Annotated in this window: 95 protein-coding genes, 7 tRNA genes and 1 riboswitch; of the genes, 73 read left to right on the top strand and 29 right to left on the bottom strand. The window is 42.0% G+C overall.

Annotation, left to right across the window (positions count from 1 at the left end; all coding sequences use genetic code 11):
* Positions 1–362: helix-turn-helix domain-containing protein (locus AC6I5A_RS05520; protein WP_497900518.1), on the top strand; the 362-nt coding region annotated here is incomplete at its 5' end.
* A 93-nt stretch (positions 363–455) separates the two neighbouring features.
* The gene (locus AC6I5A_RS05515) at positions 456–1,793 is read left to right on the top strand and encodes a site-specific integrase (protein WP_497900517.1); all 1,338 of its coding nucleotides are present in this window, start codon (positions 456–458) and stop codon (positions 1,791–1,793) included.
* A 14-nt stretch (positions 1,794–1,807) separates the two neighbouring features.
* Here AC6I5A_RS05515 and AC6I5A_RS05510 read toward each other — a convergent pair.
* From AC6I5A_RS05510 to dnaA, 14 genes are all read right to left on the bottom strand, one after another.
* Positions 1,808–1,895: transfer RNA gene (locus AC6I5A_RS05510), tRNA-Ser, on the bottom strand.
* Between the two features lie 400 nt (positions 1,896–2,295).
* Entirely contained in the window at positions 2,296–2,742 is a 447-nt protein-coding gene (gene tadA / locus AC6I5A_RS05505) for a tRNA adenosine(34) deaminase TadA (RefSeq protein ID WP_034612707.1), read from the bottom strand.
* Positions 2,743–2,755: 13 nt separating this feature from the next.
* Positions 2,756–2,833 (bottom strand) — tRNA-Arg (locus tag AC6I5A_RS05500).
* 65 nt (positions 2,834–2,898) lie between these two features.
* Positions 2,899–2,975, bottom strand: a tRNA-Arg gene (locus AC6I5A_RS05495).
* A 303-nt stretch (positions 2,976–3,278) separates the two neighbouring features.
* Positions 3,279–3,368, bottom strand: a tRNA-Ser gene (locus AC6I5A_RS05490).
* Positions 3,369–3,468: 100 nt separating this feature from the next.
* A complete protein-coding gene (serS, locus tag AC6I5A_RS05485) occupies positions 3,469–4,734 on the bottom strand; it encodes a serine--tRNA ligase (RefSeq protein ID WP_034612705.1) in 1,266 nt (421 codons plus the stop codon).
* Between the two features lie 35 nt (positions 4,735–4,769).
* Complete coding sequence (gene pdxT, locus AC6I5A_RS05480; RefSeq protein WP_034612702.1) at positions 4,770–5,348, bottom strand: pyridoxal 5'-phosphate synthase glutaminase subunit PdxT; 579 nt, start codon at positions 5,346–5,348, stop codon at positions 4,770–4,772.
* Between the two features lie 2 nt (positions 5,349–5,350).
* Positions 5,351–6,235 carry a pyridoxal 5'-phosphate synthase lyase subunit PdxS gene (pdxS, locus tag AC6I5A_RS05475; protein ID WP_034612699.1) on the bottom strand — a complete coding sequence of 295 codons (885 nt, stop codon included), beginning with the start codon at positions 6,233–6,235 and terminating at the stop codon, positions 5,351–5,353.
* Positions 6,236–6,342: 107 nt separating this feature from the next.
* The gene (gene gyrA / locus AC6I5A_RS05470; RefSeq protein WP_034612696.1) at positions 6,343–8,826 is read right to left on the bottom strand and encodes a DNA gyrase subunit A; all 2,484 of its coding nucleotides are present in this window, start codon (positions 8,824–8,826) and stop codon (positions 6,343–6,345) included.
* Positions 8,827–8,840: 14 nt separating this feature from the next.
* Positions 8,841–10,775: a DNA topoisomerase (ATP-hydrolyzing) subunit B gene (gene gyrB / locus AC6I5A_RS05465; RefSeq protein ID WP_034612727.1), complete on the bottom strand. Its 1,935-nt coding sequence runs from the start codon at positions 10,773–10,775 to the stop codon at positions 8,841–8,843.
* 114 nt (positions 10,776–10,889) lie between these two features.
* A complete protein-coding gene (gene remB / locus AC6I5A_RS05460) occupies positions 10,890–11,177 on the bottom strand; it encodes an extracellular matrix regulator RemB (RefSeq protein WP_034612692.1) in 288 nt (95 codons plus the stop codon).
* On the bottom strand, positions 11,178–12,272 hold the full coding sequence (recF, locus tag AC6I5A_RS05455) for a DNA replication/repair protein RecF (protein WP_034612689.1): 1,095 nt from the start codon (positions 12,270–12,272) through the stop codon (positions 11,178–11,180).
* Positions 12,273–12,281: 9 nt separating this feature from the next.
* Positions 12,282–13,385, bottom strand: coding sequence for a DNA polymerase III subunit beta (gene dnaN, locus AC6I5A_RS05450; protein ID WP_034612686.1), 1,104 nt, complete (start codon positions 13,383–13,385; stop codon positions 12,282–12,284).
* A gap of 267 nt (positions 13,386–13,652) precedes the next feature.
* Positions 13,653–15,014, bottom strand: a complete 1,362-nt coding sequence (dnaA, locus tag AC6I5A_RS05445) for a chromosomal replication initiator protein DnaA (RefSeq protein ID WP_034612683.1) — start codon at positions 15,012–15,014, stop codon at positions 13,653–13,655.
* A gap of 358 nt (positions 15,015–15,372) precedes the next feature.
* On the opposite strand from dnaA, the gene rpmH reads away from it, so the two are divergent.
* The 8 genes from rpmH to rsmG all read left to right on the top strand — a co-directional run bounded on the left by rpmH (position 15,373) and on the right by rsmG (position 21,668).
* The gene (gene rpmH, locus AC6I5A_RS05440) at positions 15,373–15,507 is read left to right on the top strand and encodes a 50S ribosomal protein L34 (protein ID WP_497900516.1); all 135 of its coding nucleotides are present in this window, start codon (positions 15,373–15,375) and stop codon (positions 15,505–15,507) included.
* Positions 15,508–15,627: 120 nt separating this feature from the next.
* Entirely contained in the window at positions 15,628–15,957 is a 330-nt protein-coding gene (gene rnpA, locus AC6I5A_RS05435; protein WP_034612680.1) for a ribonuclease P protein component, read from the top strand.
* A gap of 13 nt (positions 15,958–15,970) precedes the next feature.
* Positions 15,971–16,180, top strand: a complete 210-nt coding sequence (gene yidD, locus AC6I5A_RS05430) for a membrane protein insertion efficiency factor YidD (RefSeq protein WP_497900521.1) — start codon at positions 15,971–15,973, stop codon at positions 16,178–16,180.
* A gap of 32 nt (positions 16,181–16,212) precedes the next feature.
* Positions 16,213–16,860, top strand: a complete 648-nt coding sequence (locus tag AC6I5A_RS05425) for a YidC/Oxa1 family membrane protein insertase (protein ID WP_497900520.1) — start codon at positions 16,213–16,215, stop codon at positions 16,858–16,860.
* Positions 16,861–16,890: 30 nt separating this feature from the next.
* Positions 16,891–17,517, top strand: a complete 627-nt coding sequence (gene jag / locus AC6I5A_RS05420; RefSeq protein ID WP_034612676.1) for an RNA-binding cell elongation regulator Jag/EloR — start codon at positions 16,891–16,893, stop codon at positions 17,515–17,517.
* 157 nt (positions 17,518–17,674) lie between these two features.
* Positions 17,675–19,036 (top strand): tRNA uridine-5-carboxymethylaminomethyl(34) synthesis GTPase MnmE, encoded by a 1,362-nt coding sequence (mnmE, locus tag AC6I5A_RS05415; RefSeq protein WP_034612673.1) that lies wholly within the window; start codon positions 17,675–17,677, stop codon positions 19,034–19,036.
* Positions 19,037–19,044: 8 nt separating this feature from the next.
* Positions 19,045–20,949 carry a tRNA uridine-5-carboxymethylaminomethyl(34) synthesis enzyme MnmG gene (gene mnmG / locus AC6I5A_RS05410; protein ID WP_034612670.1) on the top strand — a complete coding sequence of 635 codons (1,905 nt, stop codon included), beginning with the start codon at positions 19,045–19,047 and terminating at the stop codon, positions 20,947–20,949.
* Positions 20,949–21,668 carry a 16S rRNA (guanine(527)-N(7))-methyltransferase RsmG gene (gene rsmG, locus AC6I5A_RS05405; RefSeq protein ID WP_034612667.1) on the top strand — a complete coding sequence of 240 codons (720 nt, stop codon included), beginning with the start codon at positions 20,949–20,951 and terminating at the stop codon, positions 21,666–21,668. Before mnmG ends, rsmG begins: the two co-directional genes overlap by 1 nt.
* Positions 21,669–21,865: 197 nt before the next feature.
* On the opposite strand, the gene AC6I5A_RS05400 is transcribed toward rsmG, so the two are convergent.
* A complete protein-coding gene (locus AC6I5A_RS05400; protein WP_034612665.1) occupies positions 21,866–22,396 on the bottom strand; it encodes a hypothetical protein in 531 nt (176 codons plus the stop codon).
* Positions 22,397–23,009: 613 nt separating this feature from the next.
* On the opposite strand from AC6I5A_RS05400, the gene AC6I5A_RS05395 reads away from it, so the two are divergent.
* The 3 genes from AC6I5A_RS05395 to AC6I5A_RS05385 all read left to right on the top strand — a co-directional run bounded on the left by AC6I5A_RS05395 (position 23,010) and on the right by AC6I5A_RS05385 (position 26,179).
* Entirely contained in the window at positions 23,010–24,443 is a 1,434-nt protein-coding gene (locus tag AC6I5A_RS05395; protein WP_052167917.1) for a VanW family protein, read from the top strand.
* 133 nt (positions 24,444–24,576) lie between these two features.
* Positions 24,577–25,341: a ParA family protein gene (locus AC6I5A_RS05390; protein ID WP_034612662.1), complete on the top strand. Its 765-nt coding sequence runs from the start codon at positions 24,577–24,579 to the stop codon at positions 25,339–25,341.
* Complete coding sequence (locus AC6I5A_RS05385) at positions 25,334–26,179, top strand: ParB/RepB/Spo0J family partition protein (RefSeq protein ID WP_034612659.1); 846 nt, start codon at positions 25,334–25,336, stop codon at positions 26,177–26,179. Before AC6I5A_RS05390 ends, AC6I5A_RS05385 begins: the two co-directional genes overlap by 8 nt.
* Before the next feature lie 313 nt (positions 26,180–26,492).
* Here AC6I5A_RS05385 and yyaC read toward each other — a convergent pair whose 3' ends face one another.
* Positions 26,493–27,104: a spore protease YyaC gene (gene yyaC / locus AC6I5A_RS05380; protein ID WP_497900515.1), complete on the bottom strand. Its 612-nt coding sequence runs from the start codon at positions 27,102–27,104 to the stop codon at positions 26,493–26,495.
* A gap of 125 nt (positions 27,105–27,229) precedes the next feature.
* Between yyaC and AC6I5A_RS05375 the strand changes: the two genes are divergently transcribed.
* The 19 genes from AC6I5A_RS05375 (at position 27,230) to AC6I5A_RS05285 (ending at position 44,272) form a co-directional block, all read left to right on the top strand.
* Complete coding sequence (locus tag AC6I5A_RS05375) at positions 27,230–28,267, top strand: YkvI family membrane protein (RefSeq protein WP_034612657.1); 1,038 nt, start codon at positions 27,230–27,232, stop codon at positions 28,265–28,267.
* Positions 28,268–28,374: 107 nt separating this feature from the next.
* Positions 28,375–30,279, top strand: coding sequence for a selenocysteine-specific translation elongation factor (gene selB / locus AC6I5A_RS05370; protein WP_034612654.1), 1,905 nt, complete (start codon positions 28,375–28,377; stop codon positions 30,277–30,279).
* 201 nt (positions 30,280–30,480) lie between these two features.
* Positions 30,481–30,578 (top strand) — tRNA-Sec (locus AC6I5A_RS05365).
* A gap of 293 nt (positions 30,579–30,871) precedes the next feature.
* Positions 30,872–31,570, top strand: coding sequence for a CvpA family protein (locus tag AC6I5A_RS05360; protein ID WP_034612650.1), 699 nt, complete (start codon positions 30,872–30,874; stop codon positions 31,568–31,570).
* A 158-nt stretch (positions 31,571–31,728) separates the two neighbouring features.
* Positions 31,729–33,105 (top strand): aminopeptidase, encoded by a 1,377-nt coding sequence (locus AC6I5A_RS05355; protein WP_034612648.1) that lies wholly within the window; start codon positions 31,729–31,731, stop codon positions 33,103–33,105.
* A 30-nt stretch (positions 33,106–33,135) separates the two neighbouring features.
* Positions 33,136–34,044 carry a mechanosensitive ion channel family protein gene (locus tag AC6I5A_RS05350; protein ID WP_034612645.1) on the top strand — a complete coding sequence of 303 codons (909 nt, stop codon included), beginning with the start codon at positions 33,136–33,138 and terminating at the stop codon, positions 34,042–34,044.
* 137 nt (positions 34,045–34,181) lie between these two features.
* Positions 34,182–34,376 carry a DUF951 domain-containing protein gene (locus tag AC6I5A_RS05345; RefSeq protein ID WP_034612641.1) on the top strand — a complete coding sequence of 65 codons (195 nt, stop codon included), beginning with the start codon at positions 34,182–34,184 and terminating at the stop codon, positions 34,374–34,376.
* Between the two features lie 13 nt (positions 34,377–34,389).
* Positions 34,390–35,490, top strand: coding sequence for a redox-regulated ATPase YchF (ychF, locus tag AC6I5A_RS05340; RefSeq protein ID WP_034612639.1), 1,101 nt, complete (start codon positions 34,390–34,392; stop codon positions 35,488–35,490).
* Positions 35,491–35,594: 104 nt separating this feature from the next.
* Positions 35,595–35,882, top strand: coding sequence for a 30S ribosomal protein S6 (gene rpsF / locus AC6I5A_RS05335; RefSeq protein WP_034612637.1), 288 nt, complete (start codon positions 35,595–35,597; stop codon positions 35,880–35,882).
* A 17-nt stretch (positions 35,883–35,899) separates the two neighbouring features.
* Complete coding sequence (locus AC6I5A_RS05330) at positions 35,900–36,310, top strand: single-stranded DNA-binding protein (RefSeq protein WP_034612634.1); 411 nt, start codon at positions 35,900–35,902, stop codon at positions 36,308–36,310.
* A gap of 21 nt (positions 36,311–36,331) precedes the next feature.
* Complete coding sequence (gene rpsR, locus AC6I5A_RS05325) at positions 36,332–36,562, top strand: 30S ribosomal protein S18 (RefSeq protein WP_034612632.1); 231 nt, start codon at positions 36,332–36,334, stop codon at positions 36,560–36,562.
* 308 nt (positions 36,563–36,870) lie between these two features.
* On the top strand, positions 36,871–37,188 hold the full coding sequence (locus AC6I5A_RS05320) for a MazG-like family protein (RefSeq protein WP_034612629.1): 318 nt from the start codon (positions 36,871–36,873) through the stop codon (positions 37,186–37,188).
* A gap of 14 nt (positions 37,189–37,202) precedes the next feature.
* Entirely contained in the window at positions 37,203–38,138 is a 936-nt protein-coding gene (locus AC6I5A_RS05315; RefSeq protein WP_034612628.1) for a DUF2232 domain-containing protein, read from the top strand.
* A gap of 12 nt (positions 38,139–38,150) precedes the next feature.
* Positions 38,151–38,597, top strand: a complete 447-nt coding sequence (rplI, locus tag AC6I5A_RS05310; protein WP_034612625.1) for a 50S ribosomal protein L9 — start codon at positions 38,151–38,153, stop codon at positions 38,595–38,597.
* A 133-nt stretch (positions 38,598–38,730) separates the two neighbouring features.
* On the top strand, positions 38,731–40,644 hold the full coding sequence (gene lonC / locus AC6I5A_RS05305; protein WP_034612622.1) for a Lon family ATP-dependent protease: 1,914 nt from the start codon (positions 38,731–38,733) through the stop codon (positions 40,642–40,644).
* A 45-nt stretch (positions 40,645–40,689) separates the two neighbouring features.
* Positions 40,690–42,030: a replicative DNA helicase gene (gene dnaB / locus AC6I5A_RS05300; protein WP_034612619.1), complete on the top strand. Its 1,341-nt coding sequence runs from the start codon at positions 40,690–40,692 to the stop codon at positions 42,028–42,030.
* A 519-nt stretch (positions 42,031–42,549) separates the two neighbouring features.
* Positions 42,550–43,833, top strand: a complete 1,284-nt coding sequence (locus AC6I5A_RS05295) for an adenylosuccinate synthase (protein ID WP_034612617.1) — start codon at positions 42,550–42,552, stop codon at positions 43,831–43,833.
* Between the two features lie 234 nt (positions 43,834–44,067).
* Positions 44,068–44,143 (top strand) — tRNA-Phe (locus tag AC6I5A_RS05290).
* Positions 44,144–44,197: 54 nt separating this feature from the next.
* Positions 44,198–44,272, top strand: a tRNA-Gly gene (locus tag AC6I5A_RS05285).
* Between the two features lie 183 nt (positions 44,273–44,455).
* Here AC6I5A_RS05285 and AC6I5A_RS05280 read toward each other — a convergent pair.
* The 6 genes from AC6I5A_RS05280 to AC6I5A_RS05255 form a co-directional block, all read right to left on the bottom strand.
* On the bottom strand, positions 44,456–45,934 hold the full coding sequence (locus tag AC6I5A_RS05280) for a carbohydrate kinase family protein (RefSeq protein WP_034612614.1): 1,479 nt from the start codon (positions 45,932–45,934) through the stop codon (positions 44,456–44,458).
* Positions 45,915–46,409 (bottom strand): carbohydrate kinase family protein, encoded by a 495-nt coding sequence (locus AC6I5A_RS05275; RefSeq protein ID WP_497900514.1) that lies wholly within the window; start codon positions 46,407–46,409, stop codon positions 45,915–45,917. Before AC6I5A_RS05275 ends, AC6I5A_RS05280 begins: the two co-directional genes overlap by 20 nt.
* Positions 46,410–46,505: 96 nt before the next feature.
* The gene (locus AC6I5A_RS05270; protein ID WP_034612611.1) at positions 46,506–47,153 is read right to left on the bottom strand and encodes a hypothetical protein; all 648 of its coding nucleotides are present in this window, start codon (positions 47,151–47,153) and stop codon (positions 46,506–46,508) included.
* A gap of 183 nt (positions 47,154–47,336) precedes the next feature.
* The gene (locus AC6I5A_RS05265) at positions 47,337–48,518 is read right to left on the bottom strand and encodes an SGNH/GDSL hydrolase family protein (protein WP_034612608.1); all 1,182 of its coding nucleotides are present in this window, start codon (positions 48,516–48,518) and stop codon (positions 47,337–47,339) included.
* 95 nt (positions 48,519–48,613) lie between these two features.
* Positions 48,614–49,540, bottom strand: coding sequence for a DUF4037 domain-containing protein (locus AC6I5A_RS05260; RefSeq protein WP_034612607.1), 927 nt, complete (start codon positions 49,538–49,540; stop codon positions 48,614–48,616).
* A gap of 14 nt (positions 49,541–49,554) precedes the next feature.
* A complete protein-coding gene (locus tag AC6I5A_RS05255; protein ID WP_034612604.1) occupies positions 49,555–50,538 on the bottom strand; it encodes a tetratricopeptide repeat protein in 984 nt (327 codons plus the stop codon).
* Between the two features lie 215 nt (positions 50,539–50,753).
* Here AC6I5A_RS05255 and AC6I5A_RS05250 point away from each other — a divergent pair, with 215 nt between their 5' ends.
* Both AC6I5A_RS05250 and AC6I5A_RS05245 read left to right on the top strand, forming a co-directional pair.
* Entirely contained in the window at positions 50,754–52,307 is a 1,554-nt protein-coding gene (locus tag AC6I5A_RS05250; RefSeq protein ID WP_034612602.1) for an amidohydrolase, read from the top strand.
* Positions 52,308–52,379: 72 nt separating this feature from the next.
* Positions 52,380–53,297, top strand: a complete 918-nt coding sequence (locus AC6I5A_RS05245; protein WP_034612599.1) for an NAD-dependent epimerase/dehydratase family protein — start codon at positions 52,380–52,382, stop codon at positions 53,295–53,297.
* An 85-nt stretch (positions 53,298–53,382) separates the two neighbouring features.
* Here the strand turns inward: AC6I5A_RS05245 and AC6I5A_RS05240 are convergent, their stop codons facing one another.
* Positions 53,383–54,003, bottom strand: a complete 621-nt coding sequence (locus tag AC6I5A_RS05240; protein WP_034612597.1) for a DUF4125 family protein — start codon at positions 54,001–54,003, stop codon at positions 53,383–53,385.
* Between the two features lie 355 nt (positions 54,004–54,358).
* On the opposite strand from AC6I5A_RS05240, the gene AC6I5A_RS05235 reads away from it, so the two are divergent.
* Positions 54,359–54,892: a YbhB/YbcL family Raf kinase inhibitor-like protein gene (locus AC6I5A_RS05235; protein ID WP_034612595.1), complete on the top strand. Its 534-nt coding sequence runs from the start codon at positions 54,359–54,361 to the stop codon at positions 54,890–54,892.
* A 209-nt stretch (positions 54,893–55,101) separates the two neighbouring features.
* Here the strand turns inward: AC6I5A_RS05235 and AC6I5A_RS05230 are convergent, their stop codons facing one another.
* Complete coding sequence (locus tag AC6I5A_RS05230; protein WP_052167916.1) at positions 55,102–56,340, bottom strand: MFS transporter; 1,239 nt, start codon at positions 56,338–56,340, stop codon at positions 55,102–55,104.
* 431 nt (positions 56,341–56,771) lie between these two features.
* Between AC6I5A_RS05230 and AC6I5A_RS05225 the strand changes: the two genes are divergently transcribed.
* The 6 genes from AC6I5A_RS05225 (at position 56,772) to AC6I5A_RS05200 (ending at position 63,141) form a co-directional block, all read left to right on the top strand.
* Complete coding sequence (locus AC6I5A_RS05225; RefSeq protein ID WP_497900513.1) at positions 56,772–57,542, top strand: IclR family transcriptional regulator; 771 nt, start codon at positions 56,772–56,774, stop codon at positions 57,540–57,542.
* Between the two features lie 334 nt (positions 57,543–57,876).
* Complete coding sequence (locus tag AC6I5A_RS05220; RefSeq protein ID WP_034612592.1) at positions 57,877–58,746, top strand: FAD binding domain-containing protein; 870 nt, start codon at positions 57,877–57,879, stop codon at positions 58,744–58,746.
* 16 nt (positions 58,747–58,762) lie between these two features.
* Positions 58,763–59,287 carry a (2Fe-2S)-binding protein gene (locus AC6I5A_RS05215; RefSeq protein WP_034612590.1) on the top strand — a complete coding sequence of 175 codons (525 nt, stop codon included), beginning with the start codon at positions 58,763–58,765 and terminating at the stop codon, positions 59,285–59,287.
* Complete coding sequence (gene hcrA / locus AC6I5A_RS05210; RefSeq protein ID WP_034612588.1) at positions 59,280–61,583, top strand: 4-hydroxybenzoyl-CoA reductase subunit alpha; 2,304 nt, start codon at positions 59,280–59,282, stop codon at positions 61,581–61,583. Before AC6I5A_RS05215 ends, hcrA begins: the two co-directional genes overlap by 8 nt.
* Before the next feature lie 111 nt (positions 61,584–61,694).
* On the top strand, positions 61,695–62,540 hold the full coding sequence (gene yqeB, locus AC6I5A_RS05205; protein WP_034612585.1) for a selenium-dependent molybdenum cofactor biosynthesis protein YqeB: 846 nt from the start codon (positions 61,695–61,697) through the stop codon (positions 62,538–62,540).
* A gap of 280 nt (positions 62,541–62,820) precedes the next feature.
* Positions 62,821–63,141: a nitrous oxide-stimulated promoter family protein gene (locus tag AC6I5A_RS05200; protein WP_052167915.1), complete on the top strand. Its 321-nt coding sequence runs from the start codon at positions 62,821–62,823 to the stop codon at positions 63,139–63,141.
* A gap of 83 nt (positions 63,142–63,224) precedes the next feature.
* Here the strand turns inward: AC6I5A_RS05200 and AC6I5A_RS05195 are convergent, their stop codons facing one another.
* The 3 genes from AC6I5A_RS05195 to AC6I5A_RS05185 are packed head-to-tail and all read right to left on the bottom strand — an operon-like array spanning position 63,225 to position 65,631.
* Positions 63,225–64,109, bottom strand: coding sequence for a CoA-transferase (locus AC6I5A_RS05195; RefSeq protein WP_052167914.1), 885 nt, complete (start codon positions 64,107–64,109; stop codon positions 63,225–63,227).
* 24 nt (positions 64,110–64,133) lie between these two features.
* A complete protein-coding gene (locus tag AC6I5A_RS05190; protein ID WP_034612582.1) occupies positions 64,134–65,249 on the bottom strand; it encodes a CoA transferase subunit A in 1,116 nt (371 codons plus the stop codon).
* Positions 65,250–65,268: 19 nt separating this feature from the next.
* Positions 65,269–65,631 carry a hypothetical protein gene (locus AC6I5A_RS05185; RefSeq protein ID WP_034612579.1) on the bottom strand — a complete coding sequence of 121 codons (363 nt, stop codon included), beginning with the start codon at positions 65,629–65,631 and terminating at the stop codon, positions 65,269–65,271.
* 166 nt (positions 65,632–65,797) lie between these two features.
* Between AC6I5A_RS05185 and AC6I5A_RS05180 the strand changes: the two genes are divergently transcribed.
* Positions 65,798–66,673 carry a radical SAM protein gene (locus AC6I5A_RS05180; RefSeq protein WP_034612575.1) on the top strand — a complete coding sequence of 292 codons (876 nt, stop codon included), beginning with the start codon at positions 65,798–65,800 and terminating at the stop codon, positions 66,671–66,673.
* A 176-nt stretch (positions 66,674–66,849) separates the two neighbouring features.
* Here the strand turns inward: AC6I5A_RS05180 and AC6I5A_RS05175 are convergent, their stop codons facing one another.
* Both AC6I5A_RS05175 and AC6I5A_RS05170 read right to left on the bottom strand, forming a co-directional pair.
* Complete coding sequence (locus AC6I5A_RS05175; RefSeq protein ID WP_034612572.1) at positions 66,850–68,115, bottom strand: Nramp family divalent metal transporter; 1,266 nt, start codon at positions 68,113–68,115, stop codon at positions 66,850–66,852.
* Complete coding sequence (locus AC6I5A_RS05170; RefSeq protein WP_034612567.1) at positions 68,112–69,410, bottom strand: magnesium transporter; 1,299 nt, start codon at positions 69,408–69,410, stop codon at positions 68,112–68,114. Before AC6I5A_RS05170 ends, AC6I5A_RS05175 begins: the two co-directional genes overlap by 4 nt.
* A gap of 210 nt (positions 69,411–69,620) precedes the next feature.
* Positions 69,621–69,786, bottom strand: a riboswitch (M-box (ykoK) riboswitch).
* Between the two features lie 230 nt (positions 69,787–70,016).
* Here AC6I5A_RS05170 and scfA point away from each other — a divergent pair.
* The 31 genes from scfA to AC6I5A_RS05015 form a co-directional block, all read left to right on the top strand.
* Entirely contained in the window at positions 70,017–70,157 is a 141-nt protein-coding gene (gene scfA / locus AC6I5A_RS05165) for a six-cysteine ranthipeptide SCIFF (protein ID WP_497900512.1), read from the top strand.
* Positions 70,158–70,256: 99 nt separating this feature from the next.
* Positions 70,257–71,756, top strand: a complete 1,500-nt coding sequence (scfB, locus tag AC6I5A_RS05160) for a thioether cross-link-forming SCIFF peptide maturase (RefSeq protein WP_034612564.1) — start codon at positions 70,257–70,259, stop codon at positions 71,754–71,756.
* Positions 71,757–71,860: 104 nt separating this feature from the next.
* Positions 71,861–72,520 (top strand): tetratricopeptide repeat protein, encoded by a 660-nt coding sequence (locus tag AC6I5A_RS05155; protein WP_034612561.1) that lies wholly within the window; start codon positions 71,861–71,863, stop codon positions 72,518–72,520.
* 138 nt (positions 72,521–72,658) lie between these two features.
* Entirely contained in the window at positions 72,659–73,474 is an 816-nt protein-coding gene (locus AC6I5A_RS05150) for an MBL fold metallo-hydrolase (RefSeq protein ID WP_034612557.1), read from the top strand.
* A gap of 20 nt (positions 73,475–73,494) precedes the next feature.
* Complete coding sequence (locus AC6I5A_RS05145) at positions 73,495–74,646, top strand: S1C family serine protease (protein WP_034612554.1); 1,152 nt, start codon at positions 73,495–73,497, stop codon at positions 74,644–74,646.
* Positions 74,647–74,808: 162 nt separating this feature from the next.
* Complete coding sequence (locus AC6I5A_RS05140) at positions 74,809–76,470, top strand: glutamine--tRNA ligase/YqeY domain fusion protein (RefSeq protein WP_034612551.1); 1,662 nt, start codon at positions 74,809–74,811, stop codon at positions 76,468–76,470.
* A gap of 316 nt (positions 76,471–76,786) precedes the next feature.
* Positions 76,787–77,599, top strand: coding sequence for a diadenylate cyclase CdaA (gene cdaA / locus AC6I5A_RS05135; RefSeq protein ID WP_034612548.1), 813 nt, complete (start codon positions 76,787–76,789; stop codon positions 77,597–77,599).
* Positions 77,600–77,602: 3 nt separating this feature from the next.
* On the top strand, positions 77,603–78,829 hold the full coding sequence (locus AC6I5A_RS05130; RefSeq protein ID WP_034612545.1) for a CdaR family protein: 1,227 nt from the start codon (positions 77,603–77,605) through the stop codon (positions 78,827–78,829).
* 68 nt (positions 78,830–78,897) lie between these two features.
* Positions 78,898–80,235, top strand: coding sequence for a phosphoglucosamine mutase (gene glmM, locus AC6I5A_RS05125; protein ID WP_034612543.1), 1,338 nt, complete (start codon positions 78,898–78,900; stop codon positions 80,233–80,235).
* A 378-nt stretch (positions 80,236–80,613) separates the two neighbouring features.
* Positions 80,614–80,739: a hypothetical protein gene (locus tag AC6I5A_RS05120; RefSeq protein ID WP_497900511.1), complete on the top strand. Its 126-nt coding sequence runs from the start codon at positions 80,614–80,616 to the stop codon at positions 80,737–80,739.
* Positions 80,740–80,807: 68 nt separating this feature from the next.
* Positions 80,808–82,631: a glutamine--fructose-6-phosphate transaminase (isomerizing) gene (gene glmS, locus AC6I5A_RS05115; protein ID WP_034612541.1), complete on the top strand. Its 1,824-nt coding sequence runs from the start codon at positions 80,808–80,810 to the stop codon at positions 82,629–82,631.
* Between the two features lie 154 nt (positions 82,632–82,785).
* On the top strand, positions 82,786–83,622 hold the full coding sequence (locus AC6I5A_RS05110; RefSeq protein ID WP_034612539.1) for a heteromeric transposase endonuclease subunit TnsA: 837 nt from the start codon (positions 82,786–82,788) through the stop codon (positions 83,620–83,622).
* The gene (locus AC6I5A_RS05105; protein ID WP_034612538.1) at positions 83,619–85,799 is read left to right on the top strand and encodes a TnsB C-terminal domain-containing protein; all 2,181 of its coding nucleotides are present in this window, start codon (positions 83,619–83,621) and stop codon (positions 85,797–85,799) included. Before AC6I5A_RS05110 ends, AC6I5A_RS05105 begins: the two co-directional genes overlap by 4 nt.
* Positions 85,780–87,465, top strand: a complete 1,686-nt coding sequence (locus AC6I5A_RS05100) for an AAA family ATPase (RefSeq protein WP_052167913.1) — start codon at positions 85,780–85,782, stop codon at positions 87,463–87,465. Before AC6I5A_RS05105 ends, AC6I5A_RS05100 begins: the two co-directional genes overlap by 20 nt.
* A 4-nt stretch (positions 87,466–87,469) precedes the next feature.
* Complete coding sequence (locus tag AC6I5A_RS05095) at positions 87,470–87,961, top strand: TniQ family protein (RefSeq protein WP_052167912.1); 492 nt, start codon at positions 87,470–87,472, stop codon at positions 87,959–87,961.
* Positions 87,942–89,339: a TnsD family Tn7-like transposition protein gene (locus tag AC6I5A_RS05090; RefSeq protein WP_052167911.1), complete on the top strand. Its 1,398-nt coding sequence runs from the start codon at positions 87,942–87,944 to the stop codon at positions 89,337–89,339. The genes AC6I5A_RS05095 and AC6I5A_RS05090 overlap by 20 nt, the downstream gene beginning before the upstream one ends.
* Positions 89,340–89,590: 251 nt before the next feature.
* Positions 89,591–90,256, top strand: coding sequence for a RadC family protein (gene radC / locus AC6I5A_RS05085; protein WP_034612536.1), 666 nt, complete (start codon positions 89,591–89,593; stop codon positions 90,254–90,256).
* A 14-nt stretch (positions 90,257–90,270) separates the two neighbouring features.
* The gene (locus AC6I5A_RS05080; protein WP_034612533.1) at positions 90,271–92,391 is read left to right on the top strand and encodes a site-specific DNA-methyltransferase; all 2,121 of its coding nucleotides are present in this window, start codon (positions 90,271–90,273) and stop codon (positions 92,389–92,391) included.
* Entirely contained in the window at positions 92,381–94,987 is a 2,607-nt protein-coding gene (locus AC6I5A_RS05075; RefSeq protein ID WP_034612530.1) for a DEAD/DEAH box helicase, read from the top strand. Before AC6I5A_RS05080 ends, AC6I5A_RS05075 begins: the two co-directional genes overlap by 11 nt.
* A 230-nt stretch (positions 94,988–95,217) precedes the next feature.
* The gene (locus AC6I5A_RS05070) at positions 95,218–95,793 is read left to right on the top strand and encodes an ATP-binding protein (protein WP_052167910.1); all 576 of its coding nucleotides are present in this window, start codon (positions 95,218–95,220) and stop codon (positions 95,791–95,793) included.
* 771 nt (positions 95,794–96,564) lie between these two features.
* Positions 96,565–99,009: a DEAD/DEAH box helicase family protein gene (locus tag AC6I5A_RS05065; protein ID WP_034612523.1), complete on the top strand. Its 2,445-nt coding sequence runs from the start codon at positions 96,565–96,567 to the stop codon at positions 99,007–99,009.
* A gap of 165 nt (positions 99,010–99,174) precedes the next feature.
* Positions 99,175–99,345: a FibroRumin family radical SAM-modified Cys-rich RiPP gene (locus AC6I5A_RS05060; RefSeq protein ID WP_497900510.1), complete on the top strand. Its 171-nt coding sequence runs from the start codon at positions 99,175–99,177 to the stop codon at positions 99,343–99,345.
* A gap of 13 nt (positions 99,346–99,358) precedes the next feature.
* The gene (locus AC6I5A_RS05055) at positions 99,359–99,523 is read left to right on the top strand and encodes a FibroRumin family radical SAM-modified Cys-rich RiPP (protein WP_497900509.1); all 165 of its coding nucleotides are present in this window, start codon (positions 99,359–99,361) and stop codon (positions 99,521–99,523) included.
* A 67-nt stretch (positions 99,524–99,590) separates the two neighbouring features.
* The gene (locus tag AC6I5A_RS05050; protein ID WP_034612518.1) at positions 99,591–100,994 is read left to right on the top strand and encodes a FibroRumin system radical SAM peptide maturase; all 1,404 of its coding nucleotides are present in this window, start codon (positions 99,591–99,593) and stop codon (positions 100,992–100,994) included.
* A gap of 319 nt (positions 100,995–101,313) precedes the next feature.
* Positions 101,314–102,720, top strand: a complete 1,407-nt coding sequence (locus tag AC6I5A_RS05045; RefSeq protein WP_034612516.1) for a Wadjet anti-phage system protein JetA family protein — start codon at positions 101,314–101,316, stop codon at positions 102,718–102,720.
* The gene (locus tag AC6I5A_RS05040; RefSeq protein WP_052167909.1) at positions 102,710–103,351 is read left to right on the top strand and encodes a DUF4194 domain-containing protein; all 642 of its coding nucleotides are present in this window, start codon (positions 102,710–102,712) and stop codon (positions 103,349–103,351) included. The genes AC6I5A_RS05045 and AC6I5A_RS05040 overlap by 11 nt, the downstream gene beginning before the upstream one ends.
* Positions 103,348–106,743 (top strand): ATP-binding protein, encoded by a 3,396-nt coding sequence (locus AC6I5A_RS05035; protein ID WP_034612513.1) that lies wholly within the window; start codon positions 103,348–103,350, stop codon positions 106,741–106,743. Before AC6I5A_RS05040 ends, AC6I5A_RS05035 begins: the two co-directional genes overlap by 4 nt.
* Before the next feature lie 139 nt (positions 106,744–106,882).
* On the top strand, positions 106,883–107,980 hold the full coding sequence (locus AC6I5A_RS05030) for a Wadjet anti-phage system protein JetD domain-containing protein (protein WP_497900519.1): 1,098 nt from the start codon (positions 106,883–106,885) through the stop codon (positions 107,978–107,980).
* Between the two features lie 790 nt (positions 107,981–108,770).
* Positions 108,771–109,412 (top strand): DUF488 family protein, encoded by a 642-nt coding sequence (locus tag AC6I5A_RS05025; RefSeq protein ID WP_052167908.1) that lies wholly within the window; start codon positions 108,771–108,773, stop codon positions 109,410–109,412.
* Positions 109,413–109,641: 229 nt separating this feature from the next.
* Positions 109,642–110,346, top strand: coding sequence for a GTPase (locus tag AC6I5A_RS05020; RefSeq protein ID WP_034612506.1), 705 nt, complete (start codon positions 109,642–109,644; stop codon positions 110,344–110,346).
* Positions 110,347–110,378: 32 nt separating this feature from the next.
* The coding region (locus AC6I5A_RS05015; protein WP_497900508.1) for a hypothetical protein at positions 110,379–110,904 on the top strand (526 nt) is incomplete at its 3' end.

Raw genomic sequence — 110,904 nt, 5'->3', positions numbered from 1 at the left:
GTGTTTTCTTGAATATGAGTTTTAAAGTGGACAAGCTCTGCTTTTTTGCTTTTTTAAGATATTCGTCCGGGTGCCGCTCTCCTCCTCTGTTTTGGTTTTTCTTTACTAAAAAAATCAAAACGGAGGGTTTATATAATGAAAAATTATCCCAAGAAAAAGCCTACCGGATCATGCTAAAAGGATACCCCGATGTGCTTGACATCAAGCAAATGTGTGAAATTCTTGGCATTAGCCTAAAGACAGGATACGGTCTCATACAAGAAAATAAAATTGAATGTCTAAAGGTTGGGCGGGCATATAAAATCCCCAAGCCTTTTTTATTAAGTTACCTGCGAATAGGCGCAAGCAGCGACAGTCAATAAAATGATATTTGCACATTTTACGAGTCTTTTTTATTATGTTACACTCATCATGTCAACGGCAGGTGAGTGAATAAATTTGAAAGGAGGAACCATATGGAACTCACTCAAATGCTGAAAATGGTCAGATTGACCGAGGATGAACTGATTGGAGGCTTCATAACACCAAAGAAAGGATATTATTACATCGTTCTCAATCGAAAAGATCAGAACGGTAAGCGCAAGCCCCTTTGGATTTCAACAGGGCTTTCTGCAATCGAAGAAAATGAAGCAGAAGCCGAAAGTAAATGCTTATCAACCAGAATCCAATATTCGCTTGACCTGAAAAATGGTATAGCGGAGAAGACGTTTGCGCATGAAGTGCCTGAAAAGAGCATTGTTCATGATGATTCCGATGAAAACCATTCCGCAAATCCTTTGTTCGCGGATTTATTAAACGAATGGCTGGCATTCAGACACCCGGATAATATTGTGGTGGGTGAAGATTTTAATTTTGACAGAACAATCAAGCTCAATACCTGGGCCGGATATGCAGACAACATAAAGCAAAACCTATATCCGACATTCAAGGCTTATGGATGCACGGTCCGGGAAATTACGCCCGATCTGCTCAAGGGACATTACGCTTATCGGCTGAAACACGGCAAGAAGAAGGCTACAGTTGCCAAGGATTACACCGTTATCAACCAGGTATTGAATTATGCCGTCAGCAAAAAGATGATCAGCGTGAATCCAAACAGCGCAATCACCTTACACAAAATCGAGAAATATAATGCGGCGACGCTCAATGCCGAACAGATGCAGTATTATCTCGAATTTATTGTCGGAGATATTATTGAAATCCCTATATTGCTCGGCGGCTTTTATGGGATGCGACGCAGTGAGTGTGTTGGCACCAGAGAATCGCAATTTGATTTTCAGCACAAATTCTTTCGGGCGAATCACACCGTAACGACAGCAGTGATTGATAAGAAGAAAATATATATCCCATCCGATAAGCTCAAAACGGATTTGAGCAACCGTACCTACCCCTTGATTCCTTATGTCGAGGATAGGATAAAAGCAAAAATAGCTGAGAATAAGGAACTGAGAAAGCTTTGCGGCAGCTCATACAGCAATGAATGGCTTGGATATCTTTGCGTCCATCCCTTGGGGGAAATCATCGACCCAGGATATATCACCAACAGGCATGCTGATTTGCTCAAAAAAGCCGGATTGCCCCATGTTCGATTCCATGATCTGAGACATTCGTGCGTAGGCTTGATGATGGCCAATGAAGTGCCTATGGAGCGTATCAGAGATTGGGTTGGTCATAGCGACATCCGGACAACGGTCAATACCTATGGCCATCTGGAATATCAGTCCAAGAAAAAAACGGCTAAGATCATTCAGAAGTCTTTGCCGCTTAAAAAGGTAGAAGCTGTTAATCTTTGAAATTAACAGCTCCATGGCGGAGGAGGTGGGGGTTGAACCCACGCGCCGTTGCCGACCTATCGCATTTCGAGTGCGACCCCTTCACCACTTGGGTACTCCTCCAAAATTATTAACTTGTAAAACTGCCTCGGATAGAACTTGGATAGAACAGCTCAAAAACCTGTCCTGATTCGAACTCTGAGGGTTTGAAAAACCGCATAAATCAAGGTTTTCGGCTACATGGTTTCCACAAAGCTCCACACATTTCGAGTGCGGCGCGTTACGGCCTCTTCGCTACTTCTCCGTATATAATGCGCTGTCCATGGATGGACGAGTGTCCCTGTAGCCCACGAAGACACTGTCTTCGCACGCATTAACCCTTCTTGCAGACACTGTCTTCGCACGTATTAACCTTCTTGCAGGATGGCGAGAAAGGACCATCGCCAAGGATGTCTAGATGCCGGATGACGAGAAGGGACTTGCCAAAATTATTCTTTTGACTAGTGTAAAATAACGCTGAAAATCAGCGTATCTTCTTAAAGAACGATTTTAAGATATCCGAACACTCTTCTTCTAGAACCCCAGCAACGACATCGACTCTATGGTTCCACAGAGTATAGTCCAAGACGTTCATCACCGAACCTGCAGCTCCGCCTTTTAAATCTGCTGCTCCATAAACGACTTGCTTTACGCGGGACTGAACAATCGCTCCGGCACACATCGGACAAGGCTCCAGGGTTACATATAGGATGGCATCTGTTAGCCTCCAAGCCCCTAATACCTTTGCTGCACGTTGGATTGCTAAGACCTCGGCATGAGCAGTGGGGTCATTTCTTTGTTCTTTCTCATTATGCGCTAGAGCAATCACTTGACCATTATGAATAATAACCGCTCCAATGGGAACTTCCCTTTGCTCAAAGGCCATCTGAGCTTGTCTGAGCGCGATCTGCATCCAATCTTGATGAAACATATTACCTCGATTTTGGTGACCCCGGGAGGAATCGAACCTCCGCAAGACAGGGTTTAGGAAACCCCCGCTCTATCCCCTGAGCTACGAGGCCAAAGCTATTTTACTAAGGTCCATTCAATGTTCAATATTCGTACCAAGAACATCGAACCTCGATTTTGGTGCGCCCGGAGGGATTCGAACCCCCGACATTCAGATTCGAAGTCTGACGCTCTATCCAGCTGAACTACAGGCGCATGAAAAAACTCGCTCACAAACCCGCTGCATTGCTACTAGAAAACACGGGTGACATGCCCGTATGGGCTGGCAACAATCTAACACAGGAATGAGAATAACTGGCGCGGCCTAACAAAACCCGTAAGAAAACTTTAACTCTGACCTCCGGCCTCTGACTTCTGACTTCTAATTTATGGCGGAGGGGGTGGGATTCGCTCCGCTCGCTTTGCTCGCTATCACGCCGGGGCGGGAAAACCCTCCCAAAGGTCGGCTTTTCTTTATCCGCCCGTTCGAATCCCTCTTTAATATTTTGTATATTTATCTGGCGGAGGGGGTGGGATTCGAACCCACGGACCCCTTACGAAGTCACCGGTTTTCAAGACCGGGTCCTTAAACCGCTCGAACACCCCTCCAAGAATTACGACCGGAAAATAGTGTATCATAAACCTTAAATAAAAACAATAAGACTTTTTGTTAAATAATGGAACGCATCCTTCCTAATACCAACAGAGGTTATCCGATATATTCAACTCCCATGTAGGACTGCAATGCTTTAGGAACTCGTATCCTTCCGTCATTTTCCTGATAATTCTCCAGAATAGCTGCAACTGTGCGCCCAATGGCCAATCCGCTGCCATTTAAAGTATGGACATACTCCGGTTTTTTCTTAGGCCCCCTCCGAAAACGGATGTTCGCCCGACGCGCTTGAAAATCTTCAAAATTACTGCAGGATGAAATTTCCCTATAGGCCTTAAAGCTAGGCAGCCATACTTCCAAATCATAGGTTTTGGCGGAAGAAAACCCGAGATCGCCTGTCGATAACACCATAACCCGGTAAGGAAGTTCCAGCTCCTGGAGAATACTCTCCGCATCCCTGGTCAACAATTCAAGTTCTTCATAAGAATTCTCCGGAAGTGAGAATTTGACAAGCTCCACCTTGTTAAATTGATGTTGGCGAATCAGACCCCGCGTATCCCGTCCTGCCGAACCGGCTTCAGAACGAAAACAGGCACTGTAGGCGCAGTGGCGAATTGGCAATTGACTGCCATTTAAGATTTCGTCACGATAAAGATTGGTTACCGGCACTTCTGCAGTTGGAATCAAGAAATAATCCGTTCCGACAACCTTAAAGGCATCTTCCTCAAATTTTGGAAGTTGACCCGTCCCGATCATTGAAGTGCGATTAACCATGTATGGCGGAAGTATTTCCGTATAGCCCTTGGCAGTATGTCGATCCAGCATGAATGATATGAGGGAACGTTCCAGCTTAGCTCCCGACCCTTTGTAAAAGGTAAACCGGGCACCGGTGACTTTAGACGCACGTATAAAATCCAAAACATCCAGCTTTTCACCGACCTCATAATGCGCCTTCGGTTCGAAATCAAATACGCGAGGGGTCCCCCAAGTACGAACTTGAACGTTGGCACTTTCGTCCACTCCTATGGGCACGGAGTCATGAGGTATGTTAGGAATCTCATAGAGCACTTTTTCCATCCCTTGCACAATATCCGTCGATTTTTCTTCCAAATCCTTAATGGTTTGGCCGACTTCACGCATTTCTAATACGAGGCTTTCCGCATCTTCACCGTTTTTCTTGAGGCGTCCGACTTCTTCAGAAACAGAATGGCGACGGGCCTTTAGATTCTCAACTTCAAAAAGCAGTCTGCGTCTTTCTTCTTCTTGTTTCAAAAAGTGGTCTAACCTAATTGACACATTACGCTTTTGCATTGCTTCCTTAACCACTTCAGGGTTATTACGAACAAACTTGAGATCCAACATAATAAAAGCCTCCCCATGCTCTAAAGAAAACTTGCCTAATGTTCATCGATCATGCCCAAAAAATATTTATGGACCCGTCGGTCCGGCGTAAGTTCCGGATGAAATGCACTGGCCAATAAATTACCTTGTCGCGCAAAAACAATCTTGCCGTTGTACTCCGCCAGAATACCCACATTCGGGGCAACTTCCCGAAGGTAAGGCGCTCGAATAAATACCGCGCGTATTGGCTTTGGACCCATGGCAGGTACAAGAAGATCCGTTTCAAAACTTGCCACCTGTCTTCCAAAGGCATTACGTTCCACTACAGTATCCATCAGGCTTAAACGATACTGATCACTATCAATAATTGTTTTACTAAGCAGGATCATACCGGCGCAAGTTCCGAAAATAGGTAAATCATGAGTACCAAGCTCCTTGATCTTTTCACCCATTTCATCTATCATTAAGAGTTTACCAATAGTCGTACTTTCCCCACCCGGAATAATAAGTCCATGGATTCCTTCAAGATCGCTTGTTTTTCGCACTTCTATAACATCACACCCTAAATGCTCTAAAACCTGCCGCTGCTCGCGAAAAGCACCCTGCAGTGCCAAAACGCCAACAAGCTTTTTCATTATTACCAGCCCCGATCTTGCATGCGCTGAGCGTCAGTCAATGTAGTAATTTCTATTCCTGACATAGCTTGTCCCAGATCTTTGGAAATTTCAGCCAGCATCTTGGCGTCCATAAAGTGGGTTGTCGCCAAAACTATTGCCTTGGCACGCGCCTTGGGATTACCGGATTTAAAGATTCCTGACCCTACAAAAATACCATCCACTCCAAGATGCATCATTAATGCTGCATCAGCCGGCGTAGCTATACCCCCTGCGGCGAAGTTAACCACCGGCAGTTTTCCATGCTCCGCAACATAAAGAACCAAATCATAGGGAGCCCCCATATTTTTGGCGGCTGTCATGAGCTCTTCTTTAGGCATTAATGTTAAAGTACGTATTTCGCTCATCACAGTACGCATATGCCGAACAGCCTCAACAACATTCCCAGTTCCAGGCTCTCCTTTAGTACGAATCATCGCAGCCCCTTCCCCGATGCGGCGCAATGCTTCCCCCAGATTACGGCAACCACAAACAAATGGTACCTTAAAGTCATGTTTATTAATATGATAAGCATCGTCCGCAGGGGTTAATACTTCAGACTCATCAATAAAATCAGCACCTAAGGCTTCTAGGATTTGGGCTTCAACAAAATGTCCGATACGTGCTTTTGCCATGACGGGAATAGATACCGCAGCCATAATACCTTGGATAATTGTAGGGTCCGCCATCCGTGCGACCCCACCTTCAGCCCGAATATCCGAAGGAACACGCTCTAAAGCCATTACGGCGCATGCTCCGGCCTCTTCTGCTATTATAGCCTGTTCAGGGGTTGTCACATCCATAATGACGCCCCCTTTTAGCATTTCGGCAAGCCCAGTTTTAACTTTTAACGATCCTATCTCAATCATAAAATTTCCTCCTCGAAAAATTTTATCTCTCTGGTCGAATGGCCGTACTTATAACTCTGCTTCTATGATTTCCAGACATTTTAACACGTAGCACGAATATTGCCAATTTAATCGCCTTCCTGGAAATCTCCCGAATCTTCAGATTCGCCAATTCCCTCTTCATCTTTCATCAAAACCTTTGCGATTGCGACAACACTACTATCACCGGTCCGCATCGCCATAACTCCATGAGCGGAACGGCCTTGATTAGAAATACTGGCTACTGGAATCCGCAGCATGATTCCGTCATTCGTGATGACCATAAGTTGATCTTCCACTTGAACAACCTTGATTCCAACCAAGCTACCTGTTTTGTCATTTAATTTCATAACAATTATGCCTTTGCCACCACGGCCTTGAACACGGAATTCCTTCAGATTGGTACGTTTGGCAAAACCATTGACACTCATGGTCAAAAGTTCGCCCTTATCACCGATCACATCCATACCGACAACCTCGTCGTTTGCTGCAAGACTTATCCCTTTCACCCCGCGCGCCGTACGTCCCATATGCCGTACATCCGATTCGGCAAAGCGAATCGATATTCCATTTTTTGTGGCCAGAAGAATATCATCTAACCCTTGGGTTAGTTTGACACCAATCAGTTCATCTCCCTCATCTAAAGTTAAAGCAATTAATCCATCGCGTCGTGAGGAATCATATTCTTGCAGCGCAGTCTTCTTCATGATCCCTTTTTTTGTAGCTGTGATCAAGAAAAATTCCGAACTGTAATCTTTGATTGCCATAACTGCGGTAATCATCTCATGCTGGCTTAAATTCAGGAGATTAATCACAGCTGTTCCCTTGCCTATTCTGCTGGCTTCTGGAATCTCGTGAGCTTTTAAACGATACACTTTTCCTTGTGACGTAAAGAAAAGAATATAGTGATGCGTTGTGGTGATAAAAAGATGTTCCACAAAGTCCCGTTCTTTGGTAGCCATACCATGAACACCTTTACCACCTCTATTCTGACTTTTATAAGTACTAAGCGGCAGTCGTTTAATATATCCATAATGGGTTACCGTGATAACTACATCTTCAACTGCAATTAGATCTTCAACATCCATCTTACTAATATCAACCGTAATAAGTGTTCGACGAGGATCTCCAAATTTACGATTGATTTCTTCCAGTTCAGCCTTAATAATCCCAATTACCATACTTGTAGAAGCAAGAACCGCCTTCAGATAGGCAATGGTATTTAATAATTCCTGATATTGGTTTTCCAGTTTCTCACGCTCCAGTCCAGTCAGGCGCTTTAAGCGCATATCGACAATGGCTTGGGCTTGTCTTTCGCTCAAACCAAAACGGATCGACAGATTTTCCCGTGCATTTGCTTCATCCGAGGAAGAACGAATTGTTTCTATAACCTCGTCAATATGGTCAAGGGCTATTCGCAATCCTTCAATTATGTGCGCTTCGGCCTCCGCTTTATTGAGTTCAAATTTAGTTCTCCGGACAATAACATCCTTTTGATGTTCAATAAAATAATGAAGCATATCCTTAAGTGTTAGTGTTCTCGGCTGACCATTGACGAGTGCCAACATATTTACACCAAATGTATCTTCCATCTGAGTATGTTTATAGAGTTTATTCAAAATGATTTTAGGGTTAACATCACGCCTCAGCTCAATCACAATACGCATCCCTGAACGATCCGATTCATCCCTCAAATCGGTAATTCCGTCAAGTTTCTTATCCCGTACAAGGTCGGCAATCTTCTCAATCATTCTAGCCTTATTAACCATAAATGGGATTTCAGTAACAATAATCTGGATCTTTCCGGACTTTTCTATTCGTTCTATTTTTGCTTTGGCCCGAGTTTTAACAGACCCTCTTCCGGTCGTATATGCAGATCTAATTCCTTCATGACCCATGATAGTTCCGCCAGTCGGGAAGTCGGGACCTAAGATATAGTTCATCAGCTCATCAACCGATAACTCCGGGTTATTCATCAGCGCAATCGTTGCTGCGATAACTTCCGATAAATTATGAGGCGGTATATTTGTTGCCATTCCTACGGCGATACCTGACGAACCATTGACGAGCAAATTTGGAAATTTTGCCGGTAATACCTTGGGCTCTTCTTGTTTTTCATCGTAGTTGGGCATAAAATCAACGGTATCTTTGTCAATATCCTCCAACATATAGGTTGCCATTTTAGCCATTCGAAGTTCGGTATAACGCATGGCTGCGGCAGAGTCTCCATCAATAGAACCAAAATTTCCATGCCCATCAATGAGCGGATAACGGCTAGCCCACTCTTGGTCCATACGTACAACAGCATCATAAATTGAACTATCCCCATGCGGATGAAATTTACCCATACAATCCCCGACAAGACGCGCTGACTTACTGTACGGTTTGTTGGGCGTCAGACCCAATTCGTGAAGGGTAAAGAGGATTCGACGATGCACCGGTTTAAGACCATCCCGAACATCGGGCAAAGCACGGCTTACTATCACACTCATGGAATAGTCGATAAAGGATCTTCGCATTTCATCTGCAATTTCAATGGGATGGACTTTCCCTCCCTGCAATTCATCCGCCATGAATGAGCACTCCTTTAAGTATCTAAATTACGTACATCTTTTGCATAACGGTTGATAAAGTCTCGGCGCGGTTCCACTTTGTCTCCCATCAAGACAGTAAACATTTCTTCAGACCGTATAGCATCCTCGATCGTCACTTGTAAGATCGTGCGCTTGGCAGGATCCATCGTGGTCTCCCACAACTGTTCCGGATTCATTTCTCCCAAGCCTTTATAGCGCTGAAGCTCAATTTTTTCTTTACCTATTTTATCCAGTATTTTGGCCAGTTCTTTATCCGTATAAGCATATTGTACGTCTCTCCCCTTCTTAACCTTAAAGAGAGGGGGTTGGGCGATATATATAAAATGATTTTCAATTAAAGGCCTCATGTAGCGATAGAAAAAAGTCAGTAAAAGTGTCCGAATATGAGCACCGTCCACATCGGCGTCTGTCATAATAATTAACTTATGGTAACGCGCCTTGCTAATATCAAATTCATCAAAAAAACCGGTTCCCATGGCGGTAATCATGGCCCTAATTTCTGCATTTGCCAGTATTTTATCAGGTCTGGCCTTTTCCACATTGATCACTTTCCCACGTAAGGGCAAAATTGCCTGGAAACGTCGATCCCTGCCCTGTTTGGCAGAACCACCTGCACTGTCTCCCTCAACCAGGTACATTTCACACAGATCCGGTTCCTTCCAAGAACAATCCGCTAGTTTTCCCGGCAGGGATATTCCCTCTAAAGCACTCTTTCGGCGAGTCAACTCCCGAGCTTTACGGGCCGCATCTCTGGCCCGGGCTGCTTGAACGGACTTATCAATAAATTTTCTGGCAATCGCCGGATTTTCTTCAAGAAAAGTACTTAATCCTTCCCCTGTGGCAGAGTCCACGATGCCCCTAATTTCACTGTTTCCAAGTTTAGTTTTCGTTTGCCCTTCAAACTGTGGGTCAGGCACTTTAACCGAAATTACGGCGGTTAATCCTTCCCGGATATCATCACCTGAAAGATTGGAATCAGCCGCTTTCAGTATATTACTTCTGCGGGCATAATCATTTACCACTCGTGTTAATGCCGACTTAAAACCTGCTTCATGGGTTCCCCCTTCTTGGGTATTAATATTATTGGCATAGGAAAACAAGTTTTCGGCATAACTGTCATTGTACTGAATACAAACTTCAACCTGGACATGATCTTTGGTCGTTTCAATAAATATTGGCTGGGAATGTAAACAATCTTTGCTTTTGTTGAGATAAATTACAAAATCTTGAATACCGCCCATATGTAAAAACGTTTCTTTAACGTTTGTTCGCTCATCCGTCAAATTAATCTTCACACTTTTATTTAGAAAGGACAGTTCTCTGAGACGATGTGCCAGAATATCAAAGTCATAAACGGTTTCTTCAAAAATTTCCGGATCAGGGATAAAGGATATTTTTGTTCCATTTTTCTCAGTTGCCCCTATATTTACCAGCTCGGTGGTAGGTTTTCCTTGTGCATATTCCTGATGGTAAACATAGCCTCCTTTGGAAACCTCGACAATTAACCATTTTGACAAAGCATTTACGACACTTAAGCCTACTCCATGTAGACCTCCCGACACTTTGTAGGCACTCTCACTCCCGCCAAACTTTCCACCGGCATGTAATACCGTCAGAGCCACCTCAACAGCAGGTTTACCAGTTTTAGGATGTATATCTACTGGAATTCCCCGTCCATTATCTATTACAGTAATGCTATTGTCTGCTTTAATAAATACATCAATTAAATCGCAAAAACCGGCTAATGCTTCGTCAATGCTGTTATCAACGACTTCATAAACGAGATGATGAAGGCCGCGGCTGCTCGTCGTACCAATATACATACCGGGACGTCTACGAACAGCTTCCAGTCCTTCAAGAACTTCGATTTGCCCTGCATTGTAACTGTCACTAGGATCTTGATAAAGGATATTTGTATTTTCTAGCAAAGCTGTTTCCTCCCAAAAAATGCCTTCAACCTTATTATTATACCCCAATTAGCTACCTTTTTCAATTAGAGGGTTCGCAAGACACGTCCTCGGCTATGTGATAGTCGTGCCAAACTAGGTGCTCAAGTGTTGTATTACATCGTAAGCACCGAGCGTTGTGTCACACAAGTCCCCTCTTTTGAACAAAGTTGTTGCTGAAATCGGTGATAAATAATGTTTTTGCACTGTGATAATTAGGGTTTTTTCTTTACCATTTTTCGAAATATAAATAATTTCTTTATTACTCTTTATACTATTTATAAATTTTTGGTTAATTTTACTTTCTGCTGCAGTTTCTAAATCAATAATTGCAACTATTTTATTCTTTTTTATAAGAACATCACCCCCAAGGTGTATATACAATTAGCACCCTCCCCTTATATGTCCATTTTCCACAAAGTAAAGTGCCCCTGACTCCAGATGTATTTCTGCACTTGTCATAGTAATTAAAGTTTGAATGCACGATGACTTAATAAAAGTTATTAAGTAGTCTCTCCTAAAACGATCCAATTCAGACAATACATCATCAAGTAAGAGGAGCGGATATTCTCCTTTTTCCTGACGAATAAGCTCCAATTCAGCAAGTTTTAAACTTAATACTATTGATCGCTGCTGCCCTTGTGAGGCATAAAGACGTGCAGGTTTGTCGTTTAGATGAATTTGTATATCATCACGATGTGGACCAATAAGCACCATCTGGCGTTCAATTTCTTGTTCCAATTTATCGTTAAGTATTTGTGGGAATTCTGAGATAGCTTCATTCACATTTTTATTACCCAAAGCAATGTAAGTCACTTTGAGTGTTTCTTTTTGAGAAGTGAGGTTTCCATAGATATGGTCTGCTACAATCTGTAAACGTTTCGTCAGATCTACACGATTGCGAATAATCATCTCACCCAATTTTATTATTTGTTCATTCCATAGTAGTATTTGTGAATATAATTGAGATTTATCACCAAATGATTTTAATAGGGCACTTTTTTGCTGAACCACCTTATTATATGCATTGAGTAAGCTTACATATCCAGGACGCATTTGAGCAATATGTAGATCTAAAAATCTCCTTCTTTCCGAAGGACCTCCTTTAACCATCACAAGGTCATCCGGGGAAAAGAAAATTACGTTAATTGTACCGACAAAATCAGACAAACGTTGACACGGTACTTGATTAACCTTTACTATTTTCTTTTTATCCCGGTAATGACTCTCTAAAGAGACTCTATGGTGAGCCATTAAAAAATCTCCATACAGATGGAACTCCCTTTGGTCCCAACGCAAGAGTTCTTGTTCCCGTTGTACTCTATAAGACTTTCCTGTCAAGAGATAATAAATTCCCTCTAGAACATTAGTCTTTCCCTGCCCATTATCTCCTATCAATATATTAATACCAGGCATTAATATTATTGTCTCATCTTGATAATTACGAAAATTTTGTAGTCGAAAGTTTATAATTATCATAACTTTAAACTAAGACGTTCTAACCGGCAGCACAAGATAAAGATAATTTGGATTATCCAATGGCCTCATCACTCCTGGACTAAATGGGCCTGAGAGTTCAAATATAATTTGCTCACTATCGATTACTTTCAAAGCATCTATAAGAAATTTTGTATTAAAGGCAATCATTACGTTTTTTCCTTCCATCTCAATATCTATTTGCTCTGATATCTGACCAAATTCGGATGTTTGATCAATTCTTAGTTCGTTTTCTATAACATCTATTTTTATTATATTGGCCCCGCTTTTATCACGAGAAAGTAATGAGGCTCGCTCGACAGCTTCCAGGAAACTCCGAACGGATAGATTAACTTTCGTTTCACACGTTTGGGGAATGACTTGTTTGTAATTAGGAAACTGGCCTTCAATAAGACGGGAAACTAAATAAATCGATCCAAATTTAAATACAACTTGATTATTACTGAAACTAATTATTAAGACTTCATCTTCATCTCGAAGTAAACGATAAATTTCTGATAATGTTTTAGCAGGGATAATACCGCTAAAATTTAATTTTTCAGGGTTTTGTATTTCAGCAATGCTGTAGGCCAAACGATGTGTATCGGTTGCTACTACGCGGATACTGGAATCTTCAATCTGTAATAGAGTTCCAGTAAATACCGGACGATTTTCTTCAATAGCGCAAGCAAATATGGTCTGACGAATCATATTCTTAAATAAAGCAATAGTTAATGTAAATGATAGTGGATCCAATAGATCAGGAAGTAAAGGAAATTCCTCAGGATCGTAGCCATTTAAAATAATTTCAGACTGATAATAACAAATAGTGATTGATTTATCTCGTTCTTCTAAGATAATTGTTGTATCAGGCAATTTCCGAACAACTTCCGTGAAAAGTTTTGCAGGTACAACCATTGCACCTTCTTCAATAACCTGGGCCGGCACTTCACAACGAATACCCATTTCAAGATCAGTCACTGCAAATTGTATAGTCTGTTGTTTGGCTTTGATTAAAATTCCTTGAAGAATTGGTAAGGTGTTTTTACTGGATACAGCCCGTTGAACAGCATTTACCCCGGAAAGTAGTGCATCTTTCGAGCAGAAAATTTTCATATAAGCGAATCCTCCTATAAAAATTTATTCTCAAAGTTCTAACTAAGGCTTAATAATAATAAGATAATAAATAGTAGTAATAGTAGTATTTATTGTTAACAAGTGGATAAGTAAAAAAAGCGTGCTAAACCATTGAAAAATGAATGTTGAAAAAGGTGTGGACAAATGGATAAATGTTATCCATTTGTCCACATATAATATTATCGCTTGATTTACCTAAATAATATAAACAAGTTATACACGAACTAATATCCATAATTTTGACGCTTACTTGGATTTTATACGTTGAATCAATTCGTTAACTTTTTTCTCTAACAATGGATCATTCAGTATGGCTTGAGTAATTTTGTCGTAAGCATGCATCACGGTGGTATGATCTCTTCCACCAAACTCGTCACCGATCTTTGGTAAGGAGGAGTCGGTGAGTTGGCGCGAAAGGTACATGGCAACCTGCCTCGGAAAAGATACGGCATAAGTTCTATTTTTAGCTTTGAATTCGCTGGGGGATAAATTAAAATATTCCGCCACACATTGTTGGATTTCCTCAATGGTTATTTGTTTGGCGCTATTAGAAGGTAAAATATCCTTTAATGCTTCTACTGCGACGTCAGTGGTTATCGGAATCAAACTAAGGGATGCAAAAGCCATGACTCTAATGAGTGCTCCTTCAAGTTCGCGAATATTGGAGTGAATTTTATCAGCTATATAAAACATTACTTCATTAGGAACTTGAAGGTTTTCGAGCATAGCCTTTTTTCTTAAAATTGCTATGCGGGTTTCTAAATCTGGAGCCTGAATATCTGTGATCAGACCCCATTCAAAACGGGAACGTAATCGATCTTCTAAAGTTGGTATTTCTTTAGGAGGACGGTCGGAAGAAATAATAATTTGCTTATTAGATTCATGAAGGTCATTAAACGTATGAAAGAATTCCTCTTGAGTTCGCTCTTTGCCCGCTAAAAATTGTATATCATCAATTAAAAGGATATCTACATTCCGGTAATGATTACGAAATTCAATGGAGTTTTCGTCCTTGATCGAATCAATTAGTTGATTCGTGAATTTTTCACTGGAAACATAAAGGACCTTAGTGTCTGGAGATCGTTGAAGGATATGATGACCAATAGCATGCATGAGGTGAGTTTTCCCCAGGCCAACTCCTCCATAAATGAATAGTGGATTATAAGATTTTGCCGGCGATTCTGCAACAGCTAAAGAAGCTGCATGAGCGAATCGGTTGCCGTTTCCGATAACAAACGTGTCAAAAGTATATTTATTATTGAGAGAATTAGGCAAACATTCAGGTTGTTGGGGAGTAATTGGGGTAACTGGTTTAGAGAGTACAGGATCTTCAATGTAGGATCCTTCTGGTGAGGGGATAATAAAATTTAGAATGATGGAATGGCCGATAATAGATTGAATAGAAGATCGGATTAAGGGGGCATAACGACTTTCTAACCAATCTTTTGCAAATTCATTGGGAACACTAATCATTACTGTATCGCCATCAATTTTAAAAAGCCGGGTGGAACTAAACCAAGTTTCAAAGCTTGGCTTGGATAGTTCAGTTTTCAGCTTTTCCAGAATTTTTTGCCACAATAATTCAGGGGAGATTGACGGGGATGTCATGGTCGGACCTCCCTTTTTAGAATGTGATAATATTGACAATAAAAAAGTTATACACAAACTTATACACATTTGTGGATAACTTGTTCAAATATAAGTAGTATAAGATAAAAGATGATTCGAAATGTAGTTTGCTAAAGGAGTGTAGTAATATAATAGCAAGTTTTTATGAGGTTATCAACAGAAAATATTAATGAGTTCAGTCTAAATTATTCAAGCCAAAACTTTTTATATAGAGGTGGTATTTCATCTTGGTTAAGTCCTTTGCTTGACAGATTAAAAATTATTAGAGTATAATCTCAAGGTAAGTTTGATTGCTATAATATTTTTTTTGTTATCAAATTAAGGAGGTGTCGTTAAATTGAAAAGAACATATCAACCGAAGAATCGCCGACATAAGCGTGTTCACGGTTTTTTAAGTCGTATGAGTACACCAACGGGACGAAATATTATAAAACGTCGTCGATTTAAAGGTCGGAATAAATTATCAGTTTAAGGCCGCATTATGTGGCCTTTTTTAAATAAATTTTTACTGAGTGGGAACAAATTCCGTTTAAACTGAAGTATTGCAAGTTAGAATATCATTGAACCTAAGGTAGGCAAGCTGGGAGGAGTTATGCTAAAAAGGAAATTTCGCTTGCGCAAGAAATCAAGTATACAAGAGGTCTTTTTGGAAGGAAAAAACTATTCTACTAAACATGTTGCTATTTATATCCTAAAAGGTCCTAAACGTTTTGGTTTTATTGCCTCGAAAAAAGTTGGCAACTCAGTTCAGAGAAATCGTGCTAAGAGACTTATGCGGGAAGTCATTCGTCTTCATTTACCGGAAATAAGAAATGATATTCAAATAATTCTCATTGCTAGGGCAAGGATAAAAGGAGTTTCCTATTGGGAAGTCGAAAAGAGTATGATGAATATGTTAAAAAAGGCAAATGCCTTAATTTAGAAGTGAGTAAAATATTATGAAACGTTTCCTGGTTATGTTGATTCGTTTATACCAGAAGGTTCTTTCTCCTGTGAAAGGACAAACTTGTCGATTTTACCCCAGTTGTTCGGAGTATTCTGCTCAGGCTATACAGAAATTCGGCTTAACCAAAGGAAGTTGGAAAGCAATTAAACGGATTTTTAAATGCCACCCGTTTCATCCTGGAGGGCATGACCCAGTTTAAGGAGGATTTTTGTGGATAGTATTGTTAATGTAATGACCGGTTTATTAAATATGCTTTATCATTTTTCTTCGGCCCTTGGTTTTGCCAATTATGGTATCGCAATTATACTGCTGACAGTACTAATTAAATCACTAATTTATCCTTTAACTTATAAGCAAATGTCTTCAATGCGTAAGATGGTTGATCTACAACCGAAGATCAAAGCTATTCAAGAAAAACATAAAAACAATAAGGAAAAAGCTAATGCGGCTGTCATGGAGTTTTACAAAGAAAATAAAATTAATCCCATGGGCGGTTGCCTTCCTCTCCTCATTCAGATGCCGATTTTTTTCGCATTGTATTACGCTTTACTCAAGTTTCAATATGGTTCAGATCCTTCCACCTATACATTTTTACTTTTTGATTTAACAAAAACCTATGGCTTTACTCTATCATATCATTTGATATTGCCGATTTTTGCCGGTGCAACAACATACCTGCAGACAAAACTAACAAATCCAAATACTTCGGATCCAACTCAAAAGACTATGTTATATATTATGCCAGTATTTTTTGCATATATTAGTGCCACAGTACCAGCGGGTTTGGCTTTATATTGGGTAACAATGAACGTTGTTTCGATTTTTCAACAATTGTATATTAATCGAAAATTGTCAAGCCAGAGTAAAAGCTCAGGATAGGTAACGGGGAAGACGTGAGGAGGATCGGTCATGAGAGTTGCAGAGAAAACCGGGAAAACGGTTGAAGAAGCGATTGCAGCTGGAGTTTTAGAGTTAGGCGTAGATCGTAATAGTGTAAAAATTGAGGTCTTAGAGGAACCTGTTAAAAAAGGTTTATTTGGACTTTTTGGAACACGTCTGGCGAGAGTCCGTATTTCTTATGAAGATGACCCTGGCTGTTTGGCGGCAGATTTTATCCATAAAATTTGTCGGGCTATGGGAGTTGAGGCGAATACCCAAGCGAGTAATGATGGAGAGCACTGGCATATCAATATAACAGGACCAGAGCTTGGAATTCTTATCGGACGACGTGGAGATACATTAGAGGCACTTCAATATATAACGAATTTAGCCGTAGCTAGAAAATTATCTGAACGTGTTCGTCTTATAGTTGATGTGGAAGGGTATAGGTTACGTCGTGAAGAGACTTTGGTGCGTCTTGCAAAAAGATTATCTGAAAAGGTTAAGAGAACTGGAATGAGGATTGTTTTAGAGCCGATGAACCCTTATGAACGGCGGATTATTCATACTTCTTTACAGGATGAAGCTAGAATTTCGACTATTAGTGAGGGTACTGACCCTAAGCGGCGGGTGGTCATTTTATTAAAAAGAGTCTAAAATACTCTGCTTGAGCCAGGCTAGTAAACTAGTCTCGAAGTATCCAGCCATGGCTAGTAATAGACTTTATGTTATGTTTGGTATCAAGAACTTGGCTAGTGCAGGCGTCTGTTGGTCTGGAGCTAGCCAAGTTTTCTATCATAGGAGATGATCGGGTTTGGATGATACGATTGTGGCTATGGCTACGGCATTGGGTGAAACAAGCATTCATATTTTAAGATTGAGCGGTTCTGAAGCGGGAACTATTATTGAAAAATGCTTTGAACCACAGAATATGAAACGTTGGTCACGTCGGGAAAATTTTACCCTAAATCTTGGTGTTTTTAGGGATGAATCAAGAGTACTCGACCAGGTTCTTGTCGGTAGAATGTTGGCTCCCTCTTCATATACGGGAGAGGATGTTTATGAAATTAATTGCCACGGCGGAACATTTGTAGCCCAGAGAATTTTACAGGCATGTATCCGTCATGGCGCGCAGTTAGCGGAGCCTGGAGAATTTTCCAAAAGAGCATTTCTAAATGGAAAGATGGACTTAGTTCAAGCGGAAGCAGTTGTCGATTTAATTTGTTCGCGTACGGAGACGGCTGCAAATTTAGCTTTAACTCAGCTGGATGGAGGGCTTTCAGCAACAATTGTAAGTTTGAGAGAAAAAATATTAGAAACGCTTGCATTTATTGAAGCGGGTATTGATTTTCCGGAAGACGATGTTGAAACTTTAGATCGAGAAACCCTTGAAATTAAAGTAAATATGGCTCTGGTAGATACCAGGCGCCTTTTAGCAGGGAGTAAAACGGGTAAAATTTTAAGGGATGGTTTACTCACGGTTATTGTGGGACGACCTAATGTCGGAAAGTCGAGTTTACTCAATGCGCTATTACATGAAGAAAGAGCTATAGTAACTGACATTCCGGGAACAACGCGTGACGAAATAAGAGAATCAGTCAGTGTAGGAGGGATACTTCTGCAACTGGTGGATACCGCAGGTATCTCTGATAGTCAAGATCTTGTAGAACGTCTCGGAATTGAAAGAACGTGGAAAGCACTTCAAACGGCGGAACTAATTTTGTTAGTGGTTCAGGCTAACCAACCTTTAACAAAAGAAGAGTATCACATTATAAATATATATGCCGAAAAAGTTATTGTTATAGTCAACAAAATCGATTTGTTGGAGAATGAGGACCTTTTTTCTGAGTATGAAAATGGGAAAGGGATTCCTTTTTCTGTCCTTCAGCACAGGGGTTTTGAAGAGCTTGAAGTTGAAATAAGAAGCAGAGTCTATCAAAGAGGGGCTGTTCTTGCCTCAGACCAACTTCTCTCTAATGTCCGCCAGATTTCTGCTTTAGAGCGTTGCGAGATTGCTTTGAAACAGACGGCGGAGAGTATTAAAATGGGAATGCCGTGGGATATACTTTCTATTGACCTTCGCGCAGCACTGAATTACGTATCAGAGATAACTGGAGACAATGTTCAAGAATCTCTTTTGGAAGATATTTTTTCTCGATTTTGTATCGGAAAGTAGGATGAACTTTGGAATACTTTGCAGGAAAATACGATGTTATTGTGGTCGGGGCTGGGCATGCAGGCTGTGAGGCGGCTTTAGCAGCGGCACGGCTTGGGTGCGAGACATTATTACTTACCTTAAACCTTGATACGATAGCCCATATGCCGTGTAATCCATCACTTGGGGGGCCGGCTAAGGGTCATTTGGTTCGGGAAATTGATGCTTTAGGCGGTCAAATGGGAATTGTAGCGGATGAAACATCCTTGCAAGTTAAAATGTTAAACACTGGAAAAGGACCTGCCGTCCATGCCTTAAGGGTGCAATCCGATAAACAGGCTTACCGGAATAGGATGAGGGAAGTTCTATTTTCACAAAGCAGGCTAACAGTAATCCAGGGACTGGTAGAACGTCTCGTGGTTGATAAGCAGACAATGTTGGGCATCGTTACTCGATCCGGTGCACGTTTTGAATCAGAGAATGTAGTTTTGACGAGTGGCACCTATTTACGTGGCAGAATTATCATCGGGGATGCTATGTACCAAGGTGGACCAAATGGGCAAATGCCGGCGATGTCGCTATCGGATTCGCTTAAAGAGTTAGGAATTGATTTGGGAAGATTTAAAACGGGGACACCGCCCCGAATCCATCGTCAGTCCGTAGATTTTTCCAAATTTCGTATTCAACCTGGGGATGAGAAGCTTTGGCGCTTTTCCTTTCTGCCCACGGAGAGTCAATTTTGGCATAATGATTTTACCAAGCAAGTTCCCTGTTGGTTAGGCTACACGACAAATCAAACACATGATATAATTCGGGAGAATCTATATCGGGCGCCTTTGTATTCTGGGAAAATTGAAGGAATTGGCACGCGTTATTGCCCTTCAATTGAGGATAAAATAGTTAAATTTGCACAAAGAGAAGCGCATCAAATTTTTTTAGAGCCTGAAGGATGGCAAAGTAATGAACTTTATGTTGCCGGTCTATCAACCAGTATGCCGGAGGAAGTACAGGTAAAAATTTTAAATAGCGTTCCAGGACTGGAAAATGCCCGCATGCTCCGTCCGGGCTATGCTATTGAGTATGATTATGTTAGGCCGCATCAACTTTCTCTAAGCTTAGAAGTACGGCAGCTGCCGGGATTGTTTACTGCCGGCCAATTAAACGGGACCTCGGGATATGAAGAAGCAGCGGCCCAAGGTTTGCTGGCCGGGATTAATGCGGCGCTTCGAGCAACGGGCAAAGATCCCTTTATTCTTCTTCGTTCGGACGGTTATTTAGGGGTCCTGGTAGATGATTTGGTTACGAAAGGGATTAAGGAACCTTACCGACTTTTGACTTCCCGAGCAGAGTACCGCCTTGTTTTACGGCAGGACAATGCTGATTTGAGGTTGACAGACAAAGGACGAGCTATAGGGTTAGTAAATGAGGAACGGTGGAAGCGTTTTCAGGATAAAAAGGAAAATTATCAGTATATCAAAGAAATGTGGAAGGCTACTGTTTTTTCTCCGTTAAGCGAAGACTTGTACTCAGTTATGGCGGAAGCTAAATCAACTCCCGTACGTGGAGGGATCAGTGCCCGGGACCTAATTCGTAGACCAGAAATTACGCTTGAGCATTTAGTTAAACTTCTTCCAGAGCTGGAGAAATTCGACTTTGAAGTGCTCGAAGAAGTAGAAATTGAAACAAAATATGCGGGTTACATTGAAAAACAATGGGCTGAAATAGAAAATTTTTCAAAATTAGAGGCCCGTTGTCTGTCAGAGACGCTTGATTATGAAAAAGTACGAGGGTTATCCACTGAAGGTAGGCAACGTCTAAAGGAAGTACGCCCTTTAAATATAGGACAGGCTTCGCGCATCACGGGGGTTACTCCAGCTGATATTTCCGTCTTGCTCGTTTCTTTAGAACAACGGCGCAGAAGAGGTAATAGATGATGTTTGAGGAGTATGTATCTTTAATAAAGCAGTTAACCTACCAGCATATAGGTATCAACTTATCTGATTTTCAGGTTACTCAGCTCTGTAAATTCGGGGATCTTTTACTGGACTGGAATCGACGTTTAAACTTAACGAGAATAACTGATCCGCATGAAGTCATAGTAAAACATTTTATTGATTCAATGGTTCTGGCAAAATTTATTTCTGGTGTGACATTTGCAGATTTAGGCACTGGAGCTGGATTTCCAGGTGTTCCTTTGAAGATTTTACGTCCGGATTTAGATATTGTTTTAATGGATTCATTAAAAAAGAGGTTGGACTTTTTAGAAGTAGTTATTAAAACGTTAGGTTTAAAGGGAATTTTGACGGTGCATGCCAGGGCGGAAGATTTTGGAAGAAATATGCACTTTAGAAGTCATTTTGATACAGTGAGTTCACGCGCAGTTGCTCGCCTTCCGATCCTATTGGAATACGCGCTGCCGGTTCTTAAGGTCAAGGGGCTATTTTTGGCCTCCAAAGGATCCCAGTTTGAGGTTGAATTGGCAGAATCTAAAAAAGCATTGCTACTCCTTGGCGGTAAAGTAGAAGGTATTGAACATTTTAATCTCGGGGAAGGGGCAGAACATCGCGCGGTTATAAGGATTAGAAAGATGAAAGAAACACCTTTACAATACCCGCGTCAAGCGGGAACTCCAATAAAGTTTCCGATCGGTTAAATTGTCTATAAAACACGCCTATTGCTGTGGCAGTTGCGGCAGCTTGGCTGGGTTGTCTTCTTCGATGCGGTCTTACTTAGAGAATCAAGTCTCCTTTTAGATTCGCGGTCTAATCACGGACGACCTTGACAGGGTGAGCGACAATTAATCCCCACCTTGTTTAAAAAGTGGGGATTAATCATCTCACACAAGAGGTATTATTTTTTGCCATCCCTAATTTCAAGAACCTTGTTCCAAGCATTATCAGTACTTATTTTATCTTTACTTAAATCGTCCTTGAGTTGTTTAAGTATCTCTAACTGATTTGAATTTGATTCATTCCTCGCATTTAGAGACTCAGCCTTGCTTTTATTGGGATTTTTCTTAATAAAGTTTTCAATACCCTCTTCTGTCATCGAAATACCAAAATTAATTTCCGAAAGTATCCTATCTTTCGTTGGTACAGGACTCCCCTTTTCGGTTGCTATTTCTTTTTCCATCTTCTGTATTGCAATTCCTTTTTCTTTTAGTTTATCTCCAGCAGCAGCACTGTCATTTATCCTTTGTTCGCTACCGTCAACTTCGCTTTTTAAAAGCTCATTATGTTCATTGTCAAACTGTTTCTTCATCTTTATTATTCGCTTTATTTTTTTCGAAACATTAAGATTTCCAGCAGTTACAACCGTTACGCTTGTGAAAGTAACAATTAGAACAACTGCAAATGCAATCATAACTTTTGATTTTTTCATAAGACTACCTCTAATTGTATATTATTTTAATTAATTACGTTACATTTTTTTGATTCTTATGGTATAGACAGTTACATTTGTCTATACCCCCATCCCCCTTATATTGGATAATATCACCTTCATACAGTATTTATATATTGTACAATATCCAGAATCTGATAATGCCGTAGCTAACGGGTAAATCCTAAACTTATAGGCCCTGTTATATCCTACGCTGTTATAATTAGCCCAATGTTTCATAAAATTGGTTACACCTGTCCACGAATATGAGCGGTTAGGAACATTGGCACCATTATAATACCACGAACTATTAAAACTATCTATAGAGTTAAAGTAGCAAAATGACTCAGAATGTTTAGTCGAGTTCGACAGTCTGTTACGAGAAATGGATTAAACCCATGTAGCGCAGGGTTGAGCCATTTGTGTATAACTTGCCGTGCGTCCACGTCTATGACCTCTCTGATTATTGATCTTGACATTTGCCTTATAGTCTTTTAACCGTCAGATCTCTGTCTCTTTTACTTTTGACCGTGAAGGGAATATGAGTAGAACGTCGAATTATAACTTATATACTCGTATTAACATGGTTTTTGATTGTATGGGGGGGATCATATTGGATGATACAGAGGATCAAAATAGAAGTAAAAGTAGTAAACTAGTTTCGGTGACAGAATTAGATAGAGGGGATAATAATTCAATCAAAAGGAGCAGTCTCAGACGAAAGAGATACTTTTTGATTACTAGCGGACTACTTTTGATCATTTTATTTTCAGTTGGTGCCCTGGCAATGATCTATACGCAAGATCAAAAAAGAATTCTCAAAGGGGTAACTATAGCAGGACTAAATGTTGGTAATTTAACCCAAGAAGAAGCTAAAGAAATAATTGACCAAGAAGTAAACAATTTGCTGAGCCAAACTATAAAATTAAATGTGGGTCAACAAGCGCCCGAAGTTAAGTTAGAAGACCTAGGTCTTGTATTAGATGCAGATTTGGCATTGCAAGAGGCCTATGATAGTGGCAGGAAGGGTTCAATTTTTGATAAGGTATTAGCAATAATAACCGCAGGAAAAGGAATAAACATAAATTTTCATCATAAGTGGGATGAATCAAAGTTACAACAAACCCTTAAGGGGCCTTTGGCAGAGTTCAGTGATCCGGCAACTGATGCCACCTTTCAGATTACGAAAGAAAATACTATGACTATTATAAGGGAGCATGCTGGCCTGATCATTGATACTGAGGCACTTATTACGCAAATAGAGGGAATTAACATCTATAAACCTGTCCCTGAGCTCAAGGTCGAATTTAAAGAGCAAATTCCAACTCTTACTGCTGCTCAACTCGAAGATCAGAAGATTACAGGGTTATTGGCAAGCTATACTACTCGATTCGATCCGACACAAAGAGCGAGAACAGAAAATATAAAAATTGCTGCAAAAGCTTTGGATATGGTGATAATTAAACCAGGTGACACGCTATCTTTCAATCAGATTGTAGGAGAAAGAACAGTAGAAGCCGGATATAGAGATGCTTATATCATCGTTAACGGCCAGTTCGTCCCGGGGTTAGCCGGCGGGATATGTCAAGTCTCTAGTACTTTATATAATACCGGACTGTTAGCAAACCTGGCTGTAATTCAACGCAGTAACCATGACTTGGCTATTTCATATGTTCCACTTGGGCAAGATGCGACGGTTGCCTACCCGGATCTTGATCTGCAGTTCAATAATGATTCAGGAGGATACCTCCTTATTAGGACCAGAATGAATTATAATACTATCACGATTGAATTGTATGGCAAGGTTAAACCTGGTCAAGAAGTATTTATTGGAAATATCATAGAGTCTATTATACCTGCAGTTGAACAACGCTTGGTTGATGAAACAATGGCGCATGGAGAGTCCGAATTAAAGCAAGAGGGACAACCTGGATATATTGTTAAATCTGTCCGAAATGTTAAAGTGAATGGAGTAATCGTTAGCAGTCAACCGCTAAATCAAAGCCGTTATTCATCCTTACCAAGAATTTACGCAGTTGGACCGTAGTACTGCAATAAATTTCATAAATATTAAAAAAAGCGAGTAATATCGCTTTTTTTATTGGATTGAGTTTGATACTATCTATTGTGAGGATAGCAGTAAGAATTTTTCAAATAGTAATAAAGGAGGTGTGCGCTAATTGACTACTAAAGTAATTGCTGTTGCCAATCAAAAAGGTGGTGTAGCGAAGACAACAACGGCAATAAATTTGAGTGCCTGTTTGGCTGAACTGGAGAAAAAAGTTCTTCTCATTGATTTAGACCCTCAGGGAAATGCAACCAGTGGACTGGGGGTAGAAAAACACAAATTGACACAGTGTATCTACGATGTATTAATTAACGATGTCCCCCTTGAACAGGTAATTCAGAGAACCGAACAAAAGAACCTTCAAGTTGTTCCGGCACGAATTGAATTGGCAGGTGCAGAAATCGAATTAGTAGCACAACTTTCGCGGGAAGGCAAATTGAAGAATGCCCTGGAAACAATAGTGGATGATTATGACTTCATATTTATTGATTGTCCGCCATCGCTGGGCGTGTTAACTGTAAACGCCTTAACAGCTGCAACAGATGTGTTAATTCCTATACAGTGTGAGTACTATGCCCTGGAAGGTTTGACACTATTGATGAATACCTTAGAAAGAGTTCGTAAATTTCTCAATCCAAAGCTCAATATTATTGGAGTTCTGATGACTATGTTCGACGCACGTACTAACCTTGCTATACAGGTTGTTGACGAAGTTAAAGAGTATTTCCCAAGAAAAGTCTTTAAATCAATTATTTCTCGAAATGTCCGTCTTAGTGAAGCTCCAAGCCATGGAAAAGCTATTAATACCTACGATACTCGTTCACGAGGAGCTGAAGTATACAGGGAATTGGCAAAGGAGGTCTTAGAGCGTGTCTAAGAAAGCGTTAGGACGAGGGCTTCAAGCTTTGCTATCTGATGAAGTGGGGGAAAATCCAAACATTAAAGAAATTGCCATTTCGGATATTATTCCTAACCCGGATCAACCCAGAAAAGAATTTGATCCCCAAGCTCTGCAGGAATTAGCCGATTCTTTGCATGTGCACGGATTATTACAACCAATTTTGGTCAGAAATGTTGGAGAGTATTATCATATTATCGCTGGAGAAAGGCGCTGGCGAGCCGCTAAAATTGCTGGGTTTACAAAAATTGCCGCCATTGTTCAAGTCTGCACTGATCAGGAGATGGCTGAACTTACACTTATCGAAAATATTCAACGTGCTGATTTGAATCCCGTTGAAGAAGGATTTGCTTATGCTCGGCTTATTGAAGAGTACGGTCTGACCCAGGAACTTGTTGCGCAACGTGTTGGGAAAGCCCGTACAACTGTAACAAACCTTTTACGTGTAATTAAGTTACCAGAAGATGTTCTTGAATTATTGAGGGAGGACAAAATTTCTCTGGGGCATGCTAAAATTTTACTAGGAGTAAAAGATACTACGATACAAGCATTAACAGCGCAAAAGGCGGCAAAAGAAAAATTATCCGTGCGGGAGACTGAAGACCTGGTAAACAGAAAAATAGGAAAAACAAAGAAAGACAAAATCCCACGTGAGAGTTCTGCACTATTTCATAATGTAGAAGACCAATTGAGAACATGTTTTCAAACCAAAGTTCAACTCAAGGGGGATCTAAAACGAGGAAAAATTGAAATCCAATACTTCTCGGCGGAGGAGTTGAATCGACTATTAGAACTCTGGAATATACGAATTGATTAGTGAATGATGTTCCACGTGGAACAGTTATTATCACTACTACAGATTAAGAAGAAAATATTAGGGGATTAAGTTAAGGCGCTAACGGAATAGGTAAGCACTCAACCCCTGGTATAATGTTCCACGTGGAACATTATACCAGAAAGGATTAATGCGAAAGTCCCGTGTAACCCTCAATATTTTATGGTAATAATATGTTCCACGTGGAACATATTGTAGATAGTAAAATCGACTGGTTACCATTGACATATAATGGAATTACCTGAAAGAGGATCTACTTTTAGAAGGCAAGTGGCTTATGGAGATGGATTTGCTCTTACTGACCGTCGGTGCCTGATGGCTTGTTGCCGGTCAAGTTTTCTTTATATCGCACTTTTAAGTAAGAATGCGTTATGAGAGTACAAATGTTCTCAGACATCCGCCACACAAGGTTGAGTCGGGTGTTTTGTAACACCATATATTCCATAAACCCTCCGACATTTACAATCCCAGTGATATGAGCCTCTCCGACTGCAGGAAGTTGTTTATGAACGCCGGCGCCAGGTTTTAAAGGCCCATCAGCCAGTGTAATACACCCAATAGAATCCATTCTCCCAAGGCAGGCATCAATAGCAACAATAAAGGGATTATAGAATGATTGCTGAATATGTTGAATACTTTCCTGTAAGTTCGTTGCATGAACCGGCTCATCAAGGGTGCCGTAAACGTTAAGTTGAGGTAAATTAAGGCGTGAAAGGTGAGTCCCAATCAAGGGTCCCAAAGCGTCACCTGTAGACCGATCAGTTCCAATGCACAGGATAACAGTAGGGCGTTTTCGTGTAGATGCAAATAGATCGGAAAGCCGCGTTTCCAATTTTGCTTTAGCTGAATAGTCGTCGACATGGGCTTTCATTTTTTGAGGTTCGTTTAAAAAAGAAAATAAACTCACATACTGCCCCCTAAAAATCAAATCACAAACTAAGTATATACGAATAAATTGTTCCCAAATACTAAGTCTTTTATGCATGATATTCCTATTCCTGCCATAAGCATGATGGCGAGGAGGGAAGCATAATGCAATGGAAAACAACTTTTCAAGTCGCCGCAACATACGTGGGTGCTGTCATGGGGGCAGGATTTGCTTCAGGTCAAGAAATTCAGCAATTTTTCACACGATTTGGTCGGTGGGGATTAGTTGGAATAGTTGTTAGTGCGCTTTTATTTTCTCTCCTTGGGTGGGGCATGTTGGACTTACAGGAGCGCTGGAAAATCACATCGTATTCAGAATTTTTCGATCACCTACTTGGTCGTAAGGGGGGGCGATGGGCAGATGGCCTTGTGAGTGTCCTTTTGTTCGTGGGAATGCTAGCGATGATCACCGGCAGTGGAGCGCTCTTTTATGAATATTTCGGCTTCTCAAGGTGGTTTGGCATCTTCTTGACGGGTTCAGTGATTGTCTTAGCCTTATTGTTTCGAGGAGAAGGAGTTCTATGGATTAATTCCACGCTGATACCATTTAAATTTATTTTTTGTTTCGGAATTGCATTTGCGGCAATTTTTCTAGCGCCTTCTCGAGATGTAATGGGCAGCGTGGTGATGCAAAACCCGATTGTAAAACATTGGGCCTTCTCTGCCATTTTATATGTCTCCTTCAATTTAACATTGGCTATGGTAGTCTTTGCTTCGTTGGGGCGGGATGTTCAACGGCCAGGTGCTCGCTTGGGAGCAGTTTTAGGTGGGTTAGCGCTTGGGGTATTTGCCTTCGTTATTGGAGCTTCATTACTTAAGTTTCCCGACAGTATAGGCTTAGAAATCCCCATGGTGGCAGTTGCAGGAAAATTAGGAGATTGGCCTGCTTTTTTCTACGTAATTGTATTATGGTTAGCGATGATCACCGCGGCAATCGGAAATGGCTTTAGCCTTGTAAGCAGAGTGGTTGATACAGGTAAGTTGAGTTACCGTAAGGTAACACTCCTTTTACTACTCTTGCTTTTACCGGCAGCAGGCGTGAGATTTTCCGAGATCGTGCAAATTGTATATCCTCTATTTGGATACTTAGGACTTGTATTTTTGCCAACAATAATGTATTTTTGGCGTAGATCTAAAGAATAGAGGCTAGGAAAATGTTTTTTCATGAAAGTTATCGATAGGGCAAAAATAACTTATGAAAACTATAGATCACATTTTTGGTATAAATTACGTAAATAAGGGGAACAGAAATGGCTGAACGACACTATTTAGTAGGAACCGCCGGGCATGTGGATCACGGCAAAACCGAGTTGATCAGGGCTCTTTCCGGTATGGAGACGGATCGATTAAAAGAAGAGAAACAACGCGGGATCTCCATCGAACTTGGATTCGCCCATATGATGCTGCCCAGTGGACGTCAAATTGGTATTGTGGATGTTCCAGGACATGAACGGTTTGTACGTCAAATGTTGGCTGGTGCCGGTGGCATGGATATAGTGTTACTTGTTATCGCAGCCGATGAAGGGATTATGCCTCAGACCCAAGAACATTTGGATATACTAACCTTGCTCCGTATACCTAGAGGGATTGTTGTTCTAAATAAGGCGGACCTGGTGGATGAAGAGTGGCTTGATCTGATGGAAGAAGAGATACGTGAGGAATTGAAAGAAACGGCTTTTAAAGATGCGCCAATTTGCCGGGTTTCAGCTCTAACCGGTGTAGGAATTCCCGGTTTGCGTCAAACCATTGATGGATTGCTTTCAGAAGTGGAAAGTAAAAAGTCTACCGGTCCGGTTCGAATGCCAATTGACAGGGTCTTTAGCATCCAGGGCTTTGGTACCGTTATGACCGGAAGTCTTCATAGTGGGACAATACTACTGGGCCAAGAGTTGGCGATAGAACCGGGGCATATTCTCGCAAAAGTTCGTTCTCTCCAAGTACACAATAACAAAGTAAGTGCTGCTGAGGCGGGACAGCGGGTAGCGGTTAACCTCGCAGGGGTAGATGTTGCAGAAGTGGAACGGGGTTCAGTACTCGTAATACCAAACGTTTTCAAAGTCGGTAAAATCTTGGACGTATTGCTCTTAAACCTCTCCTCGGCAGATAGACCTTTAACCCAAAGGCAACGGGTCCGGTTCCACCTCGGAACTACGGAGATCCTCGGACGAATACATCTTTTGGAACAGAATGAAATAACCCCTGGACAAGAGGGATTTGCGCAAATTCTTTTGGAAGAATCGGTGGTTGCAGCATCAGGGGATCGTTTTGTGCTCCGCTTTTATTCCCCCGCCCATACCATTGCAGGTGGAAAAATACTCGGAGTAGCGGAGTTCAAACAGAAGCGCTATAAAGAAAACGTAATAGCACAGATGATGATGAAAGACCAAGGCGATCCGCTAGACCTCTTAGAAGGAGAAATGGCCGAACTACGAACAGGATCAGATTTGGCATCACGGTTACAGATCACTTCTAATGAATTAGAGGTGAGTTTAAAAGCGCTGGAGAAAGCCGGTCGACTGGAAATTTGGCAGGAAGATGAAAACCTGCTCTACTGGGGAAAAGCAGCGGCAGAGATCTGGCGGTCAAAATTGATTAACATGATAAGAGCGTATGAAAGGTCAAATCCCCTGCGCGTTGGAATTAGCAGAGAGGAATTAAAGACTCGGCTAGGGATTTCCTGGGCACATCGTCGTTGGCAAACGATTCTGGAACAAGGCGCTGTGCGAGGGTATTATCGCATTTCAGGAAGCAAAGTTCGAACAAACGAAGGTGTGGAAATTCCAACAGGTATTTTAAAACGATTGGAAGCCTTACGTGCAAAATGGCAAATTGCTGGACTAATGCCACCCGACATCACTGCAACCGCAGAAGCATGTGGTATTTCGAAGTCCGAAGCTCCGGAGTATGCCCAGTACATGTGCGAAATTGGAGAATGGGTACACATTGATCAGTTTTTCTTTAGACAAAAAGATCTGGAACCAGCTAAAGAACGTTTGGTCGGGTTTCTTAAAGAACATGGAGAAATAGGTGTTTCTGAGGTGCGTGAAATGTGGGGAACTTCAAGGAAGTATACAGTGCCGCTGCTTGAGTTCTTTGATAATCAGAAGATAACAAAGCGAAATGGAGATAAAAGAAGATTATTTAACTCAAGCTGAACATCTGGGTTTCAGATACGATAGTCTTCGGGGGAGGGTAGCACCAAAGCCGCTAATCCCAAAGGAATACTTTGCGCGTATTGGGCGCAAGAAATTATCGTTTACACTTAATGACAAAACGTTAATTTATGGAAAAGTTCTTTTAATCCAAAGATTTGCTTCCATAATAACAATGAATGTGTTAATATAATGGTCGATAATGGGGATGGATGGTGGCTGGTGCTGCTCCCGGACTTCAAATCCGCGTGTCGGGACGCAGAACGTTCCGAGGTGTGTTCGATTCGCACGCATCCCCGCCATAATCGTGGTTCGAGGTTCGAACACCATGCAAAGGGAGGAAATAATCTTTATTTGAGATCTTTACCAATTTTAGCAAAGACATGGAATCAACTGATTTAACAGGACTCGACTACCTAGAGCTGGCTGACGCCGGCTCTTTGTTATTTATTCGCGATTGGGTAATAATTACTCTGGTTGATGGTTCACAATTTAGCGGCAGGATTTTCAAAGGCCCAAGTCGAATAAGCTTCAGATAGGAGATGAGTTACTTAAGAAGGCTTACCAACTCAATGATAAGGGGGCAACGAACTACATGAATCTCCTGGATATCCTTATTATAGGTATTATATTGTTAGGTGCTTTATTCGGTTATCTAAAAGGCTTAATATCCAGCATAGTAAATTTTCTGGGTAGTATTGTGGGTTTTGTTGTGGCGTCGTGGAAATATATGGCCGCGCTCGGCTGGGCGGAACAATATTTTCCACTGCAGCAATGGTTGGAGCCTGTGATCTATAAAGCGATACTTCCCGCTGTTCAGGCCAAAGCCTCTTCTTTGCAAAATTCAGCATCAGGCAATATCTTGGGGGCACTGCCTCCGGAATGGCGCAGTATATTTGAGAATCTATCTGGTGTTCAGGCGCCTCAAACCATCGAACAAGTGACTCATCGTTTGGCAGGGCTGTTTACTGAACGCGTCTTAAGTCTAATTGCTTTTGGTTGTGTTTTTTATCTTGTAATGGTTATTATTCAGCTCTTGTTTGCGATAATCCTTCGTCCCTTCGGCGGATGGGGCGGATCCTTGAATCGTGGAGGGGGTCTTCTATTCGGAGGGCTCAGTGCTCTTATTGGTATGGCAGTTCTAGCGGGGTTATTTTCGCCCCTCTTACAATTGGGGTTATGCGGAAGTATAAATGCACTCATTCCGAGTTCATCCTTATATCCATATTTGGTGGAGATCTTTCGTGTCTTGGATCAACTGTTTGCAGCACAACTCAGTCAAAAACTACTTTGACCACTGTCACAAAGCCAAGGAATTTGGTTTTACTAGTCAGAAAGTATTTATATAATACATAAATCAAACTGTGAAGTAGAAAAATTAATAGTGGAGGGTATTGTTTATTGTCATTCTTATTCTCAAATTTATTTATAGGGAGTAGAGGAGATTGTGTAATGAGTTCGAAAAAAGTAAAATTGGCCTGGGATGAACTTGTAATGTCCGAGAAGGAACGTCAAGCGATGACTGAATACTTGGCCTTTCTCAGTGAAGGGAAAACTGAACGGAAATCTTGGCAGCTCCTGGAGCGATGGGCCCAAAAAGCAGACTTTGTAGCTCTTGATGGGGTAAAGGGCTTTAAACCTGGGCAAAAGGTCAGGTTAGCAGTGCGTGGTAAGGCAGGCATTATAGCTATTTCCGGAACCCGGCCGTTAAACGAAGGTTTCCGATTAATTGCTGCACATCTCGATGCTCCTCGCTTAGATATAAAACAGCGCCCTCTTTATGAAGAAGAAGGATTGGCTTTTTTAAAAACGCACTATTATGGAGGGATTAAGAAGTATCAATGGACTGCGCTGCCTCTTGCCCTTCACGGTGTCGTTATCTTGCGTGATGGACATAAAGTGGAAATTGTAGTCGGTGAGGCGGACGAAGACCCTGTTTTCACGATTACTGACTTGCTTCCGCATTTAGCAAAGGATCAATATGACAAAAAATTGCCCGAGGCTATTACAGGAGAAGGGCTAAACCTATTACTTGGACATGATCCGTGCAATGAGGATGGAGAAGAGCGTGTGAAATTGGCTATTCTGCATTTTTTGAAGGATAAATATGGAATTGAGGAAGACGATTTCGTTAGCGCAGAATTAGAGGTTGTACCAGCTGGGAGGGCCCGCTATGCGGGACTGGATCGGAGTTTTATTGTGGGGTATGGGCAAGACGATCGAGTCTGTTCTTTTGCTGCTTGGAAAGCGATTGAAGAGATTGAGCAACCGGAGTGGACAACGATTGTTCTTTTTGCGGATAAAGAGGAGATAGGCAGCGATTCCAATACGGGTATGAAAGCACGTTATTTGGAGAACTTTATTGCAGAGCTTATCTCCATGCAAAATGGAACGTATGACGGGTTAATGGTTCGGCGAGCACTTTCTCGGGGCAAAGCGCTTTCGGCGGATGTCGCCGCGGGATATGATCCTAATTATGCAGAGGTTATGGACAAACGGAATTCGGCTTTTCTGGGTCGTGGTGTGGTAATCAGTAAATATACTGGTTCGCGAGGCAAATCAGGGTCTAGCGATGCGAACCCGGAATTCATAGCAGAGGTTCGTCGAATTTTTGACGAAGCCAAAGTTTCTTGGCAAACTGCGGAGTTAGGAAAAGTTGACCAGGGCGGCGGAGGGACAATAGCTCAGTATATGGCAATTTACGGAATGGAAGTATTGGATTGCGGCGTAGGAATTCTAAGCATGCATGCACCATGGGAGATTTCTTCAGTAGCGGATTTGATCATGATGATGCGAGGGTATCGAGCTTTTTTGGCGGATAAAGATTAACGGATAGTCCGGAAAAGGAAGATTTAGAAAATGAATGTCTCTTGGATTCCAGAAAATATTAATAATTTCAATTGGCATAAATTTGGATTTGCTGCTTTAAATACAGTACTTTATATCATTGTTATCCTAATTGTAGCACGTGTTGCATACGGATTACTTATTTATCTGCTCAGGCGAATGTTAGTAGACCGCAAGGGAAAACATCTTTTGGATGAATGTAAAGCAAATACAATATTTTCGCTCCTCCGAAGTTTTTTATTTTATTTAATTACCTTTACGGTAGTGATGCATACCCTTAAACGCCTTTTTAACTTTGATACCGGGGCGCTGCTGGCTTCGGCAAGTGTTTTGGGGGTTGCCTTAGGTTTTGGTGCGCAGAGTTTGGTTAAAGACGTCATTGGCGGTTTTTTTATCCTTTTTGAGGATCAATTCTCGGTCGGAGAACTAGTAAAAACCGGGGAATTCACTGGTACTATTGAAGAGACTGGGATTCGGACAACACATATAAGGGCATGGGGCGGGGAACTCCATATTATTCCAAATGGTAGCATTACTGCAGTTACGAACTTTAGCCGAGGAAAGATGTTAGCCAAGGTTGAAATTCAGATTCCCTATGACGAAGATCTTGACCGAGCGATGGGAGTGATGAACACTGTTTGTGAAGAAATAAGCGTAGAGTTTGGGGAAAAAATAATTGAAGCTCCCACAGTCCAAGGGGTAACCCAGTTCGGGGAGTACAATGTCGTTTTACGGGTTATAGCATTCACAAAACCCGATGAACAGTGGAGTCTGGAACGTGAACTGCGTCGGAGAATTCACAGTGCGTTTTTGAAAGAAGGAATTCGTACGCCACAGGTCCAAAGGATTATTGTAGACCCTCTGAAGGGTTCCTTCAAAGACGAGCAAGATACAACGATGGACCCCACAAGTAAGACCTAAGAATAGATGACATCTTAAATTATCAGATGAAGCGACCGAGAGGCTAAATGTGAAAAATGCGATGTGCGAGAGAAGTAAGATGTTGGTATTCGAATCTCGAATCTCAACCTCGAACATCGAGTAGGGGGAGTCAACAGATGATTCCATTGAAGGTAGGAGATATTGTTCGCCTTCGCAAACCGCATCCTTGTGGAAGTATAGATTGGAAAGTGATGCGAACGGGAATGGACTTCCGAATACAGTGCTTAGGTTGTCAACACCAAGCCTGGATTCCCCGCATCAAACTCGAACGCAATTTAAAGGAAATTTTACAGCGGGCCGAAGAAAATTAAGGGGAGGGAAAGCATGACATTACACGCAGGGATTGTTGGTTTACCGAATGTCGGTAAGTCAACATTGTTTAATGCGATTACCCAAGCTGGCGCAGAAGCTGCAAATTACCCATTCTGCACGATTGAGCCAAATGTGGGGATGGTAGAAGTACCTGATTTCCGCTTGCAAAAACTGGCTGAGATGGTTCATCCCAAGAAGATTGTTCCCGCAACCGTTGAGTTTGTGGATATTGCCGGACTTGTTCAGGGAGCGAGCCAAGGAGAGGGATTAGGAAATAAATTCCTGTCCCATATCAGGGAAGTCGATGCCATTGTGCATGTTGTACGTTGCTTTGAAGACGAGAATGTGGTCCATGTCGAGGGCAACGTTAACCCTAAACGGGATATTGAGACGATAGATCTTGAGTTAGTCTTAGCGGACATGGAGAGTGTGGAGAAACGAATAGAACGTTCGTCTAAACTCTTAAAGACGGGGGGTAAAAAGGCTCAAGGCGAATTGGCCCTTCTGGAACGTTTAAAGGAAGTCTTTAATCAGGGAAAAGGGGCCCGTTTTTTGACTTATACGGACGAGGAAAGAGTGATTCTTAAGGGGTTTTCGCTTTTGACCCTAAAACCAGTGCTCTATGTTGCGAATGTAGGTGAAAAAAGCCTCTCCACAGCTGCCGATAATCCCTATGTCCAACAAGTAATGGCAATAGCGGCCGAAGAGGGTGCCGAAGCCATTGTGGTTTGTGCCCAGATTGAAGCGGAAATTGCAGAACTAGAAGAGGGCGAGAAAGAGGTATTCTTACAAGACTTAGGGCTCGAAGAGTCGGGATTAGACCATTTAATTCGGGTAGCCTTTCATTTACTGGGTCTGATGACCTTCTTTACTGCAGGCCCTATGGAAGTGAAAGCTTGGACAATTCATCAAGCAACTAAGGCTCCCCAAGCTGCAGGGGTAATCCATACAGATTTTGAACACGGATTTATTCGGGCTGAAGTAGTCGCGTATAAGCATTTCGTTGGCAACAATGGGTTGATTGGCGCCAGGGATAAAGGTTTAGTCCGCTTGGAAGGAAAAGAATATATTATGCGCGACGGAGACATTGTTCACTTCCGGTTTAACGTTTAAAAGTTGCTTTTCTGAAAATGTAATGGTATAATTTTTGCTTAGTAATCTAAATATCCCCGCTCCATTAGAAGATGGGGCCGTTTAGTCCGAGGGGAGGTGCAAATATGAAAGCGTATGAAATACTTTATATCATCCGGCCGGATCTGGATGAGGAAGCGACTACAGTACTGGTTGATCGTTTAAGTGGTCTCGTTACCAGTAATGGCGGCGATAACGTAACAGTCGACAAGTGGGGTAAACGTCGCTTGGCTTATGAAATTCAAGATTACAAAGAAGGCCAATACGTCCTGATGAACTTTGAAGGTGAAGGTCGTACATCTCAGGAGATCGAACGGGTTATGAAAATTTCCGATGATGTAATCCGTTTCCTGACGGTTAGAAAAGATGATTAATAGGACGGTGGGATCACATGTTAAATCGAGTTGTATTAATTGGCCGGTTAACTAGAGACCCCGAGTTACGCTACTCGCCGAGTGGTGTTGCTGTAACAAATTTTACGCTAGCCATTGATCGTAAATTTAAAAACGCTCAAGGTGAAAAGGAAACGGACTTCATACCATGTGTAGCGTTTAAGCAACTTGCTGAACTTTGTGCCAACTATCTTGCCAAAGGAAAACTTGCAGCTGTAGATGGACGAATCCAAGTCAGAACATACAACGATAAGGACGGCCAAAAGCGTTGGACTTCGGAAGTTATTGCTGAAGATGTACGTTTCCTAAGTCCGAAGGACAGCGGGGACGGGAGCACAGGGTCACCCTCTTCAAGTGGAAAAGGATCGTTTGGACATGAAGTGAATTTGGATGATGACATCCCATTCTAATAAGGGAAGGGGAGAACTAGAATGAAGCGCGAACGAGGACGTCGCCCACGTAAGCGGGTATGCAGTTTTTGTGTAGATAAAGTTGTGTCTATGGATTATAAAGAGACACATAAAGTACGCAAGTATATTACAGAACGGGGCAAAATATTGCCGCGTCGTATTTCCGGAAACTGTGCTATGCATCAGCGACAAGTGACATTAGCTATCAAACGGGCTCGCAGTATTGCCTTGTTGCCATATAGTGTAGAGTAAAGTTTAGAAAACTTGGCCGACGCCCACACGCGAAGACACTGTCTCCGCACGTATTAACCCTTCTTGCAGACACTGACTCAAACAGGACGGTCGAGGTTAGAACGATGACCAAGGAAGGCCAGGATAAGAAATAGGGAGCGAGAGCTCCCTATTCAATTTTCAGGATTAGTTTATAAGGTATGGTTAAATTTTCTTAAGACTGAAGTGCAGGAGATTTGAAGGGTTATCACGAATTGTATTGGATAGTGCAGTTTGTCTTATGGGGACAGCCGCACTTTTTAGAAAATGGACTTTAGGAGGGGGCAACCCTGGAAAATTATGAAGTTGATGTTGTCAAGGGCTTAAGGGCTATTGATGAATTAAAGGTAAATATAATTCAGGCACAGTGGCATATCTATCATGGGACACTGAGTGGTTCAGAGGATGAGATGCTTCAGGGGTTGGCGGATCTTGTTGGCTTAAGTTATTTGCTTGCAAGGCGGTTAGGTTTTGACTTTTCCCGTCTGGATAGCATGCTTATACAACGTCTTGAGGGATTAAAAAATACTGATGAAATTAATCTTGAAAAGCAGTGGGGAGATTTGAGCTTACTTTTAAGCTATCTTGTCCCTGAAGACAAAGCATAGGAGAATTGGCGAATATGTTTTTAAGAGATGAAGTGGCCGTGAACTATTTAGCGGGAGCTATCCTATTGACCTTTCCCTGGTTAGGAATCGTTTTAGGAACCTGGGGCTTTATCTGGGGAGCGCTCATGTTACTAGCAGTGTTTTTGGTCGGCCGTCGAAGGGGGTTGCCTATAGCTGCGCTGTCTCTGTTGATTGGTTATGTTGCACCTTTGATTGTTTTTGGAGCAACGGCCTTTAATCAGATGAGCCTCGTTCCCCTGGCAGGTTTATTATGTGTTCTGGGTTGGCATAAGCATTGGCCGGTGCGTGTGATCTTCTTCTGGGGTGCTGCGTTGGCGGCAGTTTTAGGGACAATACCCACCCTTCCATTCATGGCGCAAGGGTTTAGTGCCTTAACCGCGAGTGACATGATTAATACGGCATATCAACAATATCAAGCTTCCGGATTATTGGCAGTGATGCAACAACAAGGGATCACTGAGGTGCAGGTTCGAGATATGCTGCAACAAGGAATTCAAATTTATGCTTTAATCCTTCCTGGTTTAGCCGCGCTGGTCGCAATAGTCGAGTTTGGACTTGCTTTTTATATTGCGAGAATCTGGTTTGATGAAAATGAGGGACGAATCCCGTTCATGCGTTGGCGCTTGCCTTGGTACGCGGTTTGGGGTGCAGTGTTAGGTATTGCACTCTATCTATTGGGTGATCAATTTTCTTGGACAGTCCTTCGTGGAGCAGGCATTAATTTAATGGTTGTTTACGGGGCGTTAACACTAGTGTTAGGTATTTCTGTGTTAGTGTATTTGCTGCAATCGCCAAGAATTCCTCGCTTTTTGAAATTCGCATTAATTATAGCCAGCTTTATGTATCTCTTCTTAAGTGGCGTCAGTCTAATATTGTTTGGACTATTTGACTTAGTTTTTAATTTTCGTCGTCTACCAGAAGAATCGTAAGGAGGAATTCAGATGAAGGTTATTCTTCAAGCAGATGTCAAAGGAACGGGCAAAAAGGGACAGGTTTTTGAAGTTGCTGATGGGTATGCCCGAAACTTTCTTTTTCCTAAAAAGTTAGCGATTGAAGCAACTGCTGGAAATATTCAGGATATCAAACATAAGAAAGCCCTGGAAGATCTCCGAAAGGGGAAAGAAAAAGAAGCTGCCGTTGAATTAGCAGGTAAACTTAATGCTCTAATGATTGAAGTTAAGACGAAGACAGGTGAAGGCGGGCGCTTGTTTGGTTCAGTAACCAGTAAGGAAATTGCTGACGTTTTAAAAAACCAGCATGGGGTTAATGTGGATAAACGAAAGTTAGAGTTAAGGGAACCAATTAAAGCTCTGGGAAATTATGAAGTCCATGTAAAAATTCATCCTGACGTGAGCGCAAAGCTTCAGGTGCATGTTGTTGCAATATAAGGCTTACTTCAGATTGAGCTCTGTAGTTAGCTGAACGTAACAGGGATGAATTCGGACTGCGAACTATGAACCATCGAACTATGAACCAACGAACCACGAACCGCGAATTGCGAACCGCGAAAGGGGACCCCTTATGAAAGGGATTTTAACGAAATGGTTGAATCATCCAAATTCTAATGATCGGTTATACGATGAAGAAGAGTGGAGCCGAGAAGTCGAAACACTCTATGTACTGCTTTCAAATTATTATGGAACAGACAAGCTGGTATTAAAGGCCAGTAAATTAGATGCGCTTAAACTTATGCGTTCCGATCAACTTGCTGAACGAGTTGCCGGATTATGCAAAATTGTCGCTGATGATCCTACTGTCCGGAAGATTCCGAAGATGCAGGAAGTTCCACAGCTCTTAGATGAAATTGAGGAACAGATCGCGGAACTAATTGCCCGGCGTTCTGTGGAAGAACGGCTGGAACGTGTGGTTGCTGAAAAGATGCAGGAACGGCACGAGGAGTATGTTAAAGAGATAAAGATTAAGGTAATTCAAGAGACGGCCGGACCGGAAAATGCTCAAACTCTCAAAAAGCTTGCCGTTCTTGAAAAGATGAAAACCATATCGCTAAAGCGTTCCGCGGTTGACGTTTTGCGTCCTCAGACTGTGGAAGAAATCAAAGGACAGGAAAGTGCGATGCAAGCCGTACTTGCCAAGTTAGCTACTCCCTACCCTCAACATATTTTGATGTATGGTCCGCCTGGTGTTGGGAAGACTTCTGCAGCCCGGGTCGCTTTAGAAGCGGTTAAAAACCACCCCCATTCTCCCTTTGCTAAAGCGGCTCCGTTTATCGAAGTGAATGGCACGACTCTTAGATGGGATCCCAGGGATGTAACCAATCCCCTTTTGGGATCGGTTCATGACCCGATATACCAAGGGGCGAAGCACGACTTGGCAGATATGGGCATACCTGAACCGAAAATGGGACTGGTGAGCGAGGCTCACGGCGGTATTCTCTTCATCGATGAAATAGGCGAAATGGATCCCTTGCTTTTAAATAAATTGCTTAAAGTGCTCGAGGATAAGAGGGTATACTTCGATTCTTCGTATTATGATCCAAGTGACCCTCAGGTTCCTCAGTGGATCAAAAATCTCTTTGATGAGGGTGCATCTGCTGATTTTGTCCTCGTCGGAGCCACCACACGGGACCCTGCAGAGCTTAGTCCAGCCCTTCGTTCCCGCTGCTCAGAAGTTTTCTTTGAGCCTCTCGAACCAGGAGATGTTCAGCACATAATACGTCAAGCCGCCCAAAAACTTGAGGTGACCTTGGAGGACAGTGTTCCTGAAATTATCAGTGAATACGCGATTGAAGGACGGAAAGCAAATAGTATTCTGACCGATGCCTACGGCTTGGCAAGGTATCGTAATCCGGACCAAGAAAACGTTAAGGTGACAAGTGACTATGTTTATGAAGTTCTGCGCTCGGCTCGACTTAGTCCCTATATTTTTCGAAAAGTCCAACCCGGCTTAGAAATCGGAAGGATCTTGGGACTGGGGGTATCTGGATTTTTGGGTTCAGTGTTGGAGATTGAGGCGATCACCTTTTCTGAGCGGGATGGAAAAGGAACGTCTCGTTTTAATGAAACGGCTGGAAGTATGGCGAGAGATGCTGTATTTAATGCTACCGCCGTCATTCGTGATCTGACCGGTGAAGATTTAGGTAATTACGATGTGCATGTTAATGTAATCGGCGGAGCAAAAATCGACGGACCTTCAGCGGGATTGGCCACAACGCTGGCTATTTATAGCGCCTTAAAAAGGAAACCGTTGCTTCAAGATGTTGCCGTTACTGGAGAAATCTCCATTCAGGGTAAGGTAAAACCCGTTGGAGGCATTTGCGAAAAGATTTTTGGAGCAAAGCAGGCAGGAGTTCGCAAAGTATTAATTCCACTGGAAAATATGGCCGACATACCACAGAGTTTGCGTGGTATCGAGGTGGTGGGGGTTAGTACGATAGTAGAGGCAATGAAGCACGTATTTGAACACTTGAGGATTTAAGCAGCAGCGCTTTAAAGAGCGAGTACGACCGGGAGGAGAGAGGATATGGAACTACAAAAAGTTCCACCACAGAATTTGGAGGCCGAACAGGCGGTCTTAGGGGCAATGATGCTCGAACCGGAGGTCGGAAGTTCTGTCTTTGAAATACTTCAACCGGAAGACTTCTACAGAGATAATCACCGTTTGATTTTTTCCGCAATTCGGGATCTCTTCGAGAAAGGAGAACCTATTGACTTAGTCAGTGTTGCGGAGATTTTGCGTCAGCAGGGACGGCTGGAACAGGTAGGCGGGATGGCAACAATCGCGGCGATCGCCCGATCTGTCCCTTCAGTGGCGAATGTGGAATATTATTCTAAACTAGTGACAGAAAAGGCTCTTCTTCGTCAGCTTATTCGTGTGGCAAGCAGTATCTTCGAGCGGGGTTATGAGCCGGGTGAAGAGGCACGTGTTCTCCTGGAGGAAGCAGAAAAACTGATCCTTGATATTTCACGTCGACACGTAAAGGATGGATTTAGCTTTATTCGCGACGTTCTCCTGGAAACGTTTGAAAAAATTGAATATTTATATGCAAATAAAGGAAATCTTACGGGTGTGCCCACCTTTTTCACGGAATTAGACCGAATGACATCCGGGTGGCAGCCTTCGGATTTGGTAATCATTGCCGCACGGCCATCCATGGGAAAAACGGCCATGGTTTTAAACATGGCCCAAAATGCGGCAGTACGTGCCAGGGTTCCGGTTGCCATTTTTAGCTTGGAAATGTCTAAAGAGCAGTTAGTGCAACGGATGCTTTGCGGGGAAGCAATGGTCGATCAACAGCGTGTAAGGACCGGAGAATTACTGGATACGGATTGGCCGAAGCTGACTCGAGCGGTGGGTCCTCTTTCGGAAGCTCCGATTTTTATCGATGATACGGTAGGGATAAACCTGGTCGAGCTTCGTTCCAAAGCTCGCCGCCTAAAAGTGGAACATAATTTGGGTTTGATCGTTATTGATTATCTTCAGTTATTGTCAGTTGGTAATGGGAAAAGGACAGAAAACAGACAGCAAGAGGTGGCTCAAATGTCCAGAACCCTCAAAGGGCTTGCGCGGGAGTTGAAAGTCCCAGTCGTTGCTTTGTCACAACTCAACCGGGGTGTTGAGCAACGCCAGAACAAACGGCCGGTTATGTCGGATTTGTTAGAATCTGGGGCAATTGAAGCTGATGCGGATGTGATTTCATTTATTTATCGGGATGAGTATTATAATCATGACTCTGAGAAAAAAGGCATTGCGGAGATAATAATTGCAAAACACCGAAATGGCCCGGTAGGAACCATTGAATTGGGCTTTCTTAAAGAATTTACTAAGTTTGTAAACCTTGAGCGTCAACATCAAACCGCTTAAAGAAAACCCCTTGCCATATTTGTGGGCCGGGGGATTTTTATGCCGTTTATCCCACCTTCTGCGGGAGGGATAATAATAAGCGTCTAAGCAATTACCCTTAACTATTTATCCAATCGTAAGACTCCCACTTCTACAAGTGGGAGTGGGGCCTTCGTACCCTGCTTCGGTGGGGGTAGACTCCGACTTCGCCGCTAAGAGTTCCTTTTGGGTCGTGCGGCTTCGGCGAAAGCCTCCACTGGAGGCTTTCGTCACCGAAGTCTCGATGTTCAGCTTAAGCTGAACGAGTTCACTTTTTATTAATGATCTCGGTATGTGGGATTTATGGGAAGATAGTATCCTTGATGGCGGTAAAGGCAAAAAAAGGCAAACAAATACGAAGAGAAACGGTCGAATGTTTTAGGTATATAATTATTTAATGTTCGATTATTGGATTGACAAGGAGGATGAGGATTGTTAAGATAAATTTGCTTATGTCTAGAGGTTCTTTACCGGTGGGTAAAAGATGGGAGGAACAATCACATGGCTGCTGTTGTATTAATTGGTTCTCAATGGGGGGACGAAGGAAAAGGTAAAATAACAGACTTCCTAGCTGAAAAGGCGAATATCGTTGTTCGGTACCAGGGCGGAAATAATGCAGGACATACTGTTATTGCGAATGGAGAAGAGTTCAAGCTTCACCTGATTCCTTCGGGAATCTTATACCCAGACAAGACCTGTGTCATTGGTAATGGTGTAGTGATTGATCCGAAGGTTCTGTTGGATGAACTTGATCACATTGAAAAGCGGGGCATTAAGACGGGGAAACTGCTGATTAGTAGCAATGCCCAGGTTATTATGCCCTACCACTGGGTTCTTGATGGCTTGGAAGAAGAAGCGCGCGGTGAACGTAAAATTGGTACAACGAAGCGGGGCATCGGTCCTGCTTACCAGGATAAGGTGTCACGGATTGGGATTCGCATCATTGATCTCTTGGATAAAGAGGAGTTTGCTGAGAAGCTTCGCTCTAATTTAGTAGAAAAAAATAACTTGTTCGTGAAAGTCTATGGCCAGGAAGCCCTTAAATTTGAGGAAATTTATGAAACATACCTGGGTTATGCTGAACAACTTCGTTCGATGGTGACCGACAGCTCACTTGCGATTGACGAAAGTATTCGTTCAGGAGGAAGGGTACTGTTTGAAGGTGCCCAGGGGACTTTGCTTGACGTTGATCATGGAACTTACCCGTATGTGACGTCTTCTAATCCGATTGCCGGAGGAGCATGTATCGGTTCAGGTATCGGTCCAACCCGTATCGATCGCGTGGTCGGGGTAGCAAAAGCTTATACTACGCGTGTTGGAGAAGGTCCTTTCCCAACTGAACTTCTGGATGAGAGCGGAGAACAAATGCGGGCGAATGGACATGAGTTTGGAACCACTACCGGACGGCCGCGTCGCTGCGGTTGGTTTGATGTTGTCATTGCTCGTTATGCTGTTCGAGTGAGCGGGATTTCTGATTTTGCTATTATGAAACTTGATGTTCTTACAGGGTTCGATACACTAAAAATATGCGTTGGATATCGTGTCGGAGGAGAAATTATCCGGGAATTCCCGCAAAGCCAAAAGATCTTCAGGCAAGCTCAACCTGTTTATGAGGAAATGTCTGGTTGGCAGGAAGATCTGACACTGGTCCGTCGTTTTGAGGAATTACCTGGCGCTGCGCAAAATTATATTCTCCGAATTGAAGAGCTGACCGGTGTGCCTGCTACGCTGGTCTCAATTGGCCCAGGACGTGAACAAACCATAGTACGAGGTGGGATCTATTAGATCAGTTAAAAAACACTTGACGGTTTAAATTCATTCATGGTAAAATTACTTTCGCGACCAAGAAACACAGCTATATCGTAGCAGCTGGCTAGAGCATTTCACGAACAGCAAAGATTGATCAAGTTTTCAAGACCCCCACTTCTATAAGTGGGGGTGGGTTCTTCGCAACTTCAGGTGGGGTAGAGTCCCCATCTGAAGTTGCGATGTTCAGCTTAAGCTGAACGAGTTCACTATGCCTCGGTAGCTCAGTCGGTAGAGCAGAGGACTGAAAATCCTCGTGTCGGCAGTTCGATTCTGCCCTGAGGCACCAGGTATTGCCTTGACGAATAGGTGAAGCTTGTCTAAAATGAGTTTGTTATAGCATGCGGACGTGGCTCAGCGGTAGAGCATTGGCTTCCCAAGCCGAGGATCGCGAGTTCGAATCTCGTCGTCCGCTCCATATGTATTTTTAAGCCAACAATGGTTTTGACGTAGACTTTGAGGTATGTTTACGATTTATTCGTAGGTATATCTCTTTTTATTTAGTCCTATGGAAGCCGCGGGTTTCACTCAGGCTCGAGTTTGACACCTTAAACCGTCGAAAATTCCCATGCTTACGTTACTTACTAAATAATAAGTGTTCTTACTTAATATTATACATATCGTTTAAGAAAAATTTCTGCTCCAAATTTTTATACTCATTTGGGAGAGAGTCGAACTTAACTTCTAACACTTTTATATCCTGTGTATAGTCTTTATTAAAAATTGTAGTTAAATTGCTCACAATTTCTCGTGGACTAAATTCTTTTTCTTTTAATAATTTATTAATAAAGGCTAGGATTACACTTTTATCAATTTTAATTTCAATGGATCTAGACTTACTCAAATCCCTTAAAATACCTGCAACAATAATAGGAACATCTCCGGGACGATTTTTTAATGCTGGTAAAGCATATTTTTTGCATCGCGATTTTACTTCGTTTGATATTAAGTAATACTTTTCATTAAAAGTTGCATCGATTAATAGAAATCTAATATTTTGTTTATGTGCTGCATTAAGAATATTAACACCGTGTTCTTCAATGAATGATTTACCGTTCTTAATGTTTTTCTTTTTTTTCAGTGCTTCGTCTACAATCAGTAATAAGATTCTGTTTTCACCTATGTTATACTTTTTTCTTAAATCAGAGAAATAAATCTCTAAATTATTAAGATCACAGTTCAATAATTCATCGGAAAAATCTACTGAAAACGTAATTGACTCTTCTTTATTCTTAGAGATGATATATTGCATTAAGCTACTTTTTCCACAACCAGCGGGGCCATCCAAGATAATACTATGTATTTTTCCGCTATTGCCTTTTTCAATATCTTCAATGAGTAAATCTATAATAACATTTTTAAAGTTTCGATTATTTGAATATAATTCAGGGACTATTGTTTTAAAATCAGATAATTTTATCTCATTTTCTTTAGGAAGGTACGTAATACCTTTTGTCAATGAACCCTTGGGCTCTTGCCACTTTTTGGAGTTTGCATTTTTTAGCTTTTCATTAATATCCTTTAGAGTGGGCATCTTTAACCAAGGTTGCTCACGATAAGCAGCTACAACACAGTTTGCGTAGTTTAAGGCGTCTAAAACTTGTTTTGACTCCGAATTTTTATCGATAGATATTGCCATAATACCGGTAATTACATCACCACACCCTAATTGCTGATGCGAATTTTGAGTGACGCAGGGAGGCATCCGGTAAATATTATATATATTCTTATCAACTGCGGAAGGAGTAATTGCTATTATCCCATCTTTGTCACACTTTATTATGTGATAAGTGAAGTTACCTAAATAATATAGTGACCTCTGAGCCATTTCGACTAGAACTTCTTTATTGTCCAGCTGATCTCTCCAATGTTTCTCTCTATCTGGTTCATTAATAAGATGGCACCACTCATATAGGTTAGGTAATATCATTGTTGCCTTGATATTATTATATTTAATTCGATTTCGTTTAGGGTCTACAATAAGGGGTATTTTATAATCTTTTGCAAATTTAGCAATTTTTTTAATAATTTCTTCATTAATGCATAGGAAATCTAAATCATTAATTATAAATTGAATCAATCATATGTTCTTGTTCTTTGTGTACATGATTAAGGGAAGAAATAACTGTTTCATGTTTCTCCTTCGTTATATGAATATCTCCATAATCATCAAAACGGACGGGGTGTCTAAAAGTATTATCATTATTTGAAATAATCCTATTTATTGTATGCATAGGGGCATCTGTTTCATCTTGTACGCCATAGAATTCAATTACCTTATAAGAATTGTCAAAGGTAGTACTGTCATTCAGAATAGACCTAAAACTATTTACAGGTGTCTTACCAATTATTCCCCAAAGAAAAGTATTACCCTCATTTACCACTGCAAGAATTCTTGCTGTATTAGCGGCACCTCCGGCAGTAAGTTGTCTTCGTTTTATTTCATAAATTTGTTCCTGGGCATCAATTTGCAAATGAGGACGCAAAGCTTTACTTCTAGCAAAAATGGTGTGATCAACTACAAGATCACCAATAACAAAAACATTCTTTTTCATATTTAACACCCTTAATTCCTCTTATTTAATACATAAGCTTTATTTTAAGAATAATCTTAATTTTTTTTATAAAATTATATTACGAAATAACTAAGACTAATAATTTATACATGTCACACAAACAGTCCCACATACGGTCTTTACATCCTCTACATCTAAGGTGGAAAAATCATTAGCCCCGATGCACCAGGCAATTAATTCATAATCATTTGGCCGATTTATCCAGTCTTTTTCAAGACCATTACCCGCTTTATATTTTATTACATTTTCGTAACATAATTGTGGAAGAATAGGAGGCAGTACTGTTCGCGCATGAATATTACGAACTCCAATTTCCCTTAACGTTTTGATTGCCCTATACATCGAAATCCCGCTAGTTATGGCTTCATCTATTAAGATAACGGAAGAAAACCCTTTTTTAGTAAATATTTTTCCTAGTTTATATTCAGCTGCTCTTTCTCTCTTAAGTTGATCTGAAAGTAAGAACATCGATGTATTTAAATTATGCCTTGAAAAGCTATTCCAAAGGTATAGTCCGGTTAATTCTGCCCAACATTTCCCTAGGTATATGCCCGCATTCGGAATTGGTACTACTGCATTACATTGAGTATTCTCCCTATTTGCTAGAATTTTTACCAAAGATTTTCGAATAATTAAATGATTATCGATATTATTTCCTGGTACTATCTTTTTACCATATGCTAATGCTACACTACAGTTTAATACATGTCCTACTTCACTCATTATCAATCTCCAAACTAATTAAGAATAAAATCGTATACCCATTGTTGCGGCTTGGACATTCTTGCGGGGCTGTTTGGTCTGCTACAAGGAAGTTATATCCCTACCCGTGAGCAAAGAGAATTACGGGTAACTCATTAATTTTCTATACCTTTCCTCATTTTCCTTTAAAGATAAGAGAAATAATTAAAAAAGGGTATTGATAGTACCCGAGCATTCTGGTTGCACGAATAGCAATTCTGATAGAACTTCGCTAATTAATTGAGCAATATATTGATACCCTTTATTTGTTAGATGTACATCATCTCCGGAATTATAAGGAGCCGCTAACTCATCCGCCCCATTGCTTAACAGATCATATATCTTTACCAAAGGATAACCCTTTTTCTTGCAATAAGCATCAAGCCAGGTATTGTACGCCAAGTATCGATCGGTAAGAGTTGCTTCACAAGGAGGCAGCTCGACAAATAGTACCTTAATGCCATTTGTAGTGGCTAAATTTGCCATGTAGTCATAATTACTTGTAAATGTTGCAATATCTTCAGTCCCAAAATTTGATGAACTAAGTATTACAACTTTAGGTTTAAATTTAACGACATGATCAGTAAATCTATTTCTATTTTGAGTGGAATCAAACCCATTCTGCCCTGCATTTACCACATACGCTCCAATAATCTTGTACAGATTATACGATACCGAATAAGTTGGATCATCATACCTGCCGTACATCCCAGGCCAGGGACTATGGCCGGGAAATCCTTCAACCCTGCTATCCCCCATGCATACCGCATACATTGGCGTAACGATTATGTCATCCAGCAACATATCGTTCAGAGCTTCCGGGCCAACATTTATACCAAAATAGGCTGGACTTCCAACAGTTGCAACCTCTCCTATATAATGAAATCCATCGATATCACTAAACCAACCTCTGGCAATATTGTAAATTGGATCAAATAACAGATAAACTCTAATTCCACCAGTGGCGATAAAAGATATTGGACGTTGATTTCCTCCGGCGGGTGTATTAAGGGATAATCGATTCTTACCAAAAGTTTGTACGCCAAGAGAGACAATCGGGATATCCGAACAGTTAGTAAGTTTCAAAGCTGATATAGTAGTTGATGCATAGGTTAAATAGACATCGGCAGAAAGAAGAAAGGGTATTTGCGAGGGAAAGGTTAACGCACGGTGAATTCCAGCATTTGCCCCGGACAACCTAAACTTTCCCCTGGAAAGGTCTACCGTACCGGTAACTGTCCATCCAGTCACACTATCACACGGATCATCAACCAGGGGAGTATAGGGAGAAGGCCGAGGCACAGGGACTTTATTCGTTGGTACATATGATAAAGGCTTATTATGCATGTAGGCATCTCCTTTCTGGGATTCGGAAGGGGTCTTGAATACATTTAAGCCCCCCTGTCCGATTGGAACGAGGAGGCTTTGCCTTAATGGATGTTTCATCCCACTAATATATTTCGGGCACGCAAATTGGGATTTTGGATCTTTTGCTGAATGACCGGACCATGGTCAAGCAAGAAATCACTTGCTGAATCGCTCAAACCCTGGTACTGAAACTCTCTTCTAATAGCGGTGCAGATATCTTCAATCAAGGAATACTTCTGATCGTAATCGGGTGTGGTAACAAGGTCATTTACTGCCGTATAAACATATTCCCCCAAGATGGGCAGACCACGCATCGCTCTGTGCATCCATTTAAAAAAAGGCTTGTATACCCTATTCAGTAAAAATACCATTGAGATCACATCAGAGCAAAACTTAGCTTGAGCATAACCGGCAGCTACATATTCCTGTCTCTTGACACAACGCTTAAAATTATACTGACCGAACTGGGCAATGGTCATGCAGCGGGCAGCAATCTTTTTTAACCTTACGTCTTCAGGGTAAAATTCCTTGAGGGCATTTCTAAACTTGGTAAACTCGCCTAGCGGGTCATAAAACACCTTGCCATTTGTACAGACTGCCAGCGTGTCCTCCGGGAGCCGGAGCCACTCCTCCAAGCTTGCCGGAGGTCGATCAAGTCCGATAAAGTGATGATAAAAACGGCCTGTTTCAAAAATGCCAACCCTTTTATCACCGTACGCACTCACCTGCCGCGGGCCGTACCCGGCAAAATCCTGAGGAAGCTTGTCAATCTCCGCCTGGAGTGCAGTTCCGATGAGCTGGTAAGCTTGATTAGTAAGCCAAAGGCAAAACGACGGTCCCCAGTCATGGTCCCTGGAAAACTCATCATCAAACCCATAACATTCTGAGCCGTCACCGACCAAGCCAGCGGCGATCCTGCTTTCATACACATTAAACTTTTCGAGGATCAGGGGTCTCCCATAGTGATTATAATATTTTTCAGCCAGTTCCAGGCCTTGCAAAAACAATCCCTCCTTTATAGCATGATGGTTACCAGATTATCGATGTTCTTTCTGGTCATTTCAGCGCGCGAAGCAACCCCCAACTTCAAATATAGTTTTTCCGCCTGCTGGAAATAGGTTAGGGCGGAATAATAATCACCTTCCTTAAACAATATGTAACCAATGTTACCAATTTGGTTAGCGATGCCCAACTCGTGACCTATTTCCTTAAATATAGCCAAGGATTCACTGTAGTGCTCCAAAGCCAAGTCATTTTTCGCGAGATCTCGATAAACCGAACCAAGGTTGCCCAGTTGTTCGGCTTCATTTGCTCGAGAACCGAGTTTCCTGAAAATGGCCAATGCCTCTCGGAAAGAATCCAAGGCTTGATCATATTCTTTCCTGGTCACAAGGATCAGCCCGAGGTTGTTCAGACACTTAGCTGTTCCTGAATGCCCGCCAGTTTCTCGGAAAAGTAACAGCGCCTGCTGAAGACATTCTATGGCTAGAGCCAGGTCTTTCTGCTGGTTGTAGATACCCTCCATTTTCTGGAGAATACCCAGCAGTATGGCAGTGACTTCCTTAGTTTCCCATGTTTCTTTAAGGATTGGCAGAGCCTGATTAAAATACTCTATGGCTTTATCTGAATTTCCTTCAGAATAGTAAAGATGGCCTATGTTACTTATAAAAGCACTCTCAAACCACTTATTTTGCTTCTTTTCAGCTAGAGCTTGGCCATGGAAGTAACTTTGATGAGCCTCAACGATCCTGCCTGAAATAAATAAAACATTTCCCCGGTTAAGGAAGGCGGACATCGAGGGGAAGATGCCTATCGATTTTTCATATGCTTCGCCAGCCTCGGCATTTTGATTGGCGTAAGATAATTCTTCCGCCAGGATAAAACAATCCAATGCCTGGCGTTTGGCTGCGCCTTGTTTAGCCAGTTCGTTCTCCAGGGCCTGAACCGGGGCTTTGATCAAAAAAGTGCCGTTGGACATAACTTGATAGTTCTTAGCCATAGCCACTTTCCTCTCTATCATTTTAGGATAATTATCTCAATAGTCGGACGCAATTGCAATGATCCGAATCACAGTTTTTGGAAGAAACTTAGTTTAAAGAGATAGAAAATTTTTATTTCACCACTGAATTTTGGTATAATCAGAAGATAGCGATTAACGGAGGAACTTTGCTATACCGGGGAACCTTATCTTGCCTGGAATTGGAGGAAATAAATTTGGCAGGCAATTCAGCAGATTTGATTTTATACAATGCTCAAATAATTACATTTGACGAAGAGCATAGACAAGCAGAGCTTGTTGCGGTCAAGGACGATAAAATTCTCGCCGTCACTAATATCTCCGACCTTGACTTACTTACAGGACCAAATACCAGACTCATCGATTGCCAGGGAATGACCGTTATTCCTGGTTTTAACGACGCGCACTGTCATCCCATTGGTCAGGCAATAACTCTTCTGCATATTGACTGCTCGCCTTTAAGTGTAAGAAGTATTATGGATATTAAAAGTATAATCCGTCAACGAGCACAAGAGACTCCCCATGGTAAATGGCTGCGAGCAGCTCAATACAATGAAATCAGACTCACTGAAAAGAGAAATCCCACGCGCTGGGATTTGGATGAAGCAGCACCGGACCATCCTGTAATACTGGTTCATTACTCGGCAGGCACATGTGTTTTAAACAGTAGGGCACTCCAACTGGTGGGAATCACCAGGAAAACTCCCGACTCAGCCGGCGGACGGATCAACAGGGACCCGGTAACGCAGGAACCGGACGGGATCATCTTTGGCATGAATGCCAAAGTACAAAAAGGGATCCCCCCAGTGGATGCCGAAGAACTGGAAAAAGGAATTAGGCTGGCCAGTCAGCAATATCTTGCCTGCGGGATAACTTCCCTGCAAGACACCGGCTGGAATAACAGTCTGAACCACTGGCAGAGCTACAAGAGGTACAAAAGAAAAGACGGATTGCTACCTAATCGGATTTCAATGCTGATCGGAAGTGCCGGTCTGGAAGATATCACAAATAATGGCTTATCCATGGGTAGTGGGGACAACCAGTTACGGATTGGAGGGGTAAAAATAGCCCTTGATGAGAGTACCGGTCAGCCCCATCCGCCGCAAGAGGCTATCAACTACCATGCGCTTAAAGCACACTTAGCAGGTTTCCAGCTGGCATTTCACGTCCATGACCAATATAATTTACGGGCAGCCCTGGGTGCCCTGGATCTGGTTCTCCGCGAAAGCCCCAGACCATTGCACCGTCATCGCCTGGAACATTGTATGGTGTGCACGCCTGATTTACTGGCTCCCATGGCGAAACATCGCCCGATGGTGGTAACTCAGCCTTCATTCCTGCACTATGGGGGTGAAGATTTCATGAAGACTGTACCACACGAACAGCTCCACTACCTTTTTCCCATAAGTTCTTATTACCGGACAGGACTACAGGTAGCTTTTAGTTCCGATTCTCCGATGATGCCGAGTAATCCTCTGATAGGCATCTATACCGCTGTAAGCAGAAAGGAGTTGCATGGACAGGTGCTTGCTCCTGAAGAAGGTATTTCTCCAAGTAATGCTTTAAGGATGTACACCCTCGGAGGAGCATATGCTTCATTTGAAGAGGGTATTAAAGGCTCGATCACTCCCGGTAAGCTTGCCGATTTGGTTATTTTAAGCAGTAATCCCAATCAAGTTGAGGTAGAAGAGCTCAAAGACATTAAGGTCATGATGACAATCATTAACGGAAAAGTTGTTTGGGAAAGATAGTCGAGGTAACAAAATAGAGACTGTGTGGCGATGAGTTATGGGACTAAATTCAGGGGAAAGGAGAACCTTGAGATGAAGAAAAACATTTTAATCATCGGAGGAAGTTATTTTATTGGCAGAATCTTTGTGATGGGGTTATCTAAAAAGAATGATTATGCTCTTCACTTGGTCAACAGGGGAAGGAATCCGTTAAAGATACCAGGGGTTACGGAACATATTTGTGACCGCAGAGACCTGAAAGAGATGAAAAAAGTAATACCCCCTCTGGATTACTATGCAGTTATTGATTTTTGTGCCGATTTTCCTCAAGAAATTAATAATCTGATTGAGAATGTGTCGGGAACAATTGAACAATACATTTATATAAGCACCTGCGCTGTTTACAAACCTTCCCTGGATTTTCCGAAATTCGAAGATTCACCGAAACCCTCCGGCGCGCTACCCGGACCCATGGGTGAATACGCATACAATAAATGGCTATTAGAGCTGGAGACGCAAAACGTATGCCAAAAACATAATATTCCGTACACTATACTGCGTCCAGCTTTCGTTTATGGACCATTCAACTATGCACCAAGGGAATCGTTCTTTTTTGATCTGCTCCTGATGAACAAAACCATACCCGTCCCGCAAGACTCCCTGGCGCTTTTTCAATTTATTTATGTAAAAGATATTGCCAGGATCTTGTTTGCTTGTTTGGGCAATGAAAGAGTTTTCAAGAACACCTATAACCTGGCTGCCGAGGAACTAATCTCTTACGACAAGCTGATTGAAGTATTTGAGCAGGTAAGCGGTAACTCAATCCAGACAAAACGTTTAAGTATTGATACAATCAACAGGGACAATATAGCGCTGCCCTTCCCCATGGATCAACACGAAATTTTCTCGGGTTCCCTGATTGCCGGCACGCTGAATTTTAAATTCACCCCATTTATGGAGGGTATGAAAGAAACCTTTGAATTTTACAAGAAATTCTCTTTCAAAGGGTAAGTAAACTTACAATAAATTTGGCTTATCACCAAGGTAACGGACGATTTTGAAGCAAGTATTTGAAGGCAAGGGTTAACCCATGCCTTCAAAATTTAGGTTCCAGTTTTTCATTGGCCTCCGCCAACGTATTAAAACCGTATTGTTTAACCATATATAAAAGGGTGATTTCTGAGCCATTGATACGTTCGGACTGCTGCTTTAAGACATTTTGATAGTATAATTCCAAAGTCCTTTGGGAATAAGTCATAAGTTCTCCGCGTAAATACGTTTCAACAGACGTTACAAACATAGAATCGTTCGTACTGGAAATGGGCCTGCCCCTTTTCAGAATATTAGGGAATTTGACTGAAAGTTCCTCTTCCCATTCCATAACAATTTTAACAATCTTGTCGATCAACGGAATAATTTCCGGATCCAAAGAGGGGAGTCTGTGTTCGATTTTCGCGTACTCCAACGGGGAGGTATATTGCATCATCCGGGCATATTTTTCGGTTAACAAGTTTCTTTTGATTTCCTGTGCTTTGGAGAGATCATTCAGATAACTTTCCAGAGTGTCCTCCGACCAACTTACCGCCTGGCTATGCCGCATAATCTTAAAAGTTTCCGGATTATCCTGGCAAGACGCTTTTCCGCCGATATTGGACACATTATGAAACATGTTCCATTCAAGGTCAATAATCTTGGTAATCAGAGCTTCTTTACTCATCAAAATTCCTCCTTGCTACCGGTGTCGCGGCTTAGAAACTTAACTTTGCGATACTCCACACCAAATATTATTCCACCCCAAGGCCTCCTTTTCCTGCAATTATTGTGCGACAATCGCGCATTCGTAAGATTAATCTAACTGTAATCATGCAGGATAGTTTATTGTCAAAATAGGTCAAAGTAAGTCAAATTAAAAGTAAATCTTTCTCCAACTGTAAAGCAGGATTTTTAAGTATTGATCTAGAAATTCACAAAGGAAAGGAGGAAAGTAAGGATAAAGAGAAAGATAAAGAGAAAAATAAAGTAAAAGTAAAGTAAAAATTTTGTCTATTATCAATTAATTAGGAGGGATAGTTATGTCCGAGCAAAAAATCTTTAGCCTTAAGTCTTCCGCCTTTGAAAACGGCGGAACAATTCCTGAAAAATTCGCGGAGATGAATCAGGTTTCTCCTGCCTTAAGCTGGGAAGATGCCCCTGCCGGAACCCAGAGTTTCGCTCTTGCCCTTACAGACCCAGATGTACCGGCGTTTTTTAACTTCCCCCGCTGCTTTGCCCATTGGATGATTTATAATATTCCCGCTTCTGCTAATAATCTGCCTGAAGGAGCAAGCCCTGCCGGAAACATACCAGCTGGCGCCAAGGAACTCAATAGTGATTTTATTACCGCTTTCCAGGTTCCAGGTTTCAAAGCCGGCTATGGAGCTCCTTGGCCGCCTGACGCTGCTCATCGCTATGTATTTACCTTATATGCGCTGAAGACTGCTAATTTGGAAATTCCAGCTAATGCCGATTTCGCTGAGTTTGCTAAAGTTGTTTTACCCCAGACTATCACCACGGCTACTCTTATCGGGACTTACGGTCCGGCTAAGAATCCTCTCCCCGGCGCATAATTGCTAATTATCAATGTATCTAGTCCCAGTCCTGCTGCAATTTAATTAAGCCTGGTTTAATGGGCTGGGAGAAGATACAAAAAGCTGGAAACCCATAAGACAAGGGCAGAAAACTGGTTGGAAAAATCGCCAAGCGAGAGCCAAACCTTATAGCCTATTGGAAGATGGGTTTCCAGCTAACGCTTGGATAAGGGATCCCTAAAGACCAATTATAACCGGCGCTTTTGAATTTGAACCGCAGGCACTGCGAAACGAATTAGTGCCCCGGAGAATAAACAGAAAACTCCCAAATAGGTAAATACAGGCGTGTAGTTGCCCTTGTTCATATCGATTAAATATCCGCTAAGAGAAGGGCCCAGGATACCGGAAATAAAACCATACGCCGTAAAGACGAGACCATATATGGCCCCGAAGTGTTTTAAGCCAAAAAAATCAGTAATCAGTGGAGCTGATACGGCAAAAAGGGTTCCGAAAGCAAAACCTATAACTGCTACAAGTAGGGCTATAACCATTAGATTTTGGGTTCCGGTCAAGAAGAAATAAGCGGCGCCCGCAGCAAAAAAGGTAATACTCATCGTGACATTTCTACCTACAATATCAGAGGTATAACCGGTGATAAGCCTGCTAAAACCACTCATGAGATTAAATGCGATCAAAATAAAGACCGCTTCATTCATGGAAAAGCCTTTAGAAAGCCCAAAATTCACCGAGAGAGTAACCATTGCAATACACGCTGCCCCTTGAAACGCCCAAACCAACCAAAGAAACCAGAAACTTTTGGTCCTCACGGCTTGCCCGACAGTTAAAGAAACCTTCTGCGTTAACTGGGAAACTATAACTGCACTTGACCCGGGTTCACTATCTTCGGTGTTTAGTTTGACGCGCTCCGGCATTTCGATAAACTGTGCAGAAATAATACCTAAGATTAATACCAGGACAGCCGCGAGGATATTCATGGATTGATAACCCATCGTTTTAAGCATACTGCTAAAAAGTGGGGACATAATCGCAGCTGAAATACCGAAAAAAAAATTGACGATCCCCGAAACCAACCCTCTTCGCCCGGGCCACCACTGCTGTACTGTTGTCAAACAAGGAGTATAGACAAAACAGGAACCAGTACCGGTCAAGAAAGCCCAAAGATAGATCATGTTCAGGTTTGTGGCAAAGGTAGCAACTACTACGGCCAGACTGCAGATTAATGTGCCAATAGTAACCATGGCTCTTGCTCCGATTTTTTCCTGCAATTTTCCAACAAGAAACATAAAGATCCCCAAAGAAGTTAAGACAAAGAACTGGCAGTTACCGATTGCACCCTTTCCTACAAGAAAAAGTTGCTGCCAATAGGGGCCCATTACGCCAACGTAGCCAAAGATCAGGGCGCCCGGCCAGAAGATAGCCACAGAACTACCAACTACAGCCATTATTGACCTGGTTCGTTTGTTCATAAAGTCCCTCCGAACTTTCCAGATTTTGATCGTTCTCTCTCTATTCCATCCGAAGATGTCAATATCCTTTAATTTTAACATAAATATTCGAAATTTAGAATTGAGAAATAATCGTTAAGATGTTCAAGAAAAAGACTTTATATTAATCAGTAATAGGGGGCAGTTGAGTTAAGAAGAAAATTGGTTTGTAATAATATTAGCCGCAGTTTCAATTACAGGAAATGTGGTAGTCACATATTCAGTAAGGTCGGTCAGAGTCATATATCTGAATCTGACTTTTTTGTATTTTTTCGACAACCTGTTGCTGAGCCTCTCCATGCGATGGCATGTTGCCCGATAGAAAGCTGATTTAGAGAAAAAACTGACATAGTTTTAAATATTGGATAGGAACATATAAAGATGTTTTAACGAAAGGTCAACCGGTGATAAAGATGGCACCAAAAGAGAGTAACAATTATAGTGCCCCAATGGTATATAAAGCGTTTACAATTTTAAAAGAAATTGCTAAAGCCCAAGGGACTTTTGGGGTAAGTGATATTTCACGGCAATTAAATTTTAACAAAAGTACGGTCTATGGAGTTACTCAAGCTTTTCTTGATTTAGGTGTTTTATGCCAAGATGAATTAACCAAAAAATTTAGGCTGGGGCCGGCATTGATCCAACTAAGTAATCAATCATTAGCTTCAGTTAGTTTAAAGAGTATAGCACGTCCATATATGATAGAATTGGCACGCGATTTTGTTGGGACGGTTTTCTTAGCCTGTTTTGATGAGTATGGGATAACAATCATCGAAAAGGCTGATAGCCCGTTAGTACTGAAAATATCTGCTCCCATTGGGGCAAGGCTTCCTTTCTTTGCCGGAGCGCCTGCCAAGTCTTTCTTAGCAAATTTGGATGAGGATTCTCAAAAGAAGATAATTATGGAGAGAAACTTGCCAAAGTTTACGGAAAACACGATTGATGATGTTGATGAATATCTGGTAGATCTCCTGCAGGTACGGAAACAAGGATATGCCACTGATTATGAGGAATATATCTATGGGGTTAACGCTGTGAGTGTTGCACTGCTTGATAAACGTGGTATGTTTTTAGCGTCTATATATATTGTAGGATTTAGTAATTCTTTTACGGAGGAGAAAATGCGCTTGGCAGCAGAGGCTGCCAAAGAATTAGCCAGGGAAATAACCGAATTTATGGGTTAAAAATTAGAATAAACCCCAGAGGAAAAATGGCATAATGAACAGAGATAGCCCTAGATTTAGTTAGCATGATCATGACATGCCAATAAGAATTTCTAGGGCTTTATTGCCGATAAAAGTAATTTTGCTTGGATTGGTTGGCGGGTTTCCTTTGGAAGGAGGATATTAACTGATCACAGGTAAATTCTCACCGTTCGGCGTAGGTTACCTTTTTATTAAGCAGACTACATGGTAGAATAAAAGCATGGAAGAAAACGACGTTTCCCATAGAAAACGCCCAGTATTTTGTGCCACCTTAGACATAAGACCTGATCTTTTACTTGAGGAGGGGATTAAGATGTATCTACCTGATTTCGATTATTATGCGCCGGATAGTTTAGCAGAAACATGCGAAGCGCTCGATCGTTTTGGTTCCAAAGCCATGGTCCTAGCCGGAGGTACCGACGTCATTGCAAAAATGAAAAGTGGACTACTGACTCCTGAAATTCTTATTTCCCTAAAAAAATTAGAAAATTTAAAAAAAATAGAATACGTTACCGGAAAAGGTGTTGTTATTGGGGCTCGGGCAACACACAATGACCTGGTTAATTCTCCAATATTAAATGATAAATACTTGTCAGTATCTGAAGCTGCACATCATATGGCCTCAAACCAGATTCGAAATATTGGGACTGTAGGGGGTAATCTTTGTAGTGCCGTTCCTTCTGCGGATCTTCCCCCGATTCTTATTGCTTTGGGAGCTACAATTAAGCTTGTTGGAACCAATGGCGAAAGAATGATGTTATTGGAAGATTTGTTTACCGGTCCGATGAAGACTTTAATCGCTCACAATGAAATTTTGGCGGAAATTGTTATTCCTGATCAAGCGTCAACTGGGAGTAACTATATCAAGTTCGGTTTACGTCGGTCTGGGGCACTGGCAGTAGTAGGCCTTGCCGTGGCAGTGACCGTAAACGGAGAAACAATTACGGAAGCGAAGATTACAATTGGTGCCGCGGCCCCAACCCCGATACGGGCCCGAGAAACGGAAAACTTTCTACGGGGGAAAATCATTAGTGATGACCTGCTGGCCGAAGCTGGGGTGATGGCTTCCGGCGAAAGCAAACCTATTTCAGATATTCGAGGTTCTGCAGAATATCGTCGGGACCTAATACGCGTTTTTACCAAAAGAGCGTTGCGCAAGGCAATAAACGAGGGGCATATCTAAGGAAGGAGGGAGAATAATGGCACAGGTAATTACCGATAAACAGGGCATTCAACACTATATGATCACCATTAATGTTAACGGGGATGATTACACACGGGTCGTTAAAGCGAATACTCTGCTGGTTAACGTTTTACGAGATGAACTAGACCTTACCGGAACAAAAAAAGGATGCGAACTTGGTGATTGCGGCTCATGCACGGTTCTCATTGAAGGGAAACCCGTTGATTCATGTCTGATCCTGGCAGTTGAAGCCGACGGATATAAGATTACTACCATTGAAGGGGTCGCGGAGAGTGCTCAATTGGATAAGATTCAAGAATCGTTTATTAATAACGGTGCTATACAGTGCGGATATTGCTCTCCGGGGATGATTCTTTCGGCCAAGGCTTTATTAACCACAAACCCTCATCCTACTGAGCATGAGGTTCGGGAAGCCATTGCTGGCAATCTGTGCAGGTGTACTGGATATGTGAACATTGTCAAGGCCATCCTTAAAGCTACAGAGGAACCTAATGATCAAGAGGTGATAAGCAATGAGTGATAACTATGCTGTAATTGGCAAAAGCGTACCCAAAATTGATGGTCGGGAAAAAGCAACGGGTGCTGCCAAATATACTGGTGACTTAAAATTCCCCAATATGCTTTTTGGCAAAATTCTAGGAAGTCCTTATGCTCATGCCAAGATCCTGAGCATCGACACATCGGAAGCTGAAAAATTACCGGGTGTTAAAGCTGTAATTACCCATAAGGACGTACCGACCCTAAAATATGGCATTAGCCCAGCCCGTTGGGATGAAAATATCTTTTGCAGTGACAAGGTTCGTTTTGTCGGTGATAAAGTGGCCGCTGTAGCTTGCATCGATGAAGAAACTTGCTATAAAGCCTTGAAACTGATCAAGGTGGAGTACGAGGTTCTTCCCGCCGTACTTGATCCACTTCATGCTATGGACGAAGGGGCGCCTCAGATTCACGATGAATATCCACTTAATATAAATACCGAAATTCATCAAAACTTCGGTGACGTGGATAAAGCTTTTGCTGAGGCCTACTATGTTCGAACCGATTACTTTGTGGGACAGCGCACTTACCAGGCGCCTATTGAACCACATTCTGCGGTTTCCATTTGGCAGGATAACAAGCTGACTATTTATTCGAGCACTCAGTCCCCCCATTATTTCCAGCATTATATTGCCCGGGAGTTTGGGCTGAAAATGGGTGACGTCCGGATTATCAAAACTTACGTCGGCGGTGGTTTCGGCGGGAAGCTGGAACCTACCGGCTTGGAATTTGCCGGGGCCGTACTCTCTAAACTAACCGGTCGTCCGGTCAAAACCTTCTATGATCGGCATGAAATGTTTGCTCATAATCGCGGCCGTCATAGGGAGTATATGGAAATGACCACCGGAGTGGACAAAAACGGAAAGATTCTCGGTGTGTATGCCAAGTTCATTATGGACGGCGGCGCTTACACGAGCCTGGGGATTGCCAGTGCTTACTATGCCGGTGCACTCCTTACCCTAACGTATGAATTTGAAAATTACAAATGGGATTTGCATAGGGTTTATACGAACTTACCGGCCTGCGGGGCCCAACGTGGCCATGGAGCGCCCCAACCTAAGTACGCTTTTGAAAGTCATTTAGATAACATTGCCAAGGAACTAGGCATAGATCCTCTGGAAATCCGGCTTCGTAACTGCCGTCGGCCCAACACGGTTACTGCGAATGAGTTTATAATTAATTCTTGTGAGTTAAAAGCTTGCTTGGAAAAAGCGGGCGAAATTTCGGGTTGGCGGGCGAAAAAGGGTAATCTGCCCAAGGGAAGGGGCATTGGGATTGCCACTGGGAGTTTTGTCTCGGGGGCCGGTTATCCCATTTATCGAACGGATTTGCCTCAATCTGCGGCGATGATCAAGGTTGCTGAGGATGGTAGTGCCGCTACTCTCTATACAGGCGCAACTGATATTGGGCAGGGTTCTGATACTATCCTTTGTCAGATGGCGGCGGAGGGTATGGGTTACCGCTACGAAAACATGAAAATAATCGCTGCAGATACAGAAACAACGCCCCATGATTTTGGGGCCTATTCCAGTCGTCAGACTTTGATGGCGGGTACCGCTTGTAAACTGGCCGGCGAGGAAATCAAAAAACAGATTCTGGACATGGCTTCCACGATGATGAGCTTGACCCCGGATGACCTGGAATGTCGCTTGGGAATTATTTCCTCCAAGTCACGTCCGATGGCCAAATCAATTACCTTTGAGGAAGCAGCCACTCGTTTCTTCGCCCTACGTGGTCCTCTTCTTGGACGGGGAGTTTACGTTGTGCCCCGTTTAGGCGGCACGTTTAAAGGAGCCGTGGTAGGGACTTCGCCGGCTTACAGCTATTGTGCTCAAATTACCGAGGTTCAAATTGATGAGGAAACGGGCGAAATTGATGTGCGTGAAATCTGGGATGTCCACGATTGTGGGATGGTTATCAATCCCATGCAACTTCACGGACAAGTACACGGCGCCTTATATATGGGTATGGGCGAGTCAATCTGGGAAGAGGTTAAGTTCGATACTCAAGGGAAAATCCTTAATCCAAATTTAGGCGGTTACATGTTGCCCACCGCGCTCGATATGCCGATAATTCATTCCGAACTGGTAGAAAGCTATGAGTCTGCCGGACCATGGGGGGCAAAGGAAGTCGGTGAAGGAGCCACCAATCCGACGATGGGTTGTTTCTCCAATGCGATTTTTGACGCTATGGGTATAAGGGTCAACAGTTTGCCACTGACGTTTGAAAAAGTTTGGCGCGCTTTGAAAGAAAAGCGGGAGGGCATTACTAAAGACTGAGGTCGGGGAATTTTCACAACACCAATAACTAGTCAACAAATATTTATAGCAGGTGTTGCATGAGCAAGACAATGCTTAGCCGGTATAAAATAGGAAGGGAGAATCGAGCGGATGAAAAACCGACTCGCCATGAATGGACCGGTGGTTTTAGTTCGCGGCGCTGGGGAACAAGCCTCCGGAGTGGGCTGGGTGCTGGCAAAAGCAGGGTTTCGCGTGGTGATGACGGAAATAGCTGAGCCCCGTATGGTTCGTTGGCCGGTTTGTTTTGGGACGGCCGTGCCGGAAGGACGCTGGCAAGTTGAAGGGGTTCCGGCGAGCCGGGTCGAAGAGCCTCAGGAATGTGAAGCAGCTTGGCGAGCTGGAGAAATACCGGTTTTGGTCGATCCTGAGTTGGCGGGTTTGTCCTGGCTGCGTCCGTTGGTCTTGGTGGATGCAATCATGGCCAAATGTAACTTGGGGACAAAACGGAGCATGGCACGGAGGACATTTGGTTTAGGACCCGGTTTTACGGCGGGAGTTGATGTCGATGTCGTCGTGGAAACAAACCGTGGGCATCACTTGGGACGGCTGATCTATAACGGGGAGGCGCAGCCAAATACGGGCATTCCGGGAGAAGTAGCGGGTATATCAAGGGAGCGTGTTCTCTATTCGACTAAGGCTGGATTTTTTAGAGCAAAGCGGACCATCGGGGAACAGGTTTCTGCAGGCGATAGCTTGGGTGAAATAGATGACGGGATTCAACCGGAAGAGGTTTTTTCAGTATGCACAGGTGTGCTAAGAGGTTTATTGCGCACGGATACATGGATCGCTGAGCAGGTTAAGATCGGGGATGTTGATCCGCGCGGGCAGGAGGAAAACTGTTGGACAATTGCCGATAAGGCCCGGGCACTTGGAGGTGCAGTATTGCAGGGTATTCTGGAAAGCGGGGTACTGTGTACTTTGCGTGCCAAAGAATAAGTGAAACGGTAAATTAAGAATGCAAAATAGGGTAGGGAGCCGGAAAGAAATCCTGCAGCCAAGGTGGGGGAATGAGGCAAATGAAGCCTGCTTTAAGGCATGTTCTTGTCAGTATGTGAGATATCCTGCAGCGGCAGCAATGCTTCAGGATAAGAAGAATGGAGCAAGCAATAGTAATTAATACACTAGCGTTGTAGCTGATCTTTGCATTTATAGATCAATATAAATCTTATGTATAGTAAAATGCGTGGTGAAGATATATCAATGATGTGGGGGTAATATGAATTTTTCCAGACGGTTAGAAATAAAAACAGTTCAAAAAATGATTATGATGTATTGCAACAAAATGCATGACCAGAAAAGTGAACTATGCACGGATTGTTTGTATCTGTTAAATTATGCGGAACAACGTATTGACAAATGTATTTATGGAGATAAGAAGCCCGTATGCTCAAAATGTCAGGTCCATTGTTATAAGCCGGAAATGAGAAAAAAGATCAAAGTAATCATGAAATATTCTGGCCCAAGAATGCTATTGAGAAGTCCAATACTTTCTCTAAGATATATTTATAGGAAGATATTCAAGAGCAATAATAAATAATATCTGATAGGTTGAATATAAGTATTGAGATTTAAACAAGTTTGTTGCGGCCCCATTTGACTTGTTAGCTTGAATAGTTATAATTAAGAACGTTTACTTTTGCGCCCTAGATAAAGACAATCCGGGTCGACAACCGTGCGTAAAATGTCTATTTCCTTGATCGTCGGACTTGGCATTTCTCGGGCATTATTGATGACTAAAGGCCAGCCCGTGTTTTCTTGCACAAATTGCGGGTCAACGCCAGGAAAGTATTGTTCAAGTTCCAGGATTCCGCTCTCCGGATTGGGTCTCAGAATGCCTAAATCACTAATGACAACCATCTCCCCTCCCCGAAAAATACCGTAGTCAAAACGCCCTTCTCCTTTTGGTCCCCGTACCCCGGCACAGGAAGTCAAATATTCAACTTTTTCAGGAAAGCGGCGTTTTTCGTGAACCATCATTACAACTACCTTATCCGCAAGATTTGCGATGCTGTTTGCGCCGCCGCTACCGGTTAGACGTGTCCGGCGGGGACCCTTCGCTTCAGACCCTACCCCAGTGGGCCAATAACCACCTATGGTGGTTGAGTTAAGATTCCCATATTTGTCACATTCCGCAGCTCCAAGCACCCCCAGAGAACAATATCCCCGGCAGGCAATTGTGCCAAAGACGTCGGCAGTTGTGGAAAGGGTTGTGGCCATATAACACGCGCGTGGATCACCCACGGAAACCGGCAAATGTTGGATGCTGGATCCTAATGAACCGGCTTCCAGAATAATCGTCATATTGGGGGCGTGAGTATGTTGAGCTAAACCGGCAGCTAAAAGGGGCAACCCTGTCCCGATGAAGGCAAAAACCCCGTCAAATAATTCGCGTGCAGTGGCAACTGCCAACAATTCTACGTGGGTGTAGTCATTAGCTGCTTGACCGTCAGAATGAGGAAAAGTATTTAGGTTCTTATATAGTTCGGCCAATTGTTTTTTTAGCATATTTTCATCCCTCAATTTTGCATCTTAATCAAACCGCTCCAGGTTAGGATTGTAATGATAATGGGGATCCGCTCTTAAGGCAAAGAGTTTGTCTATCCCAATGGTTTGGAATAAATAATCCCAATCATTTTTAGTAGAAGCTACATGGTCTTGCCAGAACTGCTTAACCACAGCGTCAGACTGGTGATTAACGGCGTTAATATAATCAGTAAACCAAGAGTAATCATAATCATAATAATTGGGGACAGCCGTCGGATAACCGCCAAAGGGCTGCTCGACAATGGCATGTACGGCATGGGCTGGAATTTGATTGAGCTCCGGTTTTTCCCTTAGTTCTTCCGGTGAACAGATCCGTTCACATTCCACAATGAGTATCCGGCCGCACAAAGACTGATCAATGTCCGGACCGACTAGTCCTTCCATCCGGACTGTACCATCATAAGCTGCTCTTTGAGCATGGAGAACACAAACTTCCGGCAAGACGGGGGGCATTAACGCAACTTTCACACCCGGTTTTCCTGTGTAAGCAGTTGGCCAATCCTTATTTGTCCGGTATAAATTGGTTATATTACTGCAGGTATCTTCGCCGCTTCGGAAACGGCGCGGTCTCAGCCCCCAACCCTCAAACGGATCATCGATAACTTCAAACTTCTTCGGCGGGATGCCGGGATGAATCCATTCACCATGCTCGTCTCTACCCCGCAAACCGGCTTTGCCAAAGGAATCATATGCCAAGAGGTCACTCCCCAGATCCCCTAAACAAGGCATAAAGGGCAGCCCGTATTTCCCAGCCACCGTCCGTAAGGCAAAACTCCAGTTGGAATAATCCTCAATGAGTTCTATTTCCCCACGTTCAACGGCTCTGCGGATAGCGTAAGCAACGGGCATATTGCTCTCCAAGCCAATATACGTTGTTTCAAGCCATTTAATTAAACCGGCGCCGGCTAACATTTCTTCAATCGCACTGCCGCCATTCATGGTGACAAATAAATCCCCTATCCCCTGGCGTACAATTTCCCGTCCTATAGCCATTGGACGCCGCAAAATATTAAACCCTCCAAAAGCAATGTGTGTACCTGGTGTAATATAACGCTTGACAGCTTCTTCTGCAGACATTACCTTTTCATGAAAATTGAACATAGTAACCTACCCTTTCATATCATTCCTGTCCATCCTGCGGAACAACCGGAGCCTCCTCCCCAATGAGGAGGCTTTCTAACCGAATTTGCCGCCGAGTCTTAGCTAAGAGATCTGCCAAACGTTCTAACATGAACTCCTTCTTGTCCCATTCTTGCCTTAATGTTTGTCGATAACCAGGTACCTTACAAAGAGAGTTTAAGGTTTTTTGCTTGGTTTCCGGGTCGGCCGTGATTTCTTCTAAAAACCGAAAAATATCCTGACAGACTATGATCAACGAGTTATCCAGCCATACTCGGCGCATCATAGCGATATAGAGCTCCTGATTGGGAATAAGATTTTTGCTGGTTTCGCTATCTTGGGAAGAATCCGCTTGCTGATCCAATAATTAAACCTCCAAATCAAAAATAATAGATAGTTTATGATTCCACGCAGAATACTTACGATTGATTTTAGGACCTATACTAATGATGACAAAAGGGATAAAACAATGTAAGATGTAGTAAATATAAGGTAGCAATAATAAATCTAAGGGACAGGAATGATAACATTTGTTTTATGAAGGTGCTATTTATCGTCCTCCCAGTGAAGCGGGAAGTCTTATTCTCCAGCTTACTGTAGGTTGCCGGCATAATGCTTGTACTTTTTGCAGTGTTTATAAAGATAAGCGTTTTCGGATAAAATCTGAGCAAGAAATTGAAGAAATCATTTTAACTGCTTTGGCGTACTATCCTGATGCAGAAAGAATTTTTCTAGCTGATGGAGATGCTCTAACTATAGAAACGTCTATACTTGTAAAGATCCTCGATCAGCTCTATCGGGGTTTCTCGCGTCTTCAAAGAGTAGGAATCTATGGCGGACCAAAAGATATTCAGCGAAAAAGCATAGAGGAACTCAAAGAGCTTAAGGAACATGGTCTAAATATTGTCTATCTTGGAGTAGAAAGCGGAAGCGCCAGAATTCTCAAGGCAGTGCATAAAGGGGTTACACCAGAGGAAATGATCGCTGCCGGCCAAAAAGTGATGGCAAGCGGTTTGTTACTTTCTTGCACTGTAATAATTGGTTTAGGTGGAAAAGCTTATTCTCAGGAACATGCTATAGAAACGGCAAAGGTAGCCAGTGCTATTAATCCCCATTATTTGGCGGGTTTAACTTTAATCATCATGCCGGAAGCGCCCCTTATACGTTCGGTGCAAAAGGGAGAATTAGAACTGCTTTCACCCTTTGAATCCTTAAGTGAAATTAAGACTCTTGTTGAACACTTACAGGTTACTGATTGCATTTTTCGCTGCAATCATCCATCGAATTATTTGCCTCTAAAAGCGACACTACCACAGGATAGGTCGATGCTAATAAGTATAATTGACAAAGTTATTAAAAGCAATCAGAGGGGGCAGTTGCGTTCTGAGGGTTCGAGGGCGCTTTAAGTCAGATGTCAGAGGCTTTCAAGACCCCCACTTCTATAAGTGGGGGTGGGTTCTTCGTAACTTCAGGTGGGGTAGAGTCCCCATCTGAAGCCTCGATGTTCATCGTTGCTGAACGAGTTCACAAAGTGCCAAAGATGAGCAATAAGGAGGTACTTCGGTATCCTCCTCTTATTTTTTTACGATAATCCTAAAAATCCTAAAATGTTTTCTGAAAAAGCTGGGAACAAGGTGGAGACAAGTAAAAGTATGGTCAGAAAAATTAAAACAAAGGTAAAGATCCAGGAGACGACATTGAAAAATTTCTTATTCACATACTCGCCCATGATGCTTTTTTTGCTGGCGATTAGGACCATGAAGATGAGAATGGGGGGTAAAAGAATCCCATTAACGACTTGAGTGGTCAACATGACGTTATACAAGGATAAATTGGGCCATAAGACGATGGTACCTCCCAAAACGATAAGGACTGTATAAAGCCCAAAGAACATAGGGGCTTCTTTATATGATTTACTGACGCCATGTTCAAAGCCGAATGCTTCACAGACGGCGTAAGCGGTGCTTAAAGGAAGGACAAATGCAGCCAACATTGATGCACCGAGCAAACCAAAGCTAAAAAGTAAACTGGCATATTCCCCTGCTAATGGTTTTAAGGCGAGGGCAACATCTTTTGCCGTTTCAATGGGTATCTTGTTAGCGTAGAGCGTTGCGGCCGTGGTCACGATGATAAAGAAGGCAATGAAGCCGGTGAAAAACACCCCAATCAGGACATCCCAGCGCGTATAGCGATAATCCTGGGTGGTAATTCCCTTATCAACCACCGAAGATTGAAGATAGAACTGTCCCCAGGGAGTAATCGTTGTACCAATCATCCCGATGGCCATCAGTAAAAAAGCTGGGGTGCCGGAAAATGTAGGGGTAATTGAGTGGACCAAAACCTCTGACCAGGGCGGTTTGATTATAATTGCAGAAATGACATAACTGAAAAAAGTCAAGCAGAGGAACAGGAAGATTTTCTCCATTTTCCCATAATCCTTCTTAATAACAAGCCACCAAATCAGAGCAACCATTACCGGTACGGAAATATACTTGCTGATCCCAAAAATTTCAAAGCTTGTCGCAATCCCCGAAAACTCGGAAACGGTGGTCCCCAAATTGGCAATCAGGAGGACGCTCATAGCAAAGAACGTCCACTTCACACCGTAATGTTCCCGGATTAAGTCAGAGAGACCACGACCTGTTACGGCTCCGGTGCGTGCGGAGATCTCCTGGGCAATAGCTAAAAGCACAAGGCTGATCAGCAGGATAAAGATGAGGCAATAGCCGTACTTAGCACCGGCTGCGGCATACGTAGCCACTCCGCCGGCATCATTATCAGCAAAAGCCGTAACGATTCCCGGGCCCATCACGGCTAAGAACAAGGCGAATCGTTCTTTCAAGTTCATTCGCTCTGCCCCCCCTTTGCCTGACGGCGCCGGGCGATCAAAGCTAAGCGACTTTCCACCCGTGGGCGTTCGGGCATTAATAACTCCAAAACGTCATCCACGGTGATGATTCCTAAGACTTGGTCTTGAGCATTGACGACTGGAACCGCCAGTAAACCATATTTGTGGATGATGTCAGTCACTTTTTCGTGGTCGTCATAGGGGGATACCTTCACGATTTTGGTGTGCATCATATCTTTTAAAGGAGTTTCAGGGGAAGCAATGATCAGCTCGCGCAGAGAAAGAACCCCTTCGAGGGTTTCGTGTTCGTCAACCACATAAAGATAATAAATGGTTTCTGCTTCGGGAGCTAGCCGTCTTAATTCATCAATGGCTTGTTCAGTGGTAAGCCAGAACGGTAAACCGATATATTCGGTTGTCATAAGGGAACCGGCGGTGTCTTCCTCATACTGCATTAATTCCCGAACATCTTCAGCATCATCAGATTCCATTAAGCGCAGAAGTTCTTCAGACTTGGCGGAGGACAACTCGCCTAAAATATCAGCGGCTTGGTCTGCGGGCATTTCTTCCAGGATATCGGATGCCCTGTCCTCATCCATCTGGGTTATCATTTCAATCTGGGTATCCAATTCCATCTCGGTTAAGGCCTCGATGGCCTGTTGAGAATCAAGGGTATCAAGGAAATTAGCCCTTTGTTTATAGTCCATCTCTTCAATAATATCGGCAATGTCTGCCGGGTGAAGTTGACGCAGTTGTTCTTTTTCTCTGGTAAGCTGCAGTGACGATGTTCGGCTTTCTAAAGGTTTGATATACTGGCAACCCACAAATTTATTTTCGATCCGACTCAGTAAAAACTCAACGCCCAACCTGCGGAATAAACCACGCGCACCGATATCGACAGCAACCAAGACCATAAATTGATGGTCATCGTGGGATACCCAGGACAAGGAAATGTCATTCACGCGCACCAACTTGGAGCCTTCTAAGTCAATAATTTGTTTATCTAACAGCCATTTGCCAATAAACGTTTCATCATCATGCAGCGGGCACGTCAGTAGGGGATCAAAAGCGGTACTTAGACGCAGACCGGTTGAATCCCAAGAAGCGACCCACGAGATGGGAATGAGAGCGAGGATCCCCTTGGCATAGCGAATACCGGTTACTTGGGGCGAGACACTGTCCCAGCGGATAGCCAGGTCATACAAGCGACCAATACGGCGTCCCAAGGCATCCCAGATTGGTTTATTGGATAACTGGCTGAAATAAAATTCTCCGAGAACTTTCAAGTCATTCATTTACTTCCCTCCTTTGAGCGACGGAGTCTGGCGCCTACGGTCAAAATGACTCTGTCCGGTATGAATTGTCGTATGCTTACACGTGTGATCAGGGTTAGGTCCAGAATCCATAAAACCACCTCCTTTAAGTTTGTCTAAAATCTGGAATATAATAATAGGTAAAATAAAAAGACCCCTATTTCAAATAGAAGGTCTATAAACATACGTTATGGACCTCCCTACTCGTTGAGCTTTAGCACTGCATAGCGTAGAGTTTTCTCAGCCACCTTAGATAAAACCTTATGCCGGTAATACCTGTTCTACCCGATTGGCGTCTCTCGACATTTCTGGGCAGTGGCCTATGTTTATGCAGGAGCCTCACCTAACTGAGATTAGAACTCGCACATCTCATTATATGTATAAACACGCAAGTTCGTCAATATTTTTACGAAAAGATTTATTTTAGGCGAATTATTAATCTTAATATCTGTTTTTCTCCCAATTACTTAAGGTGGCTAAAGGCTGGTGAACGGTACGATGTTATGCTTTGCCTTTTTCCTTGTCCCTGTGTTATAATCTAGAATGAATTATTAGACGTGAGTTGAGTATCGAGAGGAGGGTGCTTGAATGGCAAAACACATTCAGACCATAGTGAAAGCAAACCTAAGTGCAAAGGTGAAGACCGGAGGGTGTGGCAAGTGTCAAACCTCTTGCCAATCTGCTTGTAAGACGTCCTGCACGGTTGGGAACCAAGTGTGTGTTAAATAAAATTCGAACATAGGATAGCAGAACCCACCCGCTAGGGTTGGGTTCTGTTCTATTTCTTTGATATTCTAAGTTTGATCTTGTAAGAAAGCGAGGATTTGGATGTTAAATTACTTAAATATTCAAGGATATCCCATCAAGAAGAATGTTCATAGTTATCGCCAAGGAGATTTATTGATTACATATGATGTCAATTCCGGCTCTTTGCATTTGCTGGATCAGGGAACATTCGATCTAATAAAGGCTTGCGAGGATTTACAGGAGGCGGCGAAGGATATTACGCTTGAGGGGATCAACCAGGTTCTTAACCGAGCGGGAAAACAGGCATTTGGGGAAGAAGAAATTTTCGAGATCCTTACTGAAGTAGATGAACTCCGGAGGGAAGGGACGCTTTTTTCCGGAGAGGCGAAAGCTGTGACTCCGAATTACCCGGAAAAACCAATCGTCAAAGCGATTTGCCTACATGTGGCCCATGATTGTAATCTGCGCTGCAAATATTGTTTTGCAGGGACCGGAGCCTTTGGTGGTAACAGGATGCTGATGGACTTTGAGACGGGTAAAAGGGGAATTGACTTTGTTTTAGAGTCATCAGGTCATCGAAATAATTGTGAAGTCGATTTTTTCGGGGGGGAACCGCTCCTTAACTTCAGGTTGGTTAAGGACTTGGTTAATTACGGAAGAAAGGCAGCGGCAGACCAAAACAAAACCGTCAAATTTACCCTGACCACAAACGGCATCCTGCTGGATGAGAAAGTTCAAGCTTATCTTGAGCAAGAGGAGATCAGTGTAGTCTTGAGCTTAGATGGCCGCCCGGAAGTTCATGACCGTATGCGTCCTTACGCTGATGGGCGGGGAAGTTACTCTAAAGTTACCCCTCTAATCAAACAGTTTGCAACTAAACGACCGGAAAGTTCACCCTATGCGGTAGGGACTTATTACTACGTTCGGGGGACGTATACGCATTTTAATTTGGATTTTGATCGGGATGTTTTGCACATGGCGGATTTAGGCATCAATCGGATTTCTATAGAACCGGTTGTCGCCGGCCCGAAGGATGCTTATGCTTTCCAGGAAGGGGATCTGTTTAAGATTCGAGAAGCGTATGATCGTCTTGGGGAAGAACTCGTAGCGCGCCGGGCGCAAGACAAGTCCTTTAATTTCTTTCATTTTAATGTCGCTTTAGATCAGGGACCCTGTTTGATCAAACGGCTTTCCGGATGTGGCGCCGGTCACGAGTATGTGGCGATTTCTCCGGAGGGAGATCTTTATCCATGTCATCAGTTTGTTGGTCAGGTTGAGTATAAAATGGGTTCACTCTATGACAAAAATCCTCATCAACTCAAGGCTGGGTTGGTTCAGGACTTTCGCGCCGCAAATGTCTCTGCCAAATCGTCTTGCCGGGAGTGTTGGGCACGCTTTGCTTGCGGCGGGGGGTGTCATGCGGCTAACGTCTCCTTCACCCAAAAACTGACAGAGGTTTACACAATGGGGTGCGAGCTTCAGAAAAAACGCTTGGAAGTGGCACTCTATGTTAAAATAAAAGAAATTGAACAAAATACACGCGCATTATCATTCGGATTAGTCCCGGATATCCGCTGTTAGCCATTATTATGCTTAGTCCAATTAGGATGATGTTAAGCTTGGCTGGTTTGAGAAAGCATGTTATAATGGTATTTGGTATTATATGGTCAAGGGGGGCGAGCTTCTTGAAGAAAAGGACGCAACGTATTTTTGCAGGAATACTTGCGGTATTGGTTAGTATTGCAATGGTTGGTTCGGGACTTCTGGTGTTTTTCTTTAGAGGAGATGAGACAACTTCCGGCTCTAGTGCATCTGCGTTGGCGGCCAAAGCTGCAGCAGATTACCAAGACCAAAAGCTGCGCCTGGATGCAATGGTTCAGCAGGCAAAGGTAGACCCTGAGAATGTACCCTTGCAAAAAGCCCTGGGAAACGAATATTATAACGCGGGAGTTGCTGCCCAGGATGTTGCACCCGCTGAGGTGCAGGAAAACTTTAAGCGTGCTGCAGAGGTTTATCAGAATGTCATAAAAATAGAAAAAGACGTAAATATTATGGCTGCTTTAGCGACATCCGCTTTTTATAGCGGAGATAATGATCTGGCAGAAAAGAGTTATAAAGAAGCGTTAGAGCTGAAGCCCGATTTCTTTAATGCCTTGGTCAACTATGGTTTTTTCCTTTCCCAAGCAAAGCAAGATTGGGCGGGCGCCCTTAATCAATGGCAAAAGGCCCTGCCTTTAGCTCAGAATAGTTCGGATCAAGAGCTGATTCAAGCGATGATTAGTCAGGCACAAAGCGAACTCCAGCCGAAGGCGGCAACCGATACGTCGACCCCTACGCCACCTTAAATAAGACGACAGAAAAATAAGCAGTCTTGTTCAATTTAAGAAGGGGTTGACTTACTAACAAGTGATAGACTTTCAATACCCCCTCCGTTGTCAATAGCTGCAATAATAGTTTAAGTTGCCGGAATGGAGGAACCAGAAATGCATTTTACGACATTAGCGAGCGGAAGTTCCGGAAACGCAATTCTTGTCGGAGAGGACAAGCGGCATCTTCTTGTGGATTGTGGGATCAGTGGGAAGAGCCTATTACATAACCTCTCTCAGTTAAACATCCTGGATTCAGAAATTGAAGGAATTGTAGTTACGCATGAACATGTGGACCATATCCGTGGAGTGGGTGTGCTCGCTCGCAAACTAAAAATACCAATCTATGCCACAACCGGGCTGTGGGAGGTGATGAACCCTTTACTTGGAAAGCTTGCCGAAAATCAACGCATGGTAGTTCGAGAGTCATTTGTCTGTGCAGGGCTTGATGTCTTGCTCTATCCTACGTCACATGATAGTCGGGAAAGCTACGGATTAAAGGTCTCGCGGCCAAAACGTAAGGATAAGGGGAAAATGGCGGTCGGTATTGCCACGGACAGTGGTATGATTACAGAAGAAATGCACCGTCATTTGAAAGGGTGTGATGCTTTTGTCGTTGAGGCTAACTATGATGATCAGATGCTAAAGAAGGGATCCTATCCGGCGTATCTAAAGAAACGGATTAGGGGACAATACGGGCATCTTGAAAATAAGCAGTTAGCTGAAGGGCTGGCGGTGTGGATGACAGAAAACACCCAACGAATCGTGTTGGCCCATCTTAGTGAAGAAAATAATACTCCGGAAATCGCTTTGACTACGGTGAAGCGTATTCTGAGGGATTCAAATAGATCAAGAGTGCTTATGGATGTGCAAGTGCAGGTGCATGTTGCCCCGCGTCACTCGCCGCATGAACTGATCAGGCTGAAGGAATAATAGTCAGAGGGGGGTTAGTCATGAACGATTATTACGATACAAATAATTATTCGGGTAGAAGAACAGGGTTTTTTTCGACCGTTGCAGTTGCTCTAATTAGTGCTTTACTGGGCGGGGTCATTGCAGTGGCTCTGGTTCCGTCTATATACGGAAATAAACAACAGACGCCTATAAATCAAGTGGTTTTAAATGGTGGGACAACAACTCCCGCCATCGATACGGAAGGGACTACTAATTTTCCTGTCGCTCAGATTGCTAAGACTACAGGGCCAGCGGTTGTCGGAATTGCTAATTTTCGGACCACAGGAACTTTATTCGGTGGAAGTAGTCTCACGGAAGTAGGAAGTGGATCCGGCTTTATCATTGATGCTGAACATGGCTACATAGTTACAAATAATCACGTTGTTGACGGAGCGGAGAAAATTGTTGTCAGTTTAGCAGATGCCCGAAATATTAACGGAAAACTGGTGGGCGCTGATTCTCGTACGGACTTGGCGGTAGTTCAGATAGCGGATACAAAAAACCTCATTGCTACGCAACTTGGAGATTCCTCAAAAATCCAAGTTGGTGAACCGGTGGTAACGATTGGGAACCCTGGAGGAGAAGAATTTGCGCGCTCTGTGACCACAGGGGTTATTTCGGCAACGAATCGGATCTTAGATATTGAGGGAGAAGCAAGTTTTAACCTTATTCAAACTGATGCGGCCATTAATCCTGGAAACAGTGGCGGGCCGCTTGTGAATTACCGGGGTCAAGTTATTGGAATTAATTCCGCTAAGAATCAGGAAGCGGGGTTTGAAGGAATGGGTTTTGCCATCCCGATTTCTGACGCATTGCCGACGATTAAACAATTAATTGAGAAAGGGTATGCAAGCCATCCCGGGCTTAATGTCCACATTGATCCTCGCTATACACCTGAATATGCCAGTCAAAAGGGGTGGCCGACAGGGGCCTATGTTGCCAGGGTGGCAGCAGGCGGTCCAGCTGACAAAGCAGGGATTCGGGCGGGGGATGTTATAACGAAGATTAATGGCCAGGAGATTAAGAACTCTCTGGGCTTAACCCGTGAGTTGTTCAAGTATCAGCCGGGTGACAAGGTTACCGTCACAATTTTCCGGGAGAACAAGACAGTCGACGTTTCAATTGCCTTGGTGGAAATCAAGTCGCAATAAGCGGGAAGGCGCGGAGACGTAATACGGTATTCGGAAAAGGGGGCAGGTGCCTCCTTTTCTGGGGGGCAAAGTTGAACTCTCCTCGGATATGCAGTATTATCCAGGGTAAGGGTAAAATTGGGAGTACCAGGTTCACTTGTGAGAAAGGTTGGTTGGTAGAGGATGGAATACAAGCCCACTTCAAATTTTCTGAAGAACATTATTAGCGAGGATCTAAAATCAGGTAAAGTTGATCATGTTATCACGCGTTTTCCGCCGGAGCCCAATGGCTATTTACATATTGGACATGCTAAATCGATCATTCTCAACTTTGAACTTGCGGATGAATATAAGGGAAAGACCTATCTGCGCTTTGATGATACAAATCCGGTTAAAGAAGACACGGAATACGTGGAATCCATTAAGGAAGATGTCTTGTGGCTGGGATATGAATGGGATGGATTATTCTTTGCCTCAGATTATTTTGAAGAAATGTACAACCGCGCAGTTCTACTCATTAAAAAGGGTAAAGCTTATGTCTGTGATTCCAGTGCGGAGGAAATACGGAAAATGCGGGGTTCGTTGACAGAAACCGGCAAGGGGAGCCCATCACGCGATCGGACGGTTGAAGAAAACCTGGCGTTGTTTGAGCGCATGCGTCAAGGGGAATTCAAAGACGGGGAAAAGGTATTGCGAGCCAAAATTGACATGGCTTCGCCAAATATTAATATGAGGGATCCGGTCATTTATCGGATTGCGCATGCGACGCATCACAATACCGGCGACAATTGGTGTATCTATCCAATGTATGATTTTGCGCATCCTTTAGAAGATGCGATCGAAGGGATCACTCATTCGATCTGTACCTTGGAATTTGAGGATCATCGACCCTTGTATGACTGGGTTATCCGGGAATGTGAGACGGAGAAGGTTCCTCACCAATATGAATTTGCTCGGTTAAATATCACGAATACGGTCATGAGCAAACGGATGCTTAAACAACTGGTTGACGGGCACTTCGTCGACGGCTGGGATGATCCCCGGATGCCAACCATTTCGGGACTAAGGCGCCGAGGATATACGGCGGAGGCTATCCGGGCCTTCGCCTGGGAAATAGGGGTGGCCAAAGCCGATAGTACAGTCGACATGAAGATGCTCGAGCATTTTATTCGAGAAGATCTGAAACTGAAAGCGCCGCGAACGATGGCCGTAATAAAACCGCTCAAGGTGGTTATAACGAACTATTCCGAAGATCAGGCAGAGATGTTGGAGGCCGAAAACAACCCGGAAAATCCGGATATGGGTACCCGGCAGGTTCCTTTTTCCCGGGAAATATATATTGAGCAAGACGACTTTACGGAGAATCCGCCGGCTAAATATCATAGGCTCTTCCCTGGAAATGAAGTACGGTTGAAAAACGCTTATTTTATTAAATGTAATGATACAGTAAAAGATGAGTTCGGTAATGTTGTCGAATTGCATTGTACGTATGATCCGGAAACCAAGAGCGGGGCGGGTTTTACAGGCAGAAAAGTTAAAGGGACGATTCACTGGGTCGATGCCTTACGGGCCATACCTGCAGAGTTTAGATTATACGAAGCGTTAATTGTGGATAAAGAGGCGGAGGAGGGGGTGTCTTTTTTGGATCACCTTAATCCCAAGTCTTTGGAGATCGTTCATGGTTTCGTAGAGCCAAACATGAAAGAAGCAAAGCCTCAGGACAAATTCCAATTTGTGAGACACGGCTACTTTAACGTCGATCCGATAGATTCTATACAAGGCAAGCAGCTTGTCTTTAATCGGATAGTATCTTTGAAGAATACTTATGAATTGCCGAAGCGTTAGACATAAAAAAGTAGAAAGATCCACCATTTAAGCGGTGGATCTTTCTACTGTGCAGGGCGGAGTTTCTTACAGTTGGGAAACCAGGAGTAATTTCCCTCAGCGTATAAAAAGAGGTATAATATTATTGTTGAACATATCAGAGCATGGTATTCCCACTTAATTATATACGGAAGCTAAGGAAGGTGCTGTGGGATCCTTTCAGGGATGAGGAGAATATAAATTTTTTATATTTTTCTAGAACCGCAGGTTATTTTACTTAATATGGAGAAATAGATAACCGCAGGTTTTATGTGCATTAAGAAAGGGGGGGAAGACCATGGTAGAATTCTTATCTCAATATCGCAATTTTGGGTTGCGGAGTGCTATCGATATCGTCGTGGTGGCAGTGGTCTTCTACCAATTCTACATGCTCATCAAACGTACGCGTGCTGTGCAATTGGTTAAGGGTGTGATGGTTCTTCTGATCGCCTTTCTACTAGCCAAATATTTTGAGCTTGTTTCAATTAGTTGGTTGTTGAATACACTGTTCCAGATGTTTGTTATAGCGATACCTGTAGTTTTTCAACCTGAGCTCAGAAAAGCGCTGGAGCAACTGGGGAGGGGGAGCTTTTTTACCCGTCATCCTATAGTACCGGGTGTGGATAATCTGGCACAAGTCGCGGAAGAGTTAGTACGTTGCTCGCAAGTCCTTTCCAAGAACCGCATCGGAGCGTTGATTGTAATCGAACGGAAAACTGGAGTTCAAGATTTTGTGGAAACCGGGATTAAAATTGACGGGGTGGTTTCTTCGGAATTTTTGGTCAATATATTTATTCCTAATACCCCGCTGCATGATGGTGCTGTGATTGTTCGGGGAGATCGTGTGGCTGCAGCAGGCTGCTTTCTCCCGTTATCCGAAAATCCGAATATCCAAAAGGAATTGGGGACACGCCATCGGGCAGCTATCGGCTTAACGGAAATTACCGATGCTTTGGTTATTGTTGTCTCGGAGGAAACGGGAGCTATTTCCGTTGGGATTGATGGGGTGCTTACGCGTTTTATGGATGAGAAAATGTTACGGGAATTGTTGTTGAGGGAGCTCGAAATCAAGAGCATCTCTTCATCCGCCATTCCGTTTTGGAGGAGGTAGCCCATGCCAAACATATTTCGGCGTAACCTCGGAGTCAAGGTAGTTTCGTTCTTATTTGCGATCCTCTTGTGGCTTTTTGTCATGAATCAGGGAACACCCGATAAGCTAATCCCTGAACAGACCCTTACAATACCACTTGTAGCCAGCGGATTGCCTCAAAATATGGTAGTTATGACGCAGCTCCCTTTGGTCCGTGTTCGTTTGCAGGGGATCAACCCCAGTGCCAATATTAAGGATATCTATGCTCAGATTGATCTTTCTGCAGGGACACCAGGGGAACGCAGCTATCGTATTGATATTAAAGCTCCTGTGGGAACAAATGTGGTGGATGTTCAGCCACTGAACATTACATTAATATTGGAAAATGTCCAAGAGAAGACGGTCCCGGTTAAGGTCGTTGTCACGGGTGTTCCCGCGGACGGGTATCAGTGGGGGACCACCTTTGTTAAACCCTCAGCGGTTAATGTTCGTGGGCCGAGTTCCATTCTTAGCACGCTGACCAATGTGACTGTGGAAATCAGTGCAACGGGGGCTAATGAAACAATTCAAATTTCTCGGCCTGTGAGTTTTCGTGATAAAGAGGATAAACTCATTTACGGACCAAATCCGAGCGTCGATATTTTAAGCGCTTTTCCGAGTACTGTGGATGTGATTGTTCCTGTTGTGACAAAGGGGCTTTCTTCCAAGATTGTTCCATTGAGAGTAACGAGTAGTGGGACACCTGCCCAAGGAAAGATCCTGCGCTCCTTAATTCCCTCTCCAACCAGCGTACAGGTTACAGGGAGCTCTCAGGCCTTAAAAGGATTTGATTCTTTGAGTCTGGGTCCGGTGGATATTTCAAATCTGACGGAAGATAAAGTATTCCAGATTCCAATCGAGCAAGTAGCTTTACCTCAGGGGGTTTCATTATATGCAGGGACTACCTTGAGTATTGTTGCACAAATTGGACCAGGAATTATTCAAAAGGGGATCTCCGGCGTAGCGGTTCAAATTCGTAATCTTGGGACAGATCTTGAGCCAGACCAATCGATTACCCCCATTGACATAGTAGTGGAGGGTCTGCCGGATATCTTGCAAGATTTAACAGCGGACCAGATTCAACTCTGGGTTGACGCCACCGGCCAGGCAGCAGGGACTTATACCAATACGAAAGTTTACTGGCAGCTTCCTCCGGGTGTAACATTGCAGGCAACCCCGCAAGTGGACTATAGTCTCAAAGCTAAAGGGTAATAGGAAGAAAATTTGAACATATGCAAGGGAGCGGATCAATATATTAGAGAAGTAAGGAGGGAACTGACTTGGGCCGACTCTTTGGAACTGATGGGGTACGCGGTGTAGCCAACAGCCAGCTGACACCGAGTCTCGCTTTTCGCCTTGGGCAAGCGGGGGCTTACGTCTTGAGCAAGGAGCATCCACACCCTCGAATTGTGATCGGTAAAGATACCCGGATCTCAGGGGATATGCTTGAAGCGGCACTTATCGCCGGAATTTGCTCGGTTGGAGCGGACGTTTTGCGGGTGGGGGTCTTACCAACACCAGGAATTGCCCTTTTAACGCGAACCCTTAATGTTAGTGCAGGGGTAGTGATTTCGGCGTCCCATAACCCTGTCCAGGATAACGGAATTAAATTTTTTGATTCGACAGGGTATAAATTACCCGATGAGATCGAAAATCAAATCGAAAATATTGTTTTAAGCGAGGAAAAGCCTTGGGAGGTCCCGATTGGCGGCGAGGTCGGACGTGTGATTGAAATCAACGATGCGGGGCGCCGCTATATGGATTTCCTAAAAGGTACGGTGGGACGTCTGGATGGAATCAAGGTCGTTTTGGATTGTGCCAACGGTGCGGCAGCCTATGTAGGCCCCATCGTCTTGCAGGAAGTTGGAGTTGAGGTAACCCCCATTTGTAATACACCGGATGGCGTAAACATCAATGACAGCTGCGGGTCGACCCACCCGGAACAGTTACAACGGGCGGTCTTGGAACACGGCGCAGATCTGGGACTAGCAGTGGACGGAGATGCCGACCGTCTCATTGTGGTGGATGAACAAGGAAACGTCTTAGACGGGGATTATATCATGGTTATATGTGCATTAGCTCAAAAGGCGAACGAAACCTTAGCCCAAAACGCGATCGTTGTTACAGTTATGAGTAACCTTGGTTTACATCTTGCCCTAAAAGGGGCAGGTATGACGGTCTATGAAACGCAAGTTGGGGACCGCTATGTCATGGAAGAATTGCTTAGGACTGGAGCGAAGCTTGGCGGGGAGCAGTCCGGGCATATTATTTTCTTAGACCAAAATACAACCGGGGATGGCTTATTGACCGCCCTGCATTTACTTAGGGTTATCAAGGAACGACAAATTCCACTCTCTCAACTCGCTTCTCAAATGCGGCGCTTACCTCAGGTACTCCTCAATGCTACGGTTCAACACAAGGAACGTTTAATGCAGGACGAGAGGGTGCTTGTAAAGGTAAAAGAAGCAAAACAAGCTCTCGGCAGCCAAGGCAGAGTGTTAGTACGTCCCTCCGGGACTGAGCCGCTGATTCGAGTGATGGTGGAAGGCCCTGATCAACATCAATTGAAGGAACTTGCTCAGGGAGTTATTGACATCATTAGGCAGTGCGACGAATAGAATATATCATTGGATCTTGTTTAGATTTCGCGTATAATGGTTTATGTGCCATAGTATGCAAGGCGATTCACGTTCGAAAAGGCAAGTGGCACATGGACTATCTGCGTTTGATCCCGAAATGATTCATAGCTGGGTACAGGTTACCAGGGAGAAAGAAGGTGAGGTCGCAAAAAGAATAAGGATAAGGGAATAAAAGGTATGATATTCTACAAACTGGACGGTTGGATCATATGGGCAAGAATAATTAAGCGCCAGGGCCTTAGAGGTGTGAAAGTTTAAGGTCGACGAGGAAGAGGGTTATCGAACGTTTCGGCGGATCCCTCTCGGTGGCTTGTCACCGTAAAGCTTGCTTAAAACCGAGGAGTAATTTTCGGGACAATGAGTAAGCTGGCAAGACAAGGGGATGGTATATTCAAATTTGGCACCCTTGCCGGTGTTGCCTGGAATCTGAATCAACCAAGTCGTCTGGGTCAGGACGGCTTTTGTTTTTTGTTTATACTCTAGATGGAGCCAGGGTTGTGTGGGAGATGAATTTTGAATAAACCGTTTATTTGGAGAGGAGAGAAACACTGATGTGTGGAATTGTCGGGTATATTGGGGAACGGGTTGCTATTCCCGTTTTGGTCAATGGCTTAAAAAAGCTGGAGTATCGGGGGTATGATTCGGCCGGTGTAGCGGTCTTAGAGCTTGAGAAAATCGTGGTATCCAAAAGTGTGGGTAAATTAGTGGCCCTGGAAGAGGAACTTGGGGAGGATTATTCCCAGTCTTGCATAGGGATCGGACATACCCGGTGGGCGACACATGGCCGTCCGTCTTTCGTCAATGCTCATCCCCATAGCGACTGCAATCAGGACTTTTTAGTAGTGCATAATGGAATCATCGAGAATTATCTGGAATTAAAAGATAGACTGATCGAAAAAGGACACCAGTTTGCTTCTGAAACTGACACAGAAGTTTTAGCTCACTTAGTTGAGGACTTTTATGAAGGAGACATTGAAGAGGCTGTCCGAAAAGTCTTGGAGACGGTTCAGGGATCTTATGCCATGGTTATCTTAAGCCTCAAAGATCCTGATAAGCTGGTTGCTGCCCGTAAAGACAGTCCGATGGTAGTGGGGCTCGGAGATGGGGAGTTCTTTGTGGCCAGTGACATCACGGCTATTTTAAGCTATACACGAAAAGTCTATATCTTAGATGATGGGGAAATGGTGGTTGTCACTAAAGAGGGGGTAAGGGTTACAGACAGCCAAGGAAATCTTCTTGCCAAAGAAGTCTATGATGTGAAGTGGGATGCAGTAGCCGCAGAAAAAGGCGGGTACGAGCATTTCATGCTCAAGGAAATTCATGAGCAGCCTAAAGCCCTGCGGGATACGATGCTGGGTCGTTTGGAAGAGGAAAGAGTCGTTTTCCAGGAAGTAGATTTAACCTTCGAAGAACTTGCGCAAATCAACAAGGTTTATATAGTTGCTTGTGGTACGGCATGGCATGCCGGACTGGTCGGGAAGACCTTGATCGAGCGTTGGGCACATCTGCCGGTTGAAGTGGATATTGCCTCCGAGTTTCGTTATCGCGCCCCGATTATTGACAAGCATACCCTGGTTGTGGTGATCAGTCAGTCAGGAGAAACAGCAGATACTCTAGCGGCTCTGCGGGAAGCCAAAAAGCGCGGCGCGCGTGTGGTTGCGGTAACGAATGTAGTTGGCAGCACGGTGTCCCGGGAAGCCCATGATGTGATCTTTACATGGGCAGGCCCAGAAATCGCGGTCGCTTCAACGAAAGCCTACACAACTCAGCTGGAAGGAATGGTCTTGCTGGGACTCTATCTTGCTCAGGTCAAAAGGATTTTACCACAGGAAAAAATCAAAGGGATTATCACTGCTTTGAAAAAGATTCCTGCGCAGGCTCAGGAGATTCTGGCGCAAGAGAGTCTGATCAAAGAGTTAGCTCAGTCATTTGTCAAGGTGGAAGACGCCTTCTTCCTTGGTCGCTCATTGGATTGGGCAGTCGCTATGGAAGGGGCCTTAAAGCTTAAGGAGATTTCCTATATCCATGCTGAAGCCTATGCCGCAGGGGAATTAAAACACGGTACCTTAGCGCTCGTCACGGAGGATACACCCGTCATTGCTCTGGCAACTCAACGGGATGTCTATGATAAAACCATCTCGAACGTCAAAGAAGTAAAAGCGCGGGATGCGCGCGTGATCGGGCTTACGTATAAAGGAAACACCAGTATGGCAAAGTCCGTCGATCATATGATCTATATTCCTGAGACCATAGATGAGCTTGCGCCGCTTCTCACAGTTATACCACTCCAGCTATTGTCGTATTATGTATCTGTTGCCAGAGGGTGCGACGTTGATAAACCGAGGAATTTGGCGAAGAGTGTGACGGTGGAGTAGGGAGTGGATTTCCAATAAACCTTTTGTAGTTGTGTAAAAAAGCTTGGATAATATTAATAAAGTTTGTACATTTGTAAAAAAGTTTGTACAGAAAGATAAAAAAGATTGTACAGAACCACCTCTTCTGATATAATATTGGCAGAGGTGGTTTTTTATGGCAAAGAGAAATAGAGCCGGTATAAATAGGGGTAATGAAGATAATTACTCTTTAATCCCTCGTGGGAAAGCCTACAAGCCATTTATTATGATTCAGGATGTTCCATCTCTGGGGCGGTCTTCGAGGCCTCGTGGTATTAAAACCGGAAGGCAGCATGATTTCCTTTCGGATCTTGAACGGAATTACTTTATGATTTTGGAATTTATGGATAATGTGGTGGATATCAGAGAACAGTTTCCTTTGGAAGCAAAGGAAACACTGTTGATTGCAGAGGAGTTGGGGATTAAGCATCCGGCAAATCCCACTACCAAAGAAGCTATTACGATGACATCAGATTTTTGCATAACTCTTGGAGATGGAAACTCTCTACGTGATATTATCCGCACGACAAAGTATAAAAAGGATCTTGTTGAGCGCAGAGTCATTGAGAAATTTACGATTGAAAAAACTTATTGGGAACGGCAGGGCCTTGACTGGGGAATCGTCACGGAGGAAGAAGTGGATAAGAACTATAGTCAGAATGTATCGGATATCCTTGATTATTATGATTTGAATGATAATGAAGCTTTTAGAGATATCAGCTTCGAAGAAAGAGATGATATTATTATTGCCTTTCTCCAAAGGCTAATTGATTCTCCTAAAACTGTCAGACAGATTTCATCGTTATTTGAGAAGGATTTACATTTGGAAAAGGGCACAGGAATAGCGTTATTCAAGCATCTTATCGCCAAAAAATATATTAGTATCGATTTGTTTGCTCCTTTGCGTTTGGATAAACACTTGCGGGTCGAGTTATTGGTTAAGGCAAGAGAGATAGGAGAAATAGTATCGTGATAAGCTTAAATACTGTTTATCAATTTGTAGATGATAATGAGCGTATACGGATCATACATATTGCCCGTGATAATGACCTTTGTGCATATGTAAATCTTGAAAGTAGTCTTAGTACACCAATAATTGAGATGATTTCTGTTATCGAAAAAAAAATTGACAACAATAATCTCGTCGAAGTATTTGATCCATATATTAAAATCAAATCTGATAACGATCTATCGGAAATAGAAATTCGAAAAAGGGACGAAGCTTGGCAGATTATTGAAAAATACTGGGAATCCCGTAAGAATGATATTCTCCGTAAGAAGACAAGAATGCAGGTCTTTCAGGAAATTGCAGAAATTGAGAGAATTCAGTTAATGGCAGTCAGAAGGATCTTTAGTCGCTTCTGGCAGAGAGGTATGACCCGAAACGCCCTTCTGCCGGATTATTCAAAGTCGGGTGGGAAAGGTAAAGAGAAAAACGTTAAAGAGAATAAGATGGGGCGCCGCCGTGTTTATAGTGAGGATGATTCGGAAGGCATTGTAGTGACTGATGTAGTCAAGAAACACTTCGAAATTGCAACCAATAAATATTGGCGTACGAGTCAGAAAAAATCCCTGATACAGGTTTATCGTCTGATGCTGGCAGATTTTTATTCTATTACTGTACGTAAAAATAAGGAGATCGAAAAAATCATTCGCGGCTCTGATTCTATACCCACGTTTCAGCAGTATTATTATTGGTTTAAGAAAAATGAAAATGTTACTTTAGATATCAAGTCACGGTATGGAGAAAAAGAGTTCGAGTTGAAGCATCGTCCGATTCTGGGAAGTTCAACGTTAGAAGCGCCAGGGCCTGGCTTTAGATTTCAAATAGATGCGACGACGGCTGATATTTATATCGTTAGTGAAATTGACCGTAGTCAGGTTATTGGAAGACCAACGGTTTACATTATTATTGATGTATTTTCACGGATGATAACCGGTGTCTATGCCGGACTTGAATCCCCATCCTGGAACGGAGCAATGATGGTTTTAGATTCCATGGTTGCAGATAAAGTGGAGCTCTGTAAAAAATACAATATCAATATTGAACCGGAGGATTGGCCGTGTTCATATGTGCCTGAGGCAATTATTGCCGACCGGGGTGAAATGGAAGGCTATGGCGTTAAAAACCTGATAAATAACCTGAACATTACCATCGAGAATACTTCACCCTATCGTGGAGATTACAAAGGTATCGTTGAGCGGTTCTTCCGAACGATTAATGAGCGCATTGAAAGCTTTCTTCCCGGTGCAATCATGAAGGATTACCGAAAACGTGGAGATCCGGATTATCGACTGGAAGCTAAGCTGACCTTGAAGGAAATAACCGAAATAGTGCTCAGATCAGTTTTGTTACACAATATTCGGGAGATTGAGAAATATCCTTTAACCCCCGAGATGATCAGGGATGAAGTACCGCCCACCCCTCTGGACTTGTGGAATTGGGGGATAGAGAACAAAAAAGGAACCCTTCGCAAGATCGACCGGAATCGTTTCCGGATGAATATTCTGCCGAGAGGTAAAGCAACAATTAGCAGGGGAGCAGTTGTCTTTCGCAATCTTTATTACGGGGCTTCTGAATTATTGGATGAGATTCTCTACAAACACTTGAAGTTGAAGAGCGTTGACATTGTTTATGATACGAGAAACATAGATCATATCTACTGGCTTAAGGAAGATGGGATAAGCTATATCACGTTTAATCTTCTTGAAAGAAGCCGTGATTTCCATGGAATATTCCTGGAGGATGTTCTTTCTGCCAACAATAAGGCTGCCAAGCTTCGCCAGGCAGCCAGGAAATCCCAGCTGCAACAAGAAACCGAACTGGATCAGACGATTATGAGAATTGCTAAAGAGTCAACGAAAAAGACAAATAAAGCAATAGATGCGACAGTATCCAAGGCAAAGAGACTTAAGGATATAGGCTCGAATAGAGCTGCGGAGAAAGAACGGAATCGTAAGGAAGAAGCATTCACACCGGACGTAGACAAAAAAGATGTTCCCTCACCAATTATTACGTTCCCGGATGTAAAACCGCAAAATACTTCGCAAAATGAATCTGTAGCAGAAACGTCGGACTTTAATTCCAGGATGATGGAAAAAATCAAACTGCGCAAGGAGAAATTAAGGCATGACAAGAATGAAACCTAATGACGACCTGTATCGGTTTGAAATTGCGGTGTACAAAGAACAAAAGATCAGTGATTACGTCGGAAATCCTTTGATAGAGGCTCTCCCGTCTATTCTTGAAAGTGAAGATGAGGTTATTGACGCCTTTTATAATTTTCCTTTCATCAGTGATGTAGAAAAGAGGCTTAGTCCAAGGCTAAAGTCGCATTTATTATGGAGAGTGAAAAGCTTTCTCCAGCCCTTACCTGCTCACATCCGCTTGGAATCAATCGTTTCTACTCTGATTCGGAATTCGTATAAATCTAGGAATCCGTTAGATGCCCAATACAAGCGAAAAATGCAAGTGCTTAATCAAATTAAGAATCTTGACGAGTGTACAATTAACGATATTGAAACTGCCTATCAAGGTTTTAGCACGACTGCAGAATGCGCCATAATCAATGGTGTCTCGGGTGCTGGAAAAACAACGGCAATGAACCGGACGTTACACCTGTATCCGCAGGTGATACGTCATGAATCCTATCAAGGGAAGCCATTGACAAGAACTCAGATTGTCTGGTTGATGGTGGATTGTCCCTTTGATGGAAACTTTGCGACTTTATGCCGATCCATTTTCAAAGAAATTGATAGATTAACCGGTGAACGCTGGCTGGAGAAGTATGGATATCTAACTCGCTCAACTTCAACAATGGTGATGCATTTGACGACTCTTCTGACTAACTACAATGTTGGCGTTCTTGTTATAGACGAAATTCAGCACCTCAGTAAGCTAAAGGGTGAGGCAGTTGACATGCTCGACTTCTTTGTTACGCTAACCAATATGTTTTCAGTTCCAATAATCTTCATCGGGACAAGTAAAGCCAGAAGCCTGTTTCAGACAAATTTCAGACTTGCTCGGAGAGTTCAATCTGGTGGTTACATCGAAATGGGACCCTTGAAAAGGGGGAGCGTTGAATGGGATACACTGCTTGAATCTTTGTGGGAATTCAATGTACTTAATGAAGAAACTGAACTAGAGGAAAAGATGCGCGAAGTGTTTTATGACGAATGCCAGGGCGTCATTTCGATTGCGGTTATGCTCTTTATGTGTTCCCAAAGTCGTGCCCTATTGAACCACATGAAAAAGCTGACACCTGCAATTATCAAGGAAACTGCCGTTAATGACTTGAAGTTTACTCAGCCAATGATTACTGCACTTCGATCTGGTAATCCACTGAAAATCGCTAAATTTGACGACATTCGAATCGATGAAGAGGATGTCTGGAAAAACCTTCAGCATGATATTGACATGGAAGAACGTGTCAATGACGCCATAGCAGCGAAAAAGAGAGATATGAAGTCAAGAAGGCAGAATTCTCATGATACTCTCTACTTCAGTATTTGTGCTTCTAATCTCTTTCCGAATCTGGGACAGGACGAGATCAGAAAGATACTCGCGACAGTAATTGAAAGTTGTGAGATTACTACTCCTGAAGATGAATTGAAGATGCTAGTGATGGAACGAATTTTTGCCGAGAATCAGAAAAAGCTGCAGAAAAAGAAAACTGAAAGAGTTGTCCCCATCAAGAACAGTAATCTCCTGACTATATATGATGAGGCAATCAGTAAGAAGGAACATCCCTATGAAATGCTGAAAAAGAAAGGCTATATCAAGAATCCTTTTGAGGAGTTTAGGAAAGCGGAGTGATAAGATGCTATCTTTCTTTACAGATCCCTATCCGGATGAGTTGTTATACTCTGTTTTCGCAAGGTACCATTTCTACTCCGGAAATATTGATTTGAAGGATACTCTAACTGAATTATTCGGAGCGAATTCTGCTCTCCCCAGTTTTGAGATAGGCAGCCATCTCGGATTCCTTTGTAATGCACTCGGCGGAAGCTACTCTCCTGAGCGTCTGATACATGAGCATACTCTATTTCCCCTCTATGCACCTTTCTTGCCGGATAATCGCAAGGGAGAATTACTAAAAGAAATTACATCCTCAGATGGAAAAGGTATTTATACGAAGCTGGGAATCGTTGCAGGAAGTATCTGCAAAAAGGATAGCATCTATTACTGTTCGGCCTGTGCCAGGGCAGAAATGGAAAGACTGGGAGAGGCATATGTCCAGAGGGGAGCACCAGCTTCAAGGTGTGTTAATGTGTCTACATCATGGGCGATTTTTGAAAAAGTATACAGTTAAGAGACACGAAAACAGTCGTGTTGAATATACTCGGCTTGATGGTTCTTTACTTGATTTATCGGACAGATGTTTAAATCAGGGGAAATATCAGGGGCGGTATCTGGATAAGTATCAGGATCAGCTACTTCGGACTTCAAAAGCGGCGTATTATTTGCTTTCCAATGATCTTAAACATATTAGCAAAGCGGATGTTCTGCTTCGATATAAGAACTTGCTCTATGAAAAGGACCTTGCCACAAACAGGCTTCGAATCAAACAGGATGAACTACATGAAATGGTAGTTGGCTATTATGGAACTGAACTGTTTGAAATTCTGGAATCGGACATCGACAAGAATGATGAGTATAACTGGCTAAGAGTAGCCACTCGTGGCGTCACCAGAACAGTTCATCCGTTGAGGCATATACTTTTAATATTATTCTTGACTAGCGATATGGATATTTTCTTTAAGGGAATACGGGAAGCATACAATCCGTTTGGAAAAGGCCCTTGGCTGTGTCTAAATAAGGCTTCTGATCACTACGAACAAGATGTTGTAACCCAGCTGACTGTTACCGCTGACTATAAAACACGGGAGCCAGTGGGGACTTTTGTCTGTGAATGCGGATATATATATTCACGAAAAGGGCCGGACAAATCAGAAAATGACAGATATCAAAAAGGTAGGGTCAAAGCTTTTGGACTCGTCTGGGAAGATAAACTGAAGACACTTTTAAGTGAGCATCGCCATAGTTATCACGGAATGGCGCGCCAATTGGGCTGCGATATAAAAACCATCCATAAATATGAAGCGATATTAGCGGAGCAGGATTCCATTAATACTAATGCCGATAAATCGAGCCAAAAGATGTCGGTAAGCGCTTTGAATAAAGTGTATAGAGAAAGACTGCTTCACGTAATAAAAGAATACCCAGAACTCTCTAGAACGGAGATACGAAGTCAGTACCAAAAAGAGTATGATTTTCTATACCGTCATGACAGGGAATGGCTTTTTGAAATGCTTCCGACAGGAAAGCCAACTAAAGGCGGCAAAGGATATGTCGATTGGGATCAACGTGATCTTGAAGTATTGTTGCAGCTTCAGAAAGCTCAGATGGATCTATTGAACAGAGCAAAACCAATTCGCATTAGTAAAACTTCATTAGGAAAAGCAATCGCCAATCTCTCACTGCTCGAAAAACACTTGCATAAGCTTCCCTACTGTACTGAGTTTATTGATAAGGTTTCGGAAACAAAATGGCAGTTCCAGCTGAGAAGGTGTCAAATCACAGTCCGTAGGATGCGTGAGGAAGGGTTACCGTTGCTTGAATGGAGAATACAACGTGAGGCTGGTTTGAGTAAAGAAGATTATGAGTTGATAAAGGGCGAGCTTATTTAACGTGGCTCGAACAGATTGTATTTGCACATTGATTTCTCCAATAGAAATATCCAATTAAACAAGCCATAGTTTTATATACTGCTTCAATCTTCCGGTGCTCTGTTTCGTGACAGCATTTCTTATGCCGGGTGCAGGAAATTGCATTATGGTGTGGAATATGGAACTAGGAGAGCATTAATAACACTGCGTGGTAGAAAAGTACATGATTATATGGATGGACATTGATTCGTTTAGGGTGTAAAGGAAATTGTATGAAAAAACAAATTAAAGATATACCGCGATTTGCACGTCCACGTGAAAAACTATTGGAACGAGGAGTGGAAGCACTAAACGATGCTGAATTATTAATGGCTATTCTCGGTCGCGGTGTTAGCGGGCATGATGTGCAGAATATTGCGCAAAATGTTTTAACATCATTAGAAAAATCAAAAGGAAAATTTGATGTTGATATTTTATGCGGAATTCCTGGAGTTGGTGAAGCCAAAGCGGCGCAGTTGGTTGCAATGGCTGAATTTATGCGTCGTCGATTAATTGTAACCGATGATATTATTATTAATAATGTGGAAGATATTGTCGCCTTATTACCAGATTTACGCGGTAAAAAGCAGGAGCGATTTGTCGCTATAACTATGACTGGTGCCCGGCGAATTATTGCTATACGGACAATTTTTATTGGTACTGTTGATGAGTGCTTTGTTCATCCGCGCGAAGTATTCGCTGAAGCAATGACTGACCGAGCTGCAGGGATTATTGTTGCTCATAATCATCCGCAGGATGACCCACAGCCGAGTGACGAGGATATCGTGCTGACTAACCGATTAGTAGCTGTCGGCAAAATTCTTGGAATAGAGTTTATCGACCATATCATAGTCGGTCGACGTGGCTATTTTAGCTGGCAACAAATGGGTATGCTATAGAAAGAGGTTTAGCTATGGAATTAAACAGCTACGAAGTGCAAGACATAATTGAAAAATTACAGAAGGGCGAAACTCTGCCAGATGATTATAAGTATAAGTTGTTTCCGACCAAACAAAAAGAGTATGAGTTGGTGTACGGCGGAAAGATGCGTAAGGAAGATATATTAGCTAATGAAGACGGCGTATTTCCAGTGCCGCTACAAGTAGATAGAGTTTATAATGGTGATCTTGAAGTATTTGCCGATGGTTGGCGTAATATGATTGTGTTTGGCGATAATTTGCAATTTCTAAAAACAGTTTATCAGGATGAAGACCCGCTGATAAAAGGACGCGTAAAAGGCCGGGTGAAACTGATTTATATTGATCCACCGTTTGGTACTGGAGATGAATATGATGGTGCAAATGGTCAGTCGTGCTATTCGGCCAAGGCCAAGGGTGCTGAATTTGTCGAATTTATAAGACGACGGTTGTATGTTGCCCGTGAAATATTAGCGGATGATGGTTGTATTTTTGTTCGGTTGGACTACCATTTCGGGCATTATTTGAAAGTTCTAATGGATGAGATATTTGGTAAAGAGAACTTTCGTAACGAGATAGTTATCAACCGAGAGAAGCGTCTACTTCGCAAATTAACCAGATTCAATCATGCAACGGAGTCGATTTTTTTCTATACCAAATCATCTAAATACTATTTTAATGATGTTGAAACACTAAGAAAATGTAACTATTGTGGACAAGCTAAACAGCCGCGCTGGGAAGATTTAACATCTCCAGGCTTGAGGAACCCACCAGAGCGCACAATTTTCGGAAATACATATCTACCTCGTCGCGGAAGGCATTTTACATATAGTCAGGTAAAAATTGACGAATTTGATACCCAAGGGCGTTTGAGAATTAATCCTGAAATGAGTTTTTACAACCTTAATGGAGACAAGATTGAAGGTCGTCCTGAATATTTACAAACTGAAGAAACCCCTATTGATAATAATTGGACGGACATCAAAGGATATTCCTATTCTCAAGATTATCCAACAGAAAATAGTGAGGAATTGCTTGAGCGCATAATTACTTGCTGTACGAAAGAGGGAGATCTCGTAATAGATTTTTTCAGTGGTTCTGGAACAACTGCGGCTGTTGCTGAAAAATTAGGGCGAAGGTGGATTACTTGCGATATTGGAAAATTGGCGCATTATACTGTTCAGAAACGGATTTATAATATCGAAGGCAGTAAAAATATTGAAAATATTAAAAAGAAATACAAGAAAAAGGCACGGAGTTTTATCACCGTTAATACTGGCAAGTATGATTTGGAAAAGGTTATTAATCTGGAGCAACGCAAATACAAAGCTTTTGTTCTGAACTTGTTCGAAGCTAACGCAGTGGCGCAAAAAATCAAAGGGTTTAAAATTGATGGCTGCCGGAAGGATGGCGGTTATTGTCATGTATTTCCCTATTGGGAACATAAAAACACCAGCATTGATGAGCAATATATAGAAAATATCCACGCGAATATCGGCGAACAGGCTGGTGATAGTTTTTATATCATTGCCCCAGCAACGAAAGTGGCGATGTTTGAAGATTATTTGGATATTGGGGAAACTCGCTACTATTTGCTAAAAGTGCCATATCATGTAATCAATGAACTTCATAAAGAAAAATTTAAGTCATTTCGTCAGCCGCAATCAAAAAGCGGTGTCAATGCACTTGATAATGCTGTCGGATTTCATTTTATGCGGCAGCCGAAGGTAAAATCAATATTGACGATAAATGATAATGATGTTTGTATAAAGATCACGGAGTTTAAAAGCGAATTTGTTGATGATGCGATGGATACACCGTTAGAAAATTTTCAGTCATTCGCTATGGTTTTAGTTGATTTAGATTTTGATGGCATGTGCTTTACAATGGATCAGGCCTATTTTGCCGGAGATTTATTGCCTAAACAACGCAAAAAGAAAAATGTTGCTGCTGATCAAGATAATATTAATGTTGCCGCTGAAATAAAAGCCGTACTGGAGTTATCGTTACCACCGTTAAAAAAAGCTGTTGTTGGCACTAAAATTGCGCTGGTGTATATTGACATTTTCGGTAATGAAGTTAAAGAAACGAAGACGGTGTGTTGTAATGACGATTAAAATTTTTAAAACAAAAGAATTAGTGCTCAAGGTCAATAAAAACTATGATCCAGCGCGATTGAATCTGGAAGAGTGGGATGCCTTTTTAGATGTTTTATGTGGCGAGCGGGAATTTCAAAAAGAAGCCATTCGCATAGCAATTATTTATTTAGCTAGTGGACTTTATGAAAAGATTGAGGATTTAATAAACGAGAATTATTCTAAAAATTCTGCGTTGCGGGAGCGTTATCGAACGGTCACCGAATACAAACAGCGCTTACAACTACCAAGCAAGTTGGCGGCAAATATTGATTTAGCGACTGGCACTGGGAAAAGCTATGTTATATATGGTATTGCGCAAATAATGCTGGGTTTGGGTTTGGTTGATAAGGTATTAGTACTATGCCCGTCGCTAACTATCGAAAAGGGATTGACTGAAAAATTTGAATCGTTATCCGGATGGAGTATACTAAGAAACACTATTCCTGATGCGACAAAATGGAAAAATCCACGGATAAACAACGCGGATACAACAATAAAAGATGGCGATATTTGTATTGAGAATATTCATGCAGCTTATGAACGCACTGGCTCGTCGATTCATGACAGTCTAATTGGTGTGGGGGAGCGGACCTTAGTATTAAATGATGAAGCACACCATGTTTATAATAAGGTTGAAGTGCGTAGTACTGGAAGCATGGATATTAAACGCTGGAAGGAATTTTTACTCAATCCCGATTATGGATTTCGATATATATTGGGCTTTACTGGCACAGCGTTTATTGATGATGAATATTTTAATGATTGCTTATATCGTTATTCGCTTCGCGATGCGGTTGAAGCTGGTGTAGTCAAACTGGTTGATTATGTGAGCGAAAGCGATGGGCGTATTGATGACAATGTGAAATTCCAATTAATTTATGATAATCATCGAGAAAAGCAGCTTAAGTATTCGAAAGTCAAGCCTATTACAATTTTTGTGACCAAAGATATAAACAATGCCAAAAAACTAGCCGAAAAATTGAAAGATTTTTTAGCGGAATGGGAATGCGTCTCAAAAGAAGAAATTGAAAGAAGTCATAAGGTTTCAATTGTGACTTCGCATTCTGACCACAAAGCTAATGTCGCTGAACTTGGTAAAGTTGATGATAAGGACAATCCAGTGGAGTGGATTATTTCAGTAGCGATGCTAACAGAGGGTTGGGATGTAAAAAACGTATTTCAGATCGTGCCATGGGTGGATAAGGCGTTTAACTCAAAACTATTAATCGCCCAAGTTTTAGGGCGCGGTTTACGTCTACCGCCGGAATATCAATCGCCTCAACCGATAGTAACGGTGTTTAACCATGCTAGTTGGAGTGCAAACATAGCTGGTTTGGTCGAAGAAGTATTGGAAGTCGAAACAAAATTGCACAGTAATGTTTTGCAGATCGGCGAACGGTCGAAATATAATTTTTGCGTTTATAACATTAACTATGATCGTAGACCGCAGGAAATCGAGCGTAAAGATAGCGAAACAAGGGTATATAATTATAAAGATTTCATCGAATTGGAAGCGCAATCAGAAAATATTGATATCGAAACTGGCTATATTGATATAAAAGGTGGCGTAAGACGAAAGAAAACCAGAGTCGCTTATAATACTTGGTCGATAGATGAAGTAGTTAATCAGCTTTTAAATGAGCTTAGGATTCGTGAGTGGGAGGGCGCAATTTTTAAGCTTGATAACGAGACTTATGATAAAGAAAGAATGCCATCGTGTGAAGTAATTCGAAAATTAATTAGCGATTCCATGAATAGACGGGGTATTACTTCTGGCCGGCTTACCGCAAACAATAAGCAGAGAGTATTAAAGTCGTTTAATACCTTACTTCGTAAAGGCAGTATGACGATAATATATACTAACGAATCACAATGTTTGGAAGAAATTTCAACTGCCTTGAATATGCGTATGGAATCGTTGTCTGTTGGTAATTTGAAACATGATTGTACTGTATATTATAGTAACGAGTATGAAAATGAAATTTTTAATAAAGATTGTCTTGAGGTGCTGAAAGAAGTTATTAATGATCAATCCATGCTAAGAAGTGCCAGCAAAGAAATAAATACCTTTAAATTTAAAACGGCATTGGATATAGTCTTTACCTCAATGGAACCAGAACGTGAATTTGTAAAATTATTATGCAACAATGGTAATGTGGAAGCTGTTACATCGTGGATGAAGTCAAGGGATAGCGGCTTTTATAGCATAAGTTACTCAATTCGTGAGGGCAATCATCCTAAACAGAAAACCTTTAATCCGGATTTTTTTATTAGAGTGGATAAAGATGGATGGGAAAATATTATTGTAGTTGAAATAAAGGCTGATAATGACGACAGTAATGAGAATAAACAAAAGTATAAGTATGCCAATCAGCACTTTGATTTACTAAATGAAGAATTGTTTCGATGTGATATTAAACAGAAATATTTTTTTCATTTTGTTCACCCGTCATTTTACAACACATTTTTTGAATATTTGCGTGATGGTAGATTAATAGCGGGAAACTTTAAGAGTGCATTGGAATTATTGTTAGAGCAAAATGGATCGGTGGAAAATGGTGAAGGATTTCTCTGAGCTTACGTTTTTTGAGTTTTTGTAAGGCAGGCACCCTATTTAGTGATGTTTGATACTAATTATTATCAACCTGTGCGGTTGTGCTTACCTCTAGTTTGTATCCAGAGTCATCTTGATTAACGATTACTCCGTCTCGTTTCTCAACTTTTGTAGTAACATTAATCGATTTTATCAATGGTCTTTTGCCTCGTAATGAGGTTATTTTAAAAGCCTTCCGTAAAGATGTGCCTATGTATCCGCAACTTGCTGTACGTGAACTGGTAGCTAATGCACTTATCCACCAAGATTTGTTTGTTAGTGGCAGTGGTCCGATGATTGAAATATTTACAGATCGAATGGAAATTACAAATCCAGGAACACCTTTAGTTAGTATCCAACGCTTTCTTGATTGCCCTCCTAGGTCGAGAAATGAGGTCTTAGCTTCTTTCATGCGGCGTGTGGGGATTTGTGAGGAGAGGGGTAGTGGTATTGATAAGGTTGTCAGCGAAACAGAATCATTTCAGTTACCTGCGCCTATGTTTGAATCAGTAGAGCAACATACTCGAATTACTCTATACGCTCATAAATCTTTAAATGATATGGGGAAAGATGAAAGGATTAGGGCCTGCTATCTTCACGCTTGCCTGAAATTTGTAAATCGAGAATATATGACCAATACTAGTTTGCGTCAGCGACTAGGTATTGAGGAGCAAAACAGTGCCACCGCATCGAGAATTATTCGCGATACCATCGCGGATAATTTAATTCGTCATTACGACCCTGCAGCATCGCGAAAGTATGCTAAGTATGTCCCATTTTGGGGTTAAGTATCTATCAATTCTTATTTGATGGCATTTTGATAGAAAGAACATAAAATTATTTATTGGTTTAAAGATAAAAGGTCAGAATCCCTTTATAATGCAGCATTCAGGGCTTGTTAAGCTTGAGTGAATCATAAAATTTTATTTGATGGCATTTTGATAGAAAGAATTAAATTATTTATTGGTTTAAAGATAATAGGTCAGAATCCCTTTATAATGCCAGCATTCAGGGCTTGTTAAGCTTGAGTGAATCGTAAAATTTTATTTGATGGCATTTTTATAGAAAGCATATAGAATTATTTATTAGGCACCTGAGCTAGTTTGTTTAGGTTGATCTCACGCCCAAACCGCTTATGACGCTTAATCTGCAACTCATAGCGGATCCTACTCTGAGAAATATTTGTAGTGTTACTCCATTGGTCCGTGACCTTTGTGTCCAAAAGTAATTTCCGTAGTACTGGGGGAAAGCCTTGACCAGATTTGTTGCAATCCATAAAATCGTTGCTGTTCAAACTATTATTAACTGTTATCAAATTGGTATGAGGCTCCTTTCATTTTATTTTTGTTCAAACATTTTTATACAAGATGAAACCATTTGCTCCTAAAATGATAATTTTACGAATTCTGTTCAAATATTTTTACAACGCCACAGGTGTTGTGGCTGTGTAATATAGTATGCTTTTGTTAGAAAATGCTTGGGATAATCATAGCTATCGGTTTAAATTACATTTAACAATAGTAATAGGTTGATGCAATCTTATTGGAGAAAGGTGTTATATGGTCAACAAGAAACCCGAACTTTTCCCCCACCAAAAAGAAGCTTTAAATAAGATGAATAGTTTTTATAAAAATATGGATAATCCATATGCCGGATTGGTTGTTATTCCGACTGGTGGAGGTAAAACTTTTACTGCTGTTCGATGGATTCATGATCAAATGGATAAACGAACAGTCAAAGTAGTATGGTTGGCACAATCGTTTGAATTGCTTAATCAAGCCTATGCATCTTTTATATCGGACGAGAGAAATAGTAAAGAACAGTCAAATATAAGAATTGTTTCCAGTAACAGTCAACATAGTAGTATTGATAAGATTACAAATGCTGATGACATAGTGATTATTACCACTCAAACTGCAATCCTTTCAATGAAACAAGAAGATAATAATTTAATCCGGTTCGTAAATGATAATTCGGATGCGGGGATGATTGTGATTCTTGATGAAGCTCATCATGCTCCAGCATATGGATGCAGGAAACTACTATTAAAACTCAAACAGGATGTTCAAAATCTATGGCTGCTAGGATTAACTGCGACACCTACGTATACCAATGTCGGCAGGCGAGGATGGCTATGGACAATATTTGACGGTGGTGTAATATACGAGGTTGAAAAGCAATTATTACAACAACAACATATTTTGGCACGAGAAAACATCATCAAGAAAAAGACTCCAATGAAGATTGAAGTAAGCGATGTGGTTTTTGATCAGCTAATGCGGCAGCACAGAGATATTCCGGAAAATATCATTGAACAAATTGCAAGTAATACGGAGAGAAATAATTTTATTATCAATGATTACTTGAATCACAAAGCACTCTATGGAAAAACTATCATGTTTCTAGACAGATGGTTCCAATGTCTATATGTAAAAGAAAGACTAATCGAAAATGGGATTATTACCGATGCTATTTTCTATCAAAACAATACCGATCTTGAGGTGCTTTCAGGGGAGAAACAATCCAACAAACAAATTATGGATGGGTTTCGGAGTAATAAATTAAATGTTCTATTGAATGTCAAAATGTTAACAGAAGGTGCAGATGTTCCAGACGTGAAAACTGTGTTTATTACTCGCGATACGACCAGTCACATCCTTTTGCAACAGATGATAGGACGAGCACTAAGAGGAGAACGAGCTGGTGGCAAAAAGGTTGTTGCAAACATTGTCCTGTTTGGTGATAACTGGGATAAAACAATTGCATGGGCAGAACCTGAACGGCAAGGCGAGATTGATGATTCAAGAATAAAACAAATAGCCATGCCTTCAGAAAAGATTTCCATCAATTTGATGGAGCGACTAGTGCAAAGTATGACCTTTAACTTGGTACATGTGCCAGACTTTTTAGACTTAATCCCCATCGGGTGGTATCAAGTTGAATATGTTTCTTATTGCGGCGGAGAGGAATCTGTAGAGGTAATAAAAGATGTAGTATTAGTATATCAGCAAACAAAGGAACTTCTTGAAAATTTTATCTCGAGAAGCATTGGTAATTTGTCTGAAAAATGGGCTTTGGAAGAGATAGATACACATTTTATTAATAAAGAAGCGGGTAACATAATTTCTGATTACTTTAAGGGTTTGGACTCTGCATTTATAAAAGAATTGCGAAATGGAATTCCTTCATTATGTAGACATATTGCCCAAAGTAACTCTGAACCTCGCTTTTTAGCATTTACTAACCGAAACGATTTTGATTTAGAAAAAATTGCAAATCAACTTATTGAGCTAACTCCATTAGCACAATACAGTTTTTTAAACAATGAGTACAATAAACCAGGAAGCATTTGGCCACATCTGTACATGCAATTTTATCACTTCAAATCAGCATCAGATATGTATATTAATAAAATTCTCTTTAAATTGTCAAACGGAAATGAATATGGTATACCATCTATGGATCGCGAACAAGTGCTCCAGGCAGCTAATTCAAAAGAACAAATCAAAGCTGTAAAAATTAGAGATAACAACACATGTTTATGCTGCGGCCTCACAAGTAAGGAAACCAAGTTAGAGGTGACTGAAATTTTGCCAGCCCATCTTGTGGGGCAATCAACAATAAATAATTTGCTTACACTCTGTACCAGATGCAACAGATTAAAAACGGACCGAATTATCAACTTTTATAATCAAAGAACTGCCTTGGCTTATCCAAAGCAATTTAATGGAATAGTATTTGACAAACGGCACAAAAAAAATATCCCACGAATTAAAGCTGCAATTCAAGGTTCAGTCAATATTTTTTTTGAATGTGGGGCTGTATATGATATTTTCTTAAGTCGTCGAAAAAACTCTCCTCACTATAGCAAATGGACAATTATTTTATATAGTGGGAATAGTATCGATTGGATGAATAATGTTAATTCTGAGTTACTTCATTACATCCGAGTCATCTTGATGCAAGACCATATTAATGATATTTTATACAAAAAAATAAAATAAATTTACCATTTAAATACTACAGATAAAAATCTGTACATTTTTATCTGATTCCTGTTAATATATCTGTTTTTCTTCAATTATCCTTGATTTCCAATTGTTGCTTTCTGGTTGAAATTGTGTACAATAGTACTAATATTGGAGTAATATGGGGAAGGAGGATTGTTTATGAAGAAAGCATTTACTGTTCCGACTTCAAATAACTATAATGCTATGTTTGGGAATTTGATTAGCGAAGATGGTGTGATGGCTGCAACTTGTATTGCGCAATGCACTGGTTGCGTATGTTCTTGCAGATGCTCTTGTAAAGCCATAGATGAATTAGGATTTGAGTGGTAAGGAGGATTGTTATATGATATTTATTGTACCGACAGAAGAGGATTCTGTAAAAGTATTTGCGAATATAAATACTGATGCTAATTATGGAATGGCTAAATGTGCTTGTGTAGCTTGCAATAGTTGCACATGTGCTTGTTCTTGTAGAGCAGTTAGTGAGTTCCCAGATATTTGGGTATAAGGCAAATATTCATTGGGAGAGATTATGATGTCTCTCCTTTTTGTTTTGTTGGATGAGGAGGATCAGTATGGAGGGAAAACTTTACTTTTCTAAGTATACTAAAGTATTTGAAAAAGGGGGGGTATTTGCATACTATCATTCATTAAGAATGAAGCCGATATACGTTGACGAAAAACTTCATTCTATTATACAAATATTGTCTAAAAACGGAAGCCAGAAAAAGAGTTTTGAAAATTTATTAAACGAGGAAAAGCTGCAAGCACAACAAATCCTTGATGTGCTTATCGAATATAAAATATTCTCTAAAGATATGGATTATGACGAAAAGGTTATTACCGGTTTCCGTAACGGATTACCTAAACCCTATATACAGATTGCTTATTTTGTAATGACTGAACTCTGCAACCTGGCTTGTTCGTACTGCTTTATTGAAAATAAGATGGATGGCTCCATTGTCAGGGAAAAGGTTATGACTAAAGAAAGAGCTAAAAAAGGACTTGATTTCTTCTGCAAACAAATCCAAAAAGACGAATCCATGTTTAAAGAAGAAAAAAATATCATTATATATGGTGGTGAACCCCTTATAAACTTCGGTACGTTAAAACATCTGCTTAACCTGATAGACCAATACAAAGTGTTAGGAAAGTTGCCCGATAAAACTAATGTCTCAATTATTACCAACGGAACTTTACTTACTTCAGAGATAGCCGAAGTATTGAAAAATAATAATATTTCCATTGCGGTTTCTTTAGATGGATCGAATGAGTGCGCCAATAGTTGCAGAAAATTCCAAAGCGGAGATAAAGCTTTTGATGATATTATCAAGGGTATTGAAGCAGCTTCGTCGGTTGGATGCAATTGCGGCCTGTCTATAACATTGACTGAAGAAACAATCAAAGATTTGCCGCAAATCGAAGCAGTGGTAGATAAATATGATATTTCTAGCTTAGGTTTTAATATACTGATGACGGATGAGAACTTTCAGGTATCACCAAAATACAACGAGGAAGCTTCAGAATTTATAATTAAAGCGTTTGAGTTGTTCCGTGAGAAAGGAATCTATGAGGATAGGATGATGCGTAAGGCAAAGTCTTTTTCAAATTCTAAAATTTATTTGTATGATTGCGGTGCATTAGGCGGAAACCAGATTGTTATAGCACCAGATGGGCAAGTTGGTATTTGTCATGGGTATTTATACAATCGTGAGTATTTTCCAACATCCATTGATGATGATACCTTTGACCCTACTACAAACGACGTATACTTAGAGTGGAATAAACGAACACCTATAAACATGGAACAGTGTATTGATTGTGAAGCCCTTGGAATTTGCGGTGGAGGATGTCCGCAAAATGCAAAAAATAACAGTCAAAACAAGTCTATTTGGGATTTGGATGATCGATTCTGTGTTCATGCAAAGAAAACTTTAGAATGGCTAATTTGGGATTTGTATCAAAAGACTATCGCATAAACTTTATTGATGCAATGGGAAACCACCTCGATATAGAATATACGGCTTAGCTTACTGTGGAATATCTTGAGGAAAAATGTTTCTTAGAGCAACATACCAATCAATAACTGGGTGACCGTTGAAGATGTCAGGATGGGAAAAGTCCTCATCAAATGGGAAAACAAGAAGTTTAAAAAGATAAACTAAATAGTAAACAAGCTGAATCAAGTAAAAAAAAATTATAGGGAACTGCCAGACACTGCGGGTACGGATTTAAGGTTTAGAAAAAATAATATGCTCAAATCGTTGGACTAGCCCGGCAAAGAAAAGAGATGATAAGATGGCCGTTTTCGATGTGTTGCCCAGAAACTTTTTCTCGGTTTTGGTGTCAACAAATCGAGAGATATATGTAGAAGCTCTGCTACTTTTGCACCAAATGTTTCAATTTGAACTAAACATCAAGGTAGATGATTATATTTCTGCTCTCATCTCCTTGCAGGAAGATAAAGATTTTATGCCCGAAGAAGATGATGAAATTACCGAAGGAAGTTTGACATTTAGCGGAAAAGCCAGACTAATACTTGGCCGTTTTATCAAAACGGGATGGGTGGAAAAAGAGTTTTTGGATGGCTCTTTTATTGAAATCATTACACCACAACCATACGCAATTCCGGTGATGAAGCTTCTAGGTGAATTGGGCAACGGAGGAACACAAGAATATAACTCTCTTGTTTTTGCGACTTATTCCGCGCTAAAACAAGCTAAATCAGATCATGTGGATCAGATGTACGAGGCTGTGCTCTCTGCAAAAACAAATACCGAACAATTGCAATACCAACTCCGTAGCCTTTATCATGGAATTCGCAGCTACCTAAGGGGGATTGAAAACCAAAGTGGTATCAATGATTTACTTCAGAACCATTTTGAAAGCTACAAGGAAATGTCTGACCGAATTTATCACCCAATCAAAACCATGGATTCTATCCATCGGTATATGGTTCCGATTCAAAATCTCCTGATGGAGGTTCTGGGCAATGCTGCTCTGATGCAAACCATATACGACCGGGCCATGACAGTAAAAAAATATGAACATCCCGAGGAGGCACAGGGGGACATTGTTACGGCAATTAACTATGTGCTGGATGCCTATCAGTTATTGGGTAGCATTATCACAGAAATCGACCGCAAACATAGTAACTACACCAAAAGCTCCATTGAGAAGATTCGGTACCTGATGACAGCCGATCAAACTATTAAGGGAAAGCTGGCGCAGCTTCTGAAAGCCTATGCCTCAAGTGATGCAACGCAGCAGGAATCTATAGGAGCTAGATTGGAGCGGAATATCATTGTTAACCGTCAGGAGTTTTTTGACGGAAAATCCCTCTACCATAAAAGTGTCAGAAGCCGACGAATAGATACTACACCCTTGGAGGTGGATTCCTCAGAGGAGCTGTTTAATGATTTGATGAGCGGCATGATAGAACAGATTAAAAATGGTTATCCGATTTCCAGAGTCTGTGCTTATGTGGACAAATTACTAGCACATGGAAACAGTGAAATTACCAGTGAAAATATTACAATAGATGAAGATTCGGATTTCATTTTACTGTTGTTAGCCGTCTTGCGAGCCAACGATCCAGAGGTAACCTATTCAGTCGAACTTGCCAACGGAACAATGGAAAGAAACGGCTATCGCATTCCGCACATGATGATCCGAAAAAAGGAGGAGTTGCACCATGTGGAGTGAAGAATATGAAAAACTGTCTTCTTATGAAAAGGGCGAGTTTCGGCGTCTGAGCAACTATCTCCTGTCTCATACCTATCTTGTCCGCTATGAGTATCAGAGCAGCCAGCAGATGACAATGCCAAGTAGCGATTATACGATGGTTTCAAGGCTTTTTCCTGTGATGCAGGAGTACTTTTCTGTCTCAGGCTGGAAGCTAGAGAAAGAGGACAACTACGGTGTCATGTCCCTCATCAACATATATGACCATAATCGCCTGCGCGTGGACCGATTTACTACGCTGTTTCTTTATACTTGCCGTCTTATCTACGAGGAGCATAGAGAGGAAGCCGGGCAATTTCATACGGTGCGAACGGATACGCAAACCGTCGTGGAAAAGATGCGAATGTTGGGACTTTTGGAAAAGGGAAAAACCAGCCAGAAAGAGCGCTTAGATGCTCAACGAACCTTGGCACACTATAATGTCTTACAAAAAATGGACAGTACGTGGAGCAACGAGGGAAATCAGCTTCTCATTTTACCTTCTATCCTATCAATGGTGTCCAATCAGGGGATCAACGATATGATGATAGAACTGGAAGAAATGAAAAATAACGGGACACAGAATGATGAGGAAACGGAGGAGTCTGTATGAAAAAACTAACTAGGCTCCTTCTGATACATTGGCATTACTTTACCCATGAAACAGTATCCTTTGAGACACTGAACTTTCTTACTGGTAAAAATGCCTCCGGAAAGTCCACAATTATTGATGCGATGCAGCTTGTGCTTTTTGGAGATACCAGTGGCAGTTATTTTAATAAAGCTGCCAGCGGAAAAGGCAATCGTTCCTTAATGGGCTATCTCAAAGGCGAATTGGGGGATGATGAGGACTTCGGCTTTAAGTATTTGCGAAATGGTAGATTTACCAGCTATATCGCATTGGAGTTTTACGACGAGGAAAAGGACAGGTATTTTACCGGTGGCTGCTGCTTTGATGTGTATTCCGAGAACGATATGCAAAAGCTGTTTTTCTTGTACGATGGCGGATTTCCACAAAGCGAATTTGTGGAAAATAAAATTCCATGGGAGATTCGAAAGCTACGAGAATTTCTGAAAGAGAACTGCCCGAGCCATAAGACTACCGATGTAGGGCGAGAATTTCGGACGGCATTATACGGTAAAATGGGCGGATTGCGTGATCGATTTGGTTCTTTACTGAAAAAAGCGGTTTCTTTTAATCCAAATGTTGATATTCAGGATTTTATATCAGAGTTTGTGTGCGATACACAGCAAACGGTCGATGTCAGTCAAATGCAGGAAAACATTAGAAGCTATAAACGTTTAGAAGAAGAAGCGAATGTCTTACAAATAAAAATTACACAATTAGAACAAACCATGGTAGAGCATACCGCTTTTTTACGTGCAAAGCAGGATGAGCAGCTCTATTCTTTTCTGATTGATCAGGCACAGCAGGACATGAAAATATCCGAACTGGAAAGAGTACAGAAAAATGTGGAGGAACTGCTATCTAAGCTTCGAGATGTGGAATTAAGCATTGCAAGCCAGAGCAGTCGTCTCTCTCAAATGCAGGATGAGCGCAATCAGCTGCACGCAAGACTGATTAACGACGAAGCGGCACAAGCAATTGAGCTGCTGGAATCTGAAATAGTTGCAAAAGAGGCTCAAATCAAAGGCATTTTTGAAGGTTTTGAGAAAGCAATTGCCCGGTTGTCAAAATACATTTCAAGTTGGAATAGATGCGTGAACGGTATGTCAGAGAAGCTAATGTCTCTTGAAACAGGCAACTTGGATGCACTGCTTGATTCACGTATTCTTGATATCTGCGAGGAAAGCGCTCATTTTTTAAAGCAAGCGGAATGCTTGGCAAATATGGATGATCAGTCGATCCTTTCTGTTGGAGAAAACGGGCTACAAGAATTATCATCCCTAGTGCAGATGCTTAGCGCCCATACAATTGAGCTTGGCTCGCGTATCGTAGACGAGCAGAAACGGTTGGCCATCCGGCGAAGCGCTTTGCAACAGGAACAAAATTCTTTGGAAAGTGGAATCTACCAATTCCCTCAGGATGCCATAGATTTGAAAGCAGCGATTGCGTCTCGGCTGCGTACTCTTGCGAAGCACAAGGTAAAGGTTACCATCGTTGCAGAAGCGGCCGAGATTGAAAATGACCGTTGGCGCAATGTAATTGAAGGCTATTTAAATACACAGAAATACTATATTATTGTTCCAGACCTGTATTTCAGGGATGCTTTACGTGTATTTGACGCAATGAAACGTGACCGAAAACTGTATGGTACAGGTCTTGTTGATATCGAGAAACTGCGTCGTAAAAACCCGTCTATTGACCCGGGTAGTCTTGCAGAGGAGATACAAACCAACGATTCGGATGTAAGAATATTTTTGAATTTCACTTTGGGTTGGGTACATAAATGCGAAACGGTAAATGAGTTGCGTCGTTTTAGTACAGCGGTCACCGACGATGGAATGCTGTATCAGAACTATGTTGTGAGGGCTATGAACCCAGAACGCTGGGCAAAACCCGCCATTGGACAAAGCGCAATTCGTAGGCGACTTGAGGTTGTAAAACTTGAGCTTACTATGCTCACCAATCAAATTTCTGCCTGTGCCACAGCAAAAGCTGGTATTGATTTGTGCAGCAAACTATCTATTCCCGGCGAAAGCGATATCCAGCAAGCAGTGGCATACGCAAAAGAGATGCAAACCACTTCTGTTTTAGAACAAGATGTTATGAGATTGCGCACCAGCCTGGCAGCTATTGATAAAAGCTCCATTGATGCGCTCAAAAATCATCTTGCCCAATTGGATATCAGCATTAAGAGTCTTGAGGCAGACTTAAGAACGCAGAATAAAGAGCAGGGTATCTTGGAAGAGCGTTTACGGGTATGTCAAGAGGAAACCATTCCAAAACTGGAATATGAAATTAAGACATCGCTACAGTTCATTGCTCAAAAGTATGATTCCGAATGGGTTGAAAGTACAGGCGGATTACGTTATCAACGTGAGATTTCAACAAGACGAAGTGCGGAAGATATCTACAGAGCATTCCCGCGTGAACTTGCTCGCTCAACAAATGCCAGAAATTCCTCTTGGAGCAATTTGGTTGAATTGCGTCAGGATTACAATCGCAAATACATCATGGGGTACGATACAAAGGCAGAGGCAAATGATGCTTATGATGATGCGTGGTTAGAACTCTCCGAAAATAAGCTGCCGGAGTATATAGCCCGCATTGAGGATACGCGCAAAAAAGCATTCGAGCAATTTCAAGAGGATTTTTTGAGCCGCTTGGAAAACAACATCAGGGATGCAGATACGCAGATCAATGGACTCAACGCGGCAATTAAGGGCAGCTTCTTTGGCGAGGAAAGCTTCCGTTTCAAAGTCATTCCCAGACCAGAATATAAGCGTTATTATAATATGCTTGTCGATCCCATGAAAATGGAGGGCGGCTACAATATTTTTTCAGAGCAGTTTAATCTAAAATATAAGGATGAAATTGCCGAGCTCTTTGCAATCATCACTAATGAGGATGGCGGAGGAAAAGCGCAGGGAAAAAGCGATTATGACAAACGCGTTCAAATGTTCACTGACTTTAGAACCTATCTCACCTTTGATTTGGAATCTGTGAATCGGGATGGAGAATCCCAGCGTCTGTCTAAAACAATGGGCAAAAAATCCGGTGGTGAAACACAGACCCCGTTCTATGTTGCAGTGCTGGCATCCTTCGCTCAGCTATACCGCACAGGACGAGATAAAACGCAAAATACGGCACGTCTTATCATATTTGACGAAGCCTTTTCCAAGATGGACGGAGAGCGGATTATCCGCAGCGTACAGCTGTTGCGTCAGTTCCATTTTCAGGTCATTCTTTCTGCCCCTACCGAAAAAGTCGGTGACATTGGAACCTTGGTAGACAGGAATCTCTGTGTACTAAGAGAAGGAAAACATACCTGCGTCAAGGCGTTTGACCCCAGAAAATCGGAGTGGATTGAAAATGAATGATGAGATGGAGCGAAAACTTATAACGGCACTTCTGAACAAATATGAGCGCAGCAGCTTTTTTCGCGCAGGTACAGTACCAACAAAAAGGATTCTGCTGAAGCTGTATGAGAACGGGAAATGCGAGTTCTCGGATTACAACATTGAAAACAGTGAGCAACGAATCCGCGTCAATGAATGTATACAGGCATTGGCGCACAAAGGATTCGTCCGTTTTGAATGGATGAAGGGCGAAGAAAATCATATCGTGTCAAAAGTCTGGCTGAATATGGAGGACTTGCAAAATGTCTATTGCTTTATACATAGGCAGCCGCAAAGTGATATTCTTTCTAACATTGAAGTCGAGTTAGCGGAGTGTATGGAGTCCATTCGATTGCAATGGATAAAAGACTATTTGCAGGATACCTGCGGGTATATTCGGCAAAAGCGGAAACTCCATGCATTGGTTCCCGAGAATGCGCAGGATCGGAAATCACTGCTACAAGCATTGCGGTACATAGATGCCAGCAAGGATAAAGAGCTACTGAAACGAGTGTTCTCTGTTCGCTGCTTTGGTGATAGTAAGCATTTTGAACGAATTGTCGAGACGCGGTTGCTACGCATTCTGAAGAAGTATTTGGACTGCGATGACCAAACAACAGATGAACAGCTGTTGAATCAAATTGGTATCGTAAAATACCCAGAGCAATTTGAGTTCTGTGGGCTAATTTCTCTTAAATTTCCAGATGGGCAATGTCTGGACTTCTCAAATCTAAGCGGCGGCAGCACTGTTTATGGACAAGACATGGCAACGGCGCAGATTACACTTTCAAAAGGAGTGCGCTGCATTTTATCCATTGAAAATAAAGCAAATTATTTTGATTACATCAGTAAGCATCGCAAGCCTGAAGAACTCATTATCTATCACGGAGGACAATACAGTCCGTCTAAGCAAATATTCCTTCAAGCCGTTGCACACTCATCTGAACAGTTACCGTGGTATCATTGGGGCGATATTGATTACGGAGGGTTCAGCATGCTTGCAAGACTTCGCCGTGAAATTAACTCCAGCATTCAGCCTTACCGAATGAATAAGCAGGAATTAATCACATTTGCGGAGTTAACAACATCCTTCTCGTCTGAGTATTCGCAAAAATTGCATGAATTGACGGCAAGGGCTGAGCTAAAAGACTGTTCGGAGTGCCTTACCTATATGCAAGAGCGCTGTATGCGGTTAGAACAGGAGGCTTTGCTGGAATAATTGTCCAACTGCGTCGCCGAAGATGACAGGATTTGAACCCATATTATATATTGACCTGTTCCCGAGAACGGATAAAAATAGATAAAATCGTGGATATATTCCCTCACACGGAAATATCCTAAAAAACGCCTTTGACGTATTCCCACGAACGGAAAATCAGCCAAATTCATACCCGACATCAATCTGATGCTTTCGTTCCAGCTGGTAAGAAGGAACATATCAAGGTTAACCTTTAATTTTGCCTATACCTTTTAATTATTTCCCTAAGTAACATTACAGAGGTGTGCATTTTAGTTATGCTATCCGCGGCTACCCCATAAGAATTTGATTAACTTATAAAGCAAAAAGGCTTTTGAAGTCATTAATGACCGTCGAAGCCTTATCTATGCGTTTTTGCCATGTGTCGCTCTCGAACAACCTCTGCGGTATTGTATCAAAGACGGAACGAACATAGATCCAGCTTATAGCACAGGCAGTATATTTATTGAATCTCGTAACCGTTTTTAGTGATAATAAATTGACACTGGGTAAACTCTATGGTCAAGAGAAAACTTGTCCACGTCCGCTATCGCCAGAATGAATCTGTTTTTACATGACGCTGATGGTAGATATTTATAGTAGTATATGTTGAAAATAAGTGTTGTGGGGTTTTATTTGGTATTTAAAATAACCTAAAGGCTAAAGTCAAAGGGACACGAATAAATAATTTGCCTGAGATCGTTAGAGAACATCGTAAATGACCATAATATGGTACAATGGCTTAAAGAACACATCGAATTGAGGAATGAAAATGTTTAAGGTCTATTCTATTGGACATTCTGTTTATCCTAACGAATTCTTTTTTAGTCAGTTGCGAAAATACGAGGTTGACTGTGTAATCGATGTTCGCAGTATTCCTTTTTCCAAGTACGCGAGTCAATATAATAAAGATAAAATTCACGAGTACCTAAAACGTCATGGACTGATGTATTTGTTCATGGGGGAAGAATTAGGTGCCAGGCGCTCTGATCTCACGCTGTACAATGCAGAAGGCTACGTTGATTTCGAAAAAGTGAGCAGGAGTGATTTGTTCTTAGTGGGGATTGAAAGAATTATGGTCGGTTTGCAAAAAGGTTATAATATTGCGTTAATGTGTACGGAAAAAGATCCTATTGTATGCCACAGGGCAATTCTTGTGGGCAAGGGTTTACAAGATTGTGGCTGCGCCGTAAGCCATATTAAAGAAGATGGGAATACCGAGACGCAAAGTCAATTAGAAGAAAGGATGCTTAACCATTACTTCCCTAATTGGGGGCAGCAATCGTTATTTGTAGACCAGGAAAATGCTTACTCACACAATGATATCGTAACCAAGTCATATCGGCTGAAAAATGCGGATATCGGTTACCGGTTGGAAAGTGAGTACAGGGAAGTTATCCAAGCATCACTGTAGCAATATTTATCTACTCCTAAAATGAGATCATCTCATTATTTTGTTCAAACTATTTTAAACAATAATAAACTTGAGGTAAAGCTTCCTTCCCTTTGTTCAAACATTTATATACAAAATGATGCTATTTGCGCCAACAATGATAATAGAATAGGCAAAGTCTGTACAAACTTTTTTACACAGCCACACCTTTTGTAGTTGTGTAAAAAAGCTTGGATAATATTAATAAAGTTTGTACATTTGTAAAAAAGTTTGTACAGATGTTCTGCAAAATGATAAGTCTTGTATAGATCAGTTAAATAAATATAAAAGATCACTTTCACTTGAAACTGGCCTGTCAGCTGAAATTGCAAATATTGTAAAACTATTTATAGAAGCTCTGAATGAAAATGTATTTAAACAGAGGCAACTGGCAGAAATGTCGCTTGCGCAAAAAGAACGTACGATTACAGACTTTACGATTTCACTTATTGGAAGAACGAAAGCTGGCAAAAGTACATTGCATGCAATTCTAACCAATCAGGGTTACGACAAGATTGGTATGGGAAAGCAGAGAACGACGAAATATAACAGGGTTTATCAATGGAACCTTCTTCGTTTGATTGACACTCCCGGTATTGGATCAGCAGAAGCAGCAGGAAGAACCGATGATGAAATTGCAGAGAGTGTACTTGGAGAATCTGATGTAATTTGTTTTGTGGTGGTAGATGACAGTATCCTGAAGGATATACTTGAATTCATCGAAAAGGTAGCAGCTTTAAATAAACCGGTTATAATTTTACTGAATCATAAAGAAAATATTATGAGTGATGTTAAGTTCAAGCGTTTTGTAGAGAAACCGTCAGATTGGCTCGCTATTAAAGGAGAATCTAACCTTCAGGGCCACATTAACAGAATCCAGAAATATGCGGATGATCATGGATTTGGAACCCAATAAAAGTTTTTCCAGTCTTCTTATTAGCTGCACAAATGGCTGGTGAGGAAAAGTATAAAGAAAATAGAAAACTATTGTGGGAAAACTCAAATATAGATTCTTTTATTGACCAGTTGAAAATATGGATATTTTCTGCCGGAAGAATAAAAAGGGCACAGACTATTCTTGATGAAGCAATACATATCTTTGATAAGTCAAAGGAACAGATTTCACTGGCGCAAAAACCGGTTGAGGAGCAAATTAATAAACTTACAGAACAAAGGGCGAATAAGATTGACGCATTGAGACAAGCTCAGGAGGCGACAATAAGTAATGTAAGAGCTGCTTTGCAAGAAAAATTTTATAACTTGGCTAACAATGAAGCACTGGTATTTGCAGAAAATGTTTATGGCCAAAAAGGAGACATATCAGAATTGTGGACTTCTTATCTAGAAAAGATAAGCTTTGAAGATGATGTGAAAACTGCTATTGAAGTTGAACTGAATTCATTCGTAAAAAAAGCAGATAACACAATCAGCGATCTTTTTGAAGACTTTTACTATTCCTCGTATAATCAATTTA

Source organism: Desulfosporosinus sp. Tol-M2, assembly GCF_059735615.1.
Note: the sequence above shows the minus strand (reverse complement) of the source record. Positions and strands in the feature narration are given on the sequence as shown.

Coding starts and splice junctions, on each gene's coding strand:
- AC6I5A_RS05515 (WP_497900517.1), top strand. CDS start 456: ATGGAACTCACTCAAATGCTGAAAATGGTCAGATTGACCGAGGATGAA.
- tadA (WP_034612707.1), bottom strand. CDS start 2,742: ATGTTTCATCAAGATTGGATGCAGATCGCGCTCAGACAAGCTCAGATG.
- serS (WP_034612705.1), bottom strand. CDS start 4,734: ATGTTGGATCTCAAGTTTGTTCGTAATAACCCTGAAGTGGTTAAGGAA.
- pdxT (WP_034612702.1), bottom strand. CDS start 5,348: ATGAAAAAGCTTGTTGGCGTTTTGGCACTGCAGGGTGCTTTTCGCGAG.
- pdxS (WP_034612699.1), bottom strand. CDS start 6,235: ATGATTGAGATAGGATCGTTAAAAGTTAAAACTGGGCTTGCCGAAATG.
- gyrA (WP_034612696.1), bottom strand. CDS start 8,826: ATGGCGGATGAATTGCAGGGAGGGAAAGTCCATCCCATTGAAATTGCA.
- recF (WP_034612689.1), bottom strand. CDS start 12,272: ATGATAATTATAAACTTTCGACTACAAAATTTTCGTAATTATCAAGAT.
- dnaN (WP_034612686.1), bottom strand. CDS start 13,385: ATGAAAATTTTCTGCTCGAAAGATGCACTACTTTCCGGGGTAAATGCT.
- dnaA (WP_034612683.1), bottom strand. CDS start 15,014: ATGACATCCCCGTCAATCTCCCCTGAATTATTGTGGCAAAAAATTCTG.
- rnpA (WP_034612680.1), top strand. CDS start 15,628: ATGCTAAAAAGGAAATTTCGCTTGCGCAAGAAATCAAGTATACAAGAG.
- AC6I5A_RS05425 (WP_497900520.1), top strand. CDS start 16,213: ATGACCGGTTTATTAAATATGCTTTATCATTTTTCTTCGGCCCTTGGT.
- jag (WP_034612676.1), top strand. CDS start 16,891: ATGAGAGTTGCAGAGAAAACCGGGAAAACGGTTGAAGAAGCGATTGCA.
- rsmG (WP_034612667.1), top strand. CDS start 20,949: ATGTTTGAGGAGTATGTATCTTTAATAAAGCAGTTAACCTACCAGCAT.
- AC6I5A_RS05400 (WP_034612665.1), bottom strand. CDS start 22,396: ATGAAAAAATCAAAAGTTATGATTGCATTTGCAGTTGTTCTAATTGTT.
- AC6I5A_RS05375 (WP_034612657.1), top strand. CDS start 27,230: ATGCAATGGAAAACAACTTTTCAAGTCGCCGCAACATACGTGGGTGCT.
- selB (WP_034612654.1), top strand. CDS start 28,375: ATGGCTGAACGACACTATTTAGTAGGAACCGCCGGGCATGTGGATCAC.
- AC6I5A_RS05360 (WP_034612650.1), top strand. CDS start 30,872: ATGAATCTCCTGGATATCCTTATTATAGGTATTATATTGTTAGGTGCT.
- AC6I5A_RS05355 (WP_034612648.1), top strand. CDS start 31,729: ATGAGTTCGAAAAAAGTAAAATTGGCCTGGGATGAACTTGTAATGTCC.
- AC6I5A_RS05350 (WP_034612645.1), top strand. CDS start 33,136: ATGAATGTCTCTTGGATTCCAGAAAATATTAATAATTTCAATTGGCAT.
- AC6I5A_RS05345 (WP_034612641.1), top strand. CDS start 34,182: ATGATTCCATTGAAGGTAGGAGATATTGTTCGCCTTCGCAAACCGCAT.
- ychF (WP_034612639.1), top strand. CDS start 34,390: ATGACATTACACGCAGGGATTGTTGGTTTACCGAATGTCGGTAAGTCA.
- rpsF (WP_034612637.1), top strand. CDS start 35,595: ATGAAAGCGTATGAAATACTTTATATCATCCGGCCGGATCTGGATGAG.
- AC6I5A_RS05330 (WP_034612634.1), top strand. CDS start 35,900: ATGTTAAATCGAGTTGTATTAATTGGCCGGTTAACTAGAGACCCCGAG.
- rpsR (WP_034612632.1), top strand. CDS start 36,332: ATGAAGCGCGAACGAGGACGTCGCCCACGTAAGCGGGTATGCAGTTTT.
- AC6I5A_RS05315 (WP_034612628.1), top strand. CDS start 37,203: ATGTTTTTAAGAGATGAAGTGGCCGTGAACTATTTAGCGGGAGCTATC.
- rplI (WP_034612625.1), top strand. CDS start 38,151: ATGAAGGTTATTCTTCAAGCAGATGTCAAAGGAACGGGCAAAAAGGGA.
- lonC (WP_034612622.1), top strand. CDS start 38,731: ATGAAAGGGATTTTAACGAAATGGTTGAATCATCCAAATTCTAATGAT.
- dnaB (WP_034612619.1), top strand. CDS start 40,690: ATGGAACTACAAAAAGTTCCACCACAGAATTTGGAGGCCGAACAGGCG.
- AC6I5A_RS05295 (WP_034612617.1), top strand. CDS start 42,550: ATGGCTGCTGTTGTATTAATTGGTTCTCAATGGGGGGACGAAGGAAAA.
- AC6I5A_RS05275 (WP_497900514.1), bottom strand. CDS start 46,409: ATGAAAAAGAATGTTTTTGTTATTGGTGATCTTGTAGTTGATCACACC.
- AC6I5A_RS05270 (WP_034612611.1), bottom strand. CDS start 47,153: ATGAGTGAAGTAGGACATGTATTAAACTGTAGTGTAGCATTAGCATAT.
- AC6I5A_RS05265 (WP_034612608.1), bottom strand. CDS start 48,518: ATGCATAATAAGCCTTTATCATATGTACCAACGAATAAAGTCCCTGTG.
- AC6I5A_RS05255 (WP_034612604.1), bottom strand. CDS start 50,538: ATGGCTAAGAACTATCAAGTTATGTCCAACGGCACTTTTTTGATCAAA.
- AC6I5A_RS05245 (WP_034612599.1), top strand. CDS start 52,380: ATGAAGAAAAACATTTTAATCATCGGAGGAAGTTATTTTATTGGCAGA.
- AC6I5A_RS05240 (WP_034612597.1), bottom strand. CDS start 54,003: ATGAGTAAAGAAGCTCTGATTACCAAGATTATTGACCTTGAATGGAAC.
- AC6I5A_RS05235 (WP_034612595.1), top strand. CDS start 54,359: ATGTCCGAGCAAAAAATCTTTAGCCTTAAGTCTTCCGCCTTTGAAAAC.
- AC6I5A_RS05230 (WP_052167916.1), bottom strand. CDS start 56,340: ATGAACAAACGAACCAGGTCAATAATGGCTGTAGTTGGTAGTTCTGTG.
- AC6I5A_RS05225 (WP_497900513.1), top strand. CDS start 56,772: ATGGCACCAAAAGAGAGTAACAATTATAGTGCCCCAATGGTATATAAA.
- AC6I5A_RS05220 (WP_034612592.1), top strand. CDS start 57,877: ATGTATCTACCTGATTTCGATTATTATGCGCCGGATAGTTTAGCAGAA.
- AC6I5A_RS05215 (WP_034612590.1), top strand. CDS start 58,763: ATGGCACAGGTAATTACCGATAAACAGGGCATTCAACACTATATGATC.
- hcrA (WP_034612588.1), top strand. CDS start 59,280: ATGAGTGATAACTATGCTGTAATTGGCAAAAGCGTACCCAAAATTGAT.
- yqeB (WP_034612585.1), top strand. CDS start 61,695: ATGAAAAACCGACTCGCCATGAATGGACCGGTGGTTTTAGTTCGCGGC.
- AC6I5A_RS05200 (WP_052167915.1), top strand. CDS start 62,821: ATGAATTTTTCCAGACGGTTAGAAATAAAAACAGTTCAAAAAATGATT.
- AC6I5A_RS05195 (WP_052167914.1), bottom strand. CDS start 64,109: ATGCTAAAAAAACAATTGGCCGAACTATATAAGAACCTAAATACTTTT.
- AC6I5A_RS05190 (WP_034612582.1), bottom strand. CDS start 65,249: ATGTTCAATTTTCATGAAAAGGTAATGTCTGCAGAAGAAGCTGTCAAG.
- AC6I5A_RS05175 (WP_034612572.1), bottom strand. CDS start 68,115: ATGAACTTGAAAGAACGATTCGCCTTGTTCTTAGCCGTGATGGGCCCG.
- AC6I5A_RS05170 (WP_034612567.1), bottom strand. CDS start 69,410: ATGAATGACTTGAAAGTTCTCGGAGAATTTTATTTCAGCCAGTTATCC.
- scfA (WP_497900512.1), top strand. CDS start 70,017: ATGGCAAAACACATTCAGACCATAGTGAAAGCAAACCTAAGTGCAAAG.
- scfB (WP_034612564.1), top strand. CDS start 70,257: ATGTTAAATTACTTAAATATTCAAGGATATCCCATCAAGAAGAATGTT.
- AC6I5A_RS05150 (WP_034612557.1), top strand. CDS start 72,659: ATGCATTTTACGACATTAGCGAGCGGAAGTTCCGGAAACGCAATTCTT.
- AC6I5A_RS05145 (WP_034612554.1), top strand. CDS start 73,495: ATGAACGATTATTACGATACAAATAATTATTCGGGTAGAAGAACAGGG.
- AC6I5A_RS05140 (WP_034612551.1), top strand. CDS start 74,809: ATGGAATACAAGCCCACTTCAAATTTTCTGAAGAACATTATTAGCGAG.
- cdaA (WP_034612548.1), top strand. CDS start 76,787: ATGGTAGAATTCTTATCTCAATATCGCAATTTTGGGTTGCGGAGTGCT.
- AC6I5A_RS05130 (WP_034612545.1), top strand. CDS start 77,603: ATGCCAAACATATTTCGGCGTAACCTCGGAGTCAAGGTAGTTTCGTTC.
- AC6I5A_RS05120 (WP_497900511.1), top strand. CDS start 80,614: ATGAGTAAGCTGGCAAGACAAGGGGATGGTATATTCAAATTTGGCACC.
- glmS (WP_034612541.1), top strand. CDS start 80,808: ATGTGTGGAATTGTCGGGTATATTGGGGAACGGGTTGCTATTCCCGTT.
- AC6I5A_RS05110 (WP_034612539.1), top strand. CDS start 82,786: ATGGCAAAGAGAAATAGAGCCGGTATAAATAGGGGTAATGAAGATAAT.
- AC6I5A_RS05100 (WP_052167913.1), top strand. CDS start 85,780: ATGACAAGAATGAAACCTAATGACGACCTGTATCGGTTTGAAATTGCG.
- AC6I5A_RS05095 (WP_052167912.1), top strand. CDS start 87,470: ATGCTATCTTTCTTTACAGATCCCTATCCGGATGAGTTGTTATACTCT.
- radC (WP_034612536.1), top strand. CDS start 89,591: ATGAAAAAACAAATTAAAGATATACCGCGATTTGCACGTCCACGTGAA.
- AC6I5A_RS05080 (WP_034612533.1), top strand. CDS start 90,271: ATGGAATTAAACAGCTACGAAGTGCAAGACATAATTGAAAAATTACAG.
- AC6I5A_RS05075 (WP_034612530.1), top strand. CDS start 92,381: ATGACGATTAAAATTTTTAAAACAAAAGAATTAGTGCTCAAGGTCAAT.
- AC6I5A_RS05070 (WP_052167910.1), top strand. CDS start 95,218: ATGTATCCGCAACTTGCTGTACGTGAACTGGTAGCTAATGCACTTATC.
- AC6I5A_RS05065 (WP_034612523.1), top strand. CDS start 96,565: ATGGTCAACAAGAAACCCGAACTTTTCCCCCACCAAAAAGAAGCTTTA.
- AC6I5A_RS05060 (WP_497900510.1), top strand. CDS start 99,175: ATGAAGAAAGCATTTACTGTTCCGACTTCAAATAACTATAATGCTATG.
- AC6I5A_RS05055 (WP_497900509.1), top strand. CDS start 99,359: ATGATATTTATTGTACCGACAGAAGAGGATTCTGTAAAAGTATTTGCG.
- AC6I5A_RS05050 (WP_034612518.1), top strand. CDS start 99,591: ATGGAGGGAAAACTTTACTTTTCTAAGTATACTAAAGTATTTGAAAAA.
- AC6I5A_RS05045 (WP_034612516.1), top strand. CDS start 101,314: ATGGCCGTTTTCGATGTGTTGCCCAGAAACTTTTTCTCGGTTTTGGTG.
- AC6I5A_RS05040 (WP_052167909.1), top strand. CDS start 102,710: ATGTGGAGTGAAGAATATGAAAAACTGTCTTCTTATGAAAAGGGCGAG.
- AC6I5A_RS05035 (WP_034612513.1), top strand. CDS start 103,348: ATGAAAAAACTAACTAGGCTCCTTCTGATACATTGGCATTACTTTACC.
- AC6I5A_RS05025 (WP_052167908.1), top strand. CDS start 108,771: ATGTTTAAGGTCTATTCTATTGGACATTCTGTTTATCCTAACGAATTC.